The organism is Vibrio sp. T20 (genome assembly GCF_007858795.1).
Taxonomy (GTDB): Bacteria; Pseudomonadota; Gammaproteobacteria; order Enterobacterales; family Vibrionaceae; genus Vibrio; species Vibrio satsumensis.
The window spans coordinates 1-115343 of the sequence record NZ_VFEB01000176.1; the positions used below are offsets into that span (position 1 = coordinate 1).

The window sequence follows — 115343 nt, forward strand, 5'->3', positions numbered from 1 at the left end:
GCTAGTATCGCATTTTCATTCGTATTCTTTCTAGGAGAAAGAGAGAATGGAGGCGCCTCCCGGAGTCGAACCGAGGTCCACGGATTTGCAATCCGCTGCATAGCCACTCTGCCAAGGCGCCTTAGTAACTCCAATCGAATTGCTCATTGCCATCCTCTTGGGTACGGGATGCATTCTACGGATTCAGACGATTGAGTCAATATTATTTTTGTATTTTTAATTCGTTTGAATAGATTTCATACGAAACAGGCCAAATAGCTGACTTTATGTTCAAAACACACTGTGAGCAGGTTATTCAAAGGAGATCTATATCACATTAGATATCCACTATTGATAACTTAACGTTAGGTTAAAGATCAAAAAAGCGAGCCTCAGCTCGCTTCTTCATCAATGATGTTTTTCGTCTAACAAGTCGTCTTTGGCGGCCATCAAGTATTGCGCCATCGACCAGTAGGTTAGAATCGTTGCAACGTAGAGCGCGATGTAACCAACCCAAACCATCCAATCGTCATAACGCCAAATAAGCACCCACAACGCGAACATCTGAGAAACCGTTTTAACCTTACCGACCCAAGATACTGCAACACTTGCACGTTTACCGATTTCAGCCATCCATTCACGAAGCGCTGAAATGATGATCTCACGAGCTATCATGGTCACTGCTGGGATAGTCACCCAAATCGAGTGGTAATGCTCAGTAATCAGGATAAGAGCCGTAGCAACCAACACTTTGTCAGCCACCGGATCAATGAAGGCACCGAAGCGAGACGTTTGCCCTAACTTACGAGCTAGCATGCCATCTAGCCAATCAGTGAAACCTGCTACCCAAAACACCATCGCAGCAGCAAAAGGAGCCCATTGATAAGGTAGATAGAAAACGACAACGAATACTGGGATCAAAAATAGTCTCAGTAATGACAAAATATTAGGTATATTCAAACGCATATTATTGGGCTCTTATTAATTGCGCTTTAATGGTGCGGGATTTTTACTATTGTTTCAATGCTTGATAAATGTTTTCTGCCAAAGAATGACTAATGCCCGGCACTTTGGCTATTTCTTCGACAGTTGCACGCTTAAGTTCTTGTAAGCCACCCATATATTTCAGCAAAGCTTGACGACGCTTAGGTCCAACACCTTCAATTCCTTCCAAAGCACTGGTTCTTCGCGTTTTACCACGTTTCGCCCTATGCCCTGCAATCGCGTGATTATGGCTTTCGTCACGGATGTGTTGGATAAGGTGCAGTGCTGGAGCATCACTGGGTAAATTGAACTCTTCCCCTTCTAAAGTCACTAGAGTCTCTAAACCCGGTTTACGAGTCACGCCTTTCGCAATACCCATCATTCTTGGTCTAAACGGCCAATCACCCCAATATTGAGAAATGATCTCATGCGCGCGGTTTAGCTGACCTTTACCACCATCGATAAAGATGATGTCTGGGATCTTGTCGACATCGAGTTGCTTCGAGTAACGTCTCTCAAGTGCCTGTGCCATTGCCGCGTAATCATCACCACCGGTAATGCCAGTGATGTTGTAACGGCGGTATTCTGGTTTCACAGGGCCTTCTTGATTGAACACCACACAAGACGCAATCGTGCTTTCACCCATGGTATGACTGATATCGAAACATTCCATGCGCTTAATCGCATCCATCGACAGCACTTCTTGTAGCTCTTTGAAGCGCTGATTGATGGTCATCTTGTGATTAATCTTGGTCGTAATCGCCGTTAACGCATTGGTGTTCGACAATTTAAGGTAACGACCACGAGTACCAGAAGGGTTTGTGTTGAAATGGATCTTACGACCTGCAACTTCACACAAAGCTTCTTGGATTGGTGTGACGTCTTCCATCAGGTCCGCGTTCAGAATCAAACGGGTTGGAATGGTTCTCGCTTCATTATGCGCTAAGTAATACTGACTTAAAAAGCTCGAAAAGACCTCTTCTCGCACCGTATTGTTTGGAATCTTAGGAAAGTGGCTTCGGCTACCTAAGACTTTACCTTGGCGAATCATCAAGATATGAATACACGCCACACCATTCTCTTGAGCAAAGCCCAACACATCCATATCTTCCATAGAGTCGTCAGATACATACTGTTGTTCTTGCACACGTCGAATCGCTTGGATTTGATCGCGGAAAGCGGCGGCTTGTTCAAAGCGAAGCTCTCGGCTGGCCGTGTCCATCTTCTCGATGAGCGTCTCTAGCACCAACTTATCTTTCCCTTGCAGGAATAGACGAACATAGTCGATAAGCTCACTGTACTCTTCATCAGAGATAATCGAGCTAACACATGGCGCAGCACAACGACCAATTTGATACATCAAGCATGGGCGGGTTCGGTTTGCATAAACCGTGTCTTCACACTGACGAGCAGGAAAGATTTTTTGTATTAAGTGTAGCGTCTCACGCACAGCGCCGGAGTCAGGATAAGGACCAAAGTATTCACCCTTTTTCTTTTTAGCACCGCGGTGCATCGACAAACGAGGATGCTTGTGACCGCTAATGAAAATATAAGGGTACGACTTATCATCACGCAGAAGTACGTTGTATTTCGGCAGATACTGCTTGATGTAGTTGTGCTCAAGAATAAGAGCTTCGGTTTCCGTGTGCGTTACAGTCACATCAATCTTGTCGATGTTGCTGACTAGAGCGCGTGTTTTTTCACTGTCGACTTTTTTACGGAAATAACTGGAAAGGCGTTTTTTGAGGTTCTTAGCTTTACCGACGTAAATAACAACAGCCTCGGCGTTATACATTCGATAAACGCCGGGCTGTTCTGTTACTGTTTTGAGGAATGAGACTGAGTCAAACAAGTTGGTCACTATACGATCTCAGTGTTAAAGGGTCTCAGTGTCTAACATTCCATGTCTAATCGCTAAGTGCGTCAGCTCTACATCGCCACTGATATCCAGCTTGCTGAACAAACGGTAGCGGTAACTGTTGACTGTTTTAGGACTTAGATTGAGTTGTTCTGAAATATCCGTCACTTTCTGACCTTTAGTAATCATCATCATGATTTGAAGTTCACGTTCAGATAAGTCTGCGAATGGATTTTCAGACGCAGGCGAGAATTGGCTCAAAGCCATCTGCTGCGCAATTTCTGGGGAAATGTATCGTTGGCCACTATTAACCACTCGAATTGCATTTACCATTTCATCCGGACCTGCTCCTTTAGTAAGGTAACCAGCAGCCCCAGCTTGCATCACTTTAGTTGGAAACGGATTTTCCGTATGAACAGTTAAAACGATGATTTTAACATCAGGGTTGAAACGCAAGATTTTCTTGGTTGCTTCTAAGCCACCAATACCAGGCATATTCATATCCATCAAAATAACGTCAGTATTGTTAGTACGACACCATTTTGCAGCATCTTCACCGCTTTCAGCTTCCCCTGCTACGTTCATTCCACGGACGTCTTCAATAATACGTCGTATCCCTGTGCGAACCAGCTCGTGATCATCTACAAGGAAAACATTTATCAAACTTGTATCTCCACACTATTAATTGGCTCTGCAACCACTGTGTCGTTTCATCTGTTTGAAACAATTAAACAAAGGAACAGTGGATCGCAGCATTGAGTACATCTTAACTTAATTACTAAAAAAAAGCTCTGTTGAATATGTGCTGAAACACCAACTTTAGCAAGTACTTATTAACAAATAAACTAACTAAAACAACAAGCTTTTTCTAAAAATCAATCAGTTAAAACAACACCCAATAAAATTACACAAGATAAAGATATTTTCAATACCATTGAATGACCATTCTCGACAATTTCACTTATTTGCTTATAGAGTCCCGTTATTTGGCTCTGTTAACTAGAATTTAGTTAGTATTTTTGCTGCCTGTTGTGCGCTGAGGGTCGCTAGGTGGTAATATTCGATTCCCAATTTCAATAGGTTACTACATTGGATATTCAGCAAGGCTTTGTGCTCACAAGACAAGCAAGAGACTTTTCAGGGCGCACGCAAATCGACTTGTGGTTAAGCACCCCTCAAGGCCCTACTCTACTGACAATTCAAAATGAAAAGCCTGTATTTTTCGTCGCGCAAGCTGATGTAGAAGCATGTCAGGCTATCGCAGCGAAAGAGTCAATCAATTGCAAATTCAAGCCTCTAGGGCTAGCCACATTCGAGCAAACGCCTCTAGCCGCGTGTTATACATCTCTGTCGAGAAGTAGTTTTGGTTTAGCGCAAGTCTTTCACAACGAAGAAATCCAAACCTTTGAAAGCGATATTCGACTCGCCGATCGATATCTGATGGAACGATTTATCAAGGGAAGTATTGAGTTCACCGGATCTGGTAGGCAAAAAAATAAGTATCATCGAGTCTCAAGCGCAAAATGCCGAGCAGGTGATTACTTACCCAACCTATCGGTGGTCTCGCTTGATATTGAGTGTTCAGAAAAAGGCGTGCTTTATTCAATTGGCCTAGACAGCCCGATGGACAGTCGAGTGATCATGGTCGGCGAACCACAACGAGCTGAAACCAATATCCAATGGGTAGCCAACGAAAAAGCGCTACTCGAAGCAATGATAGCTTGGTTCTCTGAATTCGATCCTGACATCATCATTGGTTGGAACGTTATTGACTTCGATTTTAGGCTACTGCACAAACGTTCAGAATGGAACGAAGTGAAGCTCAACATCGGCAGAGACAATCAACCGAGCTTTTTCCGTAGTTCGGCACAAAATCAACAAGGTTTTATCACTATTCCCGGGCGCGTTGTCTTGGATGGTATCGATATGCTTAAAACGGCGACCTATCACTTCCGCTCATGGTCGCTGGAGTCGGTATCGCAAGAGCTACTTGGTGAAGGCAAAGACATCCACAACGCTCATGACCGTATGGATGAGATCAACCGGATGTTTAAGTTCGATAAGCCTTCACTCGCCAAGTACAACCTTCAAGACTGTGTGCTAGTAAACCGCATCTTCGAGCACACTCACCTACTCGACTTCGCCATTGAGCGCTCTCGATTAACCGGTGTAGAGCTGGATCGCGTTGGTGGCTCTGTTGCTGCCTTTACTAATTTATATCTTCCTCAAATCCACAGAGCGGGTTATGTCGCACCTAACTTAGAGCCGGAGAACTGGATTGCCAGCCCCGGTGGCTACGTAATGGATTCTATTCCTAACCTGTATGACTCAGTTCTGGTACTCGATTTTAAAAGCCTATACCCGTCCATCATTCGTTCGTTTTTGATTGACCCTATGGGGTTAATCGAAGGGTTAAAGTTGGAAATCGGGCCAACTGAAGATCAAGCGGTTAATGGTTTTCGCGGTGGGCAATTCCACCGCTCTAAACACTTTCTGCCTGAGATGATTGAAAACCTCTGGGCAGCACGTGATGTTGCGAAGAAGAACAACGAAAAAGCATTCTCTCAGGCGATTAAGATCATCATGAACTCATTCTATGGGGTGTTAGGTTCGTCTGGCTGCCGTTTCTTTGATACGCGCTTGGCCTCCTCTATCACCATGCGTGGGCATGAGATCATGAAGCAAACTAAAGTTCTGATCGAAGATAAAGGCTATCAAGTGATTTATGGGGACACAGATTCAACCTTCGTGTCTCTGAACGGCAGCTATGATCAGGAAAAAGCAGACGAGATCGGAAACGCACTGGTCGCTTACATCAACGATTGGTGGACGAACCACTTAAAAGAAACCTACAACCTGACTTCTATACTCGAATTGGAATACGAGACTCACTATCGCAAGTTTCTAATGCCAACCATTAGAGGCTCAGAAACAGGCTCGAAGAAACGTTATGCGGGCTTAATCACTCAAGGTGATAAAGAGAAGATCATCTTTAAAGGACTAGAGAGTGCGCGCACCGATTGGACACCTCTCGCACAGCAATTCCAACAAACCCTGTATGAGATGGTATTTCACGACCAAGACCCTACCGACTATGTCAGACAATTTGTTGATGAGACTTCAGCGGGTAAACATGACGATTTATTGGTTTACCAGAAGCGTCTGCGTCGTAAGCTACATGAGTACCAAAAGAACATTCCGCCACAAGTCAGGGCTGCAAGAATGGCCGATGAAATAAATGCTCAGTTAGGACGCCCTCTTCAATACCAAAACAAAGGACGTATTGAGTATTTGATTACTCTGAGTGGCCCTGAGCCGAAAGAGTATTTAAAGAGTGGTATCGATTATCAGCACTATATCGATAAGCAGATTAAACCCGTCGCAGAGGCAATCTTGCCCTTTATTGGCTTAGATTTTGAAAGAGTCAGCGGACAGCAGTTAGGTCTATTCTAAAACTACTTTGAGCTGTAATAGAAACAAAAAAGCAGAGGAGTGTTCAATTCGCTCTGCTTTTTTATATCGATAGATTACGAAGCTCTATCCGATTCGAAACTCTGTTTTCTGGTACTGCTTAACTAGCCACTCTCCAAAACCATCCAGAATGCCGATAACCGAACGTTTCGGAATCGCTCTTCCAGAAAGTAAGATGCCCAATCGTTGAATTTCAACTTCTCTATCTGGGTGATACTTCAAGAACTGTTGGCCACATTCGACAGGATCATCAAACCAATACTTATCGCGATACATCACCAAAGAATAACTTGCTCTTAGCAGCTTCTTGGCAATGATCACTTGCGCGGCCACTTGTTGTTCTGGCGTTGTTGCTCGGGCAATTTTGTTGCGATACACCGCTAACCAGTTTTCAGCATCCATGTTCCAATGCTTGGCAATTTCCCAACTCGTTTCAAAATCACCATAGCAATCCGATAAGTCTTCACCGTGCACACATACCGCCAAATGCTTGAGCATAAAGCCCCAAGTGAAGATGTTGTCGAAATCGACTATCTCGCTCACTAAGGTAGTTTTAATCGCCACTTGAGTGACCTGCGGGAAGCTTTTTTGGAAGCGCCATTTAATGGTGTTTAACAGCGTGGTTCGCTGATCAGGAAACGGGCGATGTGTCACCACAACCACATCAAGATTTGAGCGACCGACGACGGCTTGCTTGCGAGCGACACTGCCATAAATATAGACACTGTGTAGATTAGATCCTAACCCACCTTTTAGAAAGGTAATCAGATCGTTAACCACAGGTTGAAATTCAGGTTGAAATGGCTGTGTTGGGTCAATAACGGGTAGCGGCATAGGTCGTTTCGGTAAATAAAATCATGATTTAACAGTAACTCTATGATCGCCTAGGTGACTTTATGATTCAAGCTATTCCTATTTATAGCATCTCCGAGATATAATCAGCGGATAGACCCACTAAGGACAAACACAAAATGCCTAGAGCAAGTGAAATTAAAAAAGGTTTTGCTATCACAGTAGAAAGCAAAACAGTGATCGTTAAAGATATCGAAGTAACAACACCAGGCGGCCGCGGTGGCCAAAAGATTTACCGCTTCCGTGGTAACGATGTAGCAACTGGCGTTAAAACTGAAGTTCGCCACAAGGCTGACGAAATCGTTGAAACTATCGACGTAACTAAGCGTGCAGTAATGTTCTCTTACGTTGATGGCAACGAGTACATCTTCATGGATAACGAAGATTACACACAATTCATCTTCAACGGTGAAACAATCGAAGACGAACTACTGTTCATCAACGAAGAAACTCAAGGCATGTACGCGATCCTTATCGATGGCAACGCTGCAACGCTTGAGCTACCAACCTCTGTTGAGCTAGTTATCGAAGAGACTGACCCTTCAATCAAAGGTGCATCAGCGTCTGCTCGTACTAAGCCTGCTCGTCTTTCTACAGGTCTTACTATCCAAGTACCTGAGTACATCGCGACTGGCGACAAAGTAGTAGTAAACACTGCTGAACGTAAATACATGAACCGCGCAAGCTAAGATACTTATTATGACCGAAGCTAACGACCTAATGTCTTATGACGACGCAATTGACACTGCATACGACATCTTCCTAGAGATGGCACCTGACAACCTAGAACCTGCAGACGTGATTCTTTTCACGGCTCAGTTTGAAGATCGTGGCGCAGCAGAGCTTGTTGAAACTGGCGATGATTGGGTTGAACATGTTGGCTTTGAAGTCGACAAAGAAATCTACGCTGAAGTGCGAATTGGTCTTGTGAATGAAGCTGATGACGTTCTTGACGACGTATTTGCTCGCATGCTAATCAGCCGTGATCCAGACCATAAGTTCTGTCACATGCTGTGGAAACGCGACTAATACCGCTGTTGACGCTCATTTGCATGAGTAAACAAGTATTCATGTAAGCGAGTTAAAAGTTAGCCGAGCCGATTGCTCGGCTATTTTTATCACGCCATTTCTCATCGTGATTACTCACTTTCATCATCAACTTTAGATTCACTGATTATGACCAAAGCAAAAACAGACACACAATCAAAAGGCTATGCCTGCATTGGCCTAGTTAACCCAAAGACGCCTGAAAACGTAGGCTCTGTAATGCGAGCAGCTGGCTGCTACGGCGCCAACTCTGTGTTTTACACTGGTACACGCTACGACCATGCGCGAAAATTCCATACCGACACCAAAGAAAAGCACCTAGCCCTGCCTTTAATTGGTGTTGAAGAGCTGAAAGATATTATTCCAGTAGGCTGCGTGCCGGTTGCTGTTGATCTGATTGAAGGTGCTAAGCCACTACCTGATTACAAGCACCCACCACGTGCGTTTTACATTTTTGGCCCAGAAGATGGCACGCTAAAGAAAGAGATCACCGACTTCTGTCGTGAGACGATTTACGTTCCAACCAACGGCTGCATGAATCTAGCGGCATCAGTGAATGTTGTGCTTTACGACCGACTGGCGAAAGGCGATAACTTCTCGAATCATAAATAGTCAAAGATGCGAAATACGAAATACGAAATACGAAATACGAAATACGAAATACGAGCAGATTATAGATGCGCGTACACGAAAGGCACGCTTACTGTCGTTTATAGCAGCATGTTTTCGATACTCGGTTATTCGCATCCCTCATCTTCTATTGCTTCAGACGTAAAAAAACCTGCTCAATGAGCAGGTTTTTAGTATTCAGTGCTTTCAGCTAATGAAGCTTACGCGTAAGAACTTACGTAATTACTGACGTGTTCTTGGCTTAGCTGGTTTAGCCGGACGACCGTTGTTCAGCTTAGGCTTACTTTTGTTAGCCTGAGGTTTGCCTTTGTTTGCAGCTGGAGCACTACGACCTGAATCAGGTGTTGTAGTACCGCGAGTTGCAGGCTTCTTGCGTTTAGTTTGGTTGCTACGGCCTTTTGGTGCGTTTGCACGCTCTTCGTGACGCTTAACAGCACGACGAATTTTTTGGCTACGAGAACGCTCACGCTTACGAGAAGTGTTTGAAGGATCAAGATCCAACAAAGTCTCTTTCTCTGGCTTAAGCTCAACAAGCTCACGCAGGTAGTTAACTTCTTGAAGATCTAGCTCTTTCCAACCGCCACGAGGCAGTTTCTTATCAAGGTAGATATCACCGTAACGTACACGTTTCAGGCGGCTTACTGTTGTTTCTTGAGATTCCCAAAGACGACGAACCTCACGGTTACGACCTTCGTTAATCGCTACGTAGAAAGTATGATTCATACCTTCACCGCCAGCGTAAACCACATCTTCAAAACGAGCCATGCCGTCTTCAAGTTGTACGCCACGAGTAACGTTTTTTACTTTTTGCTCAGTCACTTCACCAAACACACGTACTAAGTACTCACGTTCAACCTGACGGCTTGGGTGCATTAGACGGTTTGCAAGTTCACCATCAGTAGTGAAAAGCAAAAGACCCGATGTGTTTGCATCAAGACGACCAACTGAAATCCAACGAGAACCACGGATCTTAGGTAGACGATCGAAAACAGTACGGCGGCCTTCAGGATCGTGACGAGTACAAAGCTCACCTTCAGGTTTGTAGTAAGCAAGTACACGACAAACCACTTCTTCAGAAGCCTTGCCTGAAACAGTATGGCCATCGATACGGATCACTGAGTTCTCGTCTTCAAGACGCTCGCCCAGTTTCGCAACTTGACCGTTAACACTTACACGACCAGATTTGATTAAACCTTCTAGTTCACGACGAGAACCGTGACCAGCTCGCGCTAAAACCTTCTGTAATTTTTCGCTCATTTACTCTTTTCTACCTAATTGTCGTCTTCACAGACGTCGAATGAATTTTTCGCGACCAAATCGCGGTCGCGTATTATCGCAAATAACCTGCCAAAAAGCACTTGTTATTTACTCTGGCAGGTTTGCTGTATCGTTACAGACTGTTAATCAGTAAAGCGATTATTCAAACGGCGCAGGATCGCCAGCACCACGACGTAGAACCACGGCATCATCATCACTAAAGTCAATAACCGTCGTCGGTTGCTCACCTAAGTAACCACCATTCAAAATGACATCAACCGCATGCTCTAGGCTGTCACGAATTTCTTCTGGATCCGACTCAGTTGTCTCGTTACCCGGAAGAATCAATGACGTCGACATCAGTGGTTCGCCCATCGCTTCCAACAAGTCGAGTGCAATCTTGTTGTCTGGGACACGAATACCAATCGTTTTACGCTTGGCGTTCATCAAACGCTTTGGTACTTCTTTGGTTGCTTTAAAGATAAACGTGTAAGCACCTGGCGTGTGTGCTTTCAGTAGACGGAAAGCCACGTTATCGACGCGTGCATACAGTGATAATTCAGAAAGATCACGGCATAACAACGTGAAGTTGTGCTTGTCATCGATGCGACGAATTTTACAGATACGTTCAAGTGCTTGTTTGTTTTCAAGCTGACAGCCCAGCGCATAACCGGAATCTGTTGGATAAACCACTACGCCGCCATTACGAATAATCGCAACCGCTTGAGTAATTAAGCGTGCTTGTGGGTTATCTGGGTGTACATAAAAAAACTGGCTCATTGTTGATCCTCGTTATCGAATCTCTCGACTCTATCATCAGAAGGAGCTGGTTCACCTAAAGACTATTCAGATGGTGAAACCGTTTGAAACTCCCAATCTTTCCATACTTCTTCGACCCCAGAAGGTAGCCAGAGATTACGTCCAAGTTCCATCCACGGAGATGGGTAATGGAAATCACTGCCTTGGGAGGCTAATAGTTTGTATTGTATAGCATAATCCGCGAGTGTGCGTCTTTCTTGTTGCGCTTGCTGAGGTTGAGCGACTTCCATCGCATCCCCTTTCGCTTCAACAAATGCAGCTAGCAAGCGCTTAACCCACTTGGCTGTAAGGCCATATCGCCCAGGGTGAGCGAGTACGGCTTGGCCACCAGCAGCATGAATGGCCGTGACAGCATCACTCATTGAGCACCACGTCGGCGGCACATAACCTGGGTTATTGCGAGTAAGAAACTTTTTAAACACCTGCTGCATGGTTTTTGCGTAGCCGTTGTCGACTAACCACTTAGCAAAGTGAGCGCGAGTAATAGGCGCATCACCTGCAATCAATTTAACTTCTTCTAGCACCCCTTCACGAGTCGCTTTCTCAAGACGTTGAGCAATCATCTCTGCGCGTCCAATACGGTGTTGCTTCTGTTGCTCAATGAGCGCTTTGAGTTCTGGTGACTCAGGATCAACGTTTAACCCAACAATATGAATATCTTTGTTTTGCCAAACGGTCGAAATCTCAATGCCGTTGATCAGCTGAATAGGAAGGTTGTTATCAGCAATATAGCTGCGTGCTTCAGCAAGCCCATCAGTCGTGTCATGATCTGTAATCGCTAGCGCTTCGATATTAAAGCCAAGCGCTCGGTCAATTAGCTCAGGTGGAGTAAGTCGGCCATCTGAGGCTGTTGTATGACTATGTAGATCAATTCTCATATATTCTTTTTCATTGTTTTCAATTTTTATCGTTATATTTGTGTCAACACACTTGACCCGCAAGCGGAAAACTAGTTAACTAGTACACAAATACGAAGTATCACATTTGATAGGTTCACCATGTTACAAGAATTTAACCAAAACCATAAAGATAAAGTTTTAGAACTTTCTTCAGTAGAAGCAAGTTCAGAGCTTAATTGGTGGCGCACTTGGACAAGTTCTTGGTGGGCTAACGTGTACTTCTAGTTAAACAGTTTGTTTATAAAAAAGTTATCACTAAGCCCGCTTTAATAGCGGGCTTTTTAATTTGTCGAACATCTCACATTCAACTGACTAACAAATCATCGAATTGACCATATTCTAGATTGGGTGAAAGGTATCTTTATGCGACTATGTACGGCAGGAAATTTAAAGAATCATAAAGGAGGTCTTGTGAACAAGGCCATTGAAATCAAAAAGCTGGGAACCATTGAGGTCATCAATTCATCAGTTCCTTACTCGCAAGATCCAACCAGCGTTTTTCATACTCTGTGTGAAAACAAAACAGACAGTTTGCTGTTGGAATCGGCTGAGATTGAATCCAAACAGAACCTAACAAGCCTGCTCCTTATCGACTCTGCTGTTCGTATCGTATGTCGCGGACATGAAGTAACCTTTCAAGCATTGACTGAAAACGGTCAAGCGCTTATCAAAAATCTCACTCAAAACGTGAAAGCAGAAATAAAATCTGACCTTACTGATAACGTTTTGACGCTGACTTTTGTCGAACCAAGCAACGAATTAGACGAAGACTCACGTTTAAGAGAAGCCTCTTCATTCGATGCACTGCGTTTGGTTCAGCACAGCTTTGAGCAAGACGCAGATAACAAACACGCGCTATTCATGGCGGGCTTATTCGCTTACGACATCGTGGCTAACTTTGAACCGCTAGGTGATGCTGAAGCAACCAACAATTGTCCTGACTTTGTATTCTACGTTGCGGAAACACTATTGCGTTTCGACCACCAAGAGAACGAAGGCCTACTTCATGCGAGCTTGTTCGCTCAAGATGACAGCATCAAAGCGCAATTAACTGACCGTTTAGCTGACATTCAAACTCAGTGCCAGTCACTGAAAGCAATCACTGAAGTAACGCCGCTCGACAACGTTGAAGCGGTACCGAGCGTTTCAGATGAAGACTTCTGCCAAACGGTTCGTGATTTAAAAGAGTACGTAGTTAAAGGCGACGTATTCCAAGTGGTGCCTTCACGCCGCTTTACTTTACCTTGCCCTGCTCCACTGGCGGCTTATAAAGAACTTAAGCAAAGTAACCCAAGCCCTTACATGTTCTACATGCAAGACGAGCTGTTTACTCTATTCGGTGCATCTCCAGAAAGTGCGCTTAAGTACGAGACCGAAACCAATCAAATCGAGATCTACCCAATTGCGGGTACTCGTCGTCGCGGCAAGCGTCCTGATGGTCAAATTGATTTCGACCTAGACAGCCGTATCGAGCTTGAACTGCGCACCGACAAGAAAGAAAACGCCGAGCACATGATGCTTGTCGACCTAGCGCGTAACGATGTGGCACGTATTGCCGAAGCTGGCACTCGCCACGTAGCAGACCTACTGAAAGTTGATCGCTACAGCCATGTGATGCATTTGGTTTCTCGTGTTGTTGGTCAACTGCGTGAAGACTTAGATGCGCTGCACGCTTACCAAGCTTGTATGAACATGGGTACGCTAACAGGCGCACCAAAAATCCGCGCAATGCAGCTTATTCGTGATGTAGAAAAAACGCGTCGTGGTAGCTATGGCGGTGCAGTAGGTTACCTAACAGGTGAAGGCACGTTAGATACGTGTATCGTGATTCGTTCTGCTTACGTTGAAGATGGTGTAGCACAAGTACAAGCTGGCGCTGGTGTAGTATTCGACTCAGACCCACAAGCAGAAGCTGATGAGACTCGCGGCAAAGCTCAAGCGGTCATCTCTGCGATTCAAGCAGCGCATACTAAGAGCTCTGCTACAAACCAACACTCATCAAATAAGAAGGAGTCGTAATCATGGCTGATATTGTATTCATCGATAACTTCGACTCGTTCACTTACAACCTTGTAGACCAATTTCGTTCATTAGGTCACAGCGTTAAGATTTACCGTAACAACATTCCCGCAAAGGTGGTTGAAGCGGCGATCAACGAATTAGACAACCCTGTTGCCCTACTTTCACCTGGCCCCGGCGCTCCAGCAGACGCGGGCTGCATGCCTGAGCTGATTCAGCTGCTAAAAGGCAAAGTGCCAATGATTGGCATTTGCTTAGGCCACCAAGCGATCGTTGAAGCTTATGGCGGTACCGTTGCAGGCGCAGGCGAAATCATTCATGGTAAGGTGTCAATGATGGAACACCAAAACCATGCGACTTACCAAGGCTTACCTTCGCCACTGGCTATTGCTCGCTACCACTCTTTAGTGGCAACGCATGTATCCGATAGCCTAACGGTGACCGCTGAAGTCGATGATTTGGTGATGTCTGTAGTTCAAGAACAAGACAAGGTTTGTGGATTCCAATTCCACCCTGAATCAATTATGACGACCTACGGTGCAACGCTTCTAGCAAACGCTATCGAATGGGCTCTTGAGAAACCTCTTCGCCTTGAAAAGACTGGAAAATAGGAAACGATCATGGAACAGATTAATAAACTTTACGAACAGCAGTCTCTTACTCAAGAAGAAAGCCAACAATTGTTTGATGTGATCATCAAGGGCGAACTTGACCCAATCTTGATGGCTTCTGCGCTAACGGCACTGAAAATCAAAGGCGAAACGCCCGATGAGATCGCAGGTGCAGCGAAAGCACTGCTTGCGAATGCAAACCCGTTTCCGCGCCCTGATTACGATTTCGCAGACATCGTAGGTACAGGTGGCGACGGTCACAACACCATTAATATCTCGACGACTTCTGCATTTGTTGCCGCAGCGTGTGGCTTAAAAGTCGCGAAACACGGTAACCGTAGTGTATCGAGCAAATCAGGCTCTTCCGACCTACTGGATTCATTCGGTATCAACCTAGCGATGACAGCAGAAGACACACGTACTGCTGTTGATGAACTTGGCGTAGCATTCCTATTTGCTCCGCAGTATCACGTTGGTGTACGTCACGCGATGCCGGTTCGTCAAACAATGAAAACGCGCACTATCTTCAATATTCTTGGCCCACTGATTAACCCTGCTCGCCCTAACATCGAGCTAATGGGTGTTTACAGCAAAGAGTTGGTTCGCCCGATCGCAGAAACCATGCTGCAAATGGGCATGAAGCGTGCTGCGGTTGTTCACGGTAGTGGCCTAGATGAAGTGGCGATTCATGGCGAGACTATCGTTGCTGAAATTAAAGATGGCGAGATTAACGAGTACACCGTAACTCCGGCTGACTTTGGTTTGAACACTCACCCTCTTGAAGCAATCAAGGGCGGCGAGCCAGAAGAAAACAAAGCCATCACAACCGATATACTGACGGGTAAAGGCACTGATGCTCAAGTTGGCGCAGTGGCAGTCAACGTTGCTCTACTGATGCGTCTATTTGGTCATGAAGATCTAAAAGCCAACGCACAACAAGCAATTGACGCGATGAACTCAGGTAAAGCTTACGAGCTTGTGCAAAAGCTTGCTGCTCACGCCTAACGAACGACGAATTGAGACAAAGAACATGACACAGACTACCGATAAACTGTCGACCCACGTTTCAGTCAAAGAAGCTGAAATGGCGGAAGTATTAGCAAAAATCGTTCGTGATAAATACCAATGGGTTGAAGCGCGTAAGCAGACTCAACCACTAAACGAATTTAAAGCGTCACTAACTTCAACAGACCGCAGCTTTTATGATGCTCTGAGTGGTGAGCAAACCGTTTTCATCACTGAGTGTAAGAAAGCCTCTCCGTCAAAAGGTTTAATCCGTGACGAGTTTGACCTGGACTACATTGCATCAGTTTACAACAACCACGCAAACGCGATTTCAGTGCTGACAGACGAGAAGTACTTCCAAGGTGACTTTGAGTTTTTACCTAAAGTTCGCAGCATTGCTAAGCAGCCTATTTTGTGTAAAGACTTCATGGTTGATACCTACCAAGTGTACCTAGCTCGTCACTACTCAGCTGACGCAATCTTGTTGATGCTATCGGTATTGGATGACGAAGAGTACAAAGCGCTGGCGGAAGTCGCACATTCACTCAACATGGGTGTGCTAACCGAAGTCAGCAACGAAGAAGAACTTCATCGCGCAGTCTCTTTAAAAGCAAAAGTGATCGGCATTAACAACCGTAACCTTCGTGACCTTTCGACTGATTTGAATCGTACCAAAGAGTTGGCTCCGCTGATTCGTGAACTGGCTCCAAACGCAGTCGTGATTTCAGAGTCTGGTATCTACACTCACCAACAAGTTCGTGACCTTTCAACGTTTGCAGATGGCTTCCTAATCGGCAGCTCTCTGATGGCTGAAAAGAACCTTGAACTTGCGGTACGTAAAGTGACACTCGGTGAAAATAAGGTGTGTGGTTTAACCCACCCTGACGATGCCGCGAAAGCGTATCAAGCAGGTGCAGTCTTCGGTGGTTTGATTTTCGTTGAAGCATCTAAACGTCATGTGGATATTGAAGCGGCTCGTTTGACCATGAGTGGCGCTCCTTTAAACTATGTCGGCGTGTTCCAAAACCATAGCGTTACTGACGTGGCAAAAACGGTTTCTGAGCTAGGCCTGTTCGCTGTGCAGCTGCACGGTGACGAGTCTCAAGCGTTTGTCGATGAACTAAAGCAATCACTGCCTGAAAGCGTTGAGATTTGGAAAGCTTACGGTGTTGCTTCCGGTGCTAAAAGCTCACTACCAGAATTACTGGAAAGCAACGTGACTCGTCACCTACTCGATACTAAAGTGGGTTCTCAAACAGGTGGTACTGGTCAAGCGTTCGATTGGAGCCTAATCAATAACCAAAGCGCAATCATGTTGGCTGGTGGTCTAAATCCAAAAAATGCTAACCAAGCGGCTAAGTTAGGCTGCTTAGGATTAGACCTAAACTCTGGCGTTGAATCAGCTCCAGGTAAAAAAGACGCAGACAAACTGCAACGCGCTTTTACAGCGATTCGTAATTACTAAGCTTTTCTAAATTACGAGCCTAATCACTAGAAACTTATTTGTGGGCTTTGCCTTTTGCGGAGCTCAAGCAAGATTAAATGACTTGGTGTGAATACACATCAATAGAATTGAAGGAATAACACAATGGCTAAACTCGATGCCTACTTTGGTGAATACGGTGGTCAATACGTACCGCAGATCCTAGTGCCAGCACTAGACCAACTTGAACAAGCATTTATCGATGCGCAAGCCGATCCTGAGTTCCGCAGTGAATTCATGACGCTTCTTCAAGAGTACGCTGGTCGTCCAACGGCACTAACGTTGACTCGTAACCTAACTAAAGGCACAAAAACCAAACTGTACCTTAAGCGTGAAGATCTACTTCACGGTGGCGCCCACAAGACAAACCAAGTACTTGGTCAAGCATTGCTGGCAAAACGCATGGGTAAGCAGGAAATCATCGCTGAGACTGGCGCAGGCCAACACGGTGTTGCAACGGCTCTAGCTTGTGCTCTCTTAGGTCTGAAGTGTCGTGTTTACATGGGTGCAAAAGACGTTGAACGTCAAAGCCCGAACGTGTTCCGCATGAAGCTAATGGGCGCAGAGGTTATCCCTGTTCATTCTGGCTCGTCAACGCTAAAAGATGCATGTAACGAAGCGCTACGTGACTGGTCTGCAACTTATGAAGACGCACACTACCTACTGGGTACGGCTGCGGGTCCTCACCCATTCCCAACGATTGTTCGTGATTTCCAACGCATGATTGGTGAAGAGACGAAGAACCAAATTCTAGCTCGTGAAGGTCGCCTTCCTGATGCGGTTATCGCTTGTGTCGGCGGTGGTTCAAACGCTATCGGTATGTTCGCTGACTTCATTGAAGAAGAGTCTGTACGCCTAATCGGTGTTGAGCCTGCAGGTAAAGGTATTGATACCGACCAACACGGCGCGCCGCTTAAACACGGTAAAACCGGCATCTTCTTCGGTATGAAAGCACCGCTAATGCAAGATGAAAATGGCCAAGTGGAAGAGTCTTACTCTGTTTCTGCGGGTCTAGACTTTCCATCAGTTGGTCCTCAACACGCGCACCTAAATGCCATTGGCCGTGCTGAATACGACAACGTGACTGATGACGAAGCACTAGAAGCTTTCCAAGCTATCGCACGTAACGAAGGTATTATCGCAGCGCTAGAGTCATCTCATGCTTTGGCTCATGCAATCAAAATGGCTCACGACGACCCAGAGAAAGAACAACTATTGGTAGTTAACTTATCTGGCCGTGGTGACAAAGACATTTTCTCTGTACACGACATTCTTAAAGAGAAAGGAGCATTATAATGGATCGCTATCAATCACTCTTCACTCGCTTAGCTGAAAAGAATCAGGGCGCATTTGTACCATTCGTAACGGTTGGCGATCCTAACCCTGAGCAATCACTTAAGATCATGGAAACGCTGGTAGAAGCGGGGGCTGATGCGCTTGAACTTGGCATTCCGTTCTCTGATCCACTGGCTGATGGCCCAACAATCCAAGGTGCGAACATTCGTGCGTTAGATTCTAAAGTAACACCTGATGTGTGTTTTGATCTTATTGGACAAATCCGCGCGAAATACCCAGAGCTACCAATTGGCCTACTGATGTACGCGAACTTGGTTTACGCACGTGGTATCGAGAACTTCTACGAGCGTTGTGCTAATGCGGGTATCGATTCAGTATTGATTGCTGACGTACCAACTAACGAAAGTGGCGAGTTTGTTGCGGCAGCGAAGAAGTTTGGCGTTCACCCAATCTTTATTGCTCCACCAACAGCAAGTGATGAGACGCTTCAATCAGTTTCTGAGCTAGGTGGTGGTTACACTTACCTACTTTCTCGTGCTGGCGTAACGGGTGCAGAAACCAAAGCAAACATGCCAGTAACCGCACTGCTTGATCGTTTGAACAAGTTTGACGCGCCACCAGCACTGCTTGGTTTCGGTATCTCGGCTCCTGAGCAAGTCAAAGAAGCCATCGAAGCTGGCGCTGCCGGTGCGATCTCTGGCTCAGCGGTCGTAAAAATCATTGAAAACAACGTTGAACAACCAGAAGCAATGCTTAAAGCACTTGCTGAGTTTGTTACGCCAATGAAAGCGGCTACGCAAAAGTAATCTACGGTCAATAAATAGAACTAACTCTTCAAATATCAAAAGGCTCCACAGATGTGGAGCCTTTTTTATTGCTTGTCATTCACGCTAGCTAATCATCCACTTTCATCGCTTTCTTAATAGCAGCTTCATTAAGTGTCGCTTTGATGGGGTCGGTGATCTTATCCACCAAGTCGACAGGCATCGGGAAGACGATGGTCGTGGTGCGTTCATTCGCCACTTCGGTTAGAGTCTGCATGTAACGCAACTGAATGGCGTTAGGTGCTTTGTTTAGCACTTCCGCGGCTTCTCTTAACTTAGTTGATGCCTCTAACTCACCCGTTGCATGTATCACCTTGGCTCGACGAGAACGTTCCGCCTCTGCTTGTTTAGCAAGAGCTCGCACCATGCTGTCATCTAGATCGACATGCTTGATCTCGACATTGGCAATCTTAATCCCCCAGTTATCGGTGTGTTGATCCAGTATCGATTGCAAATCTCTATTGAGCTCTTCTCGCTCTGACAATAGCTCGTCCAACTCATGTTGCCCTAGAACAGAACGTAACGTTGTTTGTGAAAGTTGACTGGTGGCCTCAAGATAGTTCTCAACGTTGTTGATCGCCATTTTCGGATCAAGCACTCGAAAATAGACCACAGCATTGACCTTAACCGACACGTTATCTCGAGTAATCAAATCTTGCGTCGGTACATCCAAAACGATAGTTCGTAGATCCACTCGCACAATTTGTTGGATAAAAGGAATGATGATTATCAAACCAGGTCCTTTAACACCGTAAAAGCGCCCTAAGAAGAACACTACTGCACGCTCGTACTCGCGCAGAACTCTGAACATACTGGCTATCAACAAGATAACGAGCACGATGACAATACCTATAGTGTGTATAAACATAACCGCCCCCTAATGGTAACGATGGTTAAGCAATAAATAATTCAATCAAGTTTGTCCTAGCATTCCACGCTAACAATACGTGCTAACAGTCCGCACTAACCAAGTTTCGATGGTGTATCATCGGACAGCGCTTCAACATCCAAAGAAAGCCCTGTGAGCTTGGTGACTCTGATACTCTGCCCTGCTTTCAGTTCATTAGCGCACTTAGCTTGCCAGATCTCACCTTCGACCAATACTCGACCTGCTCCTGGGAAACCGCTTACCACTTTACCTGTATCACCGACAACCGCTTCCATCCCCGTAGTCACTGGCTTGCTTCTCACTCGAACTAACATGGATATGGTGACGACGATAAAGGCAACAGAGAACAAACTGATCCCAATGATTAGCGGCAATGCAATTTGGTAACCCGGTACCTCTGTGTCCATCAGCATGATCGAGCCCAAAGTGAATGCGGCGACGCCACCCAACCCGAAGATACCAAAACTCGGGCTAAAGGCTTCTGCCACCATGAGGGCAATTCCCAATAGAATTAACGCAAGGCCTGCGTAACTCACTGGCAGCATTTGTAAGGAATACATGGCGAGTAGCAAACAAATTCCCCCTAATACACCCGGTAAACCAACGCCGGGGTTATAGAACTCAAGGAGCAAGCCATAGATACCGATTAGCATCAGAATGTAAGCAACATTTGGATTAGTGATCACCGAAAGCAAACTAAAGCGCCAGTCTTGTTCTCGCTCGACAAAAGCAACATCACTAAGTTGGACTTCCTGACTGACACCATTGATTATGATGGTGCGTCCATTACTCAACTCAACCAATTGCTGTAGGTCGCTCGCGATGAAATCAATCACGTTAAGTTCGAGCGCATTCTCTGAGTCCAAACTCGCCGCTTCTCTTACCGCTTTTTCTGCCCATTCTTCGTTACGTTTGTGCAGCTTAGCCAAACTAACGATGTAGGCAGCAGCATCATTGATGACTTTCTTCTCCATCGCAGTGGAGGCTTTTACTTGGTCTGAATTCTCTTGTTTCGTTTCGTCTTGCTCACTTGCTGACGCGTTATCATCTTTATTGGCATCGTCTTGAGGTGATAATGGATTAGTCGGCGCTTTGCCACCGCCAAGAGACACCGGCGTGGCTGCGCCCAAATTAGTTCCGGGCGCCATGGAGGCAATGTGACTAGCAAGTAGAATGTAGGTTCCCGCACTCGCCGCACGTGAGCCCGCGGGCCCAACCCAAGTTGCTATCGGAATCGGTGACGTGGTGATGGATCGAATAATGTCGCGCATCGACGAATCTAACCCGCCGGGCGTGTTCATTTTCAAAATGATGAATTTAGCTTGCTCATCGTAAGCTTGTTCTATTTCTCTAGTGAGGTAGTCACTGGTCGCGGGACCTATCCCTCCATTCACCTCAATAACCCAGACATCATCGGCCTGAGCAAACACAGAGCTGAACAACAGAAAAAACGCAAACAAGTACTTTAATATAAAAGTCATAGCCCCTCTCCTTACAACTGAGATGCTAGATAGACGTTTTATTTAAAGCGTAGAGATAACATCTTGGTAATAAATAGATACCTTAAGCATAGTTCAGGCGAAATTTCACACAACACGCATCTTTCAATTCACTCAAATCCCCAGACTAAAAAACACCCAAAAATGAAAACCAAATGTTAACAAAACAGTTCTAATACCAACGCCTCGAAATCATTCACAAAGCACCCAGCAAAAAGACTTTTATAAATCCAACAAATAACATCGCAATAAAAAACCAAAGCAAACGATTGCATTGTTGTGCAAAATCAACAAATGACATTAGACCACCTATTTTTGGAGGACTTTCACCTCTGCTCATATTGATAAATGTAAAGGATACGTGTAAAACTCTTCGCGAAATATTAATCCAATGGTACATCGTACATTGGTGAGTAGTTCTGGGATTTTTATATTTAGTAGCACAGAGGTTATGGAAGTGTTAAAAGAAAAGAGTTTACTAAGCAACATCGGCGTTCAAGTCGTTATTGCAATGATCGTCGGTACTGTAGTCGGTGCGATGATGGGTGACAGCGCAACTATGTTCGCTCCACTGGGCGCTATCTTCATCAATTTGATCAAGATGCTGGTTATCCCTCTAGTAGCAGTTGCACTGATTTCAGGTGCTGCTGGTCTGGGCAACAGTTCATCTGCAGGTAAAGTCGGTGTAACAACACTAGGTTACTTTGCACTAACGTCTGCACTTGCTGTAGCACTAGCGCTGGTAATGGGTGAAGTATTCGAACCGGGTCGTGGTATCGATGTTTCTGGCGTTGAAGGCATGTTCTCTTCTGAATACGCTGCGAAAGGCGAACTTCCAACGTTCTGGGCAACCATCACTGGCATGATCCCTACCAACGTTTTCCAATCATTGAATGAAGCAAACATTCTGCAAATTCTCGTTTTCTGCTTGTTCTTTGGTATCGCGCTTTCTAAGCAAGCGAAAGAAAAACGTGACCCTATCATCAATGGCGTAAACGCGATTGTTGACGCTATGGTTTGGATGATCAACAAGGTGATGATCATCGCACCACTTGGCGTATTCGGCCTAATGGCAGAAGCAGTAGGTACTTTCGGTTTCGGCGCACTTATGGTTGTGTTCAAACTGTTCATTGTTTACATCGCTGCGATCCTGATTTTCGGCTTTGTTGCCTACCCACTGATGATTCAAATCTTCACTAAGACTTCAGCTAAGAAGTTCCTAGTAGCAATGAAGAAGCCTCAAGCGGTAGCACTATCAACTGCTTCATCAATGGCAACACTACCAGTAACAATGGAAACAGTTGAGAAAGAGCTTGGCGTTCGTAACTCTACTGCTTCATTCGTTCTGCCTCTTGGCGCGACGATCAACATGTCTGGTAACGCGATCTACTACGGCCTAGTGGCTATCTTCTTCGCACAGCTGTTCAACATCGACCTATCTATGGGCGCTTACGTTGCTATCATCGTAACGTCTACGCTAGGTGCAGTTGGTCAAGCTGGTGTTCCAGGTCCTTCTTTCCTAGTGGTTGCAGTTCTTCTTGCGGCTGGTATCCCTATCGAAGGTCTACCTCTGTTGTTCGCTCTCGACCGTATCTTCGACATGATCCGTACTGCTCTAAACATCACTGGTGATGCAGCATGTGCCGTAATCGTTGATTCTCTAATCGAAGACGAAACGAAAGAAGCTGAGCTACAAAAACAGCAAGCGTAATAAATAAACGCTAAGCTAGTGGTGACTGAATTAGCACCACCAGCTTAAACTAAAAAATCCGAGAGCCTCACAGCCCTCGGATTTTTTGTTTTTGGTGTTCTAATTTAGGCGTTAGACGAATTATAAATCAGCGCCATAGATATCAAACGTAAAGTACTTAGACGCGATCTTGTCGTAGGTACCGTTCGATCTGATCTCCTCAATCGCGGCATTGAATTGTTTCGCCAGTTTTGAATCCTGTTTTCTTAATGCTAACGCCGTACCCTCGCCAATGTAGGCTTTGTCGGTTACTGCTTTGCCTTTGAACTCAAAGCCCTCGCCTTCTTTCTTATCTAAGAAAGCCAATGACAGTTGATCTGAGTTGCCGAAAGTTAGATCTAGACGACCGTTTTGCAGATCCAGATAAACTTCATCTTGGCCGGTATAACGCTTAATGTTTGCCACATCGCCAAACTTGTCAGTTACGTAGCGATCGTGAATCGTACCTTGCTGAACACCGATGGTTTTGCCTGCTAAGCCTGCCTCATCAACGCTGAACTCCGCGCTTTTAGCAGCAACAAACACAGCTGGGGTCTGGTAGTACTTATCAGTGAACAAGATCTTGCGCTTACGCTCTTCGGTAATACGCATCGACGCCATGATCACATCTGACTTTCTTGCCAATAAACTTGGAATCAACGAATCCCAACTTTGTGAAACCCAAGTACAATCGAGCTTCGCTTGCTCACACAAGGCATCAGCTATCTCAATATCAAACCCGACAGGCACACCGGCACTGTTTTTGTAGTTGAATGGCGGATACGTAAAGTCTGACGCCAAACGGATTTCTTTTGCCTGTACCGTTGTACCAAGTAAAGCGGCCGTACAAGCGAGTCCTAGTATTATCTTTTTCATCATTGCCATCCTAGATATGATCTTTATCGAGTTGAGATTGAATTTCTATATATTGATCTTGTTGATACTTTCGTTTTTGCTGATCTTGTTGAGTCTGTTGTAGCTCGGTTTGGTAGCGTGTAAGTGACGTTATCACTTCTAGCATGCTCTCTTGGCTACCAATACTGATTCGTACGCAGTTACGCAAGGCTGGTTCGTGGTTTTGATTCCTTATCACAATGCCATCCTTCGCCAATACACTGAACACTTGATACCCAGGTTTTTGACGTAGCAAAATAAAGTTCGTCGATGAGGGGTAAACTGACTCGATGAAATCAAACTGCGTTAACTCACAAGCAAACCAGTTACGTAGCTCGACCAATTTTAGCGTTGCGTCTTCCATCACTGAGACTCGTTCATCAGACAAAGCGTCTAAAACGATTTGAGATGAACAATCTGGCATCGGATAAGGTGGAATCAGCTTCGCGATATACTGCATCACATTTTGACTCGCTAAGATAAAGCCACAACGAACCGCAGCCAATCCAAACGCCTTCGACAAAGTGCGAATCACAACCAAATGTGGATAGCGTTCAATAAGGCTAACGGCTGACGTTTGTGGTTCAAATTCGATATACGCTTCATCGACTACCACTAGCGACTTTCCAATCGTGCCTTCCAGTACCTGAATCAAATCCAATTTAGGAATCACATTACCCGTTGGGTTGTTTGGTGAACAAAGAAACACGATATTCGCCAGTTCCGCTTTATTCACGATATCAGCGACGTTCAGGCTGAAGTCTTCCTGCAATGGAGAGTCCAAGGTATTAATCGCCAATGCATCGGCGCAAAACTCATACATCGCATACGTTGGAGAACAGATAAGTATGTTGTCGCTCGCCGGTTTACAGAATGTTCTGATCAGCAAATCAATCGCTTCATCTGCACCACGAACGGCAACAGTCGCAGCATCAGTGCCACAGTAATCTTGGTAAGCCTTAGCAATATCTTGTGGTAAGAAGTCTGGGTATCGGTTATGACTTGCTTCTCCTTGAAACAGCGAGCTTTCCAATTCATTGGCGTTTAGCCAGACACGTCCATCACCACCAATTCTTCTAGCCGATTGATAAGGTATTAATTTTTTTACAGCCTGAGGTACTAAGCTATCAATAAAAGATGTCAAGAAGCTATCCCTTTCACAAAATCACAATGCCTTCATCATTGCCTTAATATTCAAAAAATGTGACTTATACACATATTGAATCACAAATGATGATTAAGTATTTACATTCAAACAGAACACTATTGATAAATGAATCGAAATAATCACATAATAGCCATGATAAAAAATCATAGGTCAAGATATGAATCGCACACTACCTTCAACCAAAACCTTACTCGCGTTTTTGTCTACGGCAAGGCATCTCAACTTTACGCGAGCTGCACATGAGCTCAATGTCACGCAAGGTGCAGTCAGTCGTCAGGTGTTGTCGTTTGAAGAAAGCCTTGGCTGTGATCTCTTCTATCGTCATGCTCGCGGGCTGTCTTTAACGCCGAAAGGAGAAGAACTGGTTCCCTTGATACAAGGAACGATTCATCAACTGCAATCGGCTCTAAATCAAGTGGCTAGCTCTCCCTCCAAGATCAAACTCAACGCACCGAGCTGTATTACCTCTTGGTTATTGCCTAAGTTGATGTCTTTTCAACAGGCCTATCCTGATATTGATGTCGAGCTCACGTCGACCATCAAGCACGTTTTTGAGCCAAGCTTTGATCCCTTCGATGCGGTGATTATTTATGGCAAGAAACCAAACCAACACTCAATTGTTAGCCAACTACTGTTCAACGAGCAACTAGCTCCTGTCTGCCAAGCGCAAAGCATTACCAAAAGCCATCTTGTCAACGACGCGTCGACCATCATCAAGCCACACAAGCTTGCCCAATACACTTGGCTACACGCTAACAATGAGCAGAGTGATTGGCGACTTTGGTTGGAACACATAGGAAGCCACGACCTTTCAAGTAAGAACAACCAGCAATTCGCGACACTCGATCAAGCTATGAATGCTGCCATTCAAGGGTTTGGTATTGCCATAGGCGACATCACGCTGGCCACGCAAGATATTGATTTAGGTAGATTGGTGAAAGTGAGTGAAGGCAGTGTCTTTTCGGGAAATGGATACTTCCTATTACAACCCAAAAACCGTCAGAATGCCTCGCTATCAACCTTAGTCGATTGGCTAGTCGATTAACGGTTATCAAATTGCCAATTCAGGAGCCTAAAAGCTTCAGTAGATCGTCATAATGAGAATTTTACCATTCTCAAAATAAAACTATTTTCCGTCAGCCCCGTATTGGTGTTTAGAGAATAGAACGTACGTTCCTTTAACTAATTGAAAAGAAGTTCAATTCTATTTGATTGGGGAGACGCTCTATTCAATTGGAAAAAATGGCATTCGAATTGCTTTGTCATAGATAACCCAACCAATATACAGCAGGTTGCATCATTATCACTGCAGCTTGTCACGGAGGATAGGCTATGACCTTACAAAGACATACGTATTACGGCTTAATTCACCATGGAATTAAAACCCTGCTAATGGATCGAATTGGCCACTTCACAGAGCGTGAATATCACGAGTACCTAGATCTAACAACGGGTAAATCGACGTGTTTTGCCATGAGTGAGCAAGAACTCGAAAATACCTTAGATAGCTTGAAGAGCGAAGGCTACCTTGAAGACATCAAGAAGCTGATACCTCGCTACCAAACCTCGTCAATGAGATAATCTGTTAAAACTCGTTAAACACGATGAGCGGTTAGATTGAATTAATTAGTACCCAATTGTCTCGGGCTATTTAGCATCGAGACAGTTTTCGTTAGACTGTCTGCAACTCAATTAACTGGATAGTCAGTGCCTCATGAAACAAATTCTTGATTTCATTCCTCTCATTATTTTCTTTGCGCTGTATAAGATGTATGACATCTATACAGCGACTGGTGCTTTGATCGTTGCATCTGCAGTTCAAATTATTTTGACGTACTTCCTCTACAAGAAAGTAGAAAAAATGCAGATCATCACGTTCCTTATGGTTGCCGTATTTGGTGGCATGACCATCTTCTTGCACGACGACAACTTCATAAAATGGAAAGTGACGATCGTTTACGCTCTATTCGCTATTGGCCTGACAGCCAGCCACCTTATGGGAAAATCAGCAATTAAAGGCATGTTGGGTAAAGAGATCACACTGCCTGATGCCATATGGGGCAAGATCAACTGGGCTTGGACTCTATTTTTTACCCTATGTGCCATTCTCAACGTTTACGTTGCTTTCAGCCTACCATTGGATGTGTGGGTTAACTTCAAGGTGTTTGGCCTGCTAATAGCAACATTACTATTTACGCTGCTTACGGGTGCCTACATCTATAAGCATTTACCAAAAGATCAACAGCTACAAAAAGAGCAGCAAGAGCTAACTGATAAAAATACTGACGAGAAGTAACCCCAAGGGGTGAGTCCTCATTCCGTTTTTGTTACAATTCTTGTCAATATGCTATACCTAGCGGCCAATGATACTCGTGATCATTGGCCGTTGGCTTTTCTGTGTTGCGGAAACTGGTCAAAATAAAGCCTATTATTTAGTGACAATCTCACTAAATTAACGGCCATCTGGTTTCTTGTTGTTCATTGCACTCATTTGCCAATGTACCCAACCAGTCAACACATCAGTTTTTATTTAAGATAATCAATACCACCAAGAGTACTACAATGACGATTCAATCAACTTTGAACCCAATTGGTTCTTTACTTCTTCGCACCTTGGCGATGCCTTCTGATACCAATGCAGCAGGCCAGATTTTCGGTGGTTGGATAATGTCTCAACTCGACCTTGCTGGCGGCATACTGGCAAAAGAGATCTCTAACGGCAAAATAGTCACCGTTTCAGTATCGAGTATCGAGTTCAAACAGCCGGTTTCAGTAGGTGATGTGGTGTGCGTTTATGGTGACTGTACTAAAATTGGTCGTAGCTCGATGAATATCGACCTAGAAGTATGGGTTAAGCCTGTACTTGATCACGGTATCGGCGACCGTTACAAGGTGTGTGGCGCGACGTTCAATTACGTGGCAGTTGATGAAAGTGGCAAGCCTCGCCCTATCAATAAATAGGACTTTAGACAGCCCTATCGCACTGTAAGGTCTTTAGCCATTTCGATTAAAAATGCTAAAGACCTTCTCACTCTCCCGCACCAATTCACAATTTCTTATCATTAGTCCTTCCAATACCAATTAGTTCGCGTAAATTAGCAAGATAGCGAATTTAAACGCCCCAATTTAGTGAAGTAAAATAAGGATATCTCAATATGTGGTACGTGATTTTTTCTCAAGACGTCGAAAATTCATTAGAAAAACGCCTAAGTGTTCGCCCACAACATTTAGAACGCCTACAAACACTTCACGATGAAGGCCGACTGTTAACAGCAGGCCCAATGCCAGCCATTGACTCAGATAACCCTGGTGAAGCAGGCTTCACAGGTTCGACTGTGATTGCTGAGTTTAATTCTTTAGAAGATGCACAGACATGGGCAGACGCAGACCCGTACATCGCTGCTGGTGTCTACCAAAATGTTATTGTTAAACCATTCAAGAAAGTATTTTAACGTGAAAAAATGGATTATTGGCTCACTGGCTTTAGCTCTGCTTGCAGGCTGTTCATCAAGTGAGCATGACGAACAAAGACAGCTAGAGATGATGGCTCAGCACCGTGCTGGCGTTTTATCTGCCGGCTTGCCGATTGAGTACGGCCCGTTGTCGGTCATGCGAGTACTCGCAAAAAACACCGTGATTGAAATCATGATGATCTACAACCAAGATGCTAAAGGTGCGAAGCCTTTAAACCAAGTTGTTGATATGAGTGTGAATAGCTACTGCACTAACTCAGAAGTAAGAGCAAACCTAGACATGGGCTTGGCTTATAACATCAAGATTCGCAACACTCGCGGACAATTGATGGTTGAAAAGCTAATCAGTAAAGAGACGTGTCAGAGCAGCAGTTAGATTCGAGATTTGAACAAGCATATAACCAGAAGGCCTCGCATTTGCGAGGCCTTTGTTTTTTTTGGTAATCAAACCTTAAAATCAGCTATGCTTAAGCTTCTGTGGCTTCCCACTCTTTACGCAGTGCCTTAGTCGCAGAGACTAAGTTAGTCAGTGCTGCTTCTGTTTCTGCCCAATTACGTGTCTTTAGACCACAATCTGGGTTTGCCCATAAACGTTCTGCCGGAATTTTCTCCGCTGCTTTCTTCAACAGACCAATGATCCACTCTTGCGATGGAATGTTTGGTGAGTGAATATCGTAAACACCTGGACCAATAGCATTCGGGTAATTGAACTCTTCAAACGCTTTAAGCAATTCCATATTCGAACGAGAGGTCTCAATGGTAATTACGTCAGCGTCTAGTGCGGCCACTGAATCAATGATTTCGTTGAACTCGCTGTAACACATGTGTGTATGGATTTGCGTCTCAGGCTTGGCACTCGCGGCTGAGATCTTAAAGGCATCAACTGCCCATTCTAAGTATTCTGCATGGTCACGTTTTTTCAATGGTAAGCCTTCACGAATCGCAGGTTCATCAATCTGAATAATGTTGATTCCTGCATCTTGTAGGTCAGATACTTCATCACGCAGCGCAAATGCTAATTGGTTAGTAATATCTTTACGCGAGATATCCTCACGCGGGAACGTCCAACACAAAATAGTGACCGGGCCAGTCAGCATGCCTTTCATCTGCTTAGATGTCAGTGATTGTGCATAAGTCGACCACTCAACCGTCATCGATTTTTCACGCTCAATGTCCGCGACCACAATCGCAGGTTTCACGCAGCGAGAGCCGTAGCTTTGTACCCAGCCAAATTTGGTGGTCTGAAAACCTGCTAAGTTCTCTGCAAAGTACTCCACCATGTCGTTACGTTCCGCTTCTCCATGCACCAACACATCTAAATCGAGTGCTTCTTGACGCTTCACCGCATCGGCGATATGACCTTTTAGTGCAGTCGTGTATTCCGCTTCACTCAATTTCCCGCTGCGATAAGCGCTGCGCTGAACACGTATCTCACCAGTCTGTGGAAAAGAACCAATCGTAGTCGTTGGCAGTAATGGTAAACCTAAAACTTCCGACTGATGTGCAGCTCGCTCTGGGTAAGGGGCACTACGGTCAGCGAGTGCTTTGGTAATCGTGTTGAGGCGAGCCTGTACCTGTGGCTTATTAACATGAGTTGCACTCTTACGAGCTACAATCGGCTGGCTATAAGTCTCGCACGCTAAAATGGCATTTTGATCGCCGTCCAGCGCTGCACCCAATAAGCTCACCTCAGTCACTTTCTGTTTTGCAAAGGCAAACCAACTCTTCACTTCTTCGCTGAGTGTCTCTTCTAACTCAAGGTCGACTGGGCTATGCAGCAACGAACATGAACTTGCGACCCACAATTTGTCTCCTAGCCTCTCTTTCACTGGCTGTAGTAACTCAAGCTGCGCGGCTAAGTCAGCTCGCCAAATATTACGGCCATTGATTGCACCTGCAGAGAGCACCCAATCTTCAGGTAGTTTATTCACCACTTCATCAAGTTGCTGCGGTGCGGCAGCCAAGTCGATATGTAAACCATTCACTGGCAGTTTTACGATTTTATCTAACGTATCAGTCACCGAATCAAAGTAAGTAGTAAGCAATAGTTTCACATCGCCTTGAATCACTTGATAAGCCAGTTTGAATGAATCAGCCCACTTAGTTTCAAGTTCCAGGGATAGTATGGGCTCATCGATTTGCACCCACTCAACGCCCAACTTGGCAAGCTTAGCTAAAATCGCTTGGTAGGCAGTAAGTAGACGTGGAAGCAAGGTTAAACGGTCAAAGCCCTCTTCCACTTCTTTGCCTAGATATAAGTAAGACAGCGGACCTAGAAGAACTGGCTTCACCTTATGCCCAGCTTGAATGGCTTCATTCACTTCATCAAACAGTTGTGGCCAGCTCACTTCAAACGAATCATCTTTACTGAACTCTGGAACAATGTAGTGATAATTCGTGTTGAACCACTTGGTCATGTCAGATGCTGCAGTACCATCTTTGGCACTTTCTGAACCATGTTTCCCGCCACAACAAGTTGGCAGCTTTTGAGATTGTATTTGAGTTTGAGATTGCCCGCGGCCAACGCGGAACAAGGTATCTAAGTCTGGGAAGGCTTTCTCTTCTTCAGATCCACCAGCGTGACGTTTTGGTACATGGCCCAAGAGCAAAGTCGTTGTTAACACATGGTCGTACCATGCGAAGTCACCCGCAGTTACAAAGCTAAGATTCGCATCAGCTTGTACATTCCAGTTACGATTTCTCAGCTCGCTGCCTAGTTGTTTGAGTTCAGATTGATCAATTTCACCGCGCCAGTACTTCTCTAGTGTGAATTTGAGTTCGCGTTTTTCACCAATACGTGGGTATCCAAGAATATGAGTTGTTGTCGTCATGAACCGATTCCTTATTCAATAATTGTTAGTATCTTTTCAGACTGCCTATTGTGTTCTTGCTTTCATAAAAAGGCGTCCGGATGGCTAAACTATCTACCGAATCAGCTCGACGAACAACGTCCAAATATTCATCTTGTTTATTAAAAATATTCATCATCAGCGAGTCAGAGATGAACACAATTAAATCCATCTGGACATCTAGACGTTTACAAATAATAAAAAACCCCGTAGGGTGATTATTAAGAAATATTGAATTGGCTTAGGGAATATGAGGAATACTCATGATAGAGCTTAAACATCTGCGAACATTGACCACCTTAAGAGACAGCGGCTCACTCACAGCCACAGCGACCTCTCTTCACCTAACTCAATCGGCGCTTTCTCACCAATTGAAAGACCTTGAGGCGCGTATTGGCGGTCAGCTTTTCCTGCGTAAAACGAGGCCAGTTAAATTCACCTCTGAAGGTGAGATTTTGCTTAAGCTCGCCGATGAGATACAGCCAAGAATCGCTAAAGCAGAGAACGAACTCGCAAGCCTAAAAGAGGACGTGAATGGGCGTTTGCACATGGCGATCGAGTGTCACTCATGCTTCCAATGGTTAATGCCCGCTTTGAAGGAGTACCAAGTTGCTTGGCCGAGTGTGACATTAGATTTTTCGTCAGGCTTTGGTTTTGAACCCCTACCCGCATTAATGGCTGGTGAATTAGACTTGGTGATCACCTCAGATATTCAGCCACGTTCAGAGGTTCACTATGAGCCACTTTTCGATTTCGAGATGCGTTTGATCACTGCAATTAACTCGCCTTTGGCTGACAAGCCAAGCATTGATCCGCAAGATCTTAGCGGTCTCACTATGCTCTCCTACCCTGTTCAAAAGCAGCGTTTGGATGTTGTGAAGCACTTTTTACAACCTGCTGGCATAGAACCAAAGAAATGGAAACAGGCAGACAACACATTGATGTTAGTACAAATGGTATCGGCAGGATTAGGTGTCGCGGCATTGCCAAACTGGGCAATCAGTGAGTTTTCAAGACAGGGCTTAATCGCCAGTAAACCGTTAGGTAAAGGGCTTTCAAGAAGACTGTTTGCAGCGGTAAGAAACTCAGAAAAAGACAAGCGTTACCTGCAAGCATTCTTCAGCACTGCAAGACAGCAGAGCAAGAGTCACCTTGATGGTATTGAGGTCGTTTAACGATAACCATCGTCAGCTAACTCCGCTTACGCCAAGCACAAGAGACAAACGTCAGAAACAAAAAAAGTCACAGCTAATCTGTGACTTTTTAGTTTCAGTACTGATGATTTTCGATATCTGTTGATTCGCGAAAAATAGACTATCTTGCGTAAGATTTAAACTGGTTAGTCAGTGGGTCGTATTGATAGCCAAGCATATCAAGCTTACCGACGACACTTTCTATATCCATCTCATACATGCTAATGAGCTCTTCAAAACTGTCGCACTCTAAGCGCAGTTTCTCGTTCACTATTCCCAGCAAGATAATGCTATCCAGACTTTTAACGTTGCTTAAATCCATCTCGTACTCCTTACGAACACACTGACTAGAGTTAAGTTTAGAACGCTTACCAAGGTCACGCTAAAAAACAGATCACACTTCTTAAATCAGATACGTGGTTACAATGCTCAAAGTTACAATGCCCAAACTGGCGTTAAACCAACAACAGCCGCTAATAACATCAGCAATGAAACCGTAAGTTGCAGCTTTTCAGGTGTCTTGACGAACAGTAGATGCCAACACCACACCACGATAGAAGAGATCAACAAAGCGAAGCTAAATAGCAAGGTGGAAATTACTGGCTCTAACTGAGCTTCAGAGAGTGAGTAAACATTCACGACTGTTGCCAGTACCACCAACATACCCGTCAATACACCCACCACTGGCAAAACACGGTGGAATGCTTGCAAACGCGTTCTTGCGATCGTCAGCAATAAATGACCAAACGCAGCACCTAATAATACGACCAACAGCAGAGTCGTAATGATACCGACAGTGGTTACTTGTTCAGTCGCTTGAATTGCAACGTATGACAGCGCTAAACCGCAAGCAAGATACATCACCCAGATAGGGCCAGAATCACGAGTCTTCTTAGTTTGAACTTGTGAGTAGAAATAAAAGATTGCGAATACGACAAGAAATGCTTCAATTTTAACCGAAGCAACGGCAAGCCACAGCACGCCAATCGCAGGCAACATCTTGTGGATACGACCACGTTGTCCTGGGCAAATATCCCCTTTTACCAGGATGAGGGTTAAGATCAGTTGGGCTCCTAAAAGCATCGGAGCAAATTGTACTAATAACGTTTCGACCATTGTGGATCTACTTCTTCAGACTTATTTTCGCGAATAATATCAAAAACTGCTGCGAACACTAATCAAAATCATAAATTAGCGACGCTATTCAAGGCTTCAACTATGCTGTTTTATGGCTCTTTTGTCGCCATTTACCGTAAAAAGACGAAAGACACCAGAACTAACAGGGGCATGTTCTACTGGCTAGTCTAGTCTCATGCCGCTATAATTCCCGCCTCAAAAATCAGAGGTTGAAATATGTACAGCAATATCACTCCTATTCACGAACACAAAAAATACTGGGCCGAGTGCTACGGAACTGCACCCTTTTTGCCTACCAGTAGAAAGGAGATGGATGCTCTTGGATGGGATAGCTGTGACATTATTATTGTAACTGGTGATGCGTATGTCGATCACCCGAGCTTTGGTATGGCTATCATCGGCCGTCTCCTTGAAGCCCAAGGTTTCCGCGTGGGCATTATTGCTCAACCAAAGTGGGACAATAAAGATGCCTTTATGAAGCTAGGTAAACCTAACCTATTCTTCGGCATTACAGCGGGTAACATGGACTCCATGATCAACCGCTACACCTCTGATCGCAAATTACGTCACGATGATGCTTACACGCCAAATAACGAAGGTGGTAAGCGTCCTGACCGTGCAACTCTGGTTTACTCTCAGCGTTGTCGTGAAGCCTACAAAGGCACGCCAATCGTTCTTGGTGGTATTGAAGCGAGCTTGCGACGTGTTGCGCACTACGACTACTGGTCGGATAAAGTTCGTCGCTCTGTATTGTTTGATGCAAAAGCAGACATCCTTCTTTTTGGTAACGCCGAGCGCGCACTGGTTGAAGTGGCACACCGCATCGCTGATGGCGAAGACATGTCAACGCTGACAGACATTCGTGGTACAGCAATCAATCTTGCTGCAGCGCCTGAAGGCTTCAAAATCATCGACTCTTCTCGTATCGAAAAGCCGAACAAAGCTTACGTACCGGTAAACCCGTACGAAGTGGAAACGCAATGTGATACTAAGAAAGATGAGAAAGAAGAAGTAAAAGCGCAGCCGATTACGATTCGCCCTTCTCGTCACGATGCAAAAACAACAGCCGTTCGTATCCCTGCATACGAAAAGCTAAACAACGACCGTATTCTTTACGCTCACGCTAGCCGTATCTTGCACCTAGAGACAAACCCGTATTCAGGTCGTGCTTTGATTCAACGTCATGGTGACCGTGAACTTTGGGTTAACCAAGCACCAATTCCATTGACGACTGAAGAGATGGATTACGTGTTTGGCCTTGCTTACAAGCGTGTACCTCACCCTATGTACGGCAAAGCGAAGATTCCTGCTTACGACATGATCAAAACCTCGGTGAACATCATGCGTGGTTGTTTTGGTGGTTGTTCTTTCTGTTCAATCACAGAGCACGAAGGTCGTATCATTCAGAACCGTTCGAAAGAATCGATCTTGGATGAAATCGAAGACATTAAAGATAAAGTACCTGGCTTTACCGGTACTATTTCTGACTTGGGTGGTCCAACGGCGAACATGTACCGTTTGGGTTGTTCAGATCCGAAAGCAGAAATTAACTGTCGTCGCCCATCATGTGTGTTCCCTAAGATCTGTGAGAAGCTAAATACAGACCACCAACACACGATTGACCTATACCGCTCAGCAAGAAAAGTACCGGGCGTTAAGAAGATCATGATCGCTTCTGGTGTTCGTTACGACTTAGCGATTGAATCTCCAGAGTACGTACGTGAGCTTGTGACTCACCACGTAGGTGGCTACTTGAAGATTGCTCCAGAGCATACTGAAAAAGGCCCTCTGGATCTGATGATGAAACCGGGCATGGGCACTTACGATCGTTTCAAAGAGATGTTCGAAAAGTACAGCGCTGAAGCCGGTAAGAAACAGTACCTAATTCCTTACTTCATCTCCGCTCACCCGGGCACAGAAGATGAAGACATGCTTAACCTTGCAATGTGGCTTAAAAAGCACAACTACGAGTGTGACCAAGTACAGAACTTCTACCCATCGCCAATGTGTAATGCAACGTCGATGTACTACTCAGAGACGAACCCTCTAAAGCGCGTGAAATATAAGAAGCGTGAAGATGTTCCTGTACCGAAAGGTGACCGTCAACGTCGTCTGCATAAAGCACTGCTTCGTTACCACGATCCAGAAAACTGGAAGATCATCCGTGAAGCTCTGATCAGCATGGGTAAACAGCACTTGATCGGTGATAAAGCAAACTGCCTAGTACCAGCAGAAGATTTTGATGCACAAACACCAGCACAACGTCGTAAGTCTGGTCGTCACGGCTCACAGCGTTTTGCAACTAAGCACAGCAAATCTCAACCGGGTTTAGGCGGCGAGAAGCCACGCAACCATTCCAAATCTGGTGGTAAAAAGCCGAATGCTAGCAGCAACAGCCAAGGCAATGCTAACCAAGGAAACGGAAAGCAAAACGGTAGCGGCAATGGCAACGCTCGTAAACCAGCGACAGGCTTCATTAAGAAAGCTCCTGGTGGTCAATCACAAGGCAATAGCGGCGGAAACCGCAACAAAGCGGGCAATGGTCAAGGTGGCAAATCTGCTGGCAACGGAAAGAATCGCCAACGCGCGACACAACGCTAATATTGTGAGCCAATAACTTAATAGTAATGAAATACAAAGCGCAGCTATTTAGCTGCGCTTTTTAATGTCTGTTATCAATGATTAATCAGGTTTCACTTGGCTATATGATTACAAGCAGTTTAACGAGTAAAGACCCAATATTGACTAAACAGGTAGTTAGTCACCATACCGACCAATATACCAACTGCCATTGCGATAAACACAGCGCCAGTAAACACTGGCAGTAGTTCTGCCATCAACTTAAAGCACAGTAGATTAGGTACCGCTGATATCGATGCGGAGAACATGAATTTTTGCCACTGAATCAGTTTATCAGACCAACTCCCCTTCCCCTTGAACCCAAAAGTCAGCACGCGATTACCAAACCATGTTGTCGTTGCAGCAGCAATGAACGAGCCTATTCTCGCCGTCATTAAAGGCAAACCTACAATGTAATGCAGCAAGGCGAATACCGCACAATCAACAACAAACCCACCAGCACCAACCACAGCAAATCGAACCATCTTGTGATGGGATTGGAGCTTTTGACTGTGTGCCTGAAGCTTGTTGTTGAGCATTTGCAGTCCTGAGTTAACGCTGAACATCACTTTCACTTCGAATGTGGCTCAACGACAAATTTGGTTTGATGTTTTGGCTATGACAGCTAAACAAAGCACGCTTTATTTTCACCGTTGGTTCCAAAATACAAGTTAACGCGTTGTCTTTAATCTTGGTTTCTACTTCTGCTCTTTTACCAATCAAGTAGAACTTGTCGATGCCATCTAGTTGCTCGATATCGAGCAGTTTCTTTGCTTGCCCATGGCTATAAAATTGGCCTGAGAATGGTCGCTTACCCACATAGAAGCTTGGCGCAGAATCCGTAATCTGTTCAAAGATGATACGATCACTCTTCTCGTTCGCCTTACCTAGGTTTAGGTAAACCATCGCAATCATCAGCAACACTGGCAGAACTAAGGCCACGCTGGAGAACCACTTCTTATCTTTTTCCACTACGAGTATAGCAACCAACAAACCAAGAGCAGGAATACCTGGTAACACGTAAGCAGGAAGAATATTGCCCGCCATAGTGAAAAGAATCAAAGGTGAAATCAACCAACACACAAGGAATGAAAACAGTCCGCTATTCTCAACGTTAATTTCTGCAATTCTCTTGCGTCGAGCAAATGCCAATATCGGTAATACAATCGACCAAGGCGCAGCGGCTTGAATCCAGAATACCCAGATCATGCCTCGTGTTTCATCATGAGCAGATCCATAAAGATCCCCCTCCCAGCCACTCACAACAAAACGCTTAAAATGTTCGCCAACAATAAAGTAATCAATGAAACCCGGTGTCGCCATCTCTGCCATGATGTACCAAGGCAAAGCGATCGCTAACATCACACCTAAACCAGACAACAATGGGAAACGTTGCCAAAGCGCTTTAAAAGCGCCAAAGAAACCGTGTTGTAAGACCAACCAAGGGAATACTGCGATACCCATGATGACAATCGCTACTGGCCCTTTTGCAAGTAAGCCTAATGCCAAACCAATAAAGCCAACGTAACCCCAGTATCTATTAGTCTTCGCACTCCCTTCCCCCTTCCAACACAGGTAGAAGCCTAGCATGGCAATAGTCATCGCTAAGGTTAACGCAATGTCTGTCATCACAGCACCCGCAGCGATAGAAAAAATACCACATGTCGCCAATACAACGGCTGCAACTAAAGCGCTTTGTCCTGTTCGCTTCGCCATGTAAGCCGTCAGCAAAATTGTTACTACACCCGCGAACCAATGAGGAGCTCGAACGGCAAATTCACTTAGGCCGAACAACTCAATACCGGCAGCACTCATCCATGTAAATAGCGGCGGCTTACCCCAGAAAGGAATGCCATAATCAAACTGCGGCGTTAGCCAATTACCCGTTTCCACCATTAGACGAGCCATTTCACCGTAGCGTGCTTCGGTGGTGTCCATTAATGGGTAGGTTGCCAAAGATAAAAGCCTTAAAACCAATGCAAAAGCCAACAAATACCATAGGTGCGTTCTGTTCAGGCTCATGCTGACTCCTCTAATTTAAAATGTGTTTTTAACGCGGGTGTATCAACCACAGACTGGATCAGATACAAAGGGCGATTCTTGGTTTCGATAAAAATACGACCTATGTATTCCCCCATTAAACCAATACTCAGAAGTTGAATGCCGCCGAGGGCAAGTTGTACAACCATCATTGACGGGTAACCAGTGATAGGCTCACCAAACATCATGGTTTTGAACACAATGACCGCCCCATACACAAAAGCCGTTAAGGCAACGAGGCCACCAACTGCTGTCGCAATGCGCAGTGGTCGAATTGAGAACGAGGTGATGCCATCCATCGCCAAGCCAATCAGCTTCAAGTAGTTCCACTTGGTCTCGCCACAAAAGCGAGCGTCACGCTTAAACTGAATCGTCGCTTGTCTGAACCCCGGCCATGAGAAAATGCCTTTCATGTAACGATTACGTTCAGGAAGCTGGTTGATATGATCGACGACTTCACGACTCAACAGTCTGAAGTCGCCCACATTTTCAGGAACATCGATCTTTGCTGCCACGTTCATGACTTTGTAAAAGCTTGCCGCTGAAAACTTCTTGAACCACGTTTCACCGTCACGTTGGCTGCGCTGCATGTTGACGACGTCATAACCTTCTCGCCATTTGGCAACCATTTGTGGAATAAGCTCCGGCGGATCTTGCAGGTCTGCATCTAACAGGATCACCGCTTGTCCGCGGCAATGCTCAAGGCCAGCACTCATGGCTGACTCTTTACCAAAATTTCGACTTAAACCAATCACCGAGATTGAGCTATTGATTGAAGTGAATGAGCTCACTAAGTCCAAGCTGTTGTCTTTGCTACCATCATCGACATAAACGATCTCGCTGGTGATGGGTAAGCTATCGAGAACTTTAGTTAGGCGAGAGTGGAACTCTTCCAACACCTCTTGTTCATCGTAAAAAGGCACAATGATAGACAGAGATACCGCAGGGTTAATCTGCGAAGTAGATATCTTAGGGCGGCTAATATGAAGTTCAGACATAATACAATCTTCTATTTTCTAATCTGGAGTCAATCTACCCTCCCATAAGTGAAAGTTATGTTATTGACATATTTTTCACGCTCACTCAGGATAATGTTACTGTCTATTTCTGTATGAGAATCAAAATGAAACGAGTTCTATTAGTCGAAGATAACCGTGAAATTGCAGGTGTCTTGTTTGATTACTTTGAGTGTATTGGTATGGAACTCGATTATGCGGACAACGGCGAACTGGGCCTGCAACTCGCAATGGAAAACTCATTTGATATCATCATATTAGATCTAATGCTGCCGAGAATGGACGGCCTAACCGTTTGTAATAAACTGCGAGACCAAGGCAACGCAACACCCATTTTGATGCTCACTGCACTGGATAGCCGCGAAGACATGTTAAAAGGCTTTGACCACGGTGCAGATGACTACCTCACCAAGCCTTTTGACTTGGATATTCTAGAAGCGAGAATGAACGCGTTGGTTCGTCGTTACCGCGGAAAAGTCGCCTCTTCTAAACTTCAGTTCGATGAACTCACCATCGATCAAAAGACACGCATAGCGTACCGCCAAGACAAATTACTTGCACTGAACCCAACCACTTACACGATACTGGAGATGCTGTGCCAAAACGCACCTGAAGTGGTCACTCGCGAAGATATCTCATACAAGCTATGGGAAGAAGACGAGCCCAACAACGATGTGTTACGTAGCCACATCTATCAACTGCGTAATCAACTCGACAAACCTTTTGACACCCCAATGTTGATTACCGTACCTAAAGTTGGATTCCGTTTGGAGCCATCGAATTGATCTTAAATGTTCTCACTAGCACCAAAACCTTAACTGGCCGCTTAGCGCTTTTCTTTGGGTTAATGGCCGTGATCGTATCTGCATTCGTCTATGTCGTTTTTGTTGCCGCGCTTTACATGTCAGAAGATCGGGTCGGTGAAAGACGCATCCTGATTGACCGAAATTATGCGGTAAGGTTATTTCAAGCAGGAGAAAGTGGTGAGTTAAGGATAGATGATCTGACAATCGCCTATAACGATCCTTCATTCATTCCTGCCAAATATTACAAATTTATTAAAGATAAAGAGAGCTTCATTGGTGAAGTCGGCGAAGAGCCAGAATCTCGTATGGTGTATGTGGGAGAATACACTGACGAAGGAGAAACCTTTCCAATTATCCTGCTTTCCGAGATAGACCTTGTTGAGTTTGATGTTTCTGAACTCATGTACGCAACCACCTTTGTACTCACACTGCTTTCTATCTTGATTTTTGGCTTTGGTGCGTTGCTCTATCGCCTGTCTAAGAGACTGATCGAGCCCTTCAACTCTCTTTCTGAACAGCTTGAGTCGAATAAGCTCAACCTCAATGAAGAGTTTGGTGTAAGCGATGATGCGGCAGTTGAGTTTCGTCAGTTAACAGACCAACTCAATCAATACCGTAGAGAGATCAACTCCTTGCTCAAGCGCGAACAAGCATTTGCTCGCTATTCAAGCCATGAGCTAAGAACCCCACTAACGGTCGCTCGTGGTGCGAATAAATTACTTTTAAGAAGCGAAACCACGGAATTTCAATCTCGCCAGGTTGAACGTATTGATGATGCTATTGTTCAGATGTCACAAATGGTCGACGCCCTGCTCGGTTTAGTCCGTTATGAGAGAGACAGTGACGACGCACCTCTGCGCTTGTTTAGCCAGCAAGAGCTAGAAGCCATCATTTCCAAGAACTCATTACAAGCGGATGAAAAGGAAATCGAGATATACTTACACGTTCAATCAGAACCAACTATTCAAGCCACCAGCGCAATAATGAATATGTTGATCGGCAACTTGTTGAGGAACGCCATTGCAGCGACTAATAGTGGTACTGTCACTATTAACCTGTCCCAAGAAAGTATCGTAATAGAAGACCAAGGCGAAGGCCTTCAGGAGCAATATAACCCGAATGGTCATGGATTAGGTTTATTGATTGTCGATGACTTGTGCCAACGCTTCCATTGGGGCTTTGAATTAGTCAACCGTAGTTCTGGTGGGTGCACTGCAAAAATCAGCTTGCAAACCGATTCAACCTCACCAATTATCGAGCGAACAAACTCGTAACGCAGAGCTCAATATCCAATGAAAACTTGATTTAGTTGGTTTACAGCACTCGCTTGCTACTAGATACTTACTAATCCTATTTGATATAAAAATGCTGGCTCTTTAGTCAGCATTTTATCTAAGTGCGATGAAACTAAATAATAGCCCTGTAACTCAGCATCAATACAATGAGCACACCTTTTTCTTAAAGCGTGACGATCAACTTCACTCCCATTTTTGTGGCAATAAAGCCCGAAAGTTCATGAAGCTACTCGAAGACGAGCACCCAAACGTCACCACTTTAATCAGCTACGGTTCTGCTCAAGCTAATTCTCTGTTCTCGCTCGCTGCACTTGCTAAAATTAAAGGCTGGACGCTTGAATTTTATGTCGACCACATTCCTCAATGGCTACAAGAACGCCCGCTAGGTAACTACCGTGGCGCTATCGATCTTGAAGCTAAGGTTATTTCAGTCAAAGAAACAGGCTCTGAGCTTCATCCACAAGAATATATTGAGCAACTAAGACAGCCTGACTCTCAGTGCATTGTGTTACCAGAAGGTGGACGTTCTCAGCTTGCTGAGTACGGTGTGAAACAACTGGCGATGGAAATACTCAGCTGGACTCGCTTCGAAAACAAACACGATTTTGTGGTTGCACTACCAGCAGGCACAGGCAGCACTGCACTGTATCTACATAAGCATTTAAAAGTGCACAATATCCCGGTGTTAACCTGTGCGTGTGTCGGTGGCAGTGAATACTTAACACAGCAATTCAATGAACTTGGTGAAACCGATCACCCGCAGATCTTACCGCTCAAAACCAAGCACCACTTTGGAAAATTGTATCAACAGGATTATCAAACTTGGTTGGATCTACAAGAGCAAACCGACATCGAGTTTGACCTGCTTTACGACCCATTAATGTGGCATTGCTTAGAGCAGTGGCAAGAAGATAACCCAGACAAAACCATCATCTATATCCATCAAGGCGGCATCTTAGGTAATGAGTCTATGTTACCGCGCTATCAGCGTAAGTATCCCGATATCAAAACCAGCAATTCCAACAGTGATAACACCAGTACAACTTGGTAATTTCTCTGATGCCCTAACCTTGCCCCCCCGAACAACCATAATGCTCTGCCACTGTGGTTGTTTATGCTCAAATTAGCCTAGCGACCCTTTCATTACTTCATCTATCAAAGCCAACCTAGCAATCTGGCGAGAATCGTCGTGTTATCTATACTTTCGATTGGAACGTCATTGTCATCGAAAGGAATAACGTATGCGAACACTCACTACGCTAGGTCTGTTTTCGGTTTTACTTCCCTTTTCAGCACTGTCTGGAGAAAACGTCATCTACCAGGTTGATGGCATGGAATATGAAGGTTATTGGAGTGAAGCCAGCGATCAAGCGCCCTTAGTACTTTTAATACACGATTGGGATGGTTTAACCGACTACGAGAAGAAGCGCTCTGAGATGCTTAATGAACTCGGTTACAACGTATTCGCCATCGACCTGTTTGGTAAAGGCATCCGCCCAACCGAAGTGAAAGACAAAAAACAACACACAGGCGAGCTGTATAGAGACAGAGAAAAAATGCGCGCGCTCCTCAATGCAGGAGCCTTGGAAGCACAAAGGCTTGGCGGTAACTTAGATAACAATGTGATGATGGGTTACTGTTTTGGTGGGGCTGCCGTATTGGAAGCCGCGAGAGCAGGAATTCCATCCAAAGCTTATGTCACCTTCCACGGTGGTCTATCGACACCGAAAGGACACGACTACTCACAAACCAAAGCACCTGTTGTCGTGTTCCATGGAACGGCAGACGCTATGATCTCAATGCAAGATTTTGGCAACCTCGCAGCTGAACTTGAAACGGCCAAAGTTCCGCATGAAATGATCACCTACAGTGGTGCGCCGCATGCCTTTACTGTATTCGACTCAAACAACTATCAACAAGAAGCTGACCAAAAATCGTGGGAACGCTTTACTCAGTTGTTAAGTTCGGTATCTCGTTAACTTTCAATCTAAGTAACAGCTCAACTGAAGCCTGTTACCTAATTCGTACTAATTATTAGCGACTATTTCTTTAAATTTGGCGTTCGTCACTCAAAAAGAAAGCGCTTTCTTGTAATGTATCTCTATTATCAATTAGGCACTCTGAATCAGATATGCTTTTTTAACTGTGAGAAATTATGAAATATTTAGCAATACTACCAGCGGTATTCGCACTCAGCGCCTGTTCAACAGTGACAGAGTCACCGGTTAGCTACCACAAAACTTCTCCGGGGCTAGAGTCACTAAAAAATAACGAAAACTGCTGCGAAAATCTGAGTACCATTCAATATCAAAGCATTACGAACCCAGAAGAAATATCTGTTTCGATCACCACAGCAAGCCCTAAAATCGAGTTCAAATCTGGCCGATCCTTTGCTGGAGGGCTAAAGCTTCCTACAACACTAGATGCTATTCGTTTTTCAGTGACTTCAAATGCTAATTATTCAGCATTCGTTCCGTCACTTTTGGTCTTAGACAAAAATTACCAGCCGCTAGATGTTATTGGTAAAGAAAGCATCACATACCAGCCACTTAGCCTGCTTGATGGTGCACAATATGGCGCACAAATAGAACTGCAAGAACGTTACTTAAACGGCGAGGCTCCTGCTTACTTGGTCGTATTCACAACCAGCGAAGCACTCGCGGAAACAACTCCTGTCGAAAAACCAAGTGATATGGCGATACGCTCTGGCGATATCCAGGCAAACATCGCTCATAACACGGACTACGCCATCCCCCACGCTGCAATCGGGAAAGTCTCCTTTGATTTTAAATTCACAGCGGTAACCACCGTTGTTGAAGAACAAAACCGTCAAAATCGAGTTCAACAAATTATTCCAGAATCAACCGTAGCCCAATCAGATTTATTAACGGAAAATACACTGAATAAGAAAGAGGTTTATCAAACTCTTATAGAAAACTCGGTTTCATCTGGAGATTTTAGTGCAGCACTGACTTACGTTGAAGAATCTGAGCGATTAGGAATCGAAGGGATGCGAAACTCCTTTGTTGACGCGATGAAGCAATATCAAAAAGCACAATAACTCAGTCTCAAAATAGTCGTTTATTTTCTCTCACTTTACCTCTTTTTTGAGCAATGAGAGTTAAATAAACGACTGTTATCCCTCAGCTCTATTCAGGCATAAACGAAAATTCTAATTGCTCCAATTCTAAGCCTAATTTGATAAATTCAATATCCAAAGAATAAAAGCCTTTATCAAGCTTAACGGAGAGCCCCTCAACTGAAACTGCCTCGCCATTAGTACCATTCACTGATAGAGACATCGCGTACACGTTATTGAAACTTAAACTACACGCAGATTGAGCCAAGGTGCCGCTATCGTAATTAACAATACCTGCACATCGATACACACCAGCCTGTTTAACTTCCAAAACAATGCTACGGTTTTCTCTGATATTAAGTGGTAATACTATTGCACGTTGCTCTGCCGTCAGAGAGCAAAAGTCTCTATCAGTTTTACTCTGTTGTTTATTAAGATTTTGGGTCGCCTCAAAGCTCTTAACTGGATCAAAAGCGACTAATGGGCGACCCATTGCTGGAGAGTCCAGAATAAAACGACAAATATTCATCGCGCTTCGTTGCAACTCCCCTAAGCTCAACGTCCCGCTTTCAAGCGCCTGTAACGTATCGTCATTCGACACGTTATTTTCCGCACCATCATGCTCAACAACCATATACAGATCATTTTGAGAGCGAAGCATAAAGGATGTGTAACTTCGACTTTCAGCACCACCTTTGATTGGGTCGTTCATTTTTGCCCACCAATCCGTCATCACTATCCCTTTATAGCCCCACTCCTTTCGAAGAATCGTAGTATTGAGGTCGTAATTGGATGCTGCCCAATGACCATTAATAGGATTGTAGGAGGTCATAACACTCGAAGCTCCTCCTTGTTTTACCGCTATTTCAAAAGGCTTCAGATGAATCTCACGAAGCGCTCTCTGTGATACAACACTATCAACATCAAACCGTGACGTTTCTTGATCATTCGCCACCAAATGCTTGATTGTGCCAGATACTCCTGCAGCTTTAAGACCAAGAGTTTGAGATGCAGCCATTACCCCTGAGAGAAATGGATCTTCTGAGAAATACTCAAAATTTCGACCATTCAAAGGGTGGCGATGGATGTTAATCCCAGGACCAAGCAACGTATCAATATGATTGGCTTGCATCTCTTTCCCCACTAAATGAAATAGTTTCTCATTCAGCTCCGGGTTCCATGTACAGCCTAATAATGTACCAATTGGGACTTGAGATGCTTTATGTCCGCTGTCCATTCGGATACCAGACGGACCATCTGCAGCAGCAACGACAGGGATGCCTAAATCAAACAAGCTCGGCGAAACACCACCAAAAGCAGCAGCAGTACCAGGCGTCACCTTAGGACTGCACATACCTTCACCACGAACAATTGTCGCTAACTGCTTTACGGTCATTTGCGAGATAAATTCGTCAATGTCCGCTCGCCCCTGCTTAACATCCAGTAAACGAATGCCCGTATCTTCACTAAGAGGAATAGAACTTGGAAGCTCACTCAGAATACGTTTACTCAAATCTATAGTTCGTAGCGGCACAGATTCGTAATCGTAACTGTAAACACCATTTTCCACGTTGCCTTTGGGGATCAATCTCTTAAATCCGGTGACAGGAGCAAGTGCTTCCGTTAATTGCTCAACAACCAACAGCTCTTCTATTTTAACGCTCTCACTAACAAGCTTTGCTTGGCGAACACTTCCTCCTAGATAAAAGTGATATTCTCCAGCTTCAAGTACGTAACTATTTGGGTGTCCCGTTTTACCGCAGTCATCAAATGATGCGAAGGAAGATAGAGGACATGAAATTGTCAAACACACCGTTTCTTGCGGGTCCAAGGTCGGTGTTTTCACAAACCCGATCAGTGCTCGTGTTGGCTTACCAAGATGACCTTGAGGCGCTTCAACATACAATTGAACAACATCCTTGCCACTGTATTTCTCACCTATGTTTTTAACTTCAATGTCAAATACCAACTCTTGTTCAGAGCCAGAACCAAGAATCGTTAGCGCATTTAATTGATTGGAAAAGCGGGTGTAGGACAGCCCAAAACCAAACTCAAATTGAACAGCTTTAGGATTGAAAGTTTCAAAATACCGATACCCGACATAGATATCTTCTTGGTACAGATTACGCTCTTTATTTCCGAAGCTAGCGCTGGAAGGATAATCAGATAAAGAGTGCGCAATAGTGTCGGTCAAACGTCCACTCGGGCTAACATCACCTGATAAAACATCAGCTAAAGCATGCCCACCTTCCATACCTGCGGCCCAACTATACAGAACAGCCTTAATCGCAGCAGAACCTTTAAGTGAACTTGTCCATGACATATCGATTATGTTGGTCACGTTCAGTATCACAATGACATCATCAAAATATTCTGTCACTTTCTCCAACATTTGTATTTCTAGCGCGGTTAAATTGTAACTGCCTTGCTGCTGTGCATTATCTTGATCTTCACCCGCCGTTCGACCGATAAAAATAACGGCTTTGTTAGATTTGGCAACGGCATCCATCACAACTGAATTTGAAAGAGGCATTTCATCTTGAAACCAAGGTTCTGCTGCCCAACCACCTCCTCCGTCATTGAACGGGTTGTCCTTGACCCAACGTTTGTATACCTCCACCAAACTGAGATTAAGATTGATGTTTGGATTCTCATACAAGCCCTGTAATGCATTAACGGAATAAGGGACATTCACAGCTCCACCAGATCCAGTGCCACTTCGGTAGGTATCAATCTGACAGCGACCAAAAAGAGACACCGTATCACTAGCCTGCAATGGCAATATTGAATCACTATTTTTTAGTAGCACAATGCCCTCAGTAGCCGCTTGTCGACTTATGGGTGCAAGCTGCTTCTGTGCTTCGAGAATTTCCACAGTATTCATTTAAAGTCCTACTATTTTTTTACTTAGAGCAAAAATTTGACCTCTCGCTCTAAAAGTTAATATTGTCTTTGTTCAAAAAATAGTAATCTTAACCACGGCGTGTAACTACCAAATAAGCGACAGAAATAGGTAAAATAGCGACATGAAAACCAAGTTTAGACTCCAAAGTCATCAGAGATATCCTCAGATAAAATTTGCCTATGTCGATGGTCATCACGATTTCGACTTTGACGTACATAGCCATGACTTTTCTGAACTTTTCTTAGTTGTGAGTGGTAGTGGAAAGCATACGGTAGCTAGCCACACTTACCCTTTAAGTACAGGAGATGTATTTGTTATTAATGGGGATATTGAACATGGATTTTGTGAAGTAAATAAACTGAAGATTGTAAACTTGATGTTTGATACGGCATTGCCTTTTTTTGAGGTCCCTTCAATGCGTCAAATGCCAGGTTATCAAGCGCTTTTCAAGGTAGAACCAATTGCTCGACAAGCATCTGAATATCAAGCAAAGCTTACGTTATCACTTTCTCAGTTGAAACGAATCAATGGACTTCTACAACAAATCAAATCGGAATACGACAACGCAGAACAGGGGTTTGAAATCATATTGACGAGCACAATGCAGCAACTTGCGATAGAACTTGCTCGGCGATATCAAGAGCAGACCCATAGCTTACCAAAAACAACCCTGGCATTGAGCCGTGCTCTCGCACATATTGACCGTCATTACAAAGAAGTAGGATTAGATACAGAAACCATTGCGCAAGCGGCCTATATCAGCAAGCGGCAACTAGAAAGGTTATTCAGGCAGTTTTTAAATACATCCCCAAACCAATACGTCAAAGACCTTCAAATTCGACACTCGGCATCCTTATTATTAAACGACAACAAAAGCATCCAACACATTGCTGAGTCTTGCGGCTTTTCTGACAGCAACTATTTCTCCAAATGTTTTAAGGCCCAAAATGGATGCAGCCCTCGCGAATTTAGAAAGCAACATTCTTCCCATAACTCATAACCCTTTCCCCCTTAAACCTTAAGCCTTAAGCCTTAAGCCTTAAGCCTTAAAAGATTAGATATGTCACACATAAAAAAACCGCTCCTTTCGAAGCGGTCGATGAGTATCTTTGGCAAGAACACATTTGAAACGAAACTCAAATATGGAAGACTCATAGCAATAAAAATGAAACTCTTTGTGCTGCTAGGAAAGAGCTCAACTATTGCAATAAATAGGATATCGAGAACCTTGCCCGCCCTAAAGGCAAGGCCGTCATACCACTCCCCGGTATGCTCGATATCACTTAAGACCCGAAGGTAAAAAATTCTACCACCACATGTCAGCTTGAATACCTACAACAAAGTCGCCCTCTTTACCCGTACCATCTTGCATTTCACCATCAAGGTAAGATGCCATGAAGCGAATTTCTGGAGATGGACCGAAGCCAGAGTGCACAACTAGAGTCGGTGCTACTGTTAGCTTGTAATCATAAGAATTCTTTGACTCACCATTACGGTCTTCGTAGTTGTACATGTAACCAGCTTCGGTAGCGATAAAGAAGTTTTCTGAAATTGGGAACGTTGGTCGCACCATTGCTGATACCCAGCCGTCTGTGTCACCATTGTCAAAATCGTTGTACTGGGTTTGAAGAGAGTGGAAAATATTCACACCATTTTCAAAAAAGTACCCACCCCATGCTAAAGCACGTAGCGATACATCGTTTTCATCAACAGCCTTCAAACAAGACGTACCACAGCCCGTGCCTGTCGTTAACCAACTTTGATAGTCGCTACCAGGCTTGTACGTGTTGTAAGTCGTAAGAGTACCGCCTAAAAGGTTACCTGAACCTAAGCCTTTACCAGCCTGCGCGATGTATTTTGTAAAACCTTTATCTGACAACCCAAAGACAGACTCAGTGTGAACAATTGCCGTCATTTCATAGCCATTCTCAGCGAATGCTTCTGGGCCATTACCAAAACCTAAATCGACCATATTGTCTGGCATATACTTAGCCATAGCGTGAAGCTCAACACTGCCAAAGTTCACGCCAGCATGAAGTGCATGCATGATGTTGTTGCTGTCACCCCAGAAACTTGTATCGCCAGAGTCATCGCTTGCAATATAAGCAAAGTCCCACTTATTACCACCTAGCTCAACACCTTCAATACCAACACCAGTACCTGACATATCCGTGTAGAAAAAGTCGGTCATAAAGATGTAATTATCTTTACCATAAAAGCGCTTACCACCCCATACAACACCGGTTTCAGATACACCTTCAAACTCGACAAAAGTTTCTGCCATACCAATTTCGCTGTTGGTTGCATCGGCATTGGCACCAAGTTGGTTGGTTGCATATTCCGCATTGTTGGCTGCTGCTCGTGTTTTGATTCGAATTTTCTGACCACCGTCATTCTCAAAATTTTTCTGCAGTGCAACTTCAAAGTGGCTATCCGACTCAACACCCAATCGACCTAAACGCTCTTTAGATGCTGGGAACTTTGCTCGTTTAAAATCATCATTTTCACTGAATAGAACACCAGCACGGAAATAACCGTGAAATTCAAATCCATCCGATTTTTCGGCATGTACAGCAGGTGCAGTAGACAAGCCAGCTGTAGCGACTAAACAAGCAAGGGTAAGCTTAGAAAGTTTCATAATAACTCCATGTTCCAAATTATACTTTCACAAAGAAAGCGCTTTCTTTATTTTTCTTAAAAAAACCAATCGAACAGATTTAAAGAAGATCAAATCTAAGCCCACATTCACTATGCACTCTTAACCTTATTGGCTTTAACCGCTCAGTTGGTATGGAAAGAGTATAAATCGATCTCGTGAATATAAACCGTGATCAACCCCACCAAAGAAAGCGCTTTCTTATGCGTAAGTCACAAAAATAGAGATGTTAAGTATTTTGTTTGAACAATCATGGAACCAAGTAAAATATCACTGTTCACATATTAAGGACGAATTGCTCCGTTCAAACACTCAGAACCTGTTTCGAATGACACCGTCGGTTGTCTTCCTCAAATAATCGTCGAAATAAAAAAGGGAACATACATTGTATGTTCCCTTTATATTCAGAATTTTATTCAAACCCTTTTGTTAAAACGCTTACTTTTCAAATCGAATATTGTCTAGTTTAAAACGCATTTCTCCTTGAGGCTCAAACACTAAAAGGTTAGTGATCATTGTTGGATCAGCTTGATTCCCACCAGCAAAACGGTTGTCTCTCTTTAAAATGTCAGCGATTGGAATACGTACCGTCTTCCATTCATTCATTGCTGATAGCGGCACGGTATAGTCACTTGTTTTCGGCCAGCCACTGTCCATCTTAACCAATAGTTCAACCCCGTCGGCCATACTCTCAACTTTCAAATCAAAGACCAGTTCACCCGTTTCTTGCCAATGTGTCACATCTGTTACAGGAGAACGAAAATAGATATTTCCTGAACCTTCTTTCTTATTCACTTGTAGCACTGTTCCACGATCTGGTTCGGTCACCTCTAGATAGTCAACAATATCCAATGGGTCATAACTTGCATAAGCCAAGCTTGCGTTAAGAGTTTCGGTAAAAATCTCCAACGTTGGTCCATCAGCATAACTATCATCGGTTGCTAAGATCTCTGGAGCTTCGTGCCCTATCACTTGTATTGCATGTTCAGAGCGACTTGCACACCCTTTTCCTTTCCAACGATCAACCTTACAACGGTATACCTTTACTGAATCAACTAGCATTGTTTTCGGAAACAAACCTTCGTCGATGCCTTTATCATTTGCGTTCGCTGACCACGCCCCACCGACAGCCAAGTTCAATAACAAATGAAACTTTTCATCAAACGGAGCTGCTCCACTCGCATTAATGAGTTTCCCTTCTTCCGCTTCATATTGGCTGTACCAGCCCTCTTGAGTTTGAGTCGCGTAATGAATATTGTCTACATACCAACGAATTTCACCTTCTTCCCACTCAATCGCGTATGTATGGAATCCATCAGTAGGGTTCACACCATTTGGCAATATCGCGGCCTGCCCTTTATAAACATTGTCTGGCCAATTTCGTCCGTAATGTAACGTCCCATAGACTCGGCTCTCTAGATCATCATTTTTCGCTCCCGCCGCATCTGAAAGTGTGTTTAGGTTAACCGCTTCCATAATATCGATTTCGCCAGAAGCTGCCCATGTGCCGTATTTATTGTCGGTTGGCAGCATCCAAATTGCGGGCCATGAACCTTGTCCACCAGGTAACTTTGCTCTGATTTCATAACGGCCATATTTGGTGTCACGCTTGTCTTTTGTGCTCAACCTCGCAGAAGTATAAGGGAGTGTTTTAGTTGCTCCGCCAATCGTACCTTCGGCATTGTCAGGCCCAGTATGACTTTGCTTCAGCGCGACAATGTGTAAAAATCCATCTTTAACAAATGCGTTATTAGAATCATCCGTGTAGCACTGTTGTTCATTGTTCCCTCCTCCCCAACAGTTCACTTCTAATGACCAATTACGTTTATCTAATTGCTCGCCTTCAAACTGGTCTTCCCACACCAATTGCCAGTCTGGACTTAAAGTAACTGGAGCATGGGATAGCACGATCGGTTTTTCAGTTTGAGCTAAGTCAGCACTTTCGGATACCGGCAGCTCTATCACCGTGCAGCCAGACATCAAAGCGGCAGAAATAAAAGACGTTAATATCTTTACCTGATTGGTTAGATCTTGCATTACAACTCCTTGTATCACGACTTTCTAAGCAGGCGACACGTAATATCGGAGCCCATAACAGAAAGTCGATAAATGAATAACTCCGCGATCATGGACCCAATATGCCATGCACGACTGTTTCAAAATGAGTATATAAAAGTGCATAGTTCAAAAAAGAGACAACGCTCACCTTAAGAAAGCGCTTTCTTGTTGAGTTTCACATTTTGCTAAAATTCATTGTGGTTTGTGTAGATTCTCAAGAATTTTTCTAACTTGATTATCTGCATAACACCTTAGAATCCCTTTATTCTCAGGCTTCTATTTTTTCTAGCTTACAACGAAGCTCAGAAAAACAGATTCACTTTTATTACAACATAAAGAAAGCGCTTGCTTGATATTAAAACGAGTATATGGAAATATTCGTGACCTTACTTTGTATGCTTAACCTTCAAATTTAGCGTTAAGCAGTTCAGAGTTTTTAAATATTAATCATTGGATTACTAGGCTCTTATTGATCACGAAGGTAATATAGCTTAGTTCACTCCTTGTAGAGATAAGGCCACTACCATTGATCACCATTAAAGAAGTATCTGAACTTGCTCAAGTTTCTCAATCAACCGTCTCACGAGCATTAAATGGTCACCCTACGGTAAAGGAAGCCAATCGCGAAAAAGTATTCAAAGCTATTGAGCAACTGGGCTACAAGCCTAATGCGTTTGCACAAGCTCTAGCCTCCAGTCGTTCAAATAGCATTGGCATGCTAGTTGGTTCGCTTGATGGGCCTTTCTATGGACCATTAATGCATACAGCTGAAGATACCGTTCGCCAAAATAATATTCACTTAATCGTTACAAGTGGCCAGGAATCACGAACTAAAGAGCTCGATTCTATCCAGTTTTTGCAATCTAAACTTGTGGATGGCCTCATTGTTCACTCAGACAAGCTCAGTGATGACGAACTGATCAAAATAGCGAAAGACAGTGAAACAATGATTGTTCTCAACCGTTTTATTCCTGAGATTTCTGATCGCTGTATTTACATTGATAATGAGCTTGGTGGCTACCTTGCAACGAAGCACTTACTTGAGAACGGCCATAAAAAAGTCGCTTGTATCACAGGCCAGTTGAGTAAAGTTGATAGTAGAGATCGCTTTCAAGGGTATCGAAATGCCTTGTTAGAGTTCGGTATCGAATACGACGCAGGGCTGTTTGTAGAGGGGCGCTTTGATCATCAAGGTAACCATGAAGCTGCGCGACGCTTGTTAGACCGAGACCCTGAGATCACCGCGATTTTCTGTCAAAATGACAACATAGCGCTTGCTGTATATGACGTAGCAGCAGAGAGAAACCTCATTATTGGGCGAGACCTTTCGGTCGTAGGCTTCGATAACGATACTCACAGCCAGCATATTCGTCCTCGCTTATCGACGGTCGATTTTCCTGTCCATGAAATGGGAGAAGAAGCTGCAAAAGGTGTTTTATCGTTAATTAATAAACGCGACTACCCATTGAAACACAAACTAACACCGACATTGATTGTGAGAGAGTCCGTGGCTAAGCTTTGATTTTTGTATATCAAACACCCTATTTTTTACACTTAAAAGAAAGGCTCTAAGTATTCACTTAGAGCCTTTTTATTTCACTTCAAATTAGAATTAGAGTAACTGGTGCTTTGAGAACACGACAACGACTTTCTCAATGAGACCACTACGAGAAAAGAGCTGTGAAGCCATTTCATGATTTAGCGTTAACGATGCAAATGCCTCACTTGTTCCGTCTTTAAACTGAACTTCAATACCCTGTGTTGGCTCATCATTGAGTTGGTAAATAAATGGTACCTGACAGTAAGTAAAAGCCAGTTGCCCAGCCTGAACAATAAAGCTCTGCATTTGTCCTTCAATATTTTGGCAGTCAAAAGTCGCCGCTTTTTGTAAGAACTCTTTAGGACTAAGAAGTGAAGGGTTAATTACAATTGTTCCATCAACGACCTCTAGACCTAGCTCGCCAAAACGGGTAATCACTTCTTCCTTAACTTGCCCTGTCATCCCTGGCTGCTGTGCTCCAGAGTGCTTTGGTGTATGAGAATACGGATCCGTCGGAAACGCACCGTAGTTTTCCGGCGTTTTGTTGAAACCAATACCGGCTCTCACTTTGTAATAGTAATCCGCTAATTTAAGAGTTTCCTGGCTATTAGAATCCATACTCCAAGCATGCTGATAGTTTTCTTGCACAGCTAGCAGCAACTTAGAAACCATATGCCAATAGATACAACCTAAACCTTCATAACCAAACATGGTTCCCGAACGTCCAGTAAAGGCTTTATGGTTGAATACACGCTCATACAAACTAGATACATGACAAAATTCATCATCACTAATTGACGGGTAATCGGCTTTAATTTCATCAATCGCAGCCTGAAGGAAACCTTTGTTTTCAAAACTTGAATTGAAGTGGTAAGAACCTTTGCTGTCTTGGTTTACTAATCGGTTATCTTTGGCAACAACCATCATGCTTAACAATTTGCTCTGATCAATGTCTTTAGCGTCTAAACAGTTTTTATCCATAAAAGAAGCCAGCTCACGGTCAGGGTAAAGCATGAAGCTGTTTTGATCAGCACGATACATGTCACTGGCAAACAATTTATCCAACAACTCAACCGCTTGTTTAGGTGATAATAGACCCGAACTTAATACTGCAACTTGCCCTTCTAGCATCGGGTAAAGCTCTTCAACCATTAAGCTCTCACCAGAACAACTCAAGATGTTATACGCATTGTACAAACCATCTTCACGCAAGTTGTTTGTAATCGTAGAATCTAGGACTTTTAAGCTCGCGCCCATCAATTGAACAATCGCTTCTTTCTCAACTTTCGTTTTCCCTGAGAATCCATTTACTCGGTACACGCGCTCACGATAATTAGCAGCGGATTTAGCCAGCTTAGTCAGCATTGCTTTACGAGTTTGACGAGTTACCGTATCTTGACGAATCTCTGTATTTGCCTCTGAAACGATCTGTGTAACAGAAGACATCCACTCAAACACTTCTTTGGAAATACTGTATGAAGATGGTGACTTCTCTAACAAACGCAGCATAAAGGCAACATAGCGACGCATGTAGTACAAGGTTACCATTGAGAGGCCGTTGCCAACGATAGCGTTGTTTGCATCATTCCATTCTGGACGTTGTGTATTGAGCCAAATACCACCATCAAGCACTAAGTTACTCAATTTCGCCAACAAAGGGACGAGTATCTTCTCCATTAAGTTGACCATATAAACTTCTTGGTCACCCGTCATCAACAAGCGACCGTCACTGCCTAAGCTCTTGACACGTTGCTCTGTCAATTCCTGCAGAACTTGGTTGAACTCTACGGTATCTTTAGGGTTGTCAAAGAGACCTTGAACTCCACAAAGCTCGTAAGGCACATTGGCATAACTAAAAATGTCACTTTCTAGTAATTCGATAAGGTCGCCTTGCTCAAATTTGTCTGCCAACTCAAGGAATTTTAATAGATAGATGATTTGATGATCGCCCCAGTAACCAATATTACTCCAAGGATCATCCGCCTCTAACAGTTCCCAATCTACACCATCTTTAGTAATTCGATACGGATTGTAGCCATCTACCGTTGAAGCATTAACAAACTTAGAGATGAATGATTTGATGAACCCTGGATAACTAAGTGCCATCGCTTCCCAGTTTTGGAAAATATCACGCCAGTTGCCTTGATAAGAAAGTAAGCGTTCGCCATTTTCATCTTTGAGCTTAATCTCATAGTGGTTCCAAGGGCGACTAGGGTCACCATGACGACGTCCAAAAGTAAGCGGTAGATACTCGTAGCTCAATCGAACTAATTGAGAATCTCCTGTCGCTTTAGCGCGCGAAACTAATTCGGAATGGCTGAAAACATCCCCTAACTGATCAAAAAAGTCTTGATGGCGGCCTGCTACCTGAGAGTTGGCCTTTTCCATAGTTTTAACTACGTCAGCCTTTTCTAACATATAGCCGTTTTCAAACACGCCACCACGCATGTTATTGAACAACACATTGGCATAATGGTGAACGCTGGTATTTTCTTCGGCTGTTATTTGCCACGCATCCGCACCAGACATTAATGTGATTAATTCATTTTGATTATCTGCAATGCTCTTTTCTAAAGCTAGTGCTAGGTTAGCAGGAACAGAGAGCTCAGATTGAAGCTGACAGATATCGGAATGAGTCTTGTCTATATCAGCGACAATCGACCAAACTTTGGTTTGATGTGCTCGCAGCGTCAGAGACTTATGAACTAAATAACTTCCTCTAATCCCTTTCGTTAAAGGTTCACTTTTAACCGCTCGACCTTTTCTGAACGCATTAACTTGAGCACTCGTCAATAAAATTTGGCTGCTTTCCGTTTCTAAGCTGAAGACTGTCGTCGCTAGCAAAGATTCAGCAGGGTCGGCTCTATCACTCAATTTCGCATACATGCTGAACAGAGCCAATGAACTACCATCAACTTGTTCATTCCACTTGTACGCATCAACTAATGCACTTCTTGTTTGAAGAGCTGATAACGGAGCACCTGAAGGAAGTATATTTTGTAAGCCATCTAGTGCTTCGACTTTACGCTCGAAGCTCGCTAGATTGGTCAGTTTTGAACGACGAATAAATCCGTATTTTTCACTCGTATTCCAGCTGTATTGGAACTGTAGTTGCAAAGTATGGTTTATCTCTTCAAATACGATTTTGTCTCCAATCGTATTTTTATAAAGATTGCGTTCAACATCAAAAATACCATCATGGAATGTATTAAACGGTTCCCAAAGTACAACCTTGTCGCCATGTTCAATACGGAAGATGGATTTTGAGCCGGTGTTTTCCGCATTTTCATGAATATGGTCAACAGACTTGTAAGGAAAAAGCGCATTTTCCGGACGAATGCGTCCAGCTGAAAGGCTGCCTGTTGATGAAATAAATAACCAGTGATCGCTCGACGATACAACGCTAATAAAGAATGGCGTCATTTGGTCAACATTAGAGATTTGGTAGTAACGCTCACCATCTAAATCAACGAACTTGCCATCGACCTCTGGTGTTAAGTTGTAGTCTTGTTTCATATCAAAATTCCAAAAATTCTTACACTTAAGTTTTGAAAGCGCTTTCTTTTGCGTTTCAAAAAGGATTTAAAGTTTACAAATGATGACAACGAGCAAAATGCTCTTCTGCAATTTGAGTCGGTTCTGGTATTGATTGCGTGCAAAGTTTGTCAGCTTTCATACAACGGCTTGCGAACGGGCAACCTACGCTACTTGGCTTCCAAGAAGGGATATCGCCTTTTTTCACGTTCATGTCACGCTTGCCCGATTTACCGACTTCTGGCACAGCTGACAACAACAACTGAGAATACGGATGTTGCGGGTTCTGAGTGACGTTGTCGCTATTGCCCCATTCGACCATATGTCCTACATACATCACCGCCGTTTTCTCAGCAAAATAACGCGCCGTCGCAATGTCATGAGTGATGTACATGAACGAAATACCATGCTTATCTTTCAAGTCAGCCATTAGGTTTAGGATTCCTAATCGCACAGACACATCAAGCATAGAGATAGGTTCATCAGCTAGGATAACTTCCGGGCTAACAGCAATTGCACGTGCAATTGCGACACGCTGTCGTTGTCCACCACTTAGTTCATGCGGGTACTTCTCTGCGGTCTCTTTAACTGGTGTTAGCCCAACCATTTCGAGCAATTCATAAACAAGGTTCGGAATCGCTTCTTTTTCTGCTCGTTTATGGATAAGTAAAGGTCGCGCAATATGGTGGTAAATCGTGTGTACAGGATTCAGCGAGCCAAACGGGTCTTGAAAAATCATTTGCACTTGGCGTGCATATTCAAGCTCACCATATTTTTCAATATAGTCAGACAGAGGCTCACCTTTGAATTCGATATCTCCAGCCGTCTTATCGTAAATTCGGGTAAGAATTCGAGCTCCAGTGCTTTTGCCTGAGCCAGATTCACCAACAATCGCTAATGCTTCTCCTTTACGTAGATCAAATGAAACATCATTTACGGCTCGCATCATATTGCTTTTGACTGACTGGCCAAGTGGGAAATCTTTTACCAAATTCTTAACTGATAAGATAACTTCGCTTTTATCAACGTTCTTTAAAGTATTCATAATCTTTCGCTCAAACTAGGTGACAAGATACGTGATGCCCGGTCGCAATAGCGCCCAAACGAGGCTCACTTTTAATGCACATTGAAATGCATTCGCCACATCGCTCTTGGAAGTTACATCCTTGAGGTGTATCCAAAAGGTTGACAGGATTCCCAGGGATCCCGTATAGACGTTCTTTTGGCCCATGAATAGTCGGAAATGAAGAGATAAGCCCTTTTGTATAAGGATGCTTAGGTTCACTAAATACCGTTTTCGCATCACCTAATTCGATAAGGTTACCCGCATACATCACGCCAATTCGATCAGCGATTTCGCCCATTAGGCTTAAGTCGTGACTAATAAACAGAATAGAGAATCCAAACTTACTCTTCAGCTCATACAGTTCATTCAAGATTTCACGTTCGACCACCACATCAAGTGCCGTTGTTGGCTCATCCATGATGATCAATTTAGGTTCCAGCGCCAAAGCAATCGCAATAACAACTCGCTGACGCATCCCTCCACTCAGTTGATGGGGAAAGCTCGACATTCTATCGCCATGAATCCCAACGGTTCCTAACAGCTCGACCGCACGATCGTGAGCCTGTTTATAAGGTATTTTTTTGTGCGCTAGAATAACGTCCGTTAGCTGCTCACCGATGGTAATAACGGGATTAAGTGAATTCATTGCGCTTTGAAAAACAATAGAAACGTCATTCCAACGGAAGTCACGTAACTGCTTGTTATTCATCTTTAAAACATCCTGCCCTTTGTAGAGTATTTCACCCTCAGAGATAAGCGCTGGTGCTTTATGTAAGCGTGATATAGCAAAAGCCAATGTACTTTTACCGCAACCAGATTCACCGGCAATACCGAGCGTTTCACCGGGCGCAATGGAAATACTAACGTCATTAACGGCTCTTGCTACGCCATTAGGAGAAACGTAATCAACACACAGGTTATTAATTTCTAATAGATTGCTCATTATAGGCCTCGGCGTTTATCTGCTTCTTTTTTAAGTTTGTGCCACAGTTTGATGTGTGGGCCCGTACGTAATTTAGGGTTGCTCACTTGGTCAATAGACATGTTAATCAATGCGAGTCCACCACCAGTAATCGCTAACGCTAGTGCAGGCACCAGCATTTCCCACCATGCACCGGTATATAACGATGAAGAGGTCTGTGCCCAATACAACATAGAGCCCCAACTCACCTCTGTTGCATCACCTAAACCTAAAATACCTAGACCAGCTTCGGAGCCCATTGCGTAGATAACCGTGCCTAGGAAGCCACCAAAAACAATCGAAACTAAGTTTGGTAAGATCTCGACTAAAATAATGCGGATTTTTGATTCCCCCATCACCTCTGCAGAAATGATGAACTCTTTGCTTCTAATTGCCATGGTCTGTGCACGAATCACCCTAGCCCCCCAAGGCCAGGAGGTTATTCCTAACAACACGGTAATAACCAGCGAACCGACCTGCCCTAAGAATGCGGCGAGAACAATCAGCAAGGGTAATTGTGGAAACACAAGAAATACGTTAGTAATGAAGTTCAAGCGTTCATCGACTTTTCCACCAAAGTAACCAGATGAAACCCCAACTAGCACTGCTATTGTCATGGCTATTACGCCCGCAGAGATCGCAACAGTAAGCGACTTTCTTGCTCCAAATAGAACCTGGCTATATACATCACGTCCGCTACGAGTCGTGCCCATAATATGCTCAGAGCTTGGTGCAACATGTGGACGTGCTACGCGCTTTTCTGGGTTATGAGTCGATAATACAGGTGCAAATAACGCCCCGGCTAAGACAATCGTAAGTAAAAAAGTACCTATAATGGCCGGGGGGTTACCGTAGAAAAATGCGTAAGCTTTACCGAGAGTTTTCTTTACGTTTTTCCACGACCATTTTGGCTCACGTACTGGCATATTCGGCTGGTTAGCGGTTTTTTGAGTGTCCATTAAATTATCCATCATGCGCCTCAATTCGAGATTCTAGGGTCAAGCCAGACATATAGGAGGTCGGCAATAAAGTTAGCGGTTAGTACCGCTGTCACCAAGATAAGAAGAATGGCTTGGATAAGTGGGTAATCACGAGCAACGATGCCTTTAAGAAGGATGTTCCCCAAGCCTTGGTAGTTAAAAACCACTTCGGTCATGATTGAACCTGCGAATGAGAATCCGATTGCCATTGCAATAGCGGTCGCAACAGGAAGGATGGCATTTCGACCAGCATAGCGAGACATAACACGATAACTGCTCAAGCCTTTGGCCTCTGCCATCGTTACGTAATCCTCACCCAACACGTTGATCATCGCATTACGCATATTGAAGACCCATGTTGCGATACCAACCAAGACCATTGAGCCCATAGGCAACACAGCGTGTTTGGCCACACTGGAAATAAACTCCCATGTAAAACCTGGCTCTAACGATGGGTCATAGGTGTATGCCAAAGGCAATAGTTCAAGTTTTAAACCGAAGAAATAGAACAACAGTAACGCGGTCACGATGTACGGGAAATTACTAATAAATGCCAAAACTGGCGGAACAATTTGTCCAAATAGCCCTTCACGTCGATACGATGCATACGTACCAATACTGACACCAATGATGAGAGCGACAATCAACGAACCAAGCGCGAGAAACATAGTCCACGGCAGTGCCATAGCAAGGACATCTGAGACACTTACAGGAAACATAAGTACTGATGGCCCCAAATCCAGAGTAAATACGCTTTTCATATAAGCGAAGTACTGTTCGAAAACATTGCCATCAACAAAACCGTACATTTCTCGAACAGCATCCATTTGAGCAGGATCCATTCGACCTTGAGCTGCAGCGAAAAGAGCATCAACAGGATCACCTGGCATTAGGCGAGGCAACATGAAATTAAACGAGATAGCGATTAAGAAAGCGGTAAAATAGAAGCCAAATCGGCGAATTAAAAACGACATAAAAATCTTTTAACCTAGGGGCTACAACCTAAGCTGTAGCCCTCTCAAAAATAACTTACTTAAGGTGTAGATTGTTGAGAATAATTACTCTCTTACCACCGTCGTACCATACTGGCTGTACGTATGGGTCTTTTTCACTTGGCCAACCAACAATATGTTTAGTACTGTATTGGAACCAAGTTGGGTTAGAAAATAGAGGGATAAAGGGAAGGTTTTCAGCGGTAAACTCCTGAAGTTCACTCAACACTTTCTCTTGCTGCTCTGCATCACCAATTTTGCCGAAGCTGTCGATTAATGCGTCGATTTCTGGTGAATTAACACCGTGGCCAGCATGCCAAGTTTTTCCGATTCGAGACGTTGAGAAGTACTCTTGGTACGCCAAGATTGGATTTGTCGCTACCATTGACCAGTTAATTGACATGGTATATTTGCTTTCTTTCAAATTGCTGTCATATACCGCCCAATCCACGGTCTTAACGTTTGCTTTCACACCCACTTCTTCAAAGTATTCAGATACCATCTGAACCACTTGGATCCAGTCGGTCCAACCGTTTACAACCTCAATATCAAACTCAACCGTTTCCCCGTTTGCTTTGTCGCGGAATCCATCACCGTTTTTGTCAACTAAGCCCGCTTCATCAAGTAAAGCGTTTGCTCTTTCAACATCGTACTTAGTTAGATAGCCATATTTCTTAGATACATTTTTATCAATGTGCGTTTCGTATAGCTCACCGATGCCACCAGCATTGAAGTTTGCAGTCGGATAACCGTAGGCAGCAATATCCACGATGGTTTCACGATCAAGTGCCATAGAAAGTGCTTGTCGTACTCTTAGGTCATCAAATGGCGCTTCTTTGGTATTTACGTAAAGGTGGATCGCATCATTCGCTGGATACCAAAAATGGTTATTTTCTTTATCCATATCGACAAATGTTGACTCAACGTCAGCAATAAAATTTGAACCCCAATCAATCTCACCTTTGATTAAGGCAGGTTGGATCTGAGAGTTGTCATTGTAAGAACGGAAGTTGATGCAATCTAAATAAGGTCTATTTTCTAAATAGTAATTTGGGTTTCGGCACAGCTCCATCTGTTGCGGTTTAATGTATTTAACCGTCGTCATTGGGCCACTACCTACCGGATTAAGGTTGGTAAACGTTGTCAGCTCTTCAACTTTCGACCAAATATGCTTTGGTACAATATGGTAGCGCTCTAAGTTCCAAGCAAATGTAGAATCCGCTTCCGTCAGCTCAAACACGACAGTTCGCGCGTCAATAGATTTGATTTCTTTTAAGTTACCTGAAGACCAAATACCTTTCTGGTCAAAAGCTGGTGCCTCTTTAGTCAACATAAAGCTAAAAACAACGTCGTCTGCAGTTAACTTTGAACCATCAGACCACTTCAAATTCTCTCGTAACTTAAGCGTCAATGTTTTCAGGTCAGTTGAATACTCAACCGACTCAGCCAGGCGATAATCAACATCACCTGTCATGTTGTTGAATACGACCAATGGCTCAAACATTACCCCATGCAGTAAGTCTTTAGTTGTATAAGGGTTAAAGTTTTCAACAAAGCCAGTATTGATAATTGGCACCGTTAGTGTACCACCCTGCTTAACTTCATCTGCTTGTACAGAGGCTCCGAATAAAGCTCCAATGGCGAGCGAAGCAATCAATGTCTTTTTGTGCATCACGTTGTCCTTTTAATGATAATAACCAGAAAGAAAGCGCTTTCTTTTAACTTTAAAAAAAGGGGGTGTTTTCGTATTCACTATCGGCTACTTGCATCAAGAAACCGCTTTCTTTAGGTGGATAATAAGCCGATAGAATGATTCTTCAACTTACATTTCGGTGAAACGAACCATAGATCACAAATTTAGAATAGATTGAGAATAGAAATACACAACAGTGCCATTCGTCACATTAATTGTTTACTAACACGAAAAATAAATTAAAAACAATAAGTTAAAATCTACCAATAGTACTCCATCGTCTTCCCTAATCATCGAATCTCTCACCCATCAATAAACTTATGTGCTTTCTTTAAAATAGCCTTTCCATCACGATTCTCAACATTCATAAACTGTATCTATATATGGTTCTCTCAAAAACAAAAGAAAGCGCTTTCTTGAGTGCCGAACCTATGTCAGCATACCAGTCATGGAATGTAAGTTACCCCTTAGGACAACTATGTTTAACTTTTGGAATGGCAATAAATCAGGTAAAAGACAGCACTATGAGTTGGAGCTAATTCATAGCTTGTTGAATTGGGATCCGAACGAACCTATTGTCGTTCACAGCGATAATACTGACTTTCCAAGGGCTGAGGATGAAGGAAATATATTCCGCAAGAATTATGATGTACTCGTCACGGTGGCGGGAAACCGTAAATTTGCGGATAAGCCTACAATCAAACTCAACTCTCCAATTTGTAAAGGCTTACTAGGGCACCGTATCCTAATAATTAGGGAACAAGATCAACCCACATTCCATAATATCAACAGCAATAAACTGAAATCACTTATCGCTGGAATTCCTGCCACATGGGCTGATGCTGAGCTGTTTAGAGCAAATGGATATCGAGTACTAGAGCAAGGAACGTTACCAGAGACTCTTAAACTTCTCTCAGATAAAAAATGTGATTATGTGTCACTCGGTGCCAATGAAGTAGAAAGCATATACCAAGAACACACCAATTCTCTGAATGGGTTAGTCATAGAAAAAAGTATTGTGCTTTATTACCCTCTTCCACTGGTCTTCTATGTCCACCCAGACAAAGCACAACTAGCTCAATTACTGGATGACAAACTGCAAGAACACATGCTCAGCGGTAAGTTTGATTCACTATTTAACCAACATTTTGGGGACGTAGTGAGATCCATTGGATTAGAACATCGTAAAGCTATTAACCTGGTAAATAAGGAGCTACCGCCAGAGCTAAGATCATTTAAGTCTCAATTCATCTCGTGATTATAAATAGAAGAAACTTAAAACCATGCACCTAGATTTACAACATTAGGAGCATCCTATTTATGCTCCTAATGTCGCTATCATCAAGCCATAGGCAAGATAGCTAACGGCTTGCTTTTACATATAGCGATGGATACTTAAGTCATCAGTTTTAATATCACTGGCAGAGCCACTGACCACGCTTGCCAAGATCTTTCCTGAGCCACATGCCATTGTCCAACCTAATGTTCCATGGCCTGTATTGGTAAATAGATTCTTGATAGGCGTTTCGCCGATTATAGGCGTACCATCTGGTGTCATTGGCCTTAACCCTGTCCAGTATTCTGCCTTAGAGAAATCCCCCGCCTGTGGGAAAAGATCTTTTATCACCATATCAATCGTGGCTTTGCGTTTTTCTGGAATCAGGTAATTGAAACCTGCAAGTTCTGCCGTCCCTGCAATGCGAATACGATCATCAAATCGCGTCATCGCTACCTTGTAGGTTTCATCCATAACAGTCGAGGTTGGTGACTTATCTGCATTCACGATCGGTAGTGTTAGTGAATAACCTTTAACTGGATAAACCGGGATCGACAAGTCGACTTGTCTCAACAGACCTCGAGAATAACTGCCTGATGCAACTACGTAAGCGTCCGCTTTGAATACACCTTGAGTCGTTGTAATACTCTCGATGTTTTGATTCTGATGATTCAAACTTACCACTTCAGTATCAAACACGAACCTAACACCAAGTTGCTTGGCCTTCTCAGTCAGCGCTAAACAAAACTGATGACAATCACCGGTTTCATCATGAGGTAAGTATAAGCCGCCTACCAGTTTGTCTTTAACGTCCGCTAAACCCGACTCCACTGATAGACACTGTTCAACATCAAACAGCGAGTGTTCAATTCCGCTCTCTGTTAATAGCTTCATATCCTGCTGAATCGCATCGAGTTGCTTCTCGCTTCTGAATACTTGCAAGGTGCCTTTCTTCCTGCCCTCATAAGCCAAATCTTCACTGGTTCTTAGATGAGTGAGACACTCTCGACTGAAGTTTGCCACTCTTAACATGCGTGACTTATTCACGGCGTACTTGGCTTCATTGCAGTTGGCCAGCATCTTACTCGCCCAAGTAACTAATTCCGGAGAAAGTGACGGTTTCACTTTTAAAGGAGCGTGCTCTTGGGTAAGCCATTTCATTGCTTTCAACGGAATCCCAGGCGCCGCCCATGGTGAAGAATAGCCGTAAGAAATCTGCCCTGCATTCGCAAAGCTGGTTTCCTTGCCACTACTATCTTGACGATCAATAACCGTCACCGAGTGGCCCTCTTTCGCCAGATACCAAGCACTGGTCAAGCCAATAACACCGCTGCCAATCACAATTACTTCCATTCTCTTCCCCTAATGTCCGACAAGGCCAAAATCTGCCGAACACAGCTGTCAGTCTAAAACTCGTTTCGTTAATGATTTGTAACTTATTCCGCACGTGTTGACTTAACAATAGAGATGGTGTTGATAAAATGTCAATTCTACTTGAAAACTAATTCGGCAGTTTGAAACTGTGATATTGGCGGTATTTGGGAGCTTAGGAGGCGTCGCTAAATAAATCGATTAAGCCTAGATATTGTAAGCGTCATGACTCAAGAAAGTAGCATTTTCAAGTAAGAAATCTAACAAGGTTTCGGCCTGTAGCGTGAGAGCGCGACCTTTCAAAGATTGAACCTTAACCGTCGCCTTCGATAGCATCTCCAACTCGGTCGCAACCACTTCAATCTGTCCTGACTTGATCTCATCGATCACAGTGAGCTTAGGCATAAAAGTTACGCCTAATCCAGCTGAAACAAAGTTAGTCAGTGCGGTCACCGAATTGGTTTGAAGCTTTGGCTGCAAGGTAAGGTGGGAGATTTGTTCGGCCTGCTTTACCAGCCTCCCCATACCGGTCGAGTTATCGATCAAGGCGAGAGAAGCGTCTTGAATATCTTGCATTACCACAGGCACTTCTTTCATCGTAAGAAAGTGTCCCTTCGGAGCAATCAATTCGAGCGGATGGCTGCGTTCAACGTGGGAGTGTAGTTTAGGGTGCGGTGCAGACGCATAGGTGATCGCGAAATCAATCTGTTGATCTTCCAACATTTTTACGGCATCCAACGCACCAGCTATCTCAATCGATAAATTGATATCAGGGTATCGAGCCATGAAGGTTTGCATAGGCTTTGACACCAAGTTGGTAATAAATCCTTCACCGATGGCAATACTGACATTGCCGCCCTTGAGGTTTTTCAACTTAGTTAGACGAGCCAGTACCGCCGTTTCACTACGAACAATAGAACGGTAGTAATTCAACAGTTCGTTGCCCGCCTCAGTCAGCAGTGATTGACGATTGTTGCGTTCCCATACTTTGATTTCCGCTTGCGCTTCAAGCTGTGTCAACATTCTACTCATTGCCGCGGGGTCAACATTCATCATCTTAGATGCCTTACGTAACGACCCATATTTCGATAAAGCATTAAGGTATTCCAGCGCACGGATATTAAAGTGGTGCATTCAACTTCCTTGTGATTTAACTAACACTTAATCAAGCGTCTCACAAATTGAGCAGCAACATGTATTCCAATTTATCAAGTTCGTAACTGAGCTTACTAACTTGTGCACCGAGTCACTTCAAGCCACTACATCAAAGGCTGATATACGTGTTTTAGCTTGCTGTCGATAAAACAAAGGCGACGACTTTCGTCATCGCCTTTATGGTCATGAATCAGGTGCTAGTCTCAAGCAGTTAACAACCCGTCACTTCACTTACAGACCAACAAAGAAACTAATCACTAGCGCGTTGATCAGATCGACAAAGAAACCACACACTAATGGCACCACAATAAATGCTTGTGGGCTTGCGCCATAGCGGTGAGTTACGGCTGTCATGTTAACAATTGCTGTCGCAGTCGAGCCTAAAGTGATACCACCGAAGCCTGAGCATATCACCACAGAGTCGTAGTTTCGTCCCATCAAGTAATAAACGACGAATATCGTAAACAGAAGTGAAAGCAAGATCTGGATACTCATGACCACAGAGATATAGCCAAACAACCCATCAAGATCCCAGATACGCAGTCCCATCAAGGCCATGGTCAAGAACATACCCAAACAGATGTCAGAGATCATCGCTAAGCCTTTGCGGCCTTGAGCGATTTTCTCTTGTGTACGACGCTTCTTAAACAGTGCGCGACCGACGTTTCCGATTAAGATACCTGCGATCAAACAGCTAACGAATAACGGCAGTTTCAACCCCATTGAGTCAATAACTTCACTTAAGCTATAACCCAGCATAAGTGTCAGGTTTAGAATCAACCATGCCCACAGAACGCCATAGTGGCTTAGCTCTGTTTTTGTCTCACTCTCTTGGTATGCACCAACCGTCACCTCTTCTTCATTAGAAGGGCTCACTTTGTGTTTATTGAGTAGGTAGTTGGCAATCGGACCACCAATCACACACGCTGCAATCAAACCAACCGTGTTGGAAGCCACACCGAGCTCTAGCGCGTTAGCAATACCAAACTCTTCCACAAACATTGGCGCCCACGCTAGTGTCGTACCAACACCGCCAATTAAACTGATAGATCCTGACAACAAACCCGCTTTCGCGTCCATACCAAAACCCGACGCGACAGCCATGCCAACAACGTTTTGAAGGACAATAAAAGTCGAAGCGAGACAAAGCAGGATAAACAACGGCCGCCCACCCTTAACTAAAGTCTTAATATCCGCTTGAAGTCCAATACCAGCAAAAAAGTAAAGCAGCAAAAAGTCTCTGACATCTAGACTAAAGGTGATTTGGATTTCAAAAATATAGTAAAGCGCTGCTACGGTCGCTGCGCAGACAAAGCCACCAATCACAGGCTCTGGCAGTGAATACTTTCTTAATACTTCAGATCGCTCAATCAAACCTTTACCGATAAACAGTAACGAAATCGCGATCGTAAAAGAGAGCATTGGAGAAACTAGGGTTTCTGTCATGGGACTATGGATTCCTAATAGTTAGATTATTCATAATATTGCGTACTATTAATAATCTAGATTCATGCCAAAAAATCAAGCGATTATCGATGATAAAAACACCTAATATGGTTGATTCTGCGACGGTATTAATAGAGGTAATAACTATAAAGAAATGATTAAAGGAACGGATACTAGGGAGATATACAGGTAAGGTGGAATATAGGGGCTCTAAAACGAGAAAACCCCAGCATTTCTGCTAGGGTTTTGAATAGTGGTGGAAGGATGGGGATTTGAACCCCAGATACGCTATAAACGTATACTCGCTTTCCAGGCGAGCGCCTTAAGCCACTCAGCCATCCTTCCACAAATTGTGTGTTGAGCATGTCACTCAACGAGGCGCTACTTTATTGATTCTGCTTGCTTTGGTCAAGGGGCATTCTCAAAAAAAGTGCCTTTTTCGGTTTGTTCGATTACAAATTAACTCATTAGATCAAAAACAAACCAAATTTCATTCTTTCACTACACTTACGCTTGTTGCTTTTCTTAAGCTTGTTGATAGTAGCCTGGAACTCGAAACCATTTACGACACATATCTAGGAAGTAGCCGTAAAGTACGCCCATACCGCACGAGATAACTGCATTACTGGTTACAGCCGTCACGATCTGGTCGCCTGAAGCACCTACTGCCAACAAAATACCTGCATACACAGGAGACTGGAATAACACGTATGCCATCAAATCAGACAAATTTTTCATCAATGAGCTTTGTGAAAGTTTAGCACCATTGCGCAAGAACCAATCACGAAAAACGCCATAAGGCCAAGCGATAGCAATGTTTACCGGAATAGATAACGTTCGAGAAGCAAGAGATTGCTCAAACGTCATACCAGAAATAAACACTTCTACGATCATGCCTGAAATAAAACAGAAAACGACCATAGCAAATGTATCCGCAGCTGCGTTTCGAATACAAAATGGACCACGAGACTTCATTGACGCCAAACCTAAAATATATCACTGCCTATTGAGTGAATTAGCAACATATAAACAAGGTGCATTTACACCCTACCAGATAATGTCGCTATTAAATCACAAGATTAGCAGTCATACATTCCAAATTAAAAATCAAGTTGTAAATTAACAACCAAAAACCTCTTCAAAAGCAGTAGCTTCCACCAAAAAATCAAACCAAGGTCAAATATTGGACGATTCGTCATTTACTTACCGTAATTAAACAACATTTAAGCCATCGGTAGATTTACAGTAATGATATTAATGACATCTTGTGTAGGTGGTGCTCCTAAAGAAACCTGCTCTAACGCTTTATCGACTTGATAAGTAAGTTCAGCGTTGTTCATAGGTTCAACGTGGACACGTAGACTCTCTAGTGCAAATTGAATCAGTTCTAGGTTGTTGTCTTCTAGCGCCACATACAGCGTCACTAATAGCTCTTCAGTGTTATCTTTGTTGCGAAGATCAGGTTTAGGCAATGACTCGCTTGTACTTTTTGAATCGTGTTGCTTTACGTCTTGGCTTTCGAGCTCATCCGCTTTTACATCATGGTATTGGTAAAGCTTATTTGAATAGCGGAACAAGGCATCATCCAGTTCACGCTCATCAATCGGCTTAGCGATAATATAATCCACACCCGCCCCCAGCATACGCTCGCGAGTCTCTTTAAAGACATCAGCCGTACAACCAAACACCAATACCGATGACACATCACCTATCAAAGCACGAATAGCAGTGGTTGATTCAACACCATCCATCACTGGCATATGGTTATCCATGAGTATCAAATCAAAGCGCTCAGCAACCGCGGCTTGTATCGCTAACTCACCATTCTCGACGCTCTTACAAATGAATCCTTTACTACTCATGAAAGTTTCAATGATCACCGTGTTAGTTCGGTTGTCCTCAACAATCAATACTTTTAAGCCGGAGTAGTCCAGTTTCTTGTGTGGCAAGCTCTCTATTTCACCAGGCTGACATGGCTGAATCTTCAAGCGAACATCAAAGCTAGTGCCTATCCCCTCTTCACTGGTAACGGTGATACTGCCATCCATCAGTTGGGCAATTTTCTTCACAATCGCTAAGCCAAGACCAGTACCGCCAAAACGCCTTGTAGTGGAAGACTCCGCTTGCTCAAACGGTTTAAAAATACGCTTTTGAGCTTCTTTAGAGATACCAATTCCTGTATCACGAACTCGAATACTAAGATAGGTGTCACTCCCGTCTACGACTTCTTTAAGGTACACCTCAACAAAGCCTCTGGAGGTAAACTTCACTGCGTTGTTCAATAAATTAAACAAAATTTGGCGAAGGCGGGCTTTATCTGAGAAGTACCAACGACCAGAAGGCACCTCAGAGTACACTTTGAATTGAAGCCCTTTCTCGGAAGACAATGTGTAGTAAACACTGTTAATACTGCCGATGATCGAATCAAGCGGGAAACGTGTTTCATCAAGATCCAATCTACCCTGCTCGATCTTCGAGAAGTCTAATATCTCGTTGAGAAGAGTCATCATATGATCGCCGGACTCATACAAACTCTTGAGATGCTTCTCTTGTTCAGAATTTAGAGGTGTTTTTAATAAGATCTGAGCAGTACCCAACACCCCATTCATAGGGGTACGAATTTCATGTGACAGTGTCGCAAGGAAAGCGGTTTTAGCATTGGTAGATGCTTGTGCTTTCACTTTTTCAGCTTCGAGATACACCGTCTTCTCATTGAAGGTTTTAATCAGGTGGCCGATCTCATCATGGCTTGAATAATCAACGTCAATCACTTCACCGGCCTTCGAACTGTTTACTTGAGTGGCAATGTTGGTGATTGGACTGATTAAGTAACGGTTAAGTAAGTAATAACCCGCCATCACACAGAGTAGTAACAAGGGTACAATACCGCCCTCAATACTCATTACCTGACGAAACACCTCGTCCGCTACCCGTGACTTGGAGTTCACCACATCCACTTGCCAACCGAAGTCACCAAATTGATTGCTACTGATGTAGATCCCTTCAACGAGATTGAAGTTATGGGACACCAACACTTGATTGAGTTTATCTCTGAGCATAATACCAAGATTGTACTCTTCGGCGTGGTTCTTGATGAAGCCAAGCAGCTCTTCAAGCGAGAGATCCACCGTCGCAACGCCGGAAAAAACGCCTGCATAGTAGTAAGGGGATGAAGCAGTGATCATCCGTACGTGCGTGTAGGGATCAATATACACGTCGCTCCAAGAGATCGTTCCTTGTTTTTTATTGGCTACAGAGGTGTACCAATACTCTTCTTGATACGGGGTGTTTTTAGGATTGTTGTAAGAAAACAACTGATCAATCTTGCCATCGTCTGCTTTATTGAAAAAATGACTATTAAGGAGCTTTTTAGAATCAAGCGCATAAGGCTCTGGCCAAATACCTGCGCTAACGATCGTATCATCGCTCGCTGCCAGCATTGACTTCAGTAGCAGAGTGACGTCATCACCGTTACGATGCGCTTGTGCAAATCCCACTAAACTATCAACAAAGCCTTGAGAGCTGCTGAGTGGCTCTGTAATCAATGCGGATAATAGTTGCGTACGTAAGTCGAGGTTTTGTTGTAATTTGGCGCGCACAGGGGATTCTACGACGTAATACGTCACACTACCGACAATGGCAATAAACATCGCAAGGTATAATCCAAGCGCTACCATGCTTTTTTTCTTTAAAGACGACCGTATCTGCATAATTCTTTTATTGTTTTCTTTTCTGTTAAACCTAGTGTTTATCATCCATGACATCAAGCCTTTTTAGATTGAAGCTTGATTGGCACAAGTTCATTGGTACTATAAGCGCAAATATGTTCCCTTTTACGGTACCTCACTTTGACTTTACAAGATATTCTTGCGCTTCCAGAGTTGGAAGGAAAGCTAATCACAGAACACAAAACAATGGGTTTTGTCACTGCAATGGCAGCGGCACCGAATGTGTTAACCCCGCATGAGTGGCTACCGTTCTTATGGGGTGGCGAAGAAGTCGCGCCTTTTACGGATGGTGAACAGCTAGAAAGCTACATTGAAGTTATCATCGAGCTTTGGAATAAAACTCGCCCAGAACTGATTGAAGGTACTTGGGTTTGGCCTGAAGCTTGTCAATTAGACGACGAAGAAGTGGTTAACACTGCCGCTCGTGATTTTTGTGAAGGCTTGCTTCAAGGCTGGCAGATTGCTCGTGATGATTGGGAAACGCTAATGCCTGAAGAGAGCGAAGACAACGCGCTTGTTGGTGGCGTATTACTTTCACTGAGTATGCTTTACGATCCAGAAACTTCAATTGCTACGCTTGCAGAGCAAGGCATCGAAGGCCTAGAGCAGTTCGAAGAGATCTTTAACGCTGTTCCTGTCATGCTTTGCGGTCTCACTCAACGTGGTATTGCACTGGCTGAAGCTCAATAACAGTGAGTTTTATACTGCCAAAAAGGCCTCATTATGAGGCCTTTTTTAGTTTTCAGACGAAGTAAAAATAGTGGCTTTAGAAGCCTTTCCAATCGAAGTCATCAATGCGCTCATCAGCAATATAAAACAGCTTAGTGCCACTACTTACCACTTGGTCTAATTCTGGGTTGAGTTCAATACCACTCCCCGTATCAATCGCGATCAGCGTTGCTTGATACTTCTCTTTAAACACAGAGAAAATAGGCGCAACGGTGACAGGCTCGGCGTCTTCAGGGAAATACGTTGAATACTGCGTCATGCCTCTTGTTGAGCTCAATAACTCTTGATGAAGCGCACTTGATCCTGGGTCTACCGCAGCCTTTGCTAACATCTCAGCACCCACCGCTGGAATACATTCTGAGTTAGGGCAATGCTTGTGCAATAAATCGCTCAGCGCTTCGTCTTTAAAGTAAACAAGAAGGTGTGCCTTAGGGTTTCGGTTGGCACAGTAAAGCGCCGCAGATAACGTAATGTCGTCTTCTGGGTTATCAATCAAGATGCAACTTGCAGACTCAATGCCCGTTTTCTCCATCTCTTTGCCATCGGTGTAGCTGTTTACTTTAACGAAATTGATTTCACCGGGTAACGGGTTCTCGATATCTGAACGGGTACATAATACGATTGGTCGCTTACCTGTTTCTTCGTGTTGTAGCATGCGGATGAGATGAATGGTTCTTTGCTCATTCCACCCCAACATCAAAATGTGGTTGTCCACTCTAACTCTCCTTTTTCCTAGCAAGCCCGCTCGCCAATATTCAACACCTTCTGTCGCCACTTTACCCAGTAATGCGGCGAAAAGGCTCAACCCACCGGGAATCACAAATAGAATAACAATCCACTGCCCCGCTACCGTGGTCGGTGATAAATCACCATAACCAACTGTAGAAGCCGTTACCACCAAGTAGTAAGCGAATACGGTGACCGAACTGGTTAAATCTGTTTCACCCGCCAAATACAGCATCAGCCACGATAGAGCGATGTAGCCAAGAAAAGTGAACAGTAAGTTTTTGCCATTCAAAACAAAGATGTTTGCTTTGATCCAGCGTTTGAGTTGTAACCAGATTATCATTCGAGCCTCTAATCCATTTCTCTTAGTTACATGCTAGAAAAAATACGCGATATCAACAAGATGTATCATAAGAAAAAGATACATGACCACAAAATTGATATTAGCGGCCTATACTCAGGCACAAAAAAACCAGCACTATTGGCTGGTTTTTTTGTTGATTAGATAAAAGAACGACTTACGCGTTACCTTTTACCTGCACATTTAACTGCTCTGCGAAATCTAGCATGCGGTTCAAAGGGATAAGAGACTTTACACGTAGCTCGTCAGAAACGAAGATTTCGTGTTGCTCACCACCATTCTCAAGTGCGTTTTCAATCGCTTCAAGGCCGTTCATTGCCATCCAAGGACAGTGTGCACAGCTACGACACGTTGCACCAGCACCCGCTGTCGGCGCTTCAATCAGCTCTTTTTCAGGAACCAATTGCTGCATCTTGAAGAAGATACCTTTGTCTGTCGCCACAATCATCTGTGGATGAGGCAGCTCTTTTGCTTTCTTGATCAGCTGGCTTGTTGAGCCTACAGCATCAGCCAGTTCAACCACGCTTGCTGGTGATTCTGGGTGTACCAAAATAGCCGCTTCTGGGTATACCGATTTCATTTTTTTCAAAGCATCAGCTGAGAACTCATCATGAACGATACACTCACCTTGCCAAAGCAACATGTCAGCGCCGGTTTGATTTGCGATGTAAGAACCTAGGTGACGGTCTGGGCCCCAAATAATAGGTTTGCCTTCAGCGTCTAGGCTTTCAACGATTTCTAAAGCGATGCTCGACGTAACCACCCAGTCTGCACGAGCTTTGACAGCCGCTGAAGTGTTCGCGTATACAACCACGGTGTGGTCAGGGTGAGCATCACAAAATTCTGTGAATTTGTCAGCCGGACAACCAAGATCAAGCGAACATTCAGCTTCGAGTGTTGGCATTAGAATGCGTTTTTCAGGAGTAAGAATCTTTGCAGACTCACCCATGAAACGAACACCAGCGATGATCAAAGTGCTTGCTGAGTGACGGTTACCGAATTTAGCCATTTCTAATGAATCGCCAACGAAACCACCAGTTTCTTCTGCCAGAGCCTGAATTTCAGGATCGGTGTAGTAGTGTGCAATTAGAACTGCATCTTTTTCTTGAAGTAGTTTTTTGATGTTTGCGATGTGGGCCTGTTTCTGAGCATCGCTCAATGGAACTGGCTTAGGCGGAAACGGGTAAACTGTATCGATTTTATCTAGTATATGACTCATTGCTCTTGCTCTACGCAACTTCTTCCGAGAATTAGAGTATTCTACACAGGACAGCGATTGGGATCAAAAAGGATTGGTTGCAAGCGGTGGCTAGCTAATGCTTAAAACGCATAAACAAGGCGACGTGTTGGCACCACAAAGAAGATAAGTAAACATCAAACGGAAGTAATCAGGTATAAAAAAGAGGCGCCTAAGCACCCCTATTTTGTTTTACAAGTGGGTTTTGGCCACTTTAGCCGAAGCACTGTTTGGGTACTCGGTTACGACTTGTTGGTAATATTTCTTAGCTTGCGTCGCGTTGTTGTTGCGCGCAGCTATGTCACCAAGCTTAACCAGTGCATCTGCTCGCTTGTTTGAGTCTTTGTAAGACACAACAGCAGCGAAGCTCTTCACAGCTTCTTTATCTTGCTTCTTAGCGAAATAAAGCTGGCCTAACCAGTAATGTGAGTTAGGTGTGAAGGTTGAATCTGGGAAGTCTTTTTGAAACTTTTGGAATGCTGCGATAGCACCCGTGTAATCTCGTTGCTTTAGAATCATATCTACAGCATTTTGATAAGCGGTTTGCTCATCCACATCAGTACTAAACGTACCAGAAGCGTCTTTAGAGCCTTCGCCCACCGCCACTGCTACCGTTGCTGTTCCTGCTGCTTTCACCTCGCCTCTCACGCGATCCAGTTCAATGAACAATTCACGCTGACGCTCTAGCATTTGCTTCATATCGTAACTATTTCGTTCCAGCTCACCGCGAAGTTCACTGATCTCCAGTGCCATATCGTCGATTTGCTGTTGCATTTGAAGTTGGACGAGGTTGCGATTTTGAAGCAGACGCTCTAAACGCTCAATATCTGATTCGTTAGATGCTGATCGAGAGGAAGATGATGAATTGGTTGCGGTGCTATTGAGATCGGATACTGGAGCTGGTGCAGCGAACGTGGTGTTCGCTGCACTTGCCAGTAACGAAAGCAAAATGACTCGCTTTGTGTTACTGAACATGAGGCAATTCCTCAATTATATAGTCTACTAAAATTAGTAAACTAGTACTGCGCGACGGTTTTTAGCGTACACATCTTCAGATTGACCTAGAAGAAGTGGCTTCTCTTCACCGTAGCTTACGATAGAGATTTGGTCAGCTTGAACACCTAGAGCTTGTAGGTATTTCGCTACAGCTTGTGCACGGCGCTCGCCAAGTGCGATGTTGTACTCAGGAGTACCGCGCTCGTCAGCGTGACCTTCGATAGTAACGTTCATGTCAACGTTTTTAACTAGGTAAGCTGCGTGAGCTGCTAGCATTTCTTCGTAATCGCCAGCGATAGTAGAGTTATCGAATGCGAAGTAGATTGTTTGAGTTTCACGTAGCGCTTGCTCTTTAAGCTCTTGCTCAGACAGTTGACCGTTAGCGTCAATTGGCGTTACAACAGTTGTGTCTACGTTGCCTTCTGAACCTGAAGTTGTTTGGTTGCTTTCTGTACCAGATGTTGCAGATGTTGCTTCATCAGTTGAGCTACATGCCGTTACTGCCATCACTGGTAGTGCAATCATCAAGCCTTTAAGAACTTTGTTAAGTTGCATCTTTTTTTCCTTACGTTATCAAACTTAGTTTCTACAGCGACTAAGTGCTATAGATAGTTAATTGCCACAATAGTTAACACTATCAATAGCTAAAAGAATGTATCAAATTAACTAGAGAAACGGTGACCACGCTGGCGCTCTTACGCGTCCGTTGGTTGCCGGTAATCTAGCTTTAAAACGGCCATCGATAGAAACCATCGATAGTACGTTAGTTTTGTTGTAAATAGAGCTATAGATAACCATACCTCCATTCGGTGCAATACTTGGAGATTCATCTAACAATGTTTTTGTTAGTACCTGAACCGCACCTGTTTCCAAATCTTGCTTAGCCAAGTTAAAACCTGAGTTACTGCGATTCACCATGATCAGGAATCGACCATCAGGGGTGATCTGGCCACCTAAGTTTTGGCTACCTTGCCAAGTAATACGAGATGTCGAATTATTTGACAAATTTACATTATAAATCTGTGGTTTACCACCACGATCCGATGTGAAAATAAGAGACTTGCCATCTGGGTGCCAGAATGGTTCCGTATTATTAGAACGGCCACGGGTAATTTGTGTCAGCTTACGGCTAGCAAGGTCAAGTGTGTAAACCTGAAGGCTACCTGTTTTCGACAATACCAATGCCAATGTTTTACCATCTGGTGAGAATCTTGGCGCACCATTGTGACGAGGGTATGACGTCACTTTCTCACGCTCACCCGTGTAAATATTCATGATGAATATTTCCGCTTGGCCATTTTGGAAACTCACATAAGCAAGTTTCTTACCGTCTGGTGACCATGCTGGTGACATGAGCGGTTGCTTAGAACGAAGAACTAAACGCTCGTTAAAGCCATCGTAGTCAGCAACACGAAGTTGGTACGGGTATTTATCTTTGTCGTTAACGACCACGTAAGAGATACGAGTTAAGAACGCCCCTTTTTCGCCGGTGAGTTCTTCATACACTAAGTCAGAGATGCGGTGTGCATACTCTCGCAAGCGTTTACCAGGCACTGTCGCTTTTTTGTTGAACAACACGTGGTCTTTAGAAAGTACCAATTGGCCTTCATCGCTTAGTGCGCGGCTTTGTCCTTTAGTCAATTGACCACGAACAATGTCGATCAGTTGGTAGTTCACCACATACTGCCCTTCGGCATTTTTAGTGATACTACCTGTTAGCAATGAATCAACGCCTAGGTTAGTCCAAGCATCAAAGTTGACCTCAGATTCGCTATAAGGCGTTTGAGGCATTTTGCTTGTTGCAACCGGGCTGAATTTACCACTGCGTTGTAAGTCAGAAGCGATAACGGCTGATACATCGTGTGGCAATGGTCCCGCGCCTTCCCAACGGAAAGGGACAATAGCGATAGGTCGTGCAGAGTTAATACCGTCTGTAATAACCAACTCCAGTGCCGCATGTGCGAACTGGCTGCTTGTCGCTATTAAGAAAACAAAACTCATTAATAGTTTCTTTAACACAAGTTCGTCCTTTTACTCTGGTGATACAGTTAAGTTAATGTCTTTCAGTGAGTTCACAATGTCTGGGTCTTTAGGCAATGGATAAGATTGCACTTGTGCCACAGCACGTTTGGTTGCTGCACATAGACGGCTATCACCATCTAAGATACTCAAACTACCCAATATCGCGTTAGAGCCGGTTGGAATTAGCTTAAGGTTCACTCGGCACGAACGCCCTCGATAGCTGTCTTCTAACAACAGGTTCTGTTGAATCAGTTGGGTATAGATAGCACCGTAACGTTGAGCTTCATCACTGATAAATTGTTGCCTTGCTGAAGAGTTTTGAGTCGCTTCAGTTTCAAGACCAGCAAAGATATCGTTCAATGCTGCTTCTTGCTGTTTACGCTCTTTCTCTGCTTTTGCTGCAGCTTCTTTTGCCTTACGGGCTTTCTCTGCTGCGGCTGCCGCTTCTTTCTCTTTCGCTATGCGTTGCTTTTCAGCGCGTTCAGCAGCTTCTTTCTCTTTACGAGCTTTGTCTGCTGCCTCTTTCGCAGCTTTCTCTTTTGCCACGCGTTCTTGTTCCGCTTTTGCAATCGCCGCTTCTTTGGCTTTACGCTCGTTCTCGGCTTTCACTAACGCAGCTTCTTTTAGCTTGCGATCAGCTTCGGCTTTAGCGGCTTTCTTTTTCTCTTGCTGTAAACGCGCTTCTTCAACTTTGCGTTGTTTTTCTTTCTCAACTCGGCGCTTTTCCGCTTCTCGAGCCGCTTTAGCTTCCTTAGCTTGCTTTTCTTTCAGCTTACGAATATTTTCTTCTTCAGCTTTACGATTCTTTTCAAGTCGTTCGCTTTCACGTCTTAGTTTGTCTAAACGCTCTTGCTCTTTCTTACTCGCCGCTTCTCTTTGTTGACGAATCTGTTGAGCTTGCTGGCGAACCAACTGAGGATCAATCACCACAGCTTGAACCATCTGCCCTGTAGGCTTTGGCTCTGACATCGTGAAATCCGCTCCCCAAATGAGCGCAACGAATAAAATGACGTGCAGCCCAAGAGAAATAAGAAGCGGTGATCTGAAATTATTGGATTTTTTATTATTCGCTTTCATGAATGCTACGGAGCTATTCCCTTATATCCGTTAAAAGGCCAACCTTTGGCACACCTGCACGGCTTAATTCATCAAGTAATAAAACCACTTCAGCGTATGGCGTTGCGGCATCACCACCTACCGCCACTGGAGAGTTTGGCTTCAAAGACAACTCAGCTTTCACTCGGACGATAATATCTTCCATGGATAAGCCACGTTGTACTTCTTCGTCATTAACACTCAAGCCAAGCTCACCGTCTTTGTTCACTTCAACGATGATGAAACTCGCGTTGTCGTCACCCAATAGATCTTGTGCCGACTTAGCCGTTGAAGCCTGAGGCAACTCAACGTCAACGCCCTGAGTAACAAACGGTGAAGTCACCATAAAAATGATCAACAAAACAAGCATAACGTCGATGTAAGGTACAACGTTAATCTCTGCTGTCATTTTGCGTTTTTTAGGTTGGTATCCAGCCATCTATTATTCCCTGCCAGCCATCGCTTGACGGTGAAGAATACTGTGGAACTCTTCAGAGAAAGTCGCGTAGTTGTGCTCTAGCTTGCCTACTCGGCTACTGAAGCGGTTGTACGCCATTACTGCTGGAATTGCAGCGAATAGACCCATTGCTGTTGCGATCAGTGCTTCTGCAATACCAGGGGCAACCATTGCGAGCGTAGCTTGCTTCACTTCACCTAATGCGATGAATGAGTGCATGATGCCCCAAACCGTACCAAATAGGCCGATGTATGGACTGATAGAGCCAACGGTCGCCAAGAAAGGTAAGTTAGTTTCTAGTTCATCGACTTCACGAGCAACAGCAACGCGCATCGCACGGCCTGTGCCTTCCATAATGAAGTCAGGTGAAGTTGCATTCGATTTACGAAGGCGAGCAAACTCAGTAAAGCCTGCGTAGAAAATTTCTTCAGTACCAGAAAGCTCGTCTTTGCGTTTATTGCTCTCTTGGTACAATTTTGCAAGATCAACGCCTGACCAAAATTTATCTTCAAACACTTCTGTTTGTTTCGAAGCTTGAGATAATACTTTACTTCTTTTGATGATCATCGCCCAAGAAACAACAGACATGCCCATAAGAACTAGCATGACCATTTTAACTAATAAACTAGCTTCTAAAATTAGGCCTAAGATTGAGATTTCAGCAGTCACTATTCGTTAGCTCCGTAAGAATAAATGTTGGCATTGCCTTTGGTTTCATTTTTTGATTGTCGATACATGCTACCTTAACCATTGCTTTACACAATGCTTTGCCATCAGGATTTACGATCTCTTGACAGAAGACCAAGGTAGCTCGCTTCAACTCGTAAATATTTGTAATGACTTGTAAAGAATCATCAAGACGCGCGCCTTGAATAAAATCAATGTCCATATGTCGGACTACAAAACCGATGTTTTGTTCTAACAATACTTGCTGAGAAACGCCAATTGAGCGCAGCATCTCAGTTCGAGCGCGTTCGAAAAACTTAAGATAGTTTGAATGGTATACAACACCACCTGCATCGGTGTCTTCGTAATACACTGTCACTGGCCACGTAAATGGCTTAGATAATCCCTGCAATTTGATACCACAATTCAAAACGATAAAGATCTCACTATAACCTAACTCCTTATCATTAATAGTATATCGCTGTGAATTTTTTGATTTAACAGACGAAAAAAAAGGCCATCTGTATAAGATGACCTCTTTTTGGCTAAAAACCCAACAAGTATAAAGATTCACGTTGTAATGAACCTAAATCCTTTGCCTTTTATAAAAGGCGCAGCACCGTTAGGTAGAGCAAAATTGTGAGTGAAACGTATGGGCTAAACAATAGCTGCCACATCCAAGCTCTTGGCTTAAATCCGATACCGTAAACCATGCTTGAGCATACTGCCCAGATAAACATTGGCCCGATGATCGCGTTAAAGCCACCGATGCTTGTCGCATACGCTTCAGGATCCCACATCACTAAACCCACATGCATAAAACCCAATACTAGGGATAAAGCTCTTAACAAAGTCTTATCCATTGGTTGATGCAGCTTAGCAACTTGCTCTGCGAGATTACTCACTGTCTTTGTCCATCATTTCTGAATGCTCTAGCCATAGAGCATTAATGATGCCGAATGCACATGCTAGAAGTACACCCAAAATCCATGCGAAATACCACATAAAATTTCTCCTAAGTTATTTCACTTCTAGCTTAGTAAGCTGAAACGTCGTTATCTTCGATGTGTTTCTTATCTAGACGACCGAACATTTTGTAGTATGTCCAAGTTGTGTAGCCAAGAATCACAGGAACCATTACCGCCGCAACTGCGGTCATAAGACCAAGCGTTAGCTCACTAGCTGTTGAATCCCACATAGTCAAACTATGGTTAGGGTTCAGGCTAGACGGCATTACAAATGGGAACATTGCAAAACCAGCCGTTAAAATAACACCAGCGTTAGATAGACTTGAGAACAAGAATGCGAAACCACCACGCTCAAAGCGAGATGCAATCACAGCAAGCAGTGGCATTGCTACACCAAGGATCGGCGCCGCCCACATTGCAGGATACGTTTCGAAGTTTGTCATCCAAGCACCCACTTGAAGTGAGACTTCTTTGTTTAGTGGGTTTGAGTCAGCAAACGTATCGATAGTGCTCGTGATTACATAGCCTTCGATAGATTGAACCCAGAAGCCACCAATAACGAACAGAACAATTGCAATTAGACCAGTGATCTGAGCAACGTTACGAGCTCGGCGATGCAGATCTTCTGTTGTCTTCATTTGAAGCCATGTTGCACCTTGCATTACGAACAACATTAGAGCCAACACGCCACATAGTAATGCAAACGGGTTCAACAGAGCGAAGAACGTACCGTGGTACTTTGACATCATTAGACTGTTCAGATCAAATGGCACACCTTGTAATAGGTTACCAAATGCAACACCAAAAATGATTGGGGGTACTGTGCCACTAAAGCAAAGTGCGTAGTCCCAAGTTTTGCGCCATTTTGGGTCTTCAATCTTAGAACGGTAGTCAAGTGCAAGTGGTCGTAACCAAAGCGCAGCTAACGTCGCGTACATTGCGAAGTAGAAGCCAGAAAACGACGTTGCGTAAACCAGCGGCCATGCAGCAAATAATGCACCACCAGCAGTGATCAACCAAACTTGGTTGCCATCCCAGTGAGGGGCAATAGTATTGAGCATAATACGACGTTCAGTGTCGCTCTTACCGATAACAGGAGAAAGAGCGGCAACACCCATATCGAAGCCATCAGTTACGGCGAAACCAACCAGTAAAACACCGATCAATACCCACCAAATGAGTCGTAAGCTTTCGTAATCAAACATTAATATTCCCTCACTTATACTTCAACTGAACGGCTAACTTTGTCTTCAACAGAGTTATCGTTTTGTTCGAAGTGGTAACGGCCTGTCTTCAAGCTACTTGGACCTTTACGTGCGAATTTCAGCATTAGATAAACTTCAGCAATCAAGAACACTGTGTACAATGCCAGGATAGCGAATAGAGAAGTCCAAAGCTGTTCAATAGTTAGTGCTGATGCAGCAACGTTAACCGGTAGGATTTCACCAACCGCCCATGGTTGACGACCAAACTCAGCAACGAACCAACCTGCTTCAATCGCAATCCAAGGCAGTGGGATTGAGAATAGCGCAGCTTTAAGTACCCATGGTTTCTGTTCGATTTTCTGACGACACGTTTGAACAAACGCAGCACCGAATACAAACAGCATGATGAAGCCACAAGCAACCATCAGACGGAATGACCAGAATAGAGGCCAAACTGTTGGGATTGAATCATCCGCAGCCATTTGGATTTGGTCTTCTGTTGCATCAACAACGTCGTCTGTGTAGCGCTTAAGAAGTAGACCGTAACCTAGGTCACCTTTCACTTCATCGAACGCTGCCATGTTTTCTTCAGACTTATCGCCCGCACGTAGTTTCTCAAGTAGTTCGTATGCGTACATACCTGTACGGATGCGATCAACGTGGTCATCACGTAGGTCACGTAGACCCGTTACTTCTTTATCAAGAGAACGCGTTGCAATAATACCCATTACGTAAGGGATCTTAATTGCGTAGTCAGTATCCATTGTTTCTTGGTTAGGAATACCAAAAACAGTAAATGCTGCTGGTGCTTCTTCCGTGTGCCACTCTGCTTCTACCGCAGCTAGCTTCACTTTCTGAACTTCACCAAGCTCGTAACCAGATTCGTCACCTAGTACGATTACTGACAGGATCGCCGCCATACCGAAAGATGCTGCAATCGCGAAAGAACGACGAGCAAAGGCAAGGTCACGACCTTTAAGAATGTAGTATGAGCTGATACCAAGGATGAACATCGCACCCGTTGTGTAACCAGACGCTACTGTGTGTACGAATTTAACTTGCGCTACTGGGTTTAGTACAACTTCAGCGAAGCTCACCATTTCCATACGCATAGTTTCAAAGTTAAATTCCGCACCCACTGGGTTTTGCATCCAGCCGTTTGCTACCAAGATCCAAAGCGCAGAAAAGTTAGAACCAAGTGCTACTAACCAAGTTACCGCTAAGTGCTGACGCTTTGACAGTCTGTCCCAACCGAAGAAGAAAAGGCCAACAAAAGTAGACTCTAGGAAGAATGCAACAAGCGCTTCGATAGCTAGCGGAGCACCAAAGATGTCGCCAACATAGTGAGAATAGTAAGACCAGTTAGTACCAAACTGGAACTCCATGGTTAAGCCTGTCGCTACACCAAGAGCAAAGTTAATACCAAACAATTTACCCCAGAACTTGGTCATGTCCTTGTAAATTTGCTTGCCAGTCATTACATAAACTGACTCCATAATGGCAAGTAGAAATGCCATACCTAGTGTCAGTGGAACAAATAGGAAGTGATACATCGCTGTAAATGCAAATTGCAATCGCGACAGATCAACAACATCAATCATGGTAACTCCTTTGTGTCGGCTGAATGACACTTGTGTGATTATTCACCGCAAAAATCCATGTTAAAACAATTTATATGATTGTTATTACAAATTGAAATTTGTAGCAAAAACGTACCGTTATAGTTAGATTATTGTTAAGCATGAGCTAATATAGCTGGCGCTAATATTACTGGTAAAATCAGTATGTTTCAAAAGATTTATAGGAGAAGCCTGCGTTGATTTGTATCAATTTTATTCACGCAAATTAGAGGTATTTTTGAACAATCATGACTAAAATCACACCAATTTGAGCTCTGTTAATAACAGCGCATGATATCTGTGACAAAAGCTCAGCACTGCCTCAACATACAAATTACAACTACCCATAAAGTATTAACAAAATTTATGACAGCTTATTTCAATTTTTGTTAGCCAAATCAAACCTGAAATCAAAGTTTTCATTTTTGAAAGCTCTATTCGGCATTTTTATCGATTCGCGCAAAGAGTTGTTATTCAGTAAAATGCAAAAAATCCCAGCGCTTATGCAACTGGGATCTTTAAAAATGAATAATTTAACGATTAGACGGCTTATCTATACCGAAGTGTAAATAAGCTCTGTCAGTTGCGATTCGACCTCTTGGTGTTCTTTGTAGATAACCTTGCTGAATCAAGTAAGGCTCTAACACATCTTCAATGGTGTCTCTCTCTTCACCAATCGCAGCAGCCATGTTGTCGATACCAACCGGACCACCGCCAAACTTCTCCATGATCGCAAGCAGAAGTTTTCTGTCCATGTAGTCAAAACCCTTAGCATCGACATCCAACATGTTTAGCGCTTTATCAGCAACCTCTGGGCAAATATGTCCGTCGCCTTTCACTTCCGCATAATCGCGAACACGGCGCAGTAGACGGTTAGCAATACGTGGCGTACCACGAGCTCGGCGAGCAACTTCTAACGCCCCTTCGGACTCCATAGAAAGACCAAGGCAATCAGCACTGCGCTGAACAATGTTTTGTAGGTCTTCAACCTTGTAGTACTCAAGACGCTGAGTAATACCGAAGCGGTCACGTAACGGCGATGTCAGTGAGCCAGCACGAGTGGTTGCGCCAATCAAAGTAAAAGGAGGAAGATCGATCTTGATAGAACGCGCCGCTGGGCCTTCGCCAATCATAATGTCTAATTGGTAGTCTTCCATTGCTGGATACAACACCTCTTCAACCACAGGGCTTAAACGGTGAATCTCATCAATGAAAAGGACATCATTTTCTTCAAGATTGGTCAGCAGCGCCGCTAGGTCACCCGCTTTTTCTAGAACAGGGCCTGAAGTAGTACGAATGTTGACATCCATCTCATTGGCAACAATGTTCGCCAACGTGGTTTTACCCAAACCTGGAGGACCAAATATCAACAGATGATCGAGCGCCTCATTACGCAGTTGTGCCGCTTTGATGAAAATCTCCATCTGGCCACGAACGTGATCCTGGCCTTGATAGTCGGCAAGTGCTTTAGGGCGTATTGCACGATCAATGACATCTTCATCTTTGAATACTGGGTTATCCGGTGCAATAAGGCGATCGGCTTCAATCATAAATTCTGCTATTCCTAACTATACTCTTGTTGACTCTGCGCTTCTTGACTCTGTGTAAAGGCAAAGTGAATGAGTCTATTTTGTCGAACAAGTATATCGGGTATTAAACCATCGATTTCAGAGCTTCGCGAATCAACTGTTCGCTGGTCATGCCATCTTTAGCCACTTGAGAAACCACCTTAGAAGCTTGAGTCGGCTTGTAGCCTAATGCAAGTAGTGCACTTACCGCTTCTTCTTCCGCGTCGTGAACGGTTGGCATAGAATCAATAGGAGCAGCATCCGTCGCTGGAGTAAACAGATCTCCCGCGCCCCACCCTTTCAGTCGGTCTTTCATTTCAACAACCAGACGTTCTGCGGTTTTCTTACCCACACCCGGAAGTTTAACCAGCGTAGAGATATCTTCACGCTCAACACTCTGCACAAACTGGCTCGCAGTCATGCCTGAGAGGATGCCAAGGCCGAGCTTAGGACCAACACCATTTGCTTTGATGACTTCACGAAACAGCGCACGTTCTTTAACTGTGTTGAATCCGTAAAGCAGTTGTGCATCTTCACGAACAACAAAGTGAGTGTAGATAATTGCCTCTTCGCCAACATTTGGTAATTCATAAAAACAGCTCATTGGCATTTGAACTTCATAGCCAACACCACTCACTTCGATTAGTAATTCTGGTGGCTGTTTTTCTATTAATGTACCGCGTAGACGTCCGATCACAATTCACTCTCTTGATGGAATATAATTTGAGGGACAGAATATAAAAGAACTGGATGCTTATCCAGTTCTTTGTGTTTGTTAGGATGATTTATTTAAGCTTGCTTTGCTTGGGAGACCACGCTGTTCAAGCTCGCAACCAGTTCTTTAACCGAAGTCACATGACCTGTTAGCTCAGAACCATAATTAGCAACTAAGCCTGAAACGGATTTGGTTTCTGCAACACTCTGTGCTACTTCTGAACTCGCAAGATCGAGTTCTTTCAATGAGCTCATCTGCATCGCCATAATATTGGTCAGTTGGTTTACATCAGTAGAAATGGTTTGCACCTCAGAGATAATGCCGTTCATTTCATTGGCCGTAGTTTCAATGATCGCTCTACCATGTTCCACTTCTTCTTTACTTCGGTCTAATAAGGTTCGAATTTCTATCGCGGAGTGACTGCTTTTCGCCGATAACTCTCTCACTTGGTCTGCAACTACCGCAAAACCTCGTCCTTGCTCACCAGCGCGTGCCGCCTCTATTGCTGCATTAAGTGCTAATAGATTGGTTTGCTCAGCAACCGAGGTAATCAAATCAGCGACTTTCATGATCTCTTGATTACTTTGAATGATCTGGCTGATTGCACTGGTTGAAGCTTCTAGTGATTCTGAGCTCTTCTGCGCTTTCGTTCCCACGGCTTCGCTACGCTCTTTTAGCTCACCCACAAATGAGTTTGATTCTTCGATACCTTGAGTCATTTGGTGCAATTGTTGGCTCATCTGTTCTGCTGCACTCGCCTGAGATTCGCAATTGATGTTAAGCACCTCAACTTGAGCATGCAGATCTTGCGACTGCTGGTCCAAGTGAACAGATACGCCCTGTAAGCTTTCAGAGTTTGAGTTAGCTTGGTCAAGGACAATCGAAAGTCGTCCTTCGCTTTGCGTCGCTTGATTGGCAACGTGTTGGCTTTCTGAAATCGCATCTTCTGCCATTTCAATCGCCACCTCTTTTTGCTTAGCGGTAAACGCTTGAGCAATACAGATCACCACCAGCGGCATGATTACACCAGACCAGGTTTCAACGACCACGGCTTCCGGAGTAAGTACTAACTGCGGAAATTCAAAGCCATCAAGGTGAGCCGACGTCATCATCAATGACACGCCAATCACTAGCCCACTCCATACCAAAGCGATAATGCGTGTTCCCGATAAGAAAAAAGCGACCACTAACAAAGGAACCCAATAAGCCTGAGTCGATGCCACCACACCACCGCTTTGGTAAATGATATTCAGCGCGTGCACTGCCATGCCGACAAAGCCAAAGTTCAATGCCAAGCTAGGCTTTCGGGTAATGCGTAATAGAAGTGCAGAGACTAATTCAAAGGCGATAAGAAATACGGAAGTGGCAACCAGCAGCTGCTCTTCATGCTTGGCCCACTTGATGAGGCTGTAGACACCCACAAAGAAGGCGATAAAAGTGAAGAGTAATAAGATATCGGCTTGTCTGACTTCGTTGTTACTCCACCCATTATTTTTGGGTAGAAATAGCGCGCGCCACAGCTTGATTGGGTTCATCAGTGATCATCCTTGATTGACTTGTAAGACCTCTGACCAATGTTAATAACATGTTAAATGATACGCAATGTTATTATTTGGTTTGTGTTCGAAAGATCTCATTTCATCAAGGATTTAAGAGCGTCTTGCTTTGAGCTAAACGAGGCGTAGGCTCATGGAATGCAAGCTTTTAGAAAGCAGAGGGATGGGACTTAACGGTAGCGCCCTTTTCTCGCGCCTGTCGCCTTACCTGCCAGTGCTATCAAGGTTTTATTAGTGTTGGCGTGAGTGATCGCTACGCCTAGAGCATCGGCAGCATCGGCCTGTGGTTTAGCCGGTAACTTAAGCATGCTCATCACCATGTTTTGAACCATCGACTTATCAGCACCACCATTGCCTGTCACCGCTTGTTTTATCAAACGAGCCGCATACTCATGGACGGGCAGCTCAGCATTCACCGCAGCCACTATCGCACTGCCACGAGCTTGTCCAAGCTTAAGTGCAGAATCCGCATTCTTCGCCATGAAGACCTGCTCAATAGCGAACACATCCGGCTGAAACTGAGTGATGATTTCGCTCACACCGGCGTAGATTTGTTTGAGTCGACCCGGCAGTTCTTTTTCAGAGGTGCGAATACAACCGCTACCTAAGTAATATAGATGACGACCATTTTGACGAATCACGCCATAGCCGGTAATACGAGAGCCAGGGTCAATCCCTAGGATAATAGACATAATTTCAAATACTGATTATTTATACATGCTTTATGAGCTTAGTATATCGAACGCAAAAAAAAATGCCCGTCAAATTAACGGGCATTTTCTAATTACTGACAGGTCTGGCTAATGAATTAAGAGCTCTCTATCAACTAGGATCTCTTCATCAACAAGAAAAGATAACAGGCTTACGCTTGCTCTTTTTTCTCTGCCAATTTAACTGCGATTGCTAGCTCTTCCAGCGATGCTGGGTTCGCTAGGCTTGGCGCGTCTGTTAGTAGACATGCTGCAGCTGTTGTTTTCGGGAATGCGATAACGTCACGGATGTTCTCAGTACCACAAAGCAGCATTGCTAGACGGTCAAGACCGAATGCTAGACCAGCGTGTGGTGGCGTACCGTACTTAAGCGCTTCAAGTAGGAAGCCGAACTTCTCTTGTTGCTCTTGTGCTTCGATACCTAGGATACCGAATACCGCTGTTTGCATTTCTGCGTTGTGAATACGTACAGAACCGCCGCCTACTTCGTAGCCGTTGATTACCATGTCGTATGCATCTGAATTTGCTGCTGCTGGGTTCGCTTTAAGCTCTTCCGCGTTCACACCTAGTGGTGATGTGAATGGGTGGTGCATTGCGTGTAGGTTACCTTCGCCGTCTTCTTCGAACATTGGGAAGTCAACAACCCATAGTGGAGCCCATGCAGATGTGTCTGTTAGCTCTAGATCCGTACCTAGTTTAAGACGAAGTGCGCCCATTGCTTCAGCAACGACGCCCGCTTTGTCTGCACCGAACAGAATGATATCGCCAGATTCAGCTTGAGTGCGATCTAGAATACCGTTGATTACGTCTTCGCTTAGGAACTTAGCAACTGGAGATTGAATACCTTCCATGCCTGCAGCACGGTCGTTAACCTTCATCCAAGCTAGGCCTTTCGCGCCGTAGATGTTTACGTGTTCAGCGTAACCGTCGATTTGCTTACGAGTTAGCTTAGCACCACCTGGAACACGAATAACCGCTACGCGACCTTTTTCGTCGTTAGCTGGGCCAGAAAATACTTTGAACTCAACGTCTTTAACCAAGTCAGCAACGTCAACTAGCTCTAGTGGGTTACGTAGATCTGGCTTATCAGAACCGAAACGACGAATCGCTTCAGAGAAAGGCATTACTGGGAATTGGCCTAGTTCAACATCTAGAAGTTCTTTCCACATATCGTGAACAAGCTTCTCAGTCACGTTACGTACTTCTTGAGAAGTCATGAAAGATGTTTCGATATCGATTTGAGTAAATTCAGGCTGACGATCAGCACGTAAATCTTCATCACGGAAACATTTAACGATTTGGTAGTAACGGTCAAAACCAGACATCATCAGCAGTTGCTTGAACAGCTGAGGAGATTGAGGAAGTGCGTAGAAGCTACCTTTGTGAACACGGCTTGGTACTAGGTAGTCACGAGCACCTTCTGGTGTCGCTTTCGTTAGTACTGGCGTTTCGATATCTAGGAATAGGTTCTCATCAAGGAAACGGCGAACGAAGCTAGAAGCACGTGCGCGAAGCTTGATACGGTCGCTCATTTCTGGACGACGAAGATCGATGTAACGGTACTTAAGGCGCTGCTCTTCAGAGTTCGTTTGGTTGAAGTCTAGTGGAAGCGCTTCTGAACGGTTGATGATCTCTAGGCCCGTCGCGTAAAGTTCTACTTCACCAGTAGCCATGTCTTTATTTACTTGGCTGTCCGGACGAACACGTACTTCACCAGTAAACTTGATACAGAATTCATTACGCAGTTGGTTAGCGATCGGGAAGATATCTTTCATATCTGGATCGACAACAACCTGAACGATGCCTTCACGATCACGCATATCAATAAAGATAAGACCGCCTAAATCACGGCGACGGTTTACCCAGCCGCACAATTCTACAGTTTGTCCCGCCAGGGACTTGTTCAGGTTACCACAGTAATGGGTACGCATAATGAATTTCCCAATCTCTTAATTATTTACTAGTTTCCAAGCTGTCTGTGGTCATTCCACACAACAGAGCAAAGGAACATTTATACGCGGAAACTCGCTTAAAATCGACCTTCCACATTCGAATTTATTGTGTTTTATCTGGCTTTGCTGCTTTTTAGCCCATCAAGTGCGCAAAGATTCATCAAAACCGAAAAAATTGCGATAATTATATCTCGAAAGTACCTTAATCAGCAAAACTCTCGTAAAGTAGATTTTCGTTTAAACCCAAAAACTTTTTGTAATGTCTGATGGCGTGATGAATAACGGTGTAATAGATGGATGATCGTGTAATAACAGCAGAAACTTTACCTCTAAGACTTGGATTAACCATGTGGTCTCATTCTGAGTGGCAAAGTCAGTTCTACGGAAAAGGAACAAAGCCTGCTGAACGCTTAGAGAAATACACACAAGTTTTTCATACTGTGGAAGGCAACACGACCTTTTACGCTACGCCGAGTATGTCGACCGTTCATAACTGGAAAGCCGCCAGTCATGATGATTTCAGGTTCACTTTCAAGCTACCTAAATTCATCACCCACCAGCAGCAACTCAGGCACTGCCAAGCAGAGCTCAAAGAGTTCTTGATGACTATGTCGCCACTCCACGACCGCATTGGTCAATGGACGATTCAACTGCCACACAGCTTTGAGCCCAGCATGCTGCCTGCCCTACAAAAGTTTTGCACCTTATTCCCAAAAGATATGCAGCTTGGTGTCGAAGTTCGACACTTGGGTTTCTTTGATAAAGGCGATGCTGAAAAACGCTTTAATCAATGGCTGGTCGAAGAAGGTATTAATCGCATCATTATGGATAGCCGCCCCGTGTTTTCCGCGCCACCAACCACAGAAGCGGTGTTCGATGCACATCAGAAAAAACCGCGTGTCCCCGTTCATGCGATTGCGACCGCCAATAACCCGATGATTCGATTTATTGGCCACCCAGACCAAGAACCTAACATTGAGTTTTTTAAGCCTTGGTTTAACAAAATTCCAAACTGGCTAAGCGAAGGGAAACAACCGTATTTAATGATTCACACCCCAGACAATAATCATGCGCCTGAACTTGCCATCGCTATTTACGAGCTGTTGCAAAAGAAAGTGTCTGAAAATACGTCATTATTATTGCCTGACCTGGCTCAGTTTCCTGCTCAGAAAGGCAATAACCAAATCTCGATGTTTTAGCCCCTCACCTATAAGTAACTTCGAACCTTGAGCTAAATCTCAGTTTTCGTGACAGCCGCGCTTTTTTTACGTAAAATACGCCCCTTTTTATTTGGTACGAATTTTGTGCCAATTACGCTGACTGTCGAGAGAAAATGCCATGAGCAACACAGACAATATCTTTTCCGCTCCTATTGATAAAATTGGAGACTTCACCTTTGATGCAAGGGTTGCTGAAGTATTTCCGGATATGATTCAACGCTCGGTGCCTGGCTATAGCAATATCATCTCTGCAATCGGCATGCTGGCTGAGCGCTTTGTAAAGCCACATTCAAATATTTACGACCTTGGCTGCTCGCTTGGTGCAGCGACACTTTCTATGCGTCGTCACATTCAGCAAGAAGGCTGCACGATTTTCGCTATCGATAACTCAGAAGCCATGGTTGAACGCTGCAAATTGCACGTTAATGCTTATCGCAGTGACACACCAGTAGAAGTGATTGAAGCCGACATTCGCGAAGTCGAAATCAAAGACGCTTCTGTTGTGGTGCTTAACTTTACGCTGCAATTTCTGTCTCCGGACGATCGATACGCTCTGCTTGAAAAAATTCATGCTGGCTTGCGCCCGGGCGGGATCTTAATCTTGTCTGAAAAATACGTATTCGAAGACGAAAGCTCAAATGAACTGCTTATCGACCTGCACCATGATTTCAAACGTGCTAACGGATACAGCGAGCTAGAAGTAAGCCAGAAACGCAGCGCAATTGAAAACGTGATGCGTCCGGATTCGATCCCTGTTCACAGAGAACGATTTGATAAGATTGGCTTCTCAAGCAGCGAAGTCTGGTTCCAATGTTTCAACTTTGGTTCAATGTTCGCGATAAAGTAAACATTTTCGGTTACGTAACAGTCGCGACACCTTTAGCACGTACTAAAAGGTCATCCTCAAGAGCGAGGAACGAGCGAGTTGGGGATCTCTTATCAAACATGATAAACGAGATTCCCTAGCATGTTTGTCCACACTCTTAATCGAGTGACAAATTTAATTTCTACACCACCAACTCAGTGAAAACCTATGTTTAATTTTGCCAATTTTTATCAACTTATTGCCCAAGATACTCGCCTTCAGCCGTGGCTCAATGTTCTGCCACAGCAACTGACAGATTGGCAAAATGCAGAGCACGGTGACTTCGACCGTTGGTTACGTGCACTAAACAAGATCCCACAAGGTGTACCAGACCAAGTTGATCTGAAGAACTCAGTGACGATTGGCAGCTCAACACCATTTCACACAGGTGAGCTTAAAAAGCTAGAAAGCCTATTAAAGACGTTCCACCCATGGAGAAAAGGCCCTTACACCGTTCACGATATTCATATCGATACTGAGTGGCGTAGTGACTGGAAATGGGACCGTGTGCTTCCACATATATCCCCATTGAAAAACCGTTCGGTTCTCGATGTAGGTTGTGGTAATGGTTACCACATGTGGCGCATGCTGGGTGAAGGTGCTCGCTTAACGGTTGGTATCGATCCTTCTCATCTATTCTTGGTTCAGTTTGAAGCGATTCGTAAGTTGATGGGCGATGACCAACGTGCACACCTGTTACCTCTAGGTATTGAGCAACTGCCAAAGCTAGAAGCCTACGACACTGTTTTCAGCATGGGTGTTCTGTACCACCGTCGTTCGCCACTTGATCACTTGATTCAACTAAAAGACCAATTGGTATCTGGCGGCGAGTTGGTGCTTGAAACCCTAGTAATTGAAGGCGATGAAAATGCGGTACTGGTCCCTGTTGACCGTTACGCACAGATGAGAAACGTGTACTTCTTCCCTTCAGCTCGTGCACTGAAACGCTGGCTTGAACAAGTTGGCTTTGAAGACGTACGTATCGTTGATGAAAATATCACGACAATTGGTGAACAACGCACAACAGAATGGATGACACACAACTCTCTGCCAGATTATCTAGATCCGAACGATCCAAGCAAAACGGTTGAAGGTCACCCAGCGCCAAGACGTGCGATTTTGGTAGCAACAAAGCCATAGATTCTCTGCCCACAAAGCAGTGGCATATTGAGTAAATAAAACACGAGCCTATATAAGGCAGCAAAACAACGGCTTGCCATGGTCAAAAAGTCACCGTTGATTTCGCGGTGAACATTTGCTTCCTGAGCTCACGAATTGAACAAAAATTGACTTGCGTTTAATAAGTGAGCTATTTCAAATAGCAATAATTGGCGTAGCGCTCACATTGCGATTCAATATGACCAGACTCTTACAATAGGATGCTTCACGCATCCTTTTTTGTGGGCTAAACTTCTAAATAGTCTGAACTATTCTCTAATTCTCAAAGGTTTTTTTATGTTTAAGCGATTATCGCCGATTGTGGCGGTTGGTTTGCTCTCTGGCTGTACTCTGACAAACGGTGCAGCCTATCACCAAGAAACTCTCGACGCTATTTCCCGCTCAGAGACAAACATCGCAAATAAAGTTCAAAATCTTGAACTGCAACTAAGCAATCAAAGTGATTATATTGAAAGCTTAGAAGACGAAATCACTCTCCTTTCTAGTCAATTAGATGTCCATCTAACCAATATGGAACACAAAGTTATTGAAGAACTAGAGGAAGAAGAACCTGTCGTCGTTGCAGCCGCTCCTGTCGCTCCTACGTTACAACCAACCATCCTTGGCGGCATCGAAAAAGTGTCTATCGACTCAATCAAGCAAAGCTTCGATGCTCGTGTGGATACAGGTGCAACCACCTCTTCTCTAAATGCTGTCGATATCAAAGAGTTCGAACGTAACGGTAAGAACTGGGTTAAATTCCACCTAGACGACAAAGCACAAGCTGAAAAAGACCAGAAATGGATTGAAGCGCCTGTTTTACGTTATGTGAAAATCCGTCAATCAACGAATGATCAGACTGAACGTCGAGCTGTGATCGAATTATGGGTGAAAGTTGGAAAAATCCATGAAAAAGCGCAATTTACATTGGCGGATCGCTCTCAAATGAGTCACCCTGTATTACTAGGGCGCGAATTTATCAAAGACATAGCGCTAGTGGATGTAAGTAAAAAGTACGTACAAACGGAAGTTAAATAACAATAGTAGGGTAAGCTATGACGTCAAGAATTCCATTTTATATCTCTATATTCCTGCTTATCGTTGCAGGTATAACACTGAGTATGTTCAGACATACCACCTACGGTGTACCTTGGACTCCTGGGGAAACCAGACAGGTTTGGGACATTGAAGCTCGTATCGAGTTCAATGCGGTTGGTAAAGAAGCAAAAGTTTCACTAGCAGCTCCTCACACTCAGTCTAATTACACACTTATTGGTGAATCAGCTTCGTCACCAGGTTACGGCATCTCTTACTTGAACACAGAATCAGGTCGCCGTGCAGAGTGGTCTATTCGCCATGCTGATGGCCCTCAAACTATCTACTATAAGACTCAATTCCTAGTCGATAACCAAGCGAAAGTTGATGCTATACCACCAGAAGGCGAAATCACACAACCAAGCTTTGATGGTCCTGAAGAAGCTGCTGCGTTAGCATTGATTGACAGAGCAACCAAACGCTCAGCAGACAACATTACTTTCACTCGCGAACTTATCAAAACGCTTAATGACCCAGACAGCCAAAACTCAGCGCTGATTCTGAATAACATGAGCAAAGTTGAAGCGACACATAAGCTACTTTCAGCAGCAAACATCCACAATAAAGTCGTTGGCGTTATCGAGCTAGAAGATGGACGTCGTCGTCAATCTATTCAGCAAATGAACCAGATCTGGGATCACGACCAATGGGTTCTATTCTCTCCAGAATCAAGTGAACAACAAGTTCAGCCAAATCTGCTTATTTGGGATGAATCAAACGTTTCTCTACTGGATGTGGTTGGCGGTCAGAACAGTAAAGTTCACTTCTCTATGATTGCGCAGGAGGTTACTCCTACTGAAGCAACCAATAGCAAAGTCTCTGCTGATCAACTGTTAAACCTTTCGATTCACAGCCTACCGCTAGAAGAGCAAGCGATGTTTAAAACCATCATGCTGATTCCTATCGGTGCTCTGATTGTTGTATTCCTACGTGTCATCATCGGATTGAAGACATCTGGTACCTTCATGCCGGTTCTGATTGCAGTAGCCTTTGTACAAACACAATTGGTAACGGGCATTGTCGGCTTCCTACTGATTGTTGGTACGGGTCTTATTATTCGAAGCTACTTGTCCAAACTTAATTTGCTACTGGTCGCCAGGATATCCGCCGTAATCATCACGGTAATCATGATTATCTCTGTGTTTACTGTAGTCGCATTTAAAGTGGGTCTAACAGAAGGTCTGTCTATTACGTTCTTCCCAATGATTATCCTATCTTGGACTATCGAACGTATGTCTATCCTATGGGAAGAAGAAGGCGCGAAAGAAGTAATGCTACAAGGTGGTGGTTCTCTATTCACTGCGGTTCTTGTTTACTTAGGCATGACTAACCCGTTCATTCAGCACTTAACGTTTAACTTTATTGGTTTACAGCTTGTTATTCTAGCGACCATTTTGCTACTAGGTAACTACACAGGCTACCGTCTAACAGAGCTTCGTCGCTTTAAACCGCTAGCGGAGGACTAAGTTATGTTTGATCAATTTACTTCACCGTTTAAGTTGAAAGACAAAGGCATAATGGGAATGAACAAGCGTAACCATAGTTATATTGGTCGCTACAATGATCGTTCCAAGTATCCACTCGTTGATGACAAGCTTAAGACTAAGATCATTGCTGAACAGGCTGGCGCTACTGTGCCAAAACTGATTGGCGTTATTGGCCATCAAGCTGAAGTAAAAACAATCCACAAGATGGTAAAAGAGTGGCCGGGTTTCGTAATCAAGCCGGCTCAAGGTAGTGGTGGTAAAGGTATCCTTGTTGTGATCTCTCACAAGGATGGCGTTTACACCAAACCATCGGGTTCGACTATCAATGAAGAAGATGTAGAGCGTCACATCAGTAACGCTCTCGCGGGTCTTTTTTCACTTGGTGGTAAGAACGATGTAGCTGTAGTAGAAAACCTCATCAAGTTTGACGAGTGTTTTGATGGCTTCAGTTACGAGGGTGTACCAGATGTACGAATCATCGTATTCAAGGGCTACCCTGTTATGGCGATGATGCGTCTATCTACTTCAGCTTCTGATGGCAAAGCTAACTTGCACCAAGGTGCTGTGGGCGTAGGTATTTGTATAGCTACTGGCAAAGCCGTTCGTGCGGTTCAGTTTGACCACCCAGTGACTCATCACCCAGATACAGGGAAAGAGCTGGCGCTACTACAAGTGCCGCATTGGGAAAAGCTACTAACGCTTGCATCAAGCGCTTGGGAAATGACAGGTCTTGGCTACATGGGTACTGACATGGTTTTAGACCAAGAAGAAGGTCCGATGGTACTTGAGCTAAACGCACGTCCTGGATTAGCAATACAGATTGCAAACGGCGCTGGTTTACTACCTCGCTTGCATCATATCGAAAACCTAGGCACACCTGCTGAATACCCAAAACCAGCAGAGCGTGTTGCATACGCCGCTAAACAATTTGGTGTTCACGGTAACGAGATTGCTCCAAACTAGGCCCATCTAAATTAAAGCAAAACGACTGAGTAAGTAATTCATACTGAATATAGCTCATTAAAAAAAGCCGCATAACTCTGAGAGTTACGCGGCTTTTTAATGTCTGTCGCTAATTCGCTTAACGCTCGGAACTAAGCTTCTGTTGTTTCCGTTTCAGACTCACGAATGGGGTCAATACGAACCGCCGCTACCTTAAACTCAGGGATCTTCGCATGTGGATCCGTCGCAGTAGTCGTCAAACGGTTAACCGGTGATTCAACGAAATGGAATGGAATGAACACCACACCCTTTTGCATTCGCTTAGTCACAAACGCCGCGATTTCTATTTCACCACGACGTGTTGATACTTTGAGCATCTGACCATTCGAGATACCCAATGCTTCAGCATCATGAACACTCACCATGGCACGCGGCCCTGCTAAGTTATCCAACCCTTTTGTTTTACGTGTCATGGTTCCAGTATGGAACTGTTCTAAAATGCGGCCTGTCGTTAATACTAGCGGGTATTCCGCGTCCGGTAACTCAGCAGCGTATCTAAACGGAATCGCCTCCATTTGACCACGCCCACGCGTAAATTGGGTCTGGTGCATGATACGAGTGCCATCAGGGTTATTCTTATTACTTGGCCATTGCACGCCGTTCACCGTAATATTCTCCCAACGTAAACCACCATACTGTGGCGTTACACGTGCTATCTCATTGGTGATATCGGCAACGGTTTTATAGTCCCAACCACCGCCCATTGCGTTGGCTAGCATTTGGATAATCACCCAATCTTCTTTCGCTTCACCTGGAGGTAATACCGCCGGGTTAATGCGCTGAACACGACGCTCGGTATTAGTAAAGTGACCAGACTTCTCAGCGAACGAGCAAGACGGCAGAACCACATCGGCATACTGGGCGGTTTCAGTTAAGAAAATATCTTGAACCACTAGGAAATCTAACGCTTCAAGCCCTTCAATCACATGTGCTTGATTCGGGTCACTCAGCACTGGGTTCTCGCCCATAACGTACAGACCACGCACATCTCGATGACACGCGCCATCAATAATCTCGGTCAGTGTTAAGCCCGTTTCAGCTGGTAAATCAATAACGCCCCACTCCATCGCGAATTTTTGACGAACCATTGGGTTATACACTTTTTGGTAGCCCGGAAGGTTGTTTGGCAATGCGCCCATATCACACGCGCCTTGTACATTAGATTGACCACGTAATGGGTTTATACCACCGCCTTCAATACCAATGTTGCCGCACAAGAGTTGAAGGTTTGCTATAGAGCGAACATTATCGTGACCAGTAGTGTGCTGCGTAATACCCATCGAGTAGTACACCGCGGTACGCTCTGCAGTACCGATCAAGCGCGCCATAGCGAAGATGTCTTCCGCTTTAACGCCTGTCACCAATTCCACTTTGTCTAAGGAGTAGCTTGGTGACATGACCTCTTGTAACAAGGTATCAAAGCCGTCCACACGATCTTCGATATACTCTTGGTCATACCAACCGTGTTTGATGATCTGCTGCATCACGCCATTAATCAGCATCACGTCTGTACCCGGTCGGTGCGCTAGGTAAAGTTCAGCATGGTCGGCAATATCGATTCTCTTAGGATCAGCGACGATCAAGCGAGCACCGTTATGTCTTACCGCCTGTTTGATGTGTGAGCCGATAATTGGATGTGCCGATGTGGTGTCCGAACCAATAATAAAGATCACATCAGAGTGCTTGATACTTGGAATATCATTGGTCATCGCTCCACTGCCTAGCGAAGCTTCAAGCCCAGTCACCGTTGAGGCATGACAAAGACGTGCACAGTGATCGACGTTATTGGTACCTAGTTCACGACGAATGAATTTTTGGAACGCATAGTTATCTTCGTTGGTGGTTTTCGCCGACGAGAACCCCGCCAAAGCGTTACTGCCAAAGCCTTGCTTAATCGCTGTAAACTTTTCGGCAACGAGCTTAATCGCTTCATCCCAACTTGCAGGTTGTAACCAGCCATCTTTACGAATTAATGGTGTGGTTAAACGCGCATCGCTGCCAACGAAATCGAAACCAAATCGCCCCTTAACACACAACATGCCTTCATTAACCGGAGAGTCCCCACCTTCGATATAACGGATTTTATTTTTGTGCTCATCGATATGCATGGTTAGTTTACAGCCCACACCACAATAGGTGCAGATGGTATCGACTTTCTTGAGTACGTCTGTGTCTCCTTGCTTTCTATCACGAGCATCCACCATCGCACCGGTTGGACACGCCTGAATGCAAGAGCCACATTGAACACAGTTTGAGTCGCCCATTAATGTTTTGTCCGACCCAAAGTTAGGGCGACATTCAGGCCTTGATGCTGGCTTACCATCGGCTTGGCTCATGAAGCTAAGAACGCCATGAACATTCTGCTCGCGACATGCTTGGATACACTGACCGCAACTGATACAGCGGTTAGCATCAAAGATTATGAATTCAGAGCTGTCATCAACGGCAAATTTTTGTCTTGTTAAACCGACCTTCGCTTCTTCTGCGCGAATCGCCTGCCAACTTTCATTTGAAGCCACATCGATTTTGTATTCTGGATATGTTTGAGTGGCTTTGTATTCGGTCGAATAGTCTCTTAGGTCGCAGTTTGTATTAGCTTGGCAGCCGCATTCTAAACATCTTGCTGCTTCCGCGATTGCATCTGCATTATCAAAGCCTGTTTCTACTTCCTCAAAACTTTGCTCGCGCTGCTCGGGGGTTAGCTCTGGCATGATCTTACGCGCCATTCGCTGAATGGACTTGTACTGCTCAGGATCCACCGCTTTGAGCTGCTTGTGCTTTCTTGAGTTAAACGGTTTGACCGGAATGTTATCCATGTCGCCGTGAAAGAAACGATCGATCGCTTGCGCTGCAATACGTCCATCGCCAACGGCTTCGACAGCCGTCGCAGGGCCGCGTCGAAAATCACCAATACTAAAGATATTGCCAGTACCGGTATGCATGGTTTGCGGATCAGCATCAGCGGTATTCCAACGAGTCAGTGGAATATCAATCGATTCGTTGTCCATAAAGCTCAGATCAGGCTTTTGCGACACCGCAGCGATAACCGTATCGAAGGCTTCGACAAAGAACTCACCCGTTGGTTTAGGGCTACGACGACCGGAAGCATCAGCCGGCCCTAAAGCCATACGCTCTAAGCGTATTTCTGATACGTGGCCATTTTCATCAGCTATATTTTCGGCCGGGTTAGTCAAGAAGTGGAACTTCACACCCTCATGCTCAGCTTCTTCAATTTCGTAATCTTCTGCAGGCATCTCATCTCGAGTACGACGATAAATCAACGTGGTATCCGCACCATCACGCACCGCTGTTCGAGCACAGTCAATCGCGGTGTTACCGCCACCGATCACTGCAACCTTTTTACCTGTGACATACTGCTGATCGGTCACGTAATCTTTAAGGTAATCAACGCCTAGGTAACAACCGCTAAGCTCGCTACCCGGATAATTCATTTCAACCGCTTGTGATGCACCAACAGCTAAACAAACCGCATCAAAATCGTTGCTCAAATCAGACAGTGTAAAATCAACGCCCAGTTTTTTTTCACACTCTACCGACATCCCATTACGGCACATCAGTTCGATTTCTTTATCTAGAATCGACTTAGGTAAGCGATACTCTGGAATACCGTAACGCAGCCAACCACCAGCTTTAGGCATCGACTCATAAACAACTACATCATAGCCTTCGTTGGATAGATAATAACCTGCAGTAAGACCACCGGGGCCACTACCAACAATCGCTATACTCTTACCTTTATTTGGTTTCTGAACTGGTATATAGCTTTCTTGCGCCGCTAAATCTGCATCGGCTGCGTGTCGCTTGAGTTGACGTATCGCGATGGATTCATCAACCAAGTTTCGACGGCATTCAGTTTCACAAAATGCAGGACATACACGACCAATCGAAAGCGGCATTGGTAATGTCTTTTTGATCACCTCAATCGCTTTGATGTGATCATTTTGAGCAATATGATGCAGATAAGATTGAATATCGACCCCTGCAGGACACGCAGTTTGGCATGGTGCCTCACAATCTGCGTAATGGTCTGTCATTATGCGGTTCAACGCTTCTTGTCGATGGTTGGTCAACGGCTTTGACTGAGTCGTAATATTCAACCCATTAGACACTTCAAGCTCGCACGAGCGCTTCATACCTAAGCCATCAACCTCGACGACACATAAATCGCATGGAATCTTATCTGTTGTTTTGTTCAAACCACATAGAGATGGGATCTCTAAACCACATGTTTTTGCCGCTTCAAGTACGGTTTGTCCTTGTTCGACGATTCGAAATTTCCCATCAATAACGATTTGAATCATATTGAGTCCTGCCTTCCAGTTTGCGTAATAGCCACGCTCAAAAATATTAATTAGTCGTTCAGTCGTGTGTAGACACTACTGCCATACCATTACCATACATTAATTGTGGTTTTGTGCGTGTGACTTCAAACAAGTTCTATTGAGATTAGCCCTAATGTATGAGTGGTCATATCAGTAGTTCAAAGGGGGTAAGTTACGAGGCATATGAAGCGGATCAGGCCAAAGGGGGTTAGAACAATTGCAGAACGCTAGATTTAGGTACTAAAAAGCCCCTAATGATTAGGGGCTATGAATCAGTATCGTTGAATCGCTATCGAGCTTATTACTCAGTTTCTTCGATAAGCTCTTGCACTGGAGATGCTGGCTTGTTTTGAGCAAAACCGCGCAAACCAACAACGTGTACATGTTCGTGGTCTTTAAATACCTTACGAACCAGTTTGTAAGTTGTGCCTTTCTCTGGACTTATGTTCTCTGGCGCCGCGATCAGAAGTTGCATTCCTAAACGGTCACACAGTTCAAATAGCGTTGAAATAGATTTCGCATCCAGACGTGCCGCTTCATCAAGGAACAACAAACGACATGGAACGATGTCTTTACTACGAAGTCGACGTGACTCTTCTTCCCAGCTCTGAACAACCATCAGTAGGATAGACTGACCGGTACCGATCGCTTCACCCGTAGACAATGCGCCAGATTCCGCTTGTAACCAACCGTCTGAACCACGGTTAACTTCAACACTGAGTTCTAGGTAGTTACGGTAATCCAGTAGCTCTTCACCCAGAACTTGCGGAGAACGTTGACCCATATCGATATGTGGGTTCACACGTTGGAACAATTTCGCCATTGCTTCTGAGAAGGTGAAGCGCGTTGATTCAAACAAGTCTTTGTGCTGCTCTTGCTGAGTCGCTAAGCCTGACAGCAAGATTTCGTGGCTTTCACGGATCTTAACGTTCAGACGAACGCCCTTAACCTGACCAAAATAAATATTAGACAAGCCTTGGTTCAGCATTCGAATACGGTTCTGCTCGCGCTGAATCGTTTTCTTGATAATGCTTGCTACCGACTCAGAGCTAATCGCCAAGCGGTTTTCACGCTGTGTCAATTCTTCTGTTAGTCGAGCGAGCTCAACTTCCATCTCTTCGATTGCTTCAACCGGATCATCCGTATGAATGATGTCTTGGCGAATACGCTCGCGAAGATGTTGGTAAACCGCAATGTAGAACAGAACTTTACGCTCTGGATGTGCGTTGTCTTCCGATAGACGCAGCGAATCACGTAAGTCGTCATTGTCAGCTACAGCCAGACGTAGCGCACCCAATGATTTATCCGACATTGAGCGAAGTTCTCCCGCCGTTAGGTAAGCCAGTTCACGCTTGTGTAGACGACGTTCAACATCATTTTCACGAGCTAAACGAAGTACTGAGCACCAACCTGCTTTTGCTGCAACCACGAAGGTACGAAGTTCTGTGTACTCTTTCTGTACTTTCTTAAGACGCTTAGCCAAGGCTTTCATCTCAAGTTCTGTTGACGTAATCGTACGCTCGTATTCGCTCTTGCGGCTGCGAGATGTGTGTAAACGCTCTTGAAGCTCGTCACGACGACGTACAGCACGCTCTTCAGCGCCTTCATCAGCGTTTACGCCAAACTCTTGTAGCTCTTGTTTGAACTCTTGAACCGTCTCTTGCTTCGCTTGATGTGAGCTCTTCAGTGCCGCCAATACTTGGTTATATTGGTTCATCTGTTCACGAGCTTGCTTCAAGCCATCACGGCCTTTGGTTCTTGCTTGCTCTGCTTGAACCAATTTCGCTTTTAATTGCTCGCTCAGTTCACTGCTCTTGTTTAGCAAATCAACAGAGTCCGCGTAAGCAAAGTAGTGACGACGCTCAATCAAATCAGACAGCGCGAACACTTTGCCTTTTAGGGTTTGTAGTGCGTAATCGGCTTGACGATATTCGGCTTCCAAGGCTTCGAACTGCTCTGGGTCAGCATCTAGTGCAGATACGATTTGCTCTAGAGAAGTAAGCGCTTTGCCATGACTATTCAAGTAAGACTTAGCTTCACTTAAACGCTCTAGTTGTGCTTCTAATTCAGCTAAGCGCTCAGCCAATGTTTCGTCTTCAAGAATACGAACCATTGGCGCTAATTTATCTAATGCACCAAGTGCCTGCTTGCTTTGTAGAAGCTGGCTACGTTGCTGCTGCTCTTTAGAGTTAAGCTCAGCCAGAGAACGAACAATTTGATTGCGCTTATCACGAATCGCAGTAAGTGCTTGTTCTGGGTCTGCGTTAAACGCAACGTGTAGGTGCTTCGCAACAAAGCTGTTGAATGCTTGGTATAAGCGATTCAGTTTTTGAGAGTCAAACGCTGCTTTCGCGTGGTTCTCAACCACAACATCACGCTCTTCGCGCAATTTCTCTAGGCGCTGTTCACGAGCCGCACGGCCAAACAGTGGGATCTCAGGGAAACGAGAGTAACGCATTTGGCGATCGTTCAGCTGAACACACACCGCGCCTTCAAGCTCATCGGCATTAAACGAGCTGTCATCAAACGCGTCTACATCGCCTTCTAGGATGTAAAGGTCTTCTGGACAATCATCAAGATCCACCAGCTTCTCTTTAATACCATCAAGATCCGAAACCACAATCGCGTGACGAGCTGGGCCGTACATCGCACTAAAGTACGGCGCATCACCAATCGTGATGTCATCGTAGATCTCAGAAAGCAGCACGCCACCCAGCGTATCCGCCAGGCCTTTCAGGCGAGGATCGTTAGAACCACCTGGCGAAGCTAAACGCTCAATCTCTTGCTCAAGTTCAGCTCGGCGCGTTGCCAACTGATCTTTTGCTACCGCTTGAGATTTCTCATCTTCAAGTACTTGCTGCATTTGAGTCATTACCGCTTGGCTATCTTCTAGCTCAGCGTCTGTTTGATCTCTTAAAGCTTCAAGTGCATCGTTTGCCGTGATCCACGCAGGAGCAATTGACTCAAGTTTTTGAATCTCTTGGTCGTGGTTTTGTTGTATACGACGTTGCTCGCTCTTCGCTTCACGCAGCTCTTCTTGAGCGTACTCAAGGGACTCGATCTGCATAGCATGACGTTCACGTTCTTCATCGAAAACCGCTTCATCAGTCAGTGAGATGTTGTGCTGTTTTTGGTATTCAGTCGCAAGCTCTTTTGCTTGACGCTGCTGAGCCACATCACGAGCCATGTCGCGGTGCTGAGCGCGCCACTGCTGTTCGTTCTCAACAACGTGTTTTGCGTTACGACCTTTTTCTAAAGCTTGCTTAGCGCTGCTAGACGCTTCTTTGCGCTCCACGTCACCAACGATGCTCTTAACTAAAGACAGTGCTTTGTCGAACTGTGCTGAAGCTGCAGAAGACATATCTAGCTTGTGCTTAGTAGCCAGTAGCGCTTGAGTGCTTGATTCTTCTTGTGCTTTTAGCTCAGAAACAAGAGTTAATGCACTTTCTGCCGTAATCGATTCATCACCAAGCAACTGCTTAGTTTTCTCTAATGCTTGAACCGCTTGCTGGTACTGAAGTGCACGAGTCTGCTGAACATCCAACGCTTGTTGGTAATCAGCAAGCTGAGTTTTCAGGCTATCCACTTCTTCTTCAGTGATGGTTGCCTGCTCTTCAGCAAGAAGTACTCGCTCTTGAGCTTCTTCCACTACCATCATCTGCTCTTCTAGACGCTCATTAAGCTCTTCTAGATCTTCGCTATAGCGAGCAATCTTCTCTTGCTGGCGAAGTGCAGTTTGAACCAATTGAAGATGATCCGAAGCCGCTTGATAATCTTGCTCTAGTGCCGACTCTTGATCGACCAACAGCTCTAATTCTTCTTGAACACGGTTCAACAAGTTGTTTTGACCATGCAAGGTTTCACGCGAACCAAACAGTTCACCACGGAACTTCATGGTTTGATCAAGCTTGTTACGACGGTCGTTGGCATGGCGCATGTAATCTGCTGCCACGTAGTTCGTCGATTCAGTGATCAAGTGTTTGAACAGGTCACGGTCCGACTGAGTTGTCTTGATCGCTTCTAGCGTCATGCGGTTCTCACGCAGTGCTGATTCCATGTCTTGGAATGCTTTCTTCACACCACCGTTTTGCGGTAGAAGATAATCGCGCAGAGAACGCGTAATCGCACTAGAAATACCGCCGTAAAGCGATGCTTCGATCAAACGGTAGAACTTAGAGCGGTCGCTGCTGTTACGCAGTTTCTTAGGTACCACACCGTATTCAAACATTTGCGAGTGGTAATCAACAATCGAAGAGAAGGCTTTAAAATGAGCGCCTTCGTATTGCGCTACCGCCGCTTTCACATCATTCAACTGACATACGCGAGCGTGGCTATCTGAAACATTCTGAATCAACACATCCGTTGGTTTCACATGGCTTGGAAGGCCTTGGATTACGAACGGTTTGATGTCTACTTTCTTGTCACGACCGGCAACTTGCTGCAGTTTTACTGCAAACAATAGGCGTTGATTACGAGAGTTCACAACATCTAGTGCAGCATAACATGCGCCAGGTTGAAGCTTACCGTAAAGGCCTTTATCACGAGATGACTGTGAGCTACCCGCTTCCGTTGTGTTACGGAAATGCAGAAGGCTTTGGTCAGGAATCAGCGCTGTGATGAATGCCGCCATAGTGGTCGACTTACCTGCACCGTTACCGCCAGAAAGCGTTGTAACCAATCCATCAATATCAAAAGTACGCGCAAAGAAGCCGTTCCAGTTGACCATGGTTAATGATTGATACTTACCTCTTTCAATCATGCTTCACCTTCTACTTTTGTTTGTTCGCCATCGTTTGACTCAAGGTCAAAGTCAGCTTGATCGTTAAAAATGTCTTGTTGACCGTTTTCGTCCACGTCTACTTCTGATACGGCTTCCGCCTGTTCTTCATTCAACAAGCTACCTTGGTTAGGCTCTTGGGTATGAACCACAGCTTCACCATCACGGATAAGACGTAATTGCGCTTCTTTCATATCGTCACCAACACGAACGTCAGCGCCAAAGCGGAATACCGCTTCGCTGATACGGAACTTGCCGGTTTCACCAATCGCAATCAACATGCCGATACGGCGCAAACGACGTAAAGAAGTACGTACTTTTTCGAAGAGCTTTTCTTTATCTAGGTCAGAACCAGACGCACGGTTGGTTGCAAGCTTCATGAGTTTTTTCTCATCCGCTAACGACATCAATTCATCAAACAGTTCTTGGTTGGTGAAGATACCTTCATGAGCCAGACGTTCTGGGCTTAGGTATAAGAAACACAACACCTTGCCAACCAACATGTCTAGCTCAGACAACACACTACGACCAATTAGAGACGTAGAACGCGGACGCAGGTAGAAGAAACCTTCAGGTGCTTTTACCAGTTCCGTATTGTAGCGTTGATAGAAATGCTGAAGCTCAACTTCAAAATCAGACAGTAACGCGTGGTTATCTAGGTCTTCTGTTGAAACATGCTTACCTGAACGCAGCATGCTGTCTAGCGCAGGGAACAGTGGGTTCGCTATCGCTTTTACCAGTTTCTCTGGCATGTAATCATCAGTACTTGTTAATGACATTTGCTTGTACCTTTGCACCGAAATCGTTGATTGCCTGCCAATCTGGCTGAATAGCCTGATAGTCAGACTCTGAGTAACCTAAGCGTACGGCTTGGTCGACAACAATTCTGGCTAAATCAAAATGGTGTGTGCGAGGGTGTGCAGCGAGGTAATCGCGTAACACAAGGCCAAGATCAATTGGCGCGCCTTGCTGTTTGTGAGCTTTTAACATCTCTGCAATTCGATCGGAAAGCAGGTCATTCACTTGCTCAAATTCTTCGTACTCTACGTCGATTGGTGCTTGTCCCATCACTTCGTCATCACGAAGCACAAGCGCTTCATCACGAAGATCCGTCAGCTTCTCAGCGTCAGCGTAAGTCAATAACCAAGGTGCATCAAAGTAGTCAGTGACTGACTGACGCAAGCGCTGGCTAAAGGCTCGGTTTTTATCCATATCAATCGCGGTACGAATAAACTTGTGAACATGGCGGTCGTAGCCGATCCATAAATCGATGGCTTGTTGGCCCCAACTGGTGATTCGGTCTAGCTTCATCTGCAAGCCGAACAGGGTTTCGCCAACGAACTCGAGTTCATCGTCACCGTAAACAATTTCTTGAATATCGAGGATCTGTGTTTGCAGTTCATCACCCGCCGCTTGCAAGGTGTCTTGCAACTCTTTTAGCGTGGACGAGGTTTCTGAAAGCAAGGTTTCACAGTTGTTAATCGCCTCTCGCCAATCTTTATTTAAAAGGTCAGCAATTTGCTGCTTAACTGTTTGCTGCTGCTCATCCATAACACGTTGGTTAAGATCAATTTGATCGAAAATTTCACCAACAGAATACTTGAGCACGCCGTAAACATTCTTTCTCCAATGTCCTGGAGTTCCGCCTTTTTGTGCTGCTTCAATGGCTTTTGCCATCTCGTCCGCAACCATTGAAAGCTGGATAGACAGTTTCAACTTAGAGAACTGACGGTGGCGTAAGTAATAATCTGAAATACCAATCGCCAATGGTGATAAGCGATAAATACTCGCACCATCGGTGATTTCGCTAGTAAAGCGGCTAATCAACTTTTGTTTAACTAACTCGTTGATGGCATTGTTGGCACGAAACGCGGACGCTTCGCCAGTATCTTCAAACAGTCGAGTGACGATGGTAAATGCATCGTGCAGTTCCCCCTCGCCCAACTCTTCATCGAACCTTTCATTGCTTAGTACTGCGATAGCAATCAAAAATGCTAAGCGCTCTGGTGGCAAGTTTAATGAAAAATCATGCTGCTTGACCCAGCCCACCAACTCATCAATTGGCTGCTCTTCGGCAGTTTGAGTCATTTCACTCATTGTGGTTCCTGTTACTGTTCTTCGTCATATCGAATGTATTAGATATGACGCCTATTTCTTTATGACGCGGGCTTCTTACGATGGCATAGCGCATGTTGTGGCTTCTTTTACCACATTCAGCGCTGTTATTGCGCAGGTTTTTGAGCCCAAACGTGAATATAACGGCCTAGTGACAGATATGGCTCTTGGCGACATAGCTGTTTTTCCAGTTCCAATACATCTTCAAATTGGTAATCGCCCATGTACTCCATATTACCTATGTAGTCACTGAAAGAGCGAATGCCTGATTTACCACAGATTTCTAGACCAGCGTCTTCTATCCATTGGTAAACCTCTTCCGGCTTCAAGCCTTTTTGTGGTTGCAGCTTAAACCGTTTTCGATGTGGCATCCCATTCAATACATGAGGAATATTGCCACAAATCACATTTTTCAGGACTAATCCGTGGTGGTTGTAAAACATTATCGAGGCAACGCCACCCGGTTTAACTTGTTCAAGCAATAAATCAAGCGCCTCTTTAGGATCGGCTAACCATTCCATTACGGCATGAAACATCACAAAATCGACTTTTCCATCGAGATGTTCTGCGACTTTTTGTACCGGTGAATGAATAAATCGATATTGCTCTAACAAACCCGCTTCGCTGATACTTTCTTCTGCGAGCTTCAGCATTTCAGAAGAGAGGTCACACAGAGAAACGTTATGCCCAAGCGACGCAATTTTTTGCGACATCTGTGCAAGTCCGCCTCCAGCATCAAGCACATGCAGTGGCGAAGCTGATTGTTCAAATTTGCTCAAAGCTTGTTCTAAATCTTCCCATACGATGATCTGACGGATCTCTCCTTTGTCAGAACCGTAAATATTTTTTGCAAATTTGTGGGCAATATCGTCGAAATTACGGTCTTCAGTCACGGCTACTTGAGTTATTATGTCCTATCGTGCCTGCTATTCTGTCACAGGAATTTCAGGAATAAAGAGGCGATGTCTCTTTTTACTACTAAGTGATGTTTTTTCGGACTATTCGGATATGTTTGAGCTGAAAAAAGTAGTGTCTTCGCTATTGATGCCACTGCCAGCAATGTTAATTCTCGCTTTTCTGGGTTTAGCCCTAGTGATGTTTACTACCAAAAGGAAGACTGGTTGCCTAATCACCCTTTCAGCCCTATGTGGTATTTTCCTAATCGCTTTCCAGCCAGTTTCTAGTCAACTTTTAATGCCAATGGAAAGGCAACACACCGCTTTTTTACCTGTCGATGAAACCGTCGATTACGTGATGGTTCTCGGAAGTGGTCACGTCGTAGATGACCAAATTCCACCGACATCAGAACTTAGTCGCACCGGCCTGATGCGCTTAAGTGAAGGGATTCGTATTCTACGCCTTTACCCTGGTGCAAAACTTATTTTGTCTGGCTATGGCGCAGGCACTGAAGTAAGTAACGCAAGAATGATGGCTAAAGTTGCATTAGCACTAGGCGTAGCAAAACCTGATATCATTCTGCTTGAAACAGCAAAAGACACCTGGGAAGAAGCCCGCCAAGCTGCTGCGTTTGTTAAGAATAAAAGAATGGTGCTAGTGACTTCAGCTAGCCATATGACTCGCGCACTGAATGAATTCAATGCTGCCGGCATGAAACCTCTACCAGCACCAACTAACTACCTTGCACAAGAAGGGATTGTTGAGCCTTGGAATAAGTATATGCCAAAAGCTCTCTACCTTGAGCAGACTGAGCGTTACTGGCACGAAACCATGGGGTTGGTTTGGCAAAGCCTGCGTGATTGGCTTGATACAAGTAATGACCCGGTCGAAGAGCCTATTGTTGTTCCCGAAGCATCCAACCTTGTTGAAGGTGGCAGTGACGTTTCTGCAGCACAGTCTCAATAAGCAGATTGCATAAAATATTCAGTAAAAAAAAGCCGAGACATCAAAGATGCCTCGGCTTTTTAACATTCAAATATCCTAATACACTCAACGGGAATTAGTCACCAGCAAACATGTAACCTTCACCGTGAACCGTCACAAAAATTTGTGGGTTCTTAGGATCGAACTCCATTTTTGCACGCATACGACGGATTAGTACGTCGATGGTACGGTCATTAGGCGCATCCACACGGTGGCTAATCATATTGAGAATACGCTCACGGCTTAACACCTGATTTGGGTAAGAAGACAGTGCAACCAATAATTCGTATTCAGCTTTCGTCAGTTTAACCGGTTCACCGTTTTTGCTTAACGCACGACGAGGGATATCAAATGTCCACTCACCAAAACGAACCACTGATTCATCTTCTGGTTCTTCAGCCGCACCTGCTGCCGTTTTACGAGCGGCAGAAATACGCCAAAGTAGGTTTTTAACTCGAACCAATAACTCGCGAAGTTCGAAGGGTTTAGTAACATAATCGTCAGCGCCCATTTCAAGGCCTACAATTTTGTCGATGCTATCCGTGCGTCCAGTAACTAAAATAATTCCAATGTCTGATTGACTGCGTAATTCGCGAGTTAGCATCAATCCATCTTCGCCTGGTAAGTTGATGTCCAGCATAATGAGGTCAACGTTGTTTTCTTCTAACACGCCTCTCATTTGAGCGCCGCTTTCGGCTTCGCTAACTGTGTAACCTTCGTTCTGGAAGTATCCAACCAGTTTACTGCGGGTTACCACATCATCTTCTACGACTAATACGTGATAGCTCATCTACACCACTTTTCTTATTTAATAGTTTCAGTGACTATTCTATTCATAACTCGTAACAATTCTAGTAGTACACGAGATAAAAGCCAGAAACATGGATTTTTTTTGATACAAGACAATCTTAAACCTTGCTATTTATCTTCCATCGCAATTCAATATAGGCATTACTACTAACGAGTAACTTTGCGTTTCGCAAATAACCTTGTTATTCAGCCTTCGTACCCTAGGTATTACGAAAGACGATATTAGGATTAATCAAATGAAAGAAACGAAAGCATTCAACGAGCAAAGAGCCGAAATATACTGGTGGCTATCAAGCTTATTCGCCAAAGAGCTCACCCAAGAAGAACTCGATCACTACCACTCTGTTGAGATTCGTTCTTTCCTAACTGGTTTAGGCGAAAATGAAACACTAAAGCCTGCGATTGATCGCTTAGTCGATGCACTGAACCGTCTCCAAACACGTGAAGATGCCCAACTAGAACTGTCTGCAGACTTTTGCGATCTTTTCTTAAAGACAGACAAACACGGCGCTCTTCCTTACGCTTCCATGTATATCGGCGAAACTGGCCTTTTAAATGATAAGCCTGCAAGAGATATGGAAGAGATCATGGCCAAGCACAACTTAGTCGTGAACCAAGACTTAAAAGAGCCAGCAGACCACATCGCTATCGAACTCGATTTTCTTGGTAACTTGATCATCCGTTCTAATGAAACGGATCTTGAAGAAGAACTCGAAAAATCGTTCGCCGTTCAACAGCAATTTATCAAACAACAACTGCTTACTTGGGTACCAAGGTTCAACGTAAAATGTCATGACGTTGACGAATTCGGTTTCTACGCTTCAGTCTCAGCTCTGCTACTGGCATTCTGCACATTAGACACTCAATACCTCGCTGGTGAATAAGTTTATTGGATGATTTGGTAAACAAATTCAGCAGAATGTGACAATTCACCCGGATTTCTGGGTGAATTTTATTGCGAGTAATTTCTAGTCAGTCTAAAATTGTGACCGCAAACGATAAAATATGAAACATTCACGAAATGCTATGCTTATTAAAGTTCAGAGCATTTCGGTGTTAAGACAAGCCGCTCAATAGCGGTTTTTTGTTTTTTAGCACTTTAGTACCCAAAGAGCCCTACAAATTTAAGCTCTTAGTTAAGTAGCTTAACGGCTACTTCATTCCGTACTTTGGGAAAGTAGCTTCTAATAGGATAAAACCATGGCCACTATCAAAGATGTCGCTCGCTTAGCCGGCGTATCAACAACAACCGTTTCTCACGTAATCAACAAAACTCGCTTTGTTGCTGAAGCGACTCAAGAAAAAGTTAACAAAGCAGTAGATGAACTTAACTATGCGCCAAGTGCAGTTGCTCGTAGTTTGAAGTGCAATACAACACGCACTATCGGCATGCTAGTTACTCAATCAACTAACCTATTCTTCTCTGAAGTTATCGATGGTGTTGAGAGCTACTGTTACCGTCAAGGTTACACTTTGATCCTGTGTAATACGGGCGGTATCTATGAGAAGCAACGTGATTACATTCGAATGCTTGCTGAGAAACGTGTAGATGGCATCTTAGTGATGTGTTCTGACCTAACTGAAGAACTGAGAGAGATGTTAGACCGTCACGCTGACATCCCTAAAGTAATAATGGACTGGGGTCCAGAGAGTTCTCAAGCTGATAAGATCATCGATAACTCTGAAGAAGGTGGCTATCTAGCAACCAAATACCTCATTGAACGCGGTCACTCTAAGATTGCTTGTTTAAGTGGCCACTTAGACAAAGCAGCATGTGTTGAGCGTATCGCTGGTTACAAGCGTGCACTCAATGAAGCAAAGATTACTGCCGATGATGATATGATCATTGAAGGTAACTTCGAGTGTGATACGGCTGTTCTTGCTGCAGAGCAAATCGTAGAGATGGAAGATCGTCCAACCGCAGTATTCTGTTTTAATGACACAATGGCACTAGGCCTAATGAGCCGCCTGCAAGAGAAAGGAATTCGCATTCCTGAAGATATTTCCGTAATTGGTTACGACAACATCGAACTGGCTGAATACTTCTCTCCACCGTTAACTACGGTTCACCAACCTAAGCGTCGTGTTGGTAAGAATGCATTCGAAATTCTGTTAGAGCGCATAAAAGATAAAGATCATGAAAAACGCGTCTTCGAAATGCACCCTGAAATTGTTGAGCGAAGTACAGTTAAAACGTTAAATTAATTGACAACTCGAGTTTAATTGCATCAAGCGCACCTTTAGGTGCGCTTTTTTTATCAACAGCTATAATGAACTCATATGCACAACGGAAAGATCATTAATTGAAGCAACATCACATTTTGAAATATCAAGTGTGAGCCTCATTCAACAAAAACTTTATTCTATTCAATCAGTCACGCACAGGGCAAACCACTTGAAAAAGTGAGACGCAAAGCTTCCGGCCTAAACCACTCGTTGGTATGGTAGCGGGGTTACCGATGGCAAAATGCAGTAAGTACTAATAATTTAGTAATTTACGGCTTATTGACAATTTAATTGCAACATTTTGCTAATCTCTCGGACCTGCTTATTTGGTGGCGTAGTTCAAATACACCGAGATAAATAACATGGATAAACCGATACTAAAGGACTCAATGAAGTTATTTGAGCCCCTAGGAAAAATAAAATCACGCTCAATGTTTGGTGGCTTCGGTCTTTTTGCTGATGACACTATGTTTGCTCTGGTTGTAAATGACCAGCTGCACATACGAGCAGAAAAATGCACAACAAAACAATTCGAACAACAAGGGTTTCAACCGTACGTCTACAAAAAACGTGGTTTCCCTGTCGTTACTAAATATTTCGCTTTACCTGAAGGCCTGTGGCAAGACCAAGAAAAAATCTTGCAGCTTGCAACCACGTCTCTAGGTTTTGCTAAAGAAGAAAAAGCCGAGCAGTCTTCTGCTAAGCCTACTCGACTCAAAGATCTGCCTAACCTTCGACTCGCTACTGAACGCATGTTGAAAAAAGCAGGGATCGATTCCGTAGAACGTTTATATGAATCAGGCTCTGTAAACGCATTTAACGCCATCAAGGAATCGCATGCGTCTTCTGTCAGTATTGAACTACTTTGGGCGCTAGAAGGTGCGATCAATGGTACACATTGGTCAGTTATACCGCAGCAGCGTCGTGAAGAGCTTATCAATCGCGTCAATTAGCATTGTCAGTGCAAACTATCTACATAACTAAGCCGCATTTTTGCGGCTTTTTTTATATCTACTGAAAGTTAATCTAAGCTTTGCCTGTCTATCTATACTATCGGTATGCATTGAAAATTTAGAGGAAGTATCAATGAGTAAGAAAATGATATTGGGTATTATATTGGTAGTAATCATCGTCTTGTTAGGCGTCAATTTTGGCCAATACCTCACGCTTGAAAATGCCAAGGCCCAACAAGCCGTTTTAAATGACTACATTGACAGCAACTTTATTGCCGCCGCCGCTATCTATTTTGTTGCGTATGTAATGATCACTGCTTTCTCAATTCCTGGCGCCGCTGTTTTTACCCTGCTTGGAGCTGCTCTATTTGGCTTCTGGAATAGTTTACTGCTGGTATCTTTCGCAAGTGCAATTGGTGCTACCCTCGCTTTTCTAAGTAGCCGCTATCTGTTACGTGACTGGATTCAAACCAAGTTTGGTGACAAGTTAGCGACAATTAACAAGGGCGTTGAAAAAGACGGCGCATTTTACTTGTTTTCTCTGCGTCTAATTCCTGTATTCCCATTCTTCCTTATCAACCTGTTGATGGGTCTAACTCCTATGTCGGTGAGTCGTTACTACATTACGAGTCAAATCGGGATGTTGCCGGGTACTGCTGTTTTCTTGAATGCAGGTACTCAACTCGCAGAAATTGATTCACTTTCGGGCATCGTGTCGCCTTCAGTACTATTGTCATTTGCATTACTG

The 115343-nt window shown here is 44.2% G+C and carries 95 protein-coding genes, 2 tRNA genes, 1 riboswitch and 1 other annotated feature (1 of these 99 running past the window's edge); of the genes, 40 read left to right on the forward strand and 57 right to left on the reverse strand.

Annotated features, from left to right (window positions below):
• Positions 1-47: 47 nt before the first annotated feature.
• The 4 genes from FTW16_RS18900 to uvrY form a co-directional block, all read right to left on the reverse strand.
• Positions 48-121: transfer RNA gene (locus FTW16_RS18900), tRNA-Cys, on the reverse strand.
• 266 nt (positions 122-387) lie between these two features.
• Positions 388-945, reverse strand: coding sequence for a CDP-diacylglycerol--glycerol-3-phosphate 3-phosphatidyltransferase (pgsA, locus tag FTW16_RS18905; protein ID WP_019821134.1), 558 nt, complete (start codon positions 943-945; stop codon positions 388-390).
• A gap of 46 nt (positions 946-991) precedes the next feature.
• A complete protein-coding gene (gene uvrC, locus FTW16_RS18910; protein WP_102432892.1) occupies positions 992-2824 on the reverse strand; it encodes an excinuclease ABC subunit UvrC in 1833 nt (610 codons plus the stop codon).
• Positions 2825-2839: 15 nt separating this feature from the next.
• On the reverse strand, positions 2840-3484 hold the full coding sequence (uvrY, locus tag FTW16_RS18915; RefSeq protein ID WP_004729778.1) for a UvrY/SirA/GacA family response regulator transcription factor: 645 nt from the start codon (positions 3482-3484) through the stop codon (positions 2840-2842).
• 426 nt (positions 3485-3910) lie between these two features.
• Here uvrY and FTW16_RS18920 point away from each other — a divergent pair, with 426 nt between their 5' ends.
• Entirely contained in the window at positions 3911-6274 is a 2364-nt protein-coding gene (locus FTW16_RS18920) for a DNA polymerase II (protein WP_146492136.1), read from the forward strand.
• Between the two features lie 84 nt (positions 6275-6358).
• On the opposite strand, the gene FTW16_RS18925 is transcribed toward FTW16_RS18920, so the two are convergent.
• Positions 6359-7126 carry a nucleotidyltransferase domain-containing protein gene (locus tag FTW16_RS18925; protein WP_146492137.1) on the reverse strand — a complete coding sequence of 256 codons (768 nt, stop codon included), beginning with the start codon at positions 7124-7126 and terminating at the stop codon, positions 6359-6361.
• A 137-nt stretch (positions 7127-7263) separates the two neighbouring features.
• Between FTW16_RS18925 and yeiP the strand changes: the two genes are divergently transcribed.
• From yeiP to FTW16_RS18940, 3 genes are all read left to right on the forward strand, one after another.
• The gene (yeiP, locus tag FTW16_RS18930) at positions 7264-7833 is read left to right on the forward strand and encodes an elongation factor P-like protein YeiP (protein ID WP_017055115.1); all 570 of its coding nucleotides are present in this window, start codon (positions 7264-7266) and stop codon (positions 7831-7833) included.
• A gap of 10 nt (positions 7834-7843) precedes the next feature.
• Positions 7844-8173: an HI1450 family dsDNA-mimic protein gene (locus tag FTW16_RS18935; protein ID WP_017055114.1), complete on the forward strand. Its 330-nt coding sequence runs from the start codon at positions 7844-7846 to the stop codon at positions 8171-8173.
• Positions 8174-8320: 147 nt separating this feature from the next.
• On the forward strand, positions 8321-8803 hold the full coding sequence (locus FTW16_RS18940; RefSeq protein WP_017061495.1) for an RNA methyltransferase: 483 nt from the start codon (positions 8321-8323) through the stop codon (positions 8801-8803).
• A gap of 240 nt (positions 8804-9043) precedes the next feature.
• Here FTW16_RS18940 and rluB read toward each other — a convergent pair whose 3' ends face one another.
• The 3 genes from rluB to rnm all read right to left on the reverse strand — a co-directional run bounded on the left by rluB (position 9044) and on the right by rnm (position 11775).
• Positions 9044-10078 carry a 23S rRNA pseudouridine(2605) synthase RluB gene (gene rluB / locus FTW16_RS18945; protein WP_017055112.1) on the reverse strand — a complete coding sequence of 345 codons (1035 nt, stop codon included), beginning with the start codon at positions 10076-10078 and terminating at the stop codon, positions 9044-9046.
• A 159-nt stretch (positions 10079-10237) separates the two neighbouring features.
• Complete coding sequence (locus FTW16_RS18950) at positions 10238-10858, reverse strand: L-threonylcarbamoyladenylate synthase (protein ID WP_009848751.1); 621 nt, start codon at positions 10856-10858, stop codon at positions 10238-10240.
• Between the two features lie 62 nt (positions 10859-10920).
• Positions 10921-11775 (reverse strand): RNase RNM, encoded by an 855-nt coding sequence (gene rnm, locus FTW16_RS18955; RefSeq protein WP_048659601.1) that lies wholly within the window; start codon positions 11773-11775, stop codon positions 10921-10923.
• 120 nt (positions 11776-11895) lie between these two features.
• Between rnm and FTW16_RS18960 the strand changes: the two genes are divergently transcribed.
• From FTW16_RS18960 to trpA, 7 genes are all read left to right on the forward strand, one after another.
• The gene (locus FTW16_RS18960; protein WP_009848753.1) at positions 11896-12021 is read left to right on the forward strand and encodes a trp operon leader peptide; all 126 of its coding nucleotides are present in this window, start codon (positions 11896-11898) and stop codon (positions 12019-12021) included.
• Positions 11968-12082, forward strand: a sequence feature (Trp leader region). Its footprint overlaps the gene before it by 54 nt.
• A gap of 125 nt (positions 12083-12207) precedes the next feature.
• Positions 12208-13815: an anthranilate synthase component 1 gene (locus tag FTW16_RS18965; protein WP_146492138.1), complete on the forward strand. Its 1608-nt coding sequence runs from the start codon at positions 12208-12210 to the stop codon at positions 13813-13815.
• Positions 13816-13817: 2 nt separating this feature from the next.
• Positions 13818-14426, forward strand: a complete 609-nt coding sequence (locus FTW16_RS18970) for an aminodeoxychorismate/anthranilate synthase component II (RefSeq protein ID WP_017063544.1) — start codon at positions 13818-13820, stop codon at positions 14424-14426.
• Positions 14427-14435: 9 nt separating this feature from the next.
• Positions 14436-15431, forward strand: coding sequence for an anthranilate phosphoribosyltransferase (trpD, locus tag FTW16_RS18975; RefSeq protein ID WP_146492139.1), 996 nt, complete (start codon positions 14436-14438; stop codon positions 15429-15431).
• Positions 15432-15456: 25 nt separating this feature from the next.
• Entirely contained in the window at positions 15457-16896 is a 1440-nt protein-coding gene (trpCF, locus tag FTW16_RS18980; protein WP_146492140.1) for a bifunctional indole-3-glycerol-phosphate synthase TrpC/phosphoribosylanthranilate isomerase TrpF, read from the forward strand.
• Between the two features lie 123 nt (positions 16897-17019).
• A complete protein-coding gene (trpB, locus tag FTW16_RS18985) occupies positions 17020-18210 on the forward strand; it encodes a tryptophan synthase subunit beta (RefSeq protein WP_060982409.1) in 1191 nt (396 codons plus the stop codon).
• Positions 18210-19016 carry a tryptophan synthase subunit alpha gene (trpA, locus tag FTW16_RS18990; RefSeq protein WP_061018380.1) on the forward strand — a complete coding sequence of 269 codons (807 nt, stop codon included), beginning with the start codon at positions 18210-18212 and terminating at the stop codon, positions 19014-19016. The genes trpB and trpA overlap by 1 nt, the downstream gene beginning before the upstream one ends.
• An 88-nt stretch (positions 19017-19104) precedes the next feature.
• On the opposite strand, the gene FTW16_RS18995 is transcribed toward trpA, so the two are convergent.
• Together FTW16_RS18995 and FTW16_RS19000 are read right to left on the reverse strand one after the other, a co-directional pair.
• The gene (locus FTW16_RS18995) at positions 19105-19902 is read right to left on the reverse strand and encodes a slipin family protein (protein ID WP_048664711.1); all 798 of its coding nucleotides are present in this window, start codon (positions 19900-19902) and stop codon (positions 19105-19107) included.
• A 95-nt stretch (positions 19903-19997) separates the two neighbouring features.
• The gene (locus FTW16_RS19000) at positions 19998-21404 is read right to left on the reverse strand and encodes an NfeD family protein (RefSeq protein ID WP_146492141.1); all 1407 of its coding nucleotides are present in this window, start codon (positions 21402-21404) and stop codon (positions 19998-20000) included.
• A 409-nt stretch (positions 21405-21813) separates the two neighbouring features.
• Between FTW16_RS19000 and FTW16_RS19005 the strand changes: the two genes are divergently transcribed.
• Positions 21814-23133 (forward strand): dicarboxylate/amino acid:cation symporter, encoded by a 1320-nt coding sequence (locus FTW16_RS19005; protein ID WP_315897550.1) that lies wholly within the window; start codon positions 21814-21816, stop codon positions 23131-23133.
• A gap of 120 nt (positions 23134-23253) precedes the next feature.
• On the opposite strand, the gene FTW16_RS19010 is transcribed toward FTW16_RS19005, so the two are convergent.
• Both FTW16_RS19010 and hisC read right to left on the reverse strand, forming a co-directional pair.
• Positions 23254-24027: an ABC transporter substrate-binding protein gene (locus FTW16_RS19010; RefSeq protein WP_146492143.1), complete on the reverse strand. Its 774-nt coding sequence runs from the start codon at positions 24025-24027 to the stop codon at positions 23254-23256.
• Positions 24028-24037: 10 nt separating this feature from the next.
• Positions 24038-25189 (reverse strand): histidinol-phosphate transaminase, encoded by a 1152-nt coding sequence (gene hisC, locus FTW16_RS19015; protein WP_146492144.1) that lies wholly within the window; start codon positions 25187-25189, stop codon positions 24038-24040.
• A gap of 181 nt (positions 25190-25370) precedes the next feature.
• Between hisC and FTW16_RS19020 the strand changes: the two genes are divergently transcribed.
• The 6 genes from FTW16_RS19020 (at position 25371) to FTW16_RS19045 (ending at position 29062) form a co-directional block, all read left to right on the forward strand.
• Entirely contained in the window at positions 25371-26258 is an 888-nt protein-coding gene (locus FTW16_RS19020) for a LysR substrate-binding domain-containing protein (protein ID WP_146492145.1), read from the forward strand.
• Between the two features lie 287 nt (positions 26259-26545).
• Positions 26546-26794, forward strand: a complete 249-nt coding sequence (locus FTW16_RS19025) for a hypothetical protein (protein WP_017069991.1) — start codon at positions 26546-26548, stop codon at positions 26792-26794.
• A 133-nt stretch (positions 26795-26927) separates the two neighbouring features.
• Positions 26928-27509, forward strand: a complete 582-nt coding sequence (locus FTW16_RS19030) for a septation protein A (protein WP_146492146.1) — start codon at positions 26928-26930, stop codon at positions 27507-27509.
• Between the two features lie 266 nt (positions 27510-27775).
• On the forward strand, positions 27776-28174 hold the full coding sequence (yciA, locus tag FTW16_RS19035) for an acyl-CoA thioester hydrolase YciA (protein WP_017061510.1): 399 nt from the start codon (positions 27776-27778) through the stop codon (positions 28172-28174).
• A 194-nt stretch (positions 28175-28368) separates the two neighbouring features.
• Complete coding sequence (locus tag FTW16_RS19040; protein WP_017063533.1) at positions 28369-28665, forward strand: YciI family protein; 297 nt, start codon at positions 28369-28371, stop codon at positions 28663-28665.
• A 1-nt stretch (position 28666) separates the two neighbouring features.
• Positions 28667-29062, forward strand: coding sequence for a GspS/AspS pilotin family protein (locus FTW16_RS19045; protein ID WP_146492147.1), 396 nt, complete (start codon positions 28667-28669; stop codon positions 29060-29062).
• Positions 29063-29153: 91 nt separating this feature from the next.
• On the opposite strand, the gene metE is transcribed toward FTW16_RS19045, so the two are convergent.
• Positions 29154-31517, reverse strand: coding sequence for a 5-methyltetrahydropteroyltriglutamate--homocysteine S-methyltransferase (gene metE, locus FTW16_RS19050; protein WP_146492148.1), 2364 nt, complete (start codon positions 31515-31517; stop codon positions 29154-29156).
• Between the two features lie 281 nt (positions 31518-31798).
• Here metE and FTW16_RS19055 point away from each other — a divergent pair, with 281 nt between their 5' ends.
• Positions 31799-32710, forward strand: a complete 912-nt coding sequence (locus FTW16_RS19055) for a LysR substrate-binding domain-containing protein (protein ID WP_146492149.1) — start codon at positions 31799-31801, stop codon at positions 32708-32710.
• A 139-nt stretch (positions 32711-32849) separates the two neighbouring features.
• Here the strand turns inward: FTW16_RS19055 and FTW16_RS19060 are convergent, their stop codons facing one another.
• Positions 32850-33050 (reverse strand): DUF4250 domain-containing protein, encoded by a 201-nt coding sequence (locus tag FTW16_RS19060; RefSeq protein WP_004741624.1) that lies wholly within the window; start codon positions 33048-33050, stop codon positions 32850-32852.
• A 113-nt stretch (positions 33051-33163) separates the two neighbouring features.
• Positions 33164-33844: a hypothetical protein gene (locus FTW16_RS19065; protein ID WP_146492150.1), complete on the reverse strand. Its 681-nt coding sequence runs from the start codon at positions 33842-33844 to the stop codon at positions 33164-33166.
• A gap of 330 nt (positions 33845-34174) precedes the next feature.
• Between FTW16_RS19065 and FTW16_RS19070 the strand changes: the two genes are divergently transcribed.
• Positions 34175-36466, forward strand: a complete 2292-nt coding sequence (locus FTW16_RS19070; RefSeq protein WP_409994453.1) for a YgiQ family radical SAM protein — start codon at positions 34175-34177, stop codon at positions 36464-36466.
• A gap of 119 nt (positions 36467-36585) precedes the next feature.
• Here the strand turns inward: FTW16_RS19070 and FTW16_RS19075 are convergent, their stop codons facing one another.
• From FTW16_RS19075 to FTW16_RS19085, 3 genes are read right to left on the reverse strand one after another with little or no spacing between them, the layout of a single operon-like run.
• The gene (locus FTW16_RS19075; protein WP_146492152.1) at positions 36586-37050 is read right to left on the reverse strand and encodes a GtrA family protein; all 465 of its coding nucleotides are present in this window, start codon (positions 37048-37050) and stop codon (positions 36586-36588) included.
• The gene (locus tag FTW16_RS19080; RefSeq protein ID WP_146492153.1) at positions 37037-38506 is read right to left on the reverse strand and encodes an ArnT family glycosyltransferase; all 1470 of its coding nucleotides are present in this window, start codon (positions 38504-38506) and stop codon (positions 37037-37039) included. Before FTW16_RS19080 ends, FTW16_RS19075 begins: the two co-directional genes overlap by 14 nt.
• Complete coding sequence (locus tag FTW16_RS19085) at positions 38503-39522, reverse strand: glycosyltransferase family 2 protein (protein ID WP_146492154.1); 1020 nt, start codon at positions 39520-39522, stop codon at positions 38503-38505. The genes FTW16_RS19080 and FTW16_RS19085 overlap by 4 nt, the downstream gene beginning before the upstream one ends.
• 125 nt (positions 39523-39647) lie before the next feature.
• Here FTW16_RS19085 and FTW16_RS19090 point away from each other — a divergent pair, with 125 nt between their 5' ends.
• The 5 genes from FTW16_RS19090 to FTW16_RS19110 all read left to right on the forward strand — a co-directional run bounded on the left by FTW16_RS19090 (position 39648) and on the right by FTW16_RS19110 (position 44702).
• The gene (locus tag FTW16_RS19090) at positions 39648-40325 is read left to right on the forward strand and encodes a response regulator transcription factor (RefSeq protein WP_146492155.1); all 678 of its coding nucleotides are present in this window, start codon (positions 39648-39650) and stop codon (positions 40323-40325) included.
• Entirely contained in the window at positions 40322-41620 is a 1299-nt protein-coding gene (locus FTW16_RS19095; protein ID WP_146492156.1) for a sensor histidine kinase, read from the forward strand. Before FTW16_RS19090 ends, FTW16_RS19095 begins: the two co-directional genes overlap by 4 nt.
• Positions 41621-41747: 127 nt before the next feature.
• A complete protein-coding gene (locus FTW16_RS19100) occupies positions 41748-42692 on the forward strand; it encodes a 1-aminocyclopropane-1-carboxylate deaminase/D-cysteine desulfhydrase (RefSeq protein WP_146492157.1) in 945 nt (314 codons plus the stop codon).
• 190 nt (positions 42693-42882) lie between these two features.
• Complete coding sequence (locus FTW16_RS19105; protein ID WP_146492158.1) at positions 42883-43620, forward strand: dienelactone hydrolase family protein; 738 nt, start codon at positions 42883-42885, stop codon at positions 43618-43620.
• A gap of 176 nt (positions 43621-43796) precedes the next feature.
• Entirely contained in the window at positions 43797-44702 is a 906-nt protein-coding gene (locus FTW16_RS19110; protein ID WP_146492159.1) for a MalM family protein, read from the forward strand.
• A gap of 88 nt (positions 44703-44790) precedes the next feature.
• Here the strand turns inward: FTW16_RS19110 and FTW16_RS19115 are convergent, their stop codons facing one another.
• On the reverse strand, positions 44791-47604 hold the full coding sequence (locus FTW16_RS19115; protein ID WP_146492160.1) for a glycoside hydrolase family 3 protein: 2814 nt from the start codon (positions 47602-47604) through the stop codon (positions 44791-44793).
• A gap of 142 nt (positions 47605-47746) precedes the next feature.
• On the opposite strand from FTW16_RS19115, the gene FTW16_RS19120 reads away from it, so the two are divergent.
• Positions 47747-48625, forward strand: coding sequence for a helix-turn-helix domain-containing protein (locus tag FTW16_RS19120; RefSeq protein ID WP_048664698.1), 879 nt, complete (start codon positions 47747-47749; stop codon positions 48623-48625).
• Between the two features lie 306 nt (positions 48626-48931).
• Here the strand turns inward: FTW16_RS19120 and FTW16_RS19125 are convergent, their stop codons facing one another.
• Positions 48932-50263, reverse strand: a complete 1332-nt coding sequence (locus FTW16_RS19125; RefSeq protein WP_019821079.1) for a carbohydrate porin — start codon at positions 50261-50263, stop codon at positions 48932-48934.
• 456 nt (positions 50264-50719) lie between these two features.
• The gene (locus FTW16_RS19130; protein WP_146492161.1) at positions 50720-52318 is read right to left on the reverse strand and encodes a glycoside hydrolase family 16 protein; all 1599 of its coding nucleotides are present in this window, start codon (positions 52316-52318) and stop codon (positions 50720-50722) included.
• A 547-nt stretch (positions 52319-52865) separates the two neighbouring features.
• Here FTW16_RS19130 and FTW16_RS19135 point away from each other — a divergent pair.
• Positions 52866-53861: a LacI family DNA-binding transcriptional regulator gene (locus FTW16_RS19135; protein WP_019821076.1), complete on the forward strand. Its 996-nt coding sequence runs from the start codon at positions 52866-52868 to the stop codon at positions 53859-53861.
• A gap of 90 nt (positions 53862-53951) precedes the next feature.
• Here the strand turns inward: FTW16_RS19135 and FTW16_RS19140 are convergent, their stop codons facing one another.
• The 6 genes from FTW16_RS19140 to FTW16_RS19165 form a co-directional block, all read right to left on the reverse strand.
• The gene (locus FTW16_RS19140; protein WP_146492162.1) at positions 53952-57395 is read right to left on the reverse strand and encodes a hypothetical protein; all 3444 of its coding nucleotides are present in this window, start codon (positions 57393-57395) and stop codon (positions 53952-53954) included.
• Positions 57396-57468: 73 nt separating this feature from the next.
• Positions 57469-58458 (reverse strand): ABC transporter ATP-binding protein, encoded by a 990-nt coding sequence (locus FTW16_RS19145; RefSeq protein WP_017071889.1) that lies wholly within the window; start codon positions 58456-58458, stop codon positions 57469-57471.
• 10 nt (positions 58459-58468) lie between these two features.
• Complete coding sequence (locus FTW16_RS19150; protein WP_019821072.1) at positions 58469-59422, reverse strand: ABC transporter ATP-binding protein; 954 nt, start codon at positions 59420-59422, stop codon at positions 58469-58471.
• Positions 59422-60399 carry an ABC transporter permease gene (locus FTW16_RS19155; protein WP_019821070.1) on the reverse strand — a complete coding sequence of 326 codons (978 nt, stop codon included), beginning with the start codon at positions 60397-60399 and terminating at the stop codon, positions 59422-59424. The genes FTW16_RS19150 and FTW16_RS19155 overlap by 1 nt, the downstream gene beginning before the upstream one ends.
• A 20-nt stretch (positions 60400-60419) precedes the next feature.
• Positions 60420-61394: an ABC transporter permease gene (locus FTW16_RS19160; protein ID WP_017071753.1), complete on the reverse strand. Its 975-nt coding sequence runs from the start codon at positions 61392-61394 to the stop codon at positions 60420-60422.
• Positions 61395-61449: 55 nt separating this feature from the next.
• Positions 61450-63084 carry an ABC transporter substrate-binding protein gene (locus FTW16_RS19165; RefSeq protein ID WP_017071752.1) on the reverse strand — a complete coding sequence of 545 codons (1635 nt, stop codon included), beginning with the start codon at positions 63082-63084 and terminating at the stop codon, positions 61450-61452.
• Positions 63085-63583: 499 nt separating this feature from the next.
• Between FTW16_RS19165 and FTW16_RS19170 the strand changes: the two genes are divergently transcribed.
• Positions 63584-64363 carry an amino acid ABC transporter substrate-binding protein gene (locus FTW16_RS19170; protein WP_146492163.1) on the forward strand — a complete coding sequence of 260 codons (780 nt, stop codon included), beginning with the start codon at positions 63584-63586 and terminating at the stop codon, positions 64361-64363.
• A 117-nt stretch (positions 64364-64480) separates the two neighbouring features.
• On the opposite strand, the gene FTW16_RS19175 is transcribed toward FTW16_RS19170, so the two are convergent.
• The 6 genes from FTW16_RS19175 to FTW16_RS19200 all read right to left on the reverse strand — a co-directional run bounded on the left by FTW16_RS19175 (position 64481) and on the right by FTW16_RS19200 (position 72030).
• Entirely contained in the window at positions 64481-65734 is a 1254-nt protein-coding gene (locus FTW16_RS19175) for a D-amino acid dehydrogenase (protein WP_146492164.1), read from the reverse strand.
• Positions 65735-65959: 225 nt separating this feature from the next.
• Positions 65960-66886: a LysR family transcriptional regulator gene (locus FTW16_RS19180; protein ID WP_146492165.1), complete on the reverse strand. Its 927-nt coding sequence runs from the start codon at positions 66884-66886 to the stop codon at positions 65960-65962.
• A gap of 252 nt (positions 66887-67138) precedes the next feature.
• Entirely contained in the window at positions 67139-68353 is a 1215-nt protein-coding gene (gene gltS, locus FTW16_RS19185) for a sodium/glutamate symporter (protein ID WP_146492166.1), read from the reverse strand.
• A 254-nt stretch (positions 68354-68607) separates the two neighbouring features.
• A tRNA-Ser gene (locus tag FTW16_RS19190) sits at positions 68608-68698 on the reverse strand.
• A 180-nt stretch (positions 68699-68878) separates the two neighbouring features.
• On the reverse strand, positions 68879-69328 hold the full coding sequence (locus FTW16_RS19195) for an L-alanine exporter AlaE (protein ID WP_048616306.1): 450 nt from the start codon (positions 69326-69328) through the stop codon (positions 68879-68881).
• Positions 69329-69576: 248 nt separating this feature from the next.
• On the reverse strand, positions 69577-72030 hold the full coding sequence (locus tag FTW16_RS19200) for a hybrid sensor histidine kinase/response regulator (protein WP_146492167.1): 2454 nt from the start codon (positions 72028-72030) through the stop codon (positions 69577-69579).
• Between the two features lie 171 nt (positions 72031-72201).
• Between FTW16_RS19200 and FTW16_RS19205 the strand changes: the two genes are divergently transcribed.
• Positions 72202-72771, forward strand: coding sequence for a UPF0149 family protein (locus FTW16_RS19205; RefSeq protein WP_017062064.1), 570 nt, complete (start codon positions 72202-72204; stop codon positions 72769-72771).
• Positions 72772-72847: 76 nt separating this feature from the next.
• On the opposite strand, the gene FTW16_RS19210 is transcribed toward FTW16_RS19205, so the two are convergent.
• From FTW16_RS19210 to aspS, 18 genes are all read right to left on the reverse strand, one after another.
• Positions 72848-73879: a potassium channel protein gene (locus FTW16_RS19210; protein WP_048659644.1), complete on the reverse strand. Its 1032-nt coding sequence runs from the start codon at positions 73877-73879 to the stop codon at positions 72848-72850.
• Positions 73880-74054: 175 nt separating this feature from the next.
• On the reverse strand, positions 74055-75116 hold the full coding sequence (gene nadA / locus FTW16_RS19215) for a quinolinate synthase NadA (RefSeq protein WP_017062067.1): 1062 nt from the start codon (positions 75114-75116) through the stop codon (positions 74055-74057).
• 210 nt (positions 75117-75326) lie between these two features.
• The gene (ybgF, locus tag FTW16_RS19220) at positions 75327-76109 is read right to left on the reverse strand and encodes a tol-pal system protein YbgF (RefSeq protein ID WP_146492168.1); all 783 of its coding nucleotides are present in this window, start codon (positions 76107-76109) and stop codon (positions 75327-75329) included.
• 33 nt (positions 76110-76142) lie between these two features.
• Positions 76143-76685 (reverse strand): peptidoglycan-associated lipoprotein Pal, encoded by a 543-nt coding sequence (gene pal / locus FTW16_RS19225; protein WP_017062069.1) that lies wholly within the window; start codon positions 76683-76685, stop codon positions 76143-76145.
• A gap of 111 nt (positions 76686-76796) precedes the next feature.
• Positions 76797-78149, reverse strand: a complete 1353-nt coding sequence (gene tolB / locus FTW16_RS19230) for a Tol-Pal system beta propeller repeat protein TolB (RefSeq protein WP_146492169.1) — start codon at positions 78147-78149, stop codon at positions 76797-76799.
• A 12-nt stretch (positions 78150-78161) separates the two neighbouring features.
• Positions 78162-79229, reverse strand: coding sequence for a cell envelope integrity protein TolA (gene tolA, locus FTW16_RS19235; protein WP_146492170.1), 1068 nt, complete (start codon positions 79227-79229; stop codon positions 78162-78164).
• 13 nt (positions 79230-79242) lie between these two features.
• Positions 79243-79686 (reverse strand): protein TolR, encoded by a 444-nt coding sequence (gene tolR, locus FTW16_RS19240; RefSeq protein WP_017062072.1) that lies wholly within the window; start codon positions 79684-79686, stop codon positions 79243-79245.
• Between the two features lie 3 nt (positions 79687-79689).
• Positions 79690-80373, reverse strand: coding sequence for a protein TolQ (gene tolQ, locus FTW16_RS19245; RefSeq protein WP_010437896.1), 684 nt, complete (start codon positions 80371-80373; stop codon positions 79690-79692).
• Entirely contained in the window at positions 80363-80800 is a 438-nt protein-coding gene (ybgC, locus tag FTW16_RS19250; RefSeq protein WP_017104273.1) for a tol-pal system-associated acyl-CoA thioesterase, read from the reverse strand. The genes tolQ and ybgC overlap by 11 nt, the downstream gene beginning before the upstream one ends.
• A gap of 172 nt (positions 80801-80972) precedes the next feature.
• Positions 80973-81275 carry a cyd operon protein YbgE gene (ybgE, locus tag FTW16_RS19255; RefSeq protein ID WP_060982372.1) on the reverse strand — a complete coding sequence of 101 codons (303 nt, stop codon included), beginning with the start codon at positions 81273-81275 and terminating at the stop codon, positions 80973-80975.
• The gene (gene cydX, locus FTW16_RS19260; protein WP_000270284.1) at positions 81268-81375 is read right to left on the reverse strand and encodes a cytochrome bd-I oxidase subunit CydX; all 108 of its coding nucleotides are present in this window, start codon (positions 81373-81375) and stop codon (positions 81268-81270) included. Before cydX ends, ybgE begins: the two co-directional genes overlap by 8 nt.
• Before the next feature lie 31 nt (positions 81376-81406).
• Positions 81407-82543 (reverse strand): cytochrome d ubiquinol oxidase subunit II, encoded by a 1137-nt coding sequence (cydB, locus tag FTW16_RS19265; protein ID WP_146492171.1) that lies wholly within the window; start codon positions 82541-82543, stop codon positions 81407-81409.
• 14 nt (positions 82544-82557) lie between these two features.
• On the reverse strand, positions 82558-84144 hold the full coding sequence (gene cydA, locus FTW16_RS19270) for a cytochrome ubiquinol oxidase subunit I (protein ID WP_017630634.1): 1587 nt from the start codon (positions 84142-84144) through the stop codon (positions 82558-82560).
• A gap of 551 nt (positions 84145-84695) precedes the next feature.
• Entirely contained in the window at positions 84696-85712 is a 1017-nt protein-coding gene (gene ruvB / locus FTW16_RS19275) for a Holliday junction branch migration DNA helicase RuvB (protein ID WP_017062078.1), read from the reverse strand.
• 103 nt (positions 85713-85815) lie between these two features.
• A complete protein-coding gene (ruvA, locus tag FTW16_RS19280) occupies positions 85816-86427 on the reverse strand; it encodes a Holliday junction branch migration protein RuvA (RefSeq protein WP_017062079.1) in 612 nt (203 codons plus the stop codon).
• A gap of 92 nt (positions 86428-86519) precedes the next feature.
• Positions 86520-87980 (reverse strand): methyl-accepting chemotaxis protein, encoded by a 1461-nt coding sequence (locus FTW16_RS19285; RefSeq protein WP_146492172.1) that lies wholly within the window; start codon positions 87978-87980, stop codon positions 86520-86522.
• 191 nt (positions 87981-88171) lie between these two features.
• Positions 88172-88693, reverse strand: a complete 522-nt coding sequence (ruvC, locus tag FTW16_RS19290) for a crossover junction endodeoxyribonuclease RuvC (RefSeq protein ID WP_146492173.1) — start codon at positions 88691-88693, stop codon at positions 88172-88174.
• 170 nt (positions 88694-88863) lie between these two features.
• Complete coding sequence (gene aspS, locus FTW16_RS19295) at positions 88864-90642, reverse strand: aspartate--tRNA ligase (RefSeq protein ID WP_146492174.1); 1779 nt, start codon at positions 90640-90642, stop codon at positions 88864-88866.
• Positions 90643-90956: 314 nt separating this feature from the next.
• Between aspS and FTW16_RS19300 the strand changes: the two genes are divergently transcribed.
• The 6 genes from FTW16_RS19300 to FTW16_RS19325 all read left to right on the forward strand — a co-directional run bounded on the left by FTW16_RS19300 (position 90957) and on the right by FTW16_RS19325 (position 97451).
• The gene (locus FTW16_RS19300; protein WP_146492175.1) at positions 90957-91862 is read left to right on the forward strand and encodes a DUF72 domain-containing protein; all 906 of its coding nucleotides are present in this window, start codon (positions 90957-90959) and stop codon (positions 91860-91862) included.
• A gap of 139 nt (positions 91863-92001) precedes the next feature.
• Positions 92002-92730 carry a carboxy-S-adenosyl-L-methionine synthase CmoA gene (cmoA, locus tag FTW16_RS19305; RefSeq protein WP_017062083.1) on the forward strand — a complete coding sequence of 243 codons (729 nt, stop codon included), beginning with the start codon at positions 92002-92004 and terminating at the stop codon, positions 92728-92730.
• 186 nt (positions 92731-92916) lie between these two features.
• Positions 92917-93888: a tRNA 5-methoxyuridine(34)/uridine 5-oxyacetic acid(34) synthase CmoB gene (gene cmoB, locus FTW16_RS19310; RefSeq protein WP_146492176.1), complete on the forward strand. Its 972-nt coding sequence runs from the start codon at positions 92917-92919 to the stop codon at positions 93886-93888.
• 315 nt (positions 93889-94203) lie between these two features.
• Positions 94204-94944: an ATP-dependent zinc protease gene (locus FTW16_RS19315; protein WP_146492177.1), complete on the forward strand. Its 741-nt coding sequence runs from the start codon at positions 94204-94206 to the stop codon at positions 94942-94944.
• A gap of 17 nt (positions 94945-94961) precedes the next feature.
• Positions 94962-96467 carry an inactive transglutaminase family protein gene (locus FTW16_RS19320; protein ID WP_146492178.1) on the forward strand — a complete coding sequence of 502 codons (1506 nt, stop codon included), beginning with the start codon at positions 94962-94964 and terminating at the stop codon, positions 96465-96467.
• Positions 96468-96470: 3 nt separating this feature from the next.
• Positions 96471-97451 carry an alpha-L-glutamate ligase-like protein gene (locus FTW16_RS19325; protein ID WP_060982365.1) on the forward strand — a complete coding sequence of 327 codons (981 nt, stop codon included), beginning with the start codon at positions 96471-96473 and terminating at the stop codon, positions 97449-97451.
• A gap of 131 nt (positions 97452-97582) precedes the next feature.
• On the opposite strand, the gene fdhF is transcribed toward FTW16_RS19325, so the two are convergent.
• The 5 genes from fdhF to cmoM all read right to left on the reverse strand — a co-directional run bounded on the left by fdhF (position 97583) and on the right by cmoM (position 109618).
• A complete protein-coding gene (fdhF, locus tag FTW16_RS19330; protein ID WP_146492179.1) occupies positions 97583-101812 on the reverse strand; it encodes a formate dehydrogenase subunit alpha in 4230 nt (1409 codons plus the stop codon).
• A 322-nt stretch (positions 101813-102134) separates the two neighbouring features.
• Positions 102135-106592, reverse strand: a complete 4458-nt coding sequence (gene mukB, locus FTW16_RS19335; RefSeq protein ID WP_146492180.1) for a chromosome partition protein MukB — start codon at positions 106590-106592, stop codon at positions 102135-102137.
• On the reverse strand, positions 106589-107389 hold the full coding sequence (gene mukE / locus FTW16_RS19340; RefSeq protein ID WP_061018447.1) for a chromosome partition protein MukE: 801 nt from the start codon (positions 107387-107389) through the stop codon (positions 106589-106591). Before mukE ends, mukB begins: the two co-directional genes overlap by 4 nt.
• Positions 107370-108707 carry a chromosome partition protein MukF gene (gene mukF / locus FTW16_RS19345; protein ID WP_017055049.1) on the reverse strand — a complete coding sequence of 446 codons (1338 nt, stop codon included), beginning with the start codon at positions 108705-108707 and terminating at the stop codon, positions 107370-107372. The genes mukE and mukF overlap by 20 nt, the downstream gene beginning before the upstream one ends.
• Before the next feature lie 125 nt (positions 108708-108832).
• Positions 108833-109618 carry a tRNA uridine 5-oxyacetic acid(34) methyltransferase CmoM gene (gene cmoM / locus FTW16_RS19350; protein ID WP_146492181.1) on the reverse strand — a complete coding sequence of 262 codons (786 nt, stop codon included), beginning with the start codon at positions 109616-109618 and terminating at the stop codon, positions 108833-108835.
• Between the two features lie 115 nt (positions 109619-109733).
• Between cmoM and elyC the strand changes: the two genes are divergently transcribed.
• Positions 109734-110588 (forward strand): envelope biogenesis factor ElyC, encoded by an 855-nt coding sequence (gene elyC / locus FTW16_RS19355; protein ID WP_146492182.1) that lies wholly within the window; start codon positions 109734-109736, stop codon positions 110586-110588.
• A 94-nt stretch (positions 110589-110682) separates the two neighbouring features.
• Here the strand turns inward: elyC and torR are convergent, their stop codons facing one another.
• Positions 110683-111396 carry a two-component system response regulator TorR gene (torR, locus tag FTW16_RS19360; protein WP_146492183.1) on the reverse strand — a complete coding sequence of 238 codons (714 nt, stop codon included), beginning with the start codon at positions 111394-111396 and terminating at the stop codon, positions 110683-110685.
• Between the two features lie 256 nt (positions 111397-111652).
• Between torR and torD the strand changes: the two genes are divergently transcribed.
• The 4 genes from torD to FTW16_RS19380 form a co-directional block, all read left to right on the forward strand.
• Positions 111653-112300: a molecular chaperone TorD gene (gene torD / locus FTW16_RS19365; RefSeq protein WP_146492184.1), complete on the forward strand. Its 648-nt coding sequence runs from the start codon at positions 111653-111655 to the stop codon at positions 112298-112300.
• Positions 112301-112616: 316 nt separating this feature from the next.
• Positions 112617-113621 (forward strand): HTH-type transcriptional repressor PurR, encoded by a 1005-nt coding sequence (gene purR, locus FTW16_RS19370; protein ID WP_060982357.1) that lies wholly within the window; start codon positions 112617-112619, stop codon positions 113619-113621.
• Positions 113622-113791: 170 nt separating this feature from the next.
• A riboswitch (cyclic di-GMP riboswitch) is annotated at positions 113792-113877 on the forward strand.
• 127 nt (positions 113878-114004) lie between these two features.
• Entirely contained in the window at positions 114005-114595 is a 591-nt protein-coding gene (locus FTW16_RS19375) for a TfoX/Sxy family DNA transformation protein (protein ID WP_081090099.1), read from the forward strand.
• A gap of 133 nt (positions 114596-114728) precedes the next feature.
• Positions 114729-115343, forward strand: the 5' portion of a protein-coding gene (locus FTW16_RS19380; protein ID WP_146492185.1) for a TVP38/TMEM64 family protein. The gene runs 66 nt beyond the window's last position; 615 of the gene's 681 nt are visible here — the first part of the coding sequence; its start codon is at positions 114729-114731; its stop codon lies beyond the right edge, outside the window.

Coding starts and splice junctions, on each gene's coding strand:
- mukE (WP_061018447.1), bottom strand. CDS start 107,389: ATGTCATTAACAAGTACTGATGATTACATGCCAGAGAAACTGGTAAAA.
- cmoB (WP_146492176.1), top strand. CDS start 92,917: ATGTTTAATTTTGCCAATTTTTATCAACTTATTGCCCAAGATACTCGC.
- FTW16_RS19085 (WP_146492154.1), bottom strand. CDS start 39,522: ATGTCTGAACTTCATATTAGCCGCCCTAAGATATCTACTTCGCAGATT.
- FTW16_RS19320 (WP_146492178.1), top strand. CDS start 94,962: ATGACGTCAAGAATTCCATTTTATATCTCTATATTCCTGCTTATCGTT.
- FTW16_RS19105 (WP_146492158.1), top strand. CDS start 42,883: ATGCGAACACTCACTACGCTAGGTCTGTTTTCGGTTTTACTTCCCTTT.
- FTW16_RS19130 (WP_146492161.1), bottom strand. CDS start 52,318: ATGCAAGATCTAACCAATCAGGTAAAGATATTAACGTCTTTTATTTCT.
- FTW16_RS19000 (WP_146492141.1), bottom strand. CDS start 21,404: ATGACTTTTATATTAAAGTACTTGTTTGCGTTTTTTCTGTTGTTCAGC.
- FTW16_RS19005 (WP_315897550.1), top strand. CDS start 21,814: ATGGTACATCGTACATTGGTGAGTAGTTCTGGGATTTTTATATTTAGT.
- FTW16_RS19165 (WP_017071752.1), bottom strand. CDS start 63,084: ATGCACAAAAAGACATTGATTGCTTCGCTCGCCATTGGAGCTTTATTC.
- trpB (WP_060982409.1), top strand. CDS start 17,020: ATGGCTAAACTCGATGCCTACTTTGGTGAATACGGTGGTCAATACGTA.
- FTW16_RS19025 (WP_017069991.1), top strand. CDS start 26,546: ATGACCTTACAAAGACATACGTATTACGGCTTAATTCACCATGGAATT.
- FTW16_RS19150 (WP_019821072.1), bottom strand. CDS start 59,422: ATGAGCAATCTATTAGAAATTAATAACCTGTGTGTTGATTACGTTTCT.
- FTW16_RS19195 (WP_048616306.1), bottom strand. CDS start 69,328: ATGAAGTCTCGTGGTCCATTTTGTATTCGAAACGCAGCTGCGGATACA.
- ybgF (WP_146492168.1), bottom strand. CDS start 76,109: ATGTTCAGTAACACAAAGCGAGTCATTTTGCTTTCGTTACTGGCAAGT.
- tolR (WP_017062072.1), bottom strand. CDS start 79,686: ATGGCTGGATACCAACCTAAAAAACGCAAAATGACAGCAGAGATTAAC.
- elyC (WP_146492182.1), top strand. CDS start 109,734: ATGTTTGAGCTGAAAAAAGTAGTGTCTTCGCTATTGATGCCACTGCCA.
- FTW16_RS19110 (WP_146492159.1), top strand. CDS start 43,797: ATGAAATATTTAGCAATACTACCAGCGGTATTCGCACTCAGCGCCTGT.
- cydA (WP_017630634.1), bottom strand. CDS start 84,144: ATGATTGATGTTGTTGATCTGTCGCGATTGCAATTTGCATTTACAGCG.
- trpCF (WP_146492140.1), top strand. CDS start 15,457: ATGACACAGACTACCGATAAACTGTCGACCCACGTTTCAGTCAAAGAA.
- cmoA (WP_017062083.1), top strand. CDS start 92,002: ATGAGCAACACAGACAATATCTTTTCCGCTCCTATTGATAAAATTGGA.
- FTW16_RS19155 (WP_019821070.1), bottom strand. CDS start 60,399: ATGGACACTCAAAAAACCGCTAACCAGCCGAATATGCCAGTACGTGAG.
- rluB (WP_017055112.1), bottom strand. CDS start 10,078: ATGAGCGAAAAATTACAGAAGGTTTTAGCGCGAGCTGGTCACGGTTCT.
- FTW16_RS19375 (WP_081090099.1), top strand. CDS start 114,005: ATGGATAAACCGATACTAAAGGACTCAATGAAGTTATTTGAGCCCCTA.
- FTW16_RS19010 (WP_146492143.1), bottom strand. CDS start 24,027: ATGAAAAAGATAATACTAGGACTCGCTTGTACGGCCGCTTTACTTGGT.
- FTW16_RS19315 (WP_146492177.1), top strand. CDS start 94,204: ATGTTTAAGCGATTATCGCCGATTGTGGCGGTTGGTTTGCTCTCTGGC.
- FTW16_RS19020 (WP_146492145.1), top strand. CDS start 25,371: ATGAATCGCACACTACCTTCAACCAAAACCTTACTCGCGTTTTTGTCT.
- yeiP (WP_017055115.1), top strand. CDS start 7,264: ATGCCTAGAGCAAGTGAAATTAAAAAAGGTTTTGCTATCACAGTAGAA.
- ruvB (WP_017062078.1), bottom strand. CDS start 85,712: ATGATTGAAGCCGATCGCCTTATTGCACCGGATAACCCAGTATTCAAA.
- torR (WP_146492183.1), bottom strand. CDS start 111,396: ATGAGCTATCACGTATTAGTCGTAGAAGATGATGTGGTAACCCGCAGT.
- cydX (WP_000270284.1), bottom strand. CDS start 81,375: ATGTGGTATTTCGCATGGATTTTGGGTGTACTTCTAGCATGTGCATTC.
- FTW16_RS19175 (WP_146492164.1), bottom strand. CDS start 65,734: ATGGAAGTAATTGTGATTGGCAGCGGTGTTATTGGCTTGACCAGTGCT.
- FTW16_RS19180 (WP_146492165.1), bottom strand. CDS start 66,886: ATGCACCACTTTAATATCCGTGCGCTGGAATACCTTAATGCTTTATCG.
- FTW16_RS19030 (WP_146492146.1), top strand. CDS start 26,928: ATGAAACAAATTCTTGATTTCATTCCTCTCATTATTTTCTTTGCGCTG.
- mukB (WP_146492180.1), bottom strand. CDS start 106,592: ATGATTGAAAGAGGTAAGTATCAATCATTAACCATGGTCAACTGGAAC.
- FTW16_RS19210 (WP_048659644.1), bottom strand. CDS start 73,879: ATGATAATCTGGTTACAACTCAAACGCTGGATCAAAGCAAACATCTTT.
- FTW16_RS19040 (WP_017063533.1), top strand. CDS start 28,369: ATGTGGTACGTGATTTTTTCTCAAGACGTCGAAAATTCATTAGAAAAA.
- FTW16_RS19325 (WP_060982365.1), top strand. CDS start 96,471: ATGTTTGATCAATTTACTTCACCGTTTAAGTTGAAAGACAAAGGCATA.
- FTW16_RS18970 (WP_017063544.1), top strand. CDS start 13,818: ATGGCTGATATTGTATTCATCGATAACTTCGACTCGTTCACTTACAAC.
- FTW16_RS19125 (WP_019821079.1), bottom strand. CDS start 50,263: ATGAAACTTTCTAAGCTTACCCTTGCTTGTTTAGTCGCTACAGCTGGC.
- yciA (WP_017061510.1), top strand. CDS start 27,776: ATGACGATTCAATCAACTTTGAACCCAATTGGTTCTTTACTTCTTCGC.
- FTW16_RS19065 (WP_146492150.1), bottom strand. CDS start 33,844: ATGGTCGAAACGTTATTAGTACAATTTGCTCCGATGCTTTTAGGAGCC.
- tolA (WP_146492170.1), bottom strand. CDS start 79,229: ATGAAAGCGAATAATAAAAAATCCAATAATTTCAGATCACCGCTTCTT.
- FTW16_RS19090 (WP_146492155.1), top strand. CDS start 39,648: ATGAAACGAGTTCTATTAGTCGAAGATAACCGTGAAATTGCAGGTGTC.
- pgsA (WP_019821134.1), bottom strand. CDS start 945: ATGCGTTTGAATATACCTAATATTTTGTCATTACTGAGACTATTTTTG.
- FTW16_RS19170 (WP_146492163.1), top strand. CDS start 63,584: ATGTTTAACTTTTGGAATGGCAATAAATCAGGTAAAAGACAGCACTAT.
- FTW16_RS18925 (WP_146492137.1), bottom strand. CDS start 7,126: ATGCCGCTACCCGTTATTGACCCAACACAGCCATTTCAACCTGAATTT.
- FTW16_RS18935 (WP_017055114.1), top strand. CDS start 7,844: ATGACCGAAGCTAACGACCTAATGTCTTATGACGACGCAATTGACACT.
- FTW16_RS18940 (WP_017061495.1), top strand. CDS start 8,321: ATGACCAAAGCAAAAACAGACACACAATCAAAAGGCTATGCCTGCATT.
- FTW16_RS19060 (WP_004741624.1), bottom strand. CDS start 33,050: ATGGATTTAAGCAACGTTAAAAGTCTGGATAGCATTATCTTGCTGGGA.
- cydB (WP_146492171.1), bottom strand. CDS start 82,543: ATGTTTGATTACGAAAGCTTACGACTCATTTGGTGGGTATTGATCGGT.
- FTW16_RS19145 (WP_017071889.1), bottom strand. CDS start 58,458: ATGAATACTTTAAAGAACGTTGATAAAAGCGAAGTTATCTTATCAGTT.
- nadA (WP_017062067.1), bottom strand. CDS start 75,116: ATGAGTCATATACTAGATAAAATCGATACAGTTTACCCGTTTCCGCCT.
- aspS (WP_146492174.1), bottom strand. CDS start 90,642: ATGCGTACCCATTACTGTGGTAACCTGAACAAGTCCCTGGCGGGACAA.
- FTW16_RS19160 (WP_017071753.1), bottom strand. CDS start 61,394: ATGTCGTTTTTAATTCGCCGATTTGGCTTCTATTTTACCGCTTTCTTA.
- fdhF (WP_146492179.1), bottom strand. CDS start 101,812: ATGATTCAAATCGTTATTGATGGGAAATTTCGAATCGTCGAACAAGGA.
- FTW16_RS18960 (WP_009848753.1), top strand. CDS start 11,896: ATGTTACAAGAATTTAACCAAAACCATAAAGATAAAGTTTTAGAACTT.
- FTW16_RS19120 (WP_048664698.1), top strand. CDS start 47,747: ATGAAAACCAAGTTTAGACTCCAAAGTCATCAGAGATATCCTCAGATA.
- mukF (WP_017055049.1), bottom strand. CDS start 108,707: ATGAGTGAAATGACTCAAACTGCCGAAGAGCAGCCAATTGATGAGTTG.
- FTW16_RS19100 (WP_146492157.1), top strand. CDS start 41,748: ATGAAACTAAATAATAGCCCTGTAACTCAGCATCAATACAATGAGCAC.
- rnm (WP_048659601.1), bottom strand. CDS start 11,775: ATGAGAATTGATCTACATAGTCATACAACAGCCTCAGATGGCCGACTT.
- purR (WP_060982357.1), top strand. CDS start 112,617: ATGGCCACTATCAAAGATGTCGCTCGCTTAGCCGGCGTATCAACAACA.
- FTW16_RS18995 (WP_048664711.1), bottom strand. CDS start 19,902: ATGTTTATACACACTATAGGTATTGTCATCGTGCTCGTTATCTTGTTG.
- FTW16_RS19070 (WP_409994453.1), top strand. CDS start 34,175: ATGGATGCTCTTGGATGGGATAGCTGTGACATTATTATTGTAACTGGT.
- gltS (WP_146492166.1), bottom strand. CDS start 68,353: ATGACAGAAACCCTAGTTTCTCCAATGCTCTCTTTTACGATCGCGATT.
- FTW16_RS19080 (WP_146492153.1), bottom strand. CDS start 38,506: ATGAGCCTGAACAGAACGCACCTATGGTATTTGTTGGCTTTTGCATTG.
- FTW16_RS19140 (WP_146492162.1), bottom strand. CDS start 57,395: ATGAAACAAGACTACAACTTAACACCAGAGGTCGATGGCAAGTTCGTT.
- FTW16_RS19285 (WP_146492172.1), bottom strand. CDS start 87,980: ATGAACCCAATCAAGCTGTGGCGCGCGCTATTTCTACCCAAAAATAAT.
- FTW16_RS19300 (WP_146492175.1), top strand. CDS start 90,957: ATGGATGATCGTGTAATAACAGCAGAAACTTTACCTCTAAGACTTGGA.
- FTW16_RS19115 (WP_146492160.1), bottom strand. CDS start 47,604: ATGAATACTGTGGAAATTCTCGAAGCACAGAAGCAGCTTGCACCCATA.
- FTW16_RS19200 (WP_146492167.1), bottom strand. CDS start 72,030: ATGGTAGCGCTTGGATTATACCTTGCGATGTTTATTGCCATTGTCGGT.
- FTW16_RS18950 (WP_009848751.1), bottom strand. CDS start 10,858: ATGAGCCAGTTTTTTTATGTACACCCAGATAACCCACAAGCACGCTTA.
- FTW16_RS19055 (WP_146492149.1), top strand. CDS start 31,799: ATGATAGAGCTTAAACATCTGCGAACATTGACCACCTTAAGAGACAGC.
- ruvC (WP_146492173.1), bottom strand. CDS start 88,693: ATGTCTATTATCCTAGGGATTGACCCTGGCTCTCGTATTACCGGCTAT.
- metE (WP_146492148.1), bottom strand. CDS start 31,517: ATGACGACAACAACTCATATTCTTGGATACCCACGTATTGGTGAAAAA.
- trpD (WP_146492139.1), top strand. CDS start 14,436: ATGGAACAGATTAATAAACTTTACGAACAGCAGTCTCTTACTCAAGAA.
- pal (WP_017062069.1), bottom strand. CDS start 76,685: ATGCAACTTAACAAAGTTCTTAAAGGCTTGATGATTGCACTACCAGTG.
- trpA (WP_061018380.1), top strand. CDS start 18,210: ATGGATCGCTATCAATCACTCTTCACTCGCTTAGCTGAAAAGAATCAG.
- FTW16_RS19075 (WP_146492152.1), bottom strand. CDS start 37,050: ATGTTCAGCGTTAACTCAGGACTGCAAATGCTCAACAACAAGCTTCAG.
- torD (WP_146492184.1), top strand. CDS start 111,653: ATGAAAGAAACGAAAGCATTCAACGAGCAAAGAGCCGAAATATACTGG.